Raw genomic sequence first — 97,946 nt, 5'->3', positions numbered from 1 at the left:
ACGCGGAATCAAGGCCACCATTCCCGTGCCCGCGGACCGGGTCCGCAACCGCCTCAAGCGCGGTTCACGCGGCGGGCGGCCGCCGAAGTTCGACAAGGACGACTACAAACAGCGGCACGCAGTCGAGTGCGGCATCAACCGCCTCAAGCGCCACCGGGCCGTCGCCACCCGGTACGACAAACTCGCCGTCCGCTACGAAGCGACCGTGCTGGTCGCAGCCATCAACGAATGGCTATGACCAGCACTTTCACAACAGGCCCTAGTGTCGGCCCATAGGCTTCCGGACAGGCCCGGCTCGACTGATGACACCGCTGCCGCGGCACGGCCGAATCCACTGCGAGTGGTCCGATTGAGAAGACTCCCGCTGACTGCTTCCCAGGTTTTGGGGGTGAGCATCTTGCGGCTGATGCCCTCGACCTCGCCTCGCAGTTCGGTGAAACGCAGGGTGCGGGTCTCCTACCGCTTCGACGACCGGCTTGGTGAACGTGCCGGGGATGAGTGAGCTGGCAGTGCCCCCGGGCGGGGCCGGGCCGGGCGGTGCCGTGGCTGCGACCTCCCCCAAGCTCTCGGCTTCGCTCGAGCAAGGGGGACCCCCATCCCAGCCCGGAGTTTCAGGCTGCCTCTGCGGCGTGCTCGTGGACGTCGCAGGCCTCGTCGTTTCCGTACGTCTCCCAGGCGGGGAACTCGTCACCGGCCGGTACGGCTTCGCCTGGCGCGAGCAGGCAGGCGTCCAGCGCCGCCAGGAGGGCTTCGTGGCGCAGCCCGGTGCCGATGAAGACCAGTTCCTGGCCCTGCGCGGTGCCGGGTCCGCGGGTGCCGGAGGGTTCGAAGCGGGCGACGGCGCCGGCCTGGGACCACAGGCCGGTCACGCGGGGGCGGCTGGCGAGCCAGAAGAAGCCCTTGGAGCGCAGGATCCGCCCGAAGGTGCCGCTGTCCAGGCCCTTGGTGACGAACGTCCACAGCCTGCCCGGGTGGAAGGCCGCGTCGGCCCGGAACACGACCGAGGAGATTCCGTACTCCTCGGTCTCGGGGATGTGGTCGCCGTTGAGTTCCTGGACCCAGCCCGGCGCCTGCTGCGCCTTCTCGACGTCGAACAGGCCGGTGCCCAGGATGTGTTCGAGGGCCACGTGCCCGCGTACGGCGGGCAGGACGCGGGCGGCCGGGTTCAGTCGGGTCAGCGCGGCCCGCAGGCGTGCGGCCTGGTCCGGCTCCACCAGGTCCAGCTTGTTGAGGACGATGACGTCGGCGAACTCGACCTGGTCGACGAGCAGGTCGCTGATGGTGCGCTCGTCGTCCTCGTAGGCGGCCAGTCCGCGCGCGGCCAGTTCGTCCCCGCCTTCGAGCTCCCTCAGGAAGTTCGCGGCGTCGACGACGGTGACCATGGTGTCGAGGCGGGCGAGGTCGCCGAGGGTGGCGCCGTCGTCCCGGGGGAAGGAGAAGGTCGCGGCGACCGGCATGGGCTCGGAGATGCCGCTGGACTCGATGAGCAGGTAGTCGAAGCGGCCCTCGCGGGCGAGACGGTCGACCTCCTCCAGCAGGTCGTCGCGCAGGGTGCAGCAGATGCACCCGTTGGTCATCTCGACCAGCCGTTCCTCGGTCCGTGACAGTGCCGCCTCGCCGCCGCGCACGAGCGCGGCGTCGATGTTGACCTCGCTCATGTCGTTGACGATCACCGCGACGCGGAGGCCCTCGCGGTTGCCGAGGACGTGGTTGAGCAGGGTGGTCTTTCCCGCACCGAGGAAACCGGACAGAACGGTCACCGGCAGGCGGTCGTACGACGCCACGGGATCAGCCCTCGGGATGGATGAGGCCACGCTCGTACGCCTTCACCAGGCGCTGGGGGACCTGGTAGACGGAGCCGTCGACGGTGACCGGCACCAGCTGGGGCGTGGTCGCCTTCCACTGGGCGCGGCGGTGACGGGTGTTGCTGCGGGACATCTTCCGCTTGGGGACGGCCATGTGAAGCTCCTCGCCTCGGTTGATTGCTTGTTCCGCCGTGACGGCACGGCTGACTCGTGAGTCCGCGTGCGGCACCCCGCGGAGCCCCCCTTGCTTGCCCGTAGGGGTGCCGCACGCGGACCGACGCACCCTAACCTCTAACGGTAATCATTTTCAATAGATGACTCCGGTGCGCGTGCGGCTGGTCTCGGCTACCAGGACGACTTGGTCACTCCGGGCAGGAATCCCGCGTGCGCCTGCTGTCGCGCCCGTACGCGGGAGAGCCCGAACTTGCGCAGGTAGCCCCGGGGGCGGCCGTCCACGCTGTCGCGGTTGCGTACGCGGGTGGCACTGGCGTTGCGCGGCTGCCGGCGCAGCTCAGTGAGGGCGGCGTCCCGGTCGGCCGTGCTGGAGGACGGCCGGCGGATGATTTCCTTGAGTTCGGCCCGCCGGGCGGCGTAGCGCTGGACGATCTCCTTGCGCTTCTCGTTCTGCGCGATCTTGCTCTTCTTCGCCATCAGACCTTCCCTCCTCGTGCGCGGATCCGGGCCACGGCGGCCTCGATGCCGATCGCGTCCACGGTCTTGATCGCCTTGGCGCTCAGTGTCAGGCGTACGTGGCGCCCCTCGCTGGGCAGCCAGTAGCGCTTGTGCTGGATGTTCGGGTCGAAGCGGCGTGAGGTGCGCCGGTGGGAGTGGGAAATGTTGTTGCCGAATCCCGGCTTGGCGCCGGTCAGTTGGCAGTGGGCCGACATGGATCTGCCGCCTCTCTCAGTGGGCGTACGTGTTGGTAATGGAAACCATTGTCATATACTTGCGCCATGGCACGCAACGAGATCCGCCCGATCATCAAGCTCCGCTCCACGGCGGGCACCGGATTCACCTATGTCACCCGCAAGAACCGGCGCAACGACCCCGACCGGCTGGTGCTGCGCAAGTACGACCCCGTCGCCCGTCGCCACGTGGACTTCCGCGAAGAGCGCTGACCGCCCCGCAACCCCGCCCCACCGCCGAAAGGTTCCTGCCATGAAGCCCGGAATCCACCCCGCATACGGCCCCGTCGTCTTCCGCGACACCGCCTCCGGTACCGCCTTCCTCACCCGCTCCACGATGACCAGCGACAAGACGGTCGACTGGGAGGACGGCAACACCTACCCGGTCGTCGACGTGGAGATCTCCTCCGCCAGCCACCCCTTCTACACGGGCACTGCGCGCGTCATGGACACCGCCGGCCGCGTCGAGAAGTTCCAGCGCCGCTACGGAGCCCGGTGATGGACGGCGAGCGCCAGCTCCCCGTCGTGATCGTCGCCGGGATGCACTCCGAGGCCCGGAGGGAGGTCGTCGATCAGCTCCTGCGGACCGTTCCCGGGAGTGTGGCGCTGCACCACGACCTGTCCGCTGCGCCCGACGGTACCGTGCTCCGCCTGATCCGCGATGCCTCCGGCCCCCTCTCCCGCGGTGAGACACCGCTGGTCAACGACTGCGCGTGCTGCGCCCTGCGTGAGGACCTCGTCCCGGAACTGGAGCGGTTGGCGGACAGCGGCCTGACCCGGCTCGCCGTGGTCGAGCTGTGGGACTCGGTCGAACCGAAGGCCATGGCAGAGGTCGTCGCCGGGTACGGCGCGGACCGTCTTGTGCTGACGAACGTGATCACCGCCGTGGATCCCGCCCTCGTCCTGCCCTGCCTGGCCAACGGTGACGACCTGGCCGAAGCCGGCCTCGCCGCAGCCCCCACCGACCAGCGGACCGTCGGCGACACCTGGGCCCGCCAGCTGGAGTACGCGCCGGTCCTCGCCCTCGTCGACAGCGAGGAAGCCGACGACGAGGACCGGGCACTGCTCGCTCAACTGCACCCCACCGCACGGCGCGTACCGGTCGCTTCCGTCGAACTCGCCCGGGCCGCGTTCGCCGGCTTCGACGTCGAGGCCGCGGCGGCCGCGCAGCACCCGGCGTGTGCGCTGCTGCCGCAGGAGGCGGACGAGGCCGGCGTGACCACGCTGGTCTGGCACCGCCGACGGCCGTTCCATCCCGAGCGTCTGTACGAGGCGTTGGAGGACCTGTGCTGTGCGGCGGCCCGCAGCCGTGGCAGGTTCTGGCTCGCCGACCGCCCCGACACCCTGCTGGCCTGGGACGCCGCAGGCGGCGCGCTGTGTGTCGAGAGTGCCGGCCCGTGGCTGGCGTCATTGCCCGACGCGGCGTGGGACATGGTCCCCCCGATGCGGCGGGCTGCTGCGGCCCTGGACTGGCACCCCGAGCACGGCGACTGCTGCCAGCACCTGGTTTTCACGTCGCCGGGCCTTGACCGGGACGGGCTGGAACGGCTCCTCGACTCCTGCCTGTTGACGGACGCGGAGTACCTGTCGGGGCGCGAGGCCTGGAAGGACCTGCCCACCGCCTTCGACTCCCTCCTCGACGCCGCCTGACTTCCGTACCCACCACCTGCCCACGGCCCGACGAGGCCGTCATCGAAACGTTCAGTCAAGGAGACGCCACCATGGCCCGACGCCCCGTTCCCCACAAGCCGGTCAAGTCCCGGCCCAACCCGCTCGACGCCGCAGGGATCACCTACATCGACTACAAGGACACCGACCTGCTCCGGAAGTTCATCTCCGACCGGGGGAAGATTCGCAGCCGGCGCGTGACTCGGGTGACGGCCCAGCAGCAGCGGGCCCTCGCCGCCGCCATCAAGAACGCGCGCGAGATGGCCTTGCTGCCGTACGCCGGTCGCTGACGGAAACCGGGCGAGCGGTGATCGCGGTGGCGGTCAGGTCCTCCACTGGAGAGCTCGGCCGCGCGGGGGGATAATCCAAGTGATTGCCATTTCGCTTTCCCTCGCACAGGGAGGCTGGAATGCGTGGCCTGTCGATCCACGCGCCGGGGGTGGTTCTCGGGCTGTCGCTGGCGGTCGTGTGCGCGTGGGGCGGGCCCGGATACGCGGCCCCCTCGCCGATCCCGGTGGTCGCCTCGACGAATGTGTACGGGGACATCGTCCGGCAGGTCGGGGGAGGGCGTGTCGCCGTCGTGTCGATCATCAGCGATCCGGCACAGGATCCGCACTCCTACGAGGCCAGTACCCGCACCCAGCTGGAGCTTTCCCGTGCTGCGGTCGTCGTCGAGAACGGCGGCGGCTACGACGAGTTCGTCGGCCGGATGCTGCGGAGCTCGGACAACTCCTCGGCCGAGGTGATCGATGCCGTCCAGGTCTCGGGCAAGGAGGCCAATGACGCGGGGGAGTTCAACGAGCACGTCTGGTACGACCTGCCGACGGTGGGCCGCCTCGCCGACCGCATCGCCCAGGCCCTGGGCAGGACGGCACCGGGCGACGCGGAGGTCTTCCGCAAGAACGCGCAGGTGTTCAAGGACGAGCTGGCCGGACTTCAGGCGCGTACGGACCGGATCGAGAGCCGTCACCCGGGCGCCCCCGTGGCGGTCACCGAGCCTGTGCCGCTCTATCTGACGGAGGCGTGCGGGCTGGTCAACAAGACTCCCGCGGCCTTCAGCGAGGCCATCGAGGAGGGCGACGACGTTCCGCCCAGGGCCCTGCAGCAGACGCTCGCCCTGTTCACCGATCACCGTGTCGAGGCCCTGGTCTACAACGAGCAGACCACCGGCCCCCAGACGGAGAGAGTCAGGAAGGCCGCTGAGGACAACAGGGTTCCCGTGGTGCCGGTGACTGAGACGCTCCCGCCGGGCAAGGACTACGTCGGCTGGATGACGGACAACATCGCCGCCATCGAACGTGCCCTGGACCGGTGATGGACCGCAGGGAGGCCCTGGCGCCGCTGTCCCGGCCGGACAGCGGAGCACAGCCGGACAGCGGCCCGCCGGCGATCAGCCTGCGCGGGGCCGCCCTCGCCTATGGCGAGCGCGTCCTGTGGCAGGGCATGGACCTCGATGTGCGCCCTGAGGAGTTCCTGGCGGTGTTGGGGCCGAACGGTTCGGGCAAGACGAGCCTGTTGCGCATCCTCCTGGGACGGCAGCCGCTCACGGCGGGTCAGGTGTCGGTTCTCGGCCGCCCACCGGACCGGGCGCGCGGCCTGGTCGGGTACGTCCCGCAGCAGAACTCGCTTCCCGCGCATACGCTGCTGCGGGCCCGTGACATGGTGCGCCTCGGCCTGGACGGGCACCGATGGGGGCTGCCGATCACCCCCGGTGCGGTCCGCCGCAGGGTCGACGAACTCCTCGACTCAGTCGGCGCCCTGCCGTACGCGGACACCCCGATCGGACGGCTCTCGGGTGGCGAGCAGCAGCGCGTGCGGATCGCCCAGGCGCTGGCCACGGATCCGCGGGTCCTGCTGTGCGACGAGCCGTTGTTGTCCCTGGACCTCCAGCACCAGCGCACGGTCATCCGCCTGGTGGACCGGCGGCGACGAGCGGCCGGCACCGCAGTGGTGTTCGTGACGCACGAGATCAACCCCGTCCTGGGGCCGGCGGACCGGGTGCTCTACCTGGCGGCGGGCGGGTTCCGGGTCGGCCCGCCGGAGGAGGTGATGACCACGGAGGTGTTGTCGCAGCTGTACGGGACACACGTGGACGTGGTCCGTGTGCGCGGCCGGGTGGTCGTCGTGGGAGCGCCGGATGCCGCCACGGATGCCCATCACTCCGCGCGGCCGAACGGCGGCAGAACGCCATGGGCGCACTGAGCGCGCCGGCCGAGCCAGCCCTCGTACCGGTCATGGCCCCCGACGACGGCGCGGATCCGGGCATCTGGCAGCAGATCTTCAACTTCGCCGACTACGCGGAGCTGCTCGCGCTGGTCAGCGACTCGCTACTCGCCGGGGCGCTGGTCGGCCTGGTGGGTGGCCTGGCCGGGACGTTTGTGATCATGCGGGACCTGCCGTTCGCCGTGCACGGCATCAGTGAGCTGTCCTTCGCGGGCGCGGCCGCGGCCCTGCTGGCCGGCGTCAACGTCGTAGCCGGGTCCATCGTGGGCTCTCTGCTCGCCGCGGCGGCCATCGGCCTTCTGGGAGTGCGGGCCCGCGACCGGAACTCGGTGATCGGGATCATCATGCCGTTCGGGTTGGGGCTGGGTGTGCTGTGCCTGGCGCTCTACAAGGGACGGGCGGCCAACAAGTTCGGGATCCTGACCGGCCAGATCATCGCTGTCGACACCCCCCAGATGGCCTGGCTGGCCGGCACGTCCGCGGTCGTGCTGGTGGCACTCGCCCTGATCTGGCGGCCGCTGACCTTCGCGAGCGCCGACCCCGATGTGGCCGAGGCCCGTGGGGTGCCGGTCCGGGCGCTGTCGCTGGTGTTCATGCTGGTGCTCGGGCTCGCGGTGGCCCTGTGCGTGCAGATCATCGGTGCCCTCCTGGTGCTCGCCCTGCTCGTGACCCCTGCGGCCGCCGCGGCACGGCTGACGGCTTCCCCGGTGCTGCTGCCCGTCCTCAGCGTGGTCTTCGCCCTGGTGGCCATGGAGGGAGGGATCCTGCTCGCGCTGGGCAGTGCCATCCCCATCAGCCCGTACGTCACCACGCTCGCCTTCCTGATCTATCTGGCCTGCCGGATCGCGGGCTCCCGGCGTGCCGCCCGGGCGTCCAGGACCGCTCTGCCTGCGGAGAGGCGGTCCGCGGCGGTCGTCTGACCGGCCCGCTCGACCGTGGGGGCCGACCGGGGCCAGACTGGAGGAGAGATCCGTTTCGCTCCTCCGGGAGCGGCACGGAAGGAGGCGTTCATGCATCCCCTCGCCATCGTCGGCGCGGCCGCCGGCAAGCTCGTCCACTACGCGGTGTCCGGTGTGGTGGGTGCGCTCCTCATCAAAAAGCTGCCCGACGCCGCGCCCACCGCGCGCAAGGCGCTGGTGGGAGGCATCGCGGGCGGCATCGTGGCGAGCCGGTGGCTGAACTCGGCCGCCGAGGAGGCCCGGCTCAAGGCCGGGGACATGCTCGCGGAGGCCCGTACCTCGCTGGGCGAGGAGGTTCCGCCGCCCTCCGCGGTGAAGGTCGACCACGACGACCACGGCCATGAGCACTGATCATGTCCGGGGTACTTGTCCGCTCGGTGGCGAAGGGACGGGTCCGGCTCAGCGTCCCCTGGCTTCGTGACCGGCCCGGCTGCGCGGGCCTCGTAGACGACCGCCTGGCCGGCCTCAGTGGTTTTCGGGCCCTGCGGATCTTTCCGCGCACCGGCAGCGTCGTGATCTGGGTGGCGCCCGAGGACCTGGACGTGGACGCGCTGGTCGCCTCCCTGGAGGAGGCCCCGCCCCCGTCGGCTCCTGCCAAGGCCACCCGGTCGGTTCCCGACTCCTCCACCGGCGAGATCGCCCGTCTCGTCGTGGGCGGGGCCGTTCTCGCCTTCGTCGCGCTGCGCCGCCTGCTCGCCCGGCCCCGCATCGGCGTCGGCTCCTCCGGCCTCCTCGGCGTGATCACCGTCTTCACCGGCCTGCCGTTCTTCCGCGGTGCCCTGCGCACCTTGCGCGGCAGGAGCAGCCCCGGCACCGACACGCTCGTCACCGCAGCCACCGTCATCTCCCTGGTCCTGCGCGAGAACGTGGTCGCCCTGACCGTGCTGTGGCTGCTGAACATCGGCGAATTCCTGCAGACGCTCACCCTGCGCCGCACCCGCCGCGCCATCGAGGACCTGCTCACCATCGGCGAGGAGCGGGTGTGGCTGGTCCGGGGCGAGGGCGTGGAGGTCGAGGTGCCCCTGGAGGAGCTGGAGCCCGGCGACGTCGTCGCCGTGTACGAGCACCACCGCATCCCCGTCGACGGACACGTGACCGGCGGCGAGGCCCTGGTCGACCAGGCCGCCGTCACCGGCGAAGCCCTCCCCGTCTACGCACGCGAAGGCGCCCACGTCTACGCGGGCACCATCGTCACCTCCGGCTCCCTCACCGTCCGGGCCGACTCCGTCGGCCGGGACACCACCGTCGGCCGGATCATCACCCGGGTCGAGGAGGCCCAGACCGACCGGGCCCCGATCCAGACCGTCGCCACCCGCTTCACCCAGCGCTTCGTCCCGGTCTCCTTCGCCCTGGCCGCCTTGACGTATGCCGTCACGCGCGACGCGCGGCGGGCGATGACGATGCTGCTGATCGCCTGCCCCTGCGCCGCGGGCCTGGCCACACCGACCGCCATCAGCGCCGCCATCGGCAACGGAGCCCGCCGCGGCACCCTCATCAAGGGCGGCACCCACCTGGAAGGCATCGGCCGGGTCACGGCCGTGGTCTTCGACAAGACCGGCACCCTCACCTTCGGCCGCCCCCTCGTCACCAGCGTCGTCACCCTCAGCGAGCGCTTCGGCGCCGACGAGGTGCTCAGCCTGGCCGCCTCCGGCGAGCTCCACGCCCGCCACCCCCTCGCCCAGGCCATCGTCGCCCACACCGAGGAACAGCACCTCCACGTGCCGCTCCACCAGGCCTGCGAGGTAGTCCTCGGCATGGGCATGCGCGCCGAACTCGACGGCACCCGCCTCCTGGTGGGCAGCCCCGCGCTGCTGCGCCGGCACGGCATCGAACTCACCGAGGAGGCCCAGGGCTGGACCGACCACCTGCGCCGCGGCGGTGAGACCGTCATCTGCCTGGCGCAGGACCAGGAGTTCATTGGCCTTCTCGGGGTCTCGGACGCCGTGCGGGCGGGCGCCGACATCGTCGTCCGGCAGTTGCGCGACCTGGGCGTCTCGCGCCTGGTACTGCTCACCGGTGACGCCCCGGAAACCGCCCAGGTCGTGGCGGACGCCCTCGGCATCACCGAAGTGCACGCCCACGCCCTTCCGGAGGCGAAACTCCAGCTGATCCGCGACCTCCAGGCCGAGGGCCACACCGTGGCGATGGTCGGCGACGGAACGAACGACGCCCCCGCACTGGCGCTGGCGGACGTGGGCATCACGATGGGCGAGCACTCCTCCCATGTCGCCCTGGAGACCGCGGACATCGCGCTCGCGGGCAACGACCTGCGCCAGGTCGCGGCCGTGGTCGAGCTGAGCCGTCACACCCTGCGCGTCGTACGGCAGAACTACGGGCTCGCCATCGGCGTCAATCTGCTCGGCTTGGTCGCGGGCGCGGGCGGTTCCATGAATCCGGTGCTGGCGGCGCTGCTGCACAACACCAGCAGCATCGCGGTCGTCGGCAACTCCGCCCGCCTGGTCAACCACACTCCGCACCTGCCCCGGGTGGAGGAGGACGCGCTCAGGCCGGCGCCTCTGGAGGAACGACGGGTCACATGACGCCGGCCGGCTCCAGGCCCGGTCCCGTCACCGGCCCGGGATCCACTCCCGGTGCCGGGAGCGGCATCTCGAAGTGGACGGTTCCGAATCCGCCGTGCTCGCCGGTGGTGCGGGCGTCGAAGATCTCGGTGGCCAGGCTGCGCCAGAAGCCTTCTGCGCCGGGGATGTCGACGTTCGTGTGCAGGTAGATGCGCTCGTAGCCCGGTACGGCCGCGGCGAACGCGCATGCGGTGTGCACCATCGCCCGGGCCAGCCCGTGCCGCCGGTGCTCGGGGCGCACGTAGACACGCAGCAGCTGCGCGGTCGGTCCCGAGGGGTAGCGCTCGACGAGGCTGCGCGGGTGCGGCGGGTGGGCGGGGCCGCGGGAGTTGAGCGCGGTGGTGCCGACCACCTCGCCGTCGTCGCGTACGGCGACGACGAGGGTGTGCCGGGGATGGCGCAGGTAGGTGCCGTCGAGGTCGACGACGTCGGGGTGCCAGTCCGGCACGTACCCGTAGCCGAACTCCCGGTAGAAGGTGTCCAGCATGACGCTCCGGGCACCGGGCAGGTCCTCGCATCTCGCGTGCCGCACCGTGTACGGCCCAACCCTCTGATCAGGTGTCAGCTCTGTCATCCCACTCCGCCTCTCGTGCTCCGGGGGCCGCAGGCTATCGGAAAACTGTCGTATTGGAAATGAAAACGATTTCCTATAACGTCTGCGTCGCACAGAGCCGACGGCAGTCTGGGAGGAAGTCCGGTGGGACATCTGCTGGTGATCGAAAGCTGGGTGGGATCGATGAGCAGGCTGCTGCCCAGGGCGATCCGCGAGGACGGGCACGAGTTCACCTTCGTCACCCGCGACCTGCACCACTACCTGCGCTCCGCCCCCGCGGGTGAGGGGCCCCACCCGCTGCTCACGGCCCGCAACGTCATCACGGCGGACACCAACGACACGGGTGCCCTGCTCGACCGGTTGGAAGGTCTGCACGCCGTCCTCGGCTTCGACGGGGTGGTCTCCTCGTGTGACTACTACCTGCCGGCCGTCGCTCACACCGCCCGGCGGCTCGGCCTGCCCGGGCCTGCCCCGGAGGCGGTCGAGGCGGCCTGCCGCAAGGACCTGACGCGCCGTGCACTCGCCGAAGCCGGTGTGGCGGGGCCTCGGTTCGCGCTCTGCGAGGGTGCCGGGGAGGCGGTGGTGGCCGCTCGCGAGATCGGCTACCCGCTCGTCGTGAAGCCGGTGGACCTGTGTGCGGGCATGCTGGTCCGCGCGGTGGCCGACGAGCGCGAACTGGAGCTCGCCTGCCAGGCCCTCACCGAGTTCCCGGTCAACGCCCGCGGCCAGGACCGTGCCCCCGTCATCCTGCTCGAAGAACTGCTGCACGGGCCCGAAGTCAGCGTCGAGACCGTCTCCTTCGGCGGAGCCACCCATGTCGTGGGCGTCACCGACAAGAGCATCGGAGGGGCGCCCGCCTTCATCGAGACCGGCCACATGTTCCCGGCCGGCATCGCCGAGGCCCTGGCGTCGGAGGCCGCCGAGACCGCGCTGCGGGCCGTCAAGGCGCTGGGCCTGGACCAGGTGGTCTGCCACACCGAGATCAAACTGACGCCCGACGGGCCCCGGCTGGTCGAGGTCAACCCCCGCCCGGCCGGGAACCGCATCACCGAACTCGTCCGCCATGTCACGGGCGTGGACCTGGCGACTGCCTGCGTGGACGTGGCCCTCGGCCGCGTGCCCGATCTCGCGCCGCGGTCGACCGGAGTGCGCAGCGCAGCCATCGCCTTCCTCCTGCCCGACACCGCCGGCACCCTCGCCGGCATCGAGGGGGCGGAGGCCGTCCGCGCCCGGCCCGAGGTGCTGGAGCTCACCCTTGCCGGAGCCGGCCGCAGCGTGCGGGCCGCCACCAGCAACAACGAGTACCTCGGCCATGTCATGACGGCCGACACCGAGGGCGGCGGCGCCCGCGCCGCCGCCGAGCGGCTGCTGGCCGGCCTGCGCCCCTGTTACGAGCCCACCGCGGCGGTGCCCGCGTGACCGCGCCTGCTCTGCACACGCCTGGAACCGAAGTGTCCCCGACGCGCGAGCACGCGCAGGGCGACCCTGTCGTCCGGAGCGTCGATCAGCTTTTCGATCGTGTTCGCGCCGGGGCGTACGGCCTCGACCCCGCCCACGAGCGGATCTCACTCGCGTTCACCACCGCCCAGGCCGTCCGGCACGAAGGGCGCAGCAGCGGCTACCGCAACGAGGTCCTGAGCGTGCGCCTCGGCGCGGCCGTCGGATCGTGTGCCGTGGAGCCCGGGGCACTGCCCGCGGGCGCCCTCGACGACTGTGTCGGCGCCACCATCGCCGACCTCCTCGGCCATCCGCTCCTACCGGTGCGGATCGCGGCCCTCGACGCCTACCTGGCCCACGTACGCCCTCACACGCCGGAGTACGGCGCCCGCCCGCATCCTCTGCCGGCCGGCAGTTCGCTGAGCCGCTCGATGGCCCGCGCCCGTGCCGTCGTGGACCTGCTGCCCATCGACGCCTCCGGGCCCGGCGAACGCCGCCCGGTCCTGGTGGTCGGAGTGGTGAACTCGCTTCTGGAGCAGCTGCGTTCGCGGAGCCGCAACTACCTGCCGTGCGACCTCAAGGGTGGAACCACCGAGTGGGGTGAGCCCGTCCTGACCGACGCGGCCGCCCACCTCGAACGCTGCGGCGCCGTTCTCGCCTCCGGCATGACCCTGGGCAACGGCAGCTTCCAGGGACTGCTCGACCACGCCGCCGCGACCGGCAAACCCCTTGTGATGTTCGCCCAGACCGGCAGCGCCGTCCTGCCCCGCTTCCTCGGAGCCGGAGTGAGCGCGGTGTCCGCCGAGCCGTATCCGTTCTTCTGGCTCGACGGCGGCCCGGGGGTCATCCACCGCTACGGAGGCCGGCCGTGACCCTCGCCCCGCCCATGCCCAGGTCCGACGCGGCTGACGCCAACCCCGGTCTCCTGCCCCTGCTGGGGCGCACCCCCCTCGCCCGTATCCACACCGACCTTCCCCACTCCCATCCCGGCTTCTGGGCCAAGCTCGAATGCCTCAGCGCCGGCGGCATGAAGGCCCGCGCGGCGATGTCCATGCTGACCAGCGCCCGACGGCGTGGCGAGTTGTCCCCAGGCGCCCCCGTCGTGGAGTCCACCTCCGGCACGATGGGCATCGGGCTGGCCTTCGCCGGGCAGGCCCTCGGCCACCCCGTCATCCTCGTCGGCGACACCGAACTCGAACCGTCCATGCGGCAGTTGCTTCGCGCGCACGGCGCCCGCCTGGAGCTCGTCGACCGCCCGGCTGCCCAAGGCGGCTGGCAGGCCGCCCGCATCGCCCGGCTGCGCGAGGTCCTGGCCCGCACCGAGGACGCGTACTGGCCCGACCAGTACAACAACCCGGACAACCCGGCCGGTTACCGGTCGATGGCTGCGGAACTGATCGCCCAGCTCGACCACCTGGACGTCCTGGTGTGCAGCGTGGGCACCGGCGGGCACAGCGCGGGACTGGTCGGCCCGCTGCGCCGCCGCTGGCCCCGGCTGAAGGTGATAGGCGTCGACTCCGTCGGCTCCGCCATCTTCGGACAGCCCGCCCGGCAGCGCCTGATGCGCGGACTCGGCAGCAGCATCCACCCCCGCAACGTCCGGCACGGCGTCTTCGACGAGGTGCACTGGGTGGGCCCCGCCGAGGCTGTCGACGCCTGCCGCCGACTCGCCCGGGGCAGCTTCGTCAGCGGCGGCTGGAGCACCGGCGCCGTCGCCCTGGTCTCCGCGTGGGCCGCCAGGGCCGAGCCCGGCGCCGTCGTCGCCACCGTCTTCCCCGACGGTCCGCACCGCTACCTCGGCACCGTCTACGACGACGACTTCTGCCACGCCCACGGCCTCACCGCCACCGCCCCGGCCACCCGCCCGCTGGAGATCCCGCACCCGCGCGCCGCCGAGGCCCTCGGCTGGACCCGCTGCCGCACCGTCGTCGATCCCGTCACCGCGCCCGGCCCATCCGCCTACGTTCCGGCCCCCGGAGGTGCCGTGTGAAGCTCACCTGGCACACCGCCTCCCTGGAACTGGCGGAGCCGCTGCGCATCGCCCGCTCCGTGATGGCCCGCCGCGACGCCGTCTGGGTCCGCCTGGAACACGGCGGGCTGAGCGGCTGGGGGGAGGCCGTCAGCAGCCGATACCTCGGGCTGCCCACCGCGGACATCCTGCGCCACCTGAACGCCCTGCGCCCGGCCGTCGAGCGCCTGCCGGACCCCGAGACCGCATGGGACGAAATCGCCCCCGCCGGCATCCTCGGCGCCGGCCTGCCCGCCGGAGTCCTCGCCGCGGTCGAGGCCGCCGTACTGGACCTCACCGGCAAACGGGCCGGGCAGCCCGCGCACCAGTTCCTCGGCAGCCCGCTGCCCCCGTCGGCAGCGACGGCCCGCACCATCGGCATCGTCGCGCCCGTCCCCGCCGCATCACAGGCAAGCCGGCTCGCCGCGGCCGGATTCACCGTACTCAAGGTCAAGGCAGGATCCCCCGACCCGGCCGAGGACCTCGCCCGCGTCGAGGCCGTCCGCGAAGGAGCGCCCGCCGCGGATCTGCTGCTCGACCCCAACGGCGCCTGGACCGAGGAGCAGGCACACGCACTGCTGCCCCGCTTCGCCGCCCTCGGCGTCACCGCCGTGGAACAGCCCATCGCCGCCGGCCGGCCCGACGCCCTGGCACGGGTCGCCGTCGCCTCCCCGGTCCCGGTGATCGCCGACGAGGATGCCGTCTCCTACGAGGATGCCGCCGCCCTCGCGGGCCGGGTCCACGGGGTCAACGTCAAACTCGCCAAGTGCGGCGGCGTACGGGCAGCGCTGCGCATCCACGACGCCCTGAGCGGCAGCGGCACCGACCTCATGCTCGGCTGCCTGACGGCCAGTTCGCTCGGCATCGCGCCCGCCGTCCACCTGATCGACCGGGCCCGCTGGGTCGACCTCGACGGGCATCTGCTCCTCGCCGACGATCCGTGGGCCGGGATCGGCGGCGCCGACGGCACCGTACGCCCCGCCGCACGCGGCGGGCTGGGAGTCCTTCGCCGTGCCGGCATACCCGCAGGGGCCGCACAGTGAGAACCCTCGCAGCGGTGCGCGGCTTCCCACCGGCCGTGCGGCTTCTGCTGATCAACCAGCTCGGCGTCAACACCGGCTTCTACCTGCTCATCCCCTACCTGGCCACCCACCTCACCGACGACCTCGGAATGTCCGCGGCGGTGGTCGGCCTGGTTCTGGGACTGCGCAACCTCAGCCAGCAGGGCCTGTTCCTGATCGGCGGCTCAGCGGCAGACCGCCTCGGGGCCCGCGGCGTGATCATCGCGGGCTGCGGCCTGCGTACCCTCGGCTTCTCGCTGTTCGCCCTCGGCGACGCGCTGCCCGTGCTGATCGCCGCATCCGTCCTGAGCGGGCTGGCCGGGGCCCTGTTCAACCCGGCCGTACGGACGTACGTCGCCCAGGAGTCCGGCGACCGCAAGGCCGAGGCGTTCGCCCTGTTCAACGTGTTCGCCACGGCCGGGGCACTGCTCGGTCCGCTGCTGGGCGGCTTGCTGCTGTTCGGCGGCTTCCGGGTGGCGGCGCTCACTGCGGCGGGCGTGTTCGCACTTCTCACCGTCGCCCAGGCCGCCGTGCTGCCCGCCCGCGCGGTGCCGCGTCCGGCCGGCTCCGTCCTCGGCGACTGGCGGGAGGCGGCGGGCAACCGCCGGTTCGTGGCCTTCGCGCTCGCCATGGTCGGCATGTACGGCATGGAGAGCCAGCTCTACCTGCTGCTCCCGAACGCCGCGAGGCAGGCCACCGGCTGGGCGGGCGCGGTCGGGCTGCTCTTCGCCGCCGGGACCCTCGCCAACCTCCTGTTCCAGCTGCGCCTCACCCGCCGATTGGCCGCACGGGGCGGCGGTCGCGGCCGCTGGATCGCCGCCGGGCTGGCCGTCAGCGGGCTCGGTTTCGTACCGCCCATGCTGGTGGCCGGGGCGACGGGGGAGCACCCGGCGCGGCTGTTGCCGGTCCTGGCCGGGGCGCTGCTGCTGCACCTCGGGCTGATGACCGCCCAGCCGTTCGTCATGGAGCTGATCCCCGCGTTCGGCCGCGCGGAGCTCACCGGCACCTTCTACGGCCTGTTCTACGCCGTGTCCGGAGTGGCCGCCGCGGGCGCGGGAGCCGGCGTCGGTTGGGCCATGGACACGGCCGCGCAGACGGGCCCGGCGTGGCTGCCGTACGCCTGCTGTACCGCCCTCGGCCTCACATCGGCGGCTGCCGTCACCCGGCTGCACCGGCGCCGGTCCCTGCCCGCCACCGCGGTGGATACGCCGATCGCCTCTGTTTCCGGGGACCGCGACCCGGACCCGCACCCGGACGTGGAATCCGCCGCCCCGCACACCGACCCCCGTCCCCTGAGCGAGACCAGATGAGCACCGGCAACCTCCTCACCGACCACCCCGAGCTCTATGAAGAGCGCTTCCCCGACCCCGACCGCCTCGCCGCCCGCTGGGCCGAGGACACCCTGCGCCGACACGGTGCGGGACCGCGGGTTCTGGACATCGGCTGCGGTACCGGCCGCGACGCGGCCTGGCTGCACCACCATGCCGGACGCCGTGTCACCGGCATCGACACCGCCGAGGCGATGCTCGCCCACGCCCGCCGCCGCCACTCCGGCCCCGACTACCACCGCGCCGACATGCGGGACTTTGAACTCGGCCGCACCTTCGACGCCGTCCTCTGCCTGGACAGCGCGCTGCTCTACTGCCACACCAACGACGACCTCACCGCCTGCCTCGCCGCCTGCCGCCGCCACCTCGTCCCCGGCGGGCTGCTCATCGCGGAGATGCGCAACGGCGCCTTCTTCCTCGGCAACACCGAACTCCTCGACGGGCCGCGCACCGCCTCCATCGACTGGCGCGGCACCACGCACACCTCCCACACCACCCTGTGGATCGACCACGGTGCCCAACTCCTGCGCCGCAGCCGCACCTGGACCGCCGACGACGGAACACCGCCACAAGAGCAGCACTCCGCCTGGCGGCTGCTGTTCCCCCAGGAACTGCGGTACTTCCTCACGACCGCCGGCTTCGAGGTCCTGGACCTGTACGACCGCTCCGGCCCGCGTACCGAACCGCCCTGGCGTGAAGGCGACTCCCCGCAAGGAACCACAAGTTCCGACCGCCTGCACCTCGTCGCCCGGCTCACTCCCCCGAACCACCCCCAGCACAGCAACGGAGACACCACACCGTGAACAGCCCCCGCTCCGGCCTCCCCCGCCGAGGCTTCCTCCTCGCCACCGCCACCGCCACGGCAGCCGCCCTCGCCCTCACCGCCGGCTGCGCAACCGAAACAGGCAAGACCGCCGACAAGAAGAACGCTGCCGAGGCCGGAACCCCCAAGCGCGGCGGCACGCTGCGCGCCGCCTTCGCCGGCGGCGGGGCGAGTGAGACCCTCGACCCGCACGCCGCCAACCTGTTCGTCGACGCAGCCCGCGCCAAGGCCCTCTACGACAAGCTCGCCGACTTCGGCGCCGACCTCGCCCCCGTACCGCGGCTCGCCGAGCGCTGGGAGCCCAACGAGGCCCTCGACACCTGGAAGATCACTCTCCGCAAGGCCTCCTTCCACGACGGCCGCCCGGTCACCGCCGAGGACGTCCTCTACAGCTACCGCCGGATCGCCGACCCCCAGGGCACCTTCCGGGCCAAGGCATCCCTGGAGCCCATCGACCTCGCGGCCAGCCGAGCCCTGGACGCCTCCACCATCGAGTTCAAGCTGAAGCGCCCGTACGCCGAATTCCCCAACGTACTGGCCGCGTTCGGCGCCTACATCGTCCCGAAGGACACCACTTCCTTCGACAAGCCCGTCGGATCCGGCCCGTTCACCTTCGGCTCCTTCACACCCGGCAGGTCCCTGGTGGTCAAGCGCAACGACGCCTACTGGGAGGGCGCACCCCACCTCGACCAGCTCGAAATCGTCGTCGCCACCGAGGAGTCGGCCCGGGCCGGCGCCCTGCTCGGCGGCCAGGTCCAGTACGCCCACGAGCTCAGCCCCGCCACCGCCCGCACCCACGAGGGCAAGGGGAAGATCGAGGTCATCCGCCTCCCCGGCAGCTCGATGCAGGGCTTCGTGATGAAGACCGACCGGCCCCCGTTCAACGACCCGCGGGTCCGCCAGGCGTTCTTCCTCATCGCCGACCGCAAGGAACTCGTCGACGGAGCCCTCTCCGGCGCCGGAGAGATCGGCAACGACCTCTTCGGCAAGGGCTACCAGTACTACGCGTCCGGCCTTCCGCAGCGCACCCAGGACCTGGAGCGGGCCCGCGCCCTGCTCAAGGAGGCCGGGGCGGAGAACCTCAAGGTCACGCTCGACACGGCCCCCGCCGGTGCCGGCCTGGTCGAGGCCGCCGGCATCTTCAAGGATCAGGCCGCCAAGGCCGGCGTCACCATCGAGGTCAAGGTCGGCAACAAGGACACCTACTGGAAGGACATCCTGAACAACGGGACCTTCGCCTCCTACCGGTCCGGGTCCATGCCCATCGAGTCCCACATCTCGCAGCGCCTGCTCACCGGCTCCACCACCAACGCCACCAAGTGGCAGCACAAGGACTTCGACGACCTGTACCAGCAGGCCCAGTCCACCCGCGACGAGAAGGAGCGGGCCGCCCTCTACGAGCGCATGCAGCGCCGCCTGCACGACGAAGGCGGCTTCCTGATCTGGGGCTTCGCCGACTGGATCGTCGCCACCGCACCCACCGTGCACGGCGTATCCGCCAAGGCCCCCGCCAACACCCTCGACTGGGCCCGCTTCGACAAGATCTGGCTCGCGTGACCCTCCACCTCTCCTGGGTCGGCCGCCGCCTGCTCCTCGGTCTGGGGCAGACGGCGGCCGTCGTCCTGTTCGTCTTCGTGCTCACCGAGGCCCTGCCCGGGGACGCGGCCGTTGCCCTGGCCGGCGACCAGCCCGATCCGGAGCGCATCGCCCGTATCCGCGCGGCCCTGGACCTGGACCGACCCGCCGCCGAACGCTTCCTGGACTGGGCCGCCGGACTCCTCCGGGGCGACCTCGGCACCTCGCTCGTCAGCGGGCGGCCCGTCTCCGGCTACCTGTCCGGCGGGCTCGGGCCCACGGTGGTGCTCGCGTGCGCCACCCTCGTCGTGCTGCTGCCGCTGTCGGCAGGGCTCGGCGTGCTGTGCGCCCGCCGTGAGGGCGGCCCGCTGGACCGCACCCTCAGCGCGCTGACCCTGGCCGTGCACTCCGTACCCGAGTTCGCCCTCGGCGTGCTGCTGGCCGCCGTGTTCGGGCTGTGGCTGGGCTGGCTGCCGCCCACCGCCGTCGGCGCGGACCCGCTCACCGAGCCGGCCGTACTGGTCCTGCCCGTCCTCGTGCTGGTCGCCCGGCCCGTGTGCACCATCAGCCGCCTGGTGCGGGCCGGGATGATCGAGGCGATGGCCTCGCCGTACGTCGCCCAGGCCCTGCGCTACGGCGTGAGCGGCGCGCGCGTCCGCTGGACGCACGCCTTGCCGAACGCCCTCGCTCCCGCCGCCCAGCAACTGGCCCGGACCTGCGACTGGCTGCTCAGCGGAGTGATCGTCGTCGAGGCCCTCTTCGTCATCCCGGGCCTGGGGACCGTGCTCATCGACGCCGTCGCCGCCCGGGACGTGCCCGTCGTCCAGGGCATGGCCGTCGTCTTCGGCACGGTCACCGTCCTGGCCAACCTCGGGGCCGACCTCGTCGCCCGGCGGTTCGCCCCCCGCGCGGAGGTGGCCGCATGAGGCGCCACGCACCCAGGTACGCGCTCGCCGTGGGGCTCATCGCCGTGCCCCTGCTGCTGGCCGCCCTCGGACCGATACTCGCCGGACCGGCCGGACCCCGCTCGGTCTCCTTCGCCTCGGGCACCGGGCACGTGCTGGGCACCGACTTCAGCGGCCGGGACGTCTGGCGGCAGGTCCTGCTCGGCGGCCGCTCCGTGGTCCTCGTGGCGCTCGCGGCCACCGGCCTGGCCTACCTCGTCGCCGTCCCGCTCGGGCTGACCGCCGCACTCACCCGCCGCACCTGGCTGGAGGAGGTCCTCATGCGGCCCCTCGACGTACTGATCGCCGTGCCCTCGCTGCTGCTGGTGCTGCTGGTGGCGGCGACGCTCACCCCGGGGCCGGCCGGACTGGCGGCCCTGGTCGGACTGGCCGCCGTACCCGACGCCGCGCGCGTGGTGCACGCGGCGGCGGCCGAGATAGCCTCCCGGCCCGCCGTCGAAGCCCTGCGGATGCAGGGCGAGTCCTGGTGGCGTACGGCGATCGGCTACGTGGCCCGCTCCATGCGCCGGACCCTCGCCGCCGACGCCGGGATCCGGCTGACCGGCGCCCTGTACCTGGTGGCCACAGCCGCGTTCCTCGGGATCGGCGTCGCGCCCGACGCCGCCGACTGGGCGGTGATGGTGGACCGCAACCGCGCGGGCCTCTTCCTGCAGCCGTGGGCCGTGGTGGTGCCCGCCATCCTCATCGCGGCCCTGTCCATGGGCACCAACCTGCTCTTCGACGCCGCCCTGCACACACCGGCAGCCAAGGCCGCCAGGAAAGGAGGCCGGGGATGAATCCGGTCGCGGAAGTGGAAGGGCTGCGCGTTGAGGTGGCCGGCAGCACACTCGTCGACGGGGTGAGCCTGACGGCCCGCGCCGGCCGGATCACCGCCCTCGTCGGGCCCTCCGGCAGCGGGAAGACGACCACCGGACGCGCCCTGCTCGGCGAGTTCCCGCCCGGTGCCCGGGTCGACGGCCGGATCCGGACCCCGGGACCCGGCTCCGTCGGCTACGTACCCCAGCACCCCGCCGCCGTCCTCAACCCCGCCCGCCGCGCCGGAGCGCTCCTGAGGGACATCGCCGCCCGACAGGGCGGAACCCGCGGCGAAATCCAGGGCCGCGTCGAGCACGCCCTGCGCCTGGCCCAGCTGCCCGACCCCGCGACGGTGCTGCGCCGCTACCCCCACCAGCTCTCCGGGGGCCAGCAGCAGCGGGTCGTCATCGCACAGGCACTGCTCCTGGGGACCAAGGTGATCGTCGCCGACGAACCCACCACGGGCCAGGACCCGGTCACCAAACAGGGCGTCGTCGAGGCATTGGCCGACGTCGCCCGGCAGGGCATCGCCCTGGTCCTCCTGAGCCACGACTGGGACGTCGTACGGCAGTTGGCCGACGAGGCGGTCGTGCTGCGGGGAGGCCGGGTCGTGGACCGTGGCCCGGCGGACGCGGTGCTGCCCACCCCCGCGAAGCCGGCGGCGCACCGGCCACGACCTATCTCACCCGTCGGCGGAGCACGATGGGAAGTACGGGACCTGACTGCCCGGCACCGGACCGCGGGAGGCACCACTCCCGTACTGCACGGCATGACGCTGTCGGCCGTCCCGGGGGAGTGCCTGGCCGTGGTCGGCCGTTCCGGCAGCGGCAAGACCACCCTGGGCCGGTGCCTGGCCGGCCTGCACTCCGCGTACGACGGGACGGTCCTGCTCGACGGGGCCCCTTTGCCGCGCAGCCTCCGTGCCCGCACGCGCGCCGAACTGGCGGCCGTCCAGTACGTGTTCCAGGACCCCAAAGCGGCCTTCGACGAGCACCGGCCGGTCCTCGACCAGGTCGCCCGCACGGCCGTCCGGCTGCGCGGCGCCGCCCGGGACACCGCCCGCCGTGCCGCCGTACGGACCCTGGAGGAGCTGGGGATGGCCGAAGGCCTGACCCTGCGCCGCCCGGGCGCGCTCTCGGGCGGAGAGCTCCAACGTGCCGCCCTGGCGAGGGCACTGCTGGCCGAGCCCGCAGTCCTGGTCTGCGACGAGATCACCTCCGGCCTCGACCCCACCACCCGCGACGCGATTTTCACGCTTCTGTCCCGGCTCCGGCAGCGGAACGCGCTCAGCCTGGTGTTCATCACCCACGACCTGGCAGCTGCCGACACCCTGGCCGACCGAACCGCGGTCCTCGACGCCGGCCGACTGGTCACGTACGGGGCAGGCCCGGATTGACACGCTCGAGGGCCACGGCGGTCACCCGCCCGGTGGTGAGGGCGCAACGCGCGCCGTGGTGGTTTGTCGCGGTCGGCTTCGGCCTCATCGGAGAGGTTTCGGCGCCTGACCGTGCATCCGACAGCGAAGGCCGACACCCGTTGACCGTGACGCTCGTTTGACGCTCGGGCCCCGAAACATGCCACAAGCGGTGCCGCTGAACCGTCTCTGACCAGCAGTTTCTCCGGCTCCGATCCCCCGTGACATGTCAACGATGACGGTGACTGTCTGGGGTGGGTGCTGCTCGGAGAGCAACGCCCACCCCAAGCAATGGACTTCACCGCTCTAGAAGAACCCGAGCTTCTTCGGCGAATAGCTGACCAGCAGGTTCTTGGTCCACTGGTAGTGCTCCAGCATCATCTTGTGGGTCTCGCGGCCTATGCCGGACTGCTTAGTCCCGCCGAAAGCAGCATGTGCGGAGTTTGATGAAGTTCCGTAGACGTGGAAGGCGGCTGACCAGGCATGATGACGGACCCGGAGTGGCTTGATCACTGGCTGCGACGGTCTCCAGCCCTCTCGGGGGAGACCCTGGAGCGACTCATGGAGCACCTGACCGAGGATGAAGAAGAGTGACCACCGGTCTGCGCCGTCACTCTGAGCTGCCGAGGCCCGACGCCGGCTCGGGCAGCAGGCCGCGGAGATGGCCGAAGACCCAGGTGTCGACGGCATCGGGGTACCCGTTGATCCAGTCCGTCGGCGGCGGGTCGTGCGGTTCAGCCAGGCCGTGGCACCACTGCGAGATGATGTTGTCGCCGAGCGCGAGATCCGTCACGGCCGCTCGCAGCTTGACGGCGTGCTGAAGGAGGAGGTCGCGGTCCACGCACCAGATGGCGCCGATTGAGGCGCCTTCGTGGGCGATGCAGTTCCGGGCCTGCCTGGCCTTGTGCAGGGTGTCCATGTCCATGGTCCGGCCCATCGCGTGCGCGGCCAGGCTGTGCAGCGTGCCGCCCAGCAGCTTGTCGGCGGGGACTGAGGCGACGGCCTCTTCGAAGGTCATGGTCGGGTCGGTTTGGTGGGCGGTGATCAGGTTGCCGACACGGAGCACATACTGGCACTTCTCCTCATAAGCGTTCGCGAGGTGCAGCGCCCGGCCCACCGAGAGGAACAGTGCATCAAGCAGCTCGGGTTCCCGGGGCTTCAGGAGGCTGAGTGACCAGGTCATGCCCGTCACGTTAGCGCGCGGTTCCTGGTTGCTGCGGTGGTTTTCCGGCGGACGGCTACTTGCCGCGGGCGATGTCGATCTGGAATTGCACTTCCCGGTCGACGGCCATCACGGCCTGCTCGACGAGCTCCTCGAAGGGCTCGAATGCGTCCTCGATGGCTGCGTACTCGCGTACCAGCTCGTGCTTGCCGGCGATGGACTCCAGCGCGGAGATGTGGCTTCTCCACTGCTCCATGTCTGCCTTGGAGTACTGGTACTTCTTCCCGCGGACCTGTTCGAGGGTCGGGTTCGTGGCAAGGTTCGCCTGCACGAGCCGCATGGCATCGCCGCGCACGAGGTGCGGGACCCCAAGGTTGTCCTCGATGAACGAGAGACCGTCGGCCATTTCGTCCAGCCGGGCAGTGAGGTATTGGGCAAGTACGCTGCGGATGTGGGGCAGGTCGAGGCCAACTTCGCAGCGAAGCTGCGCGGCGATGCGCTGCGGGAGGTCCATCTCCAGGAATCCCGAACCCCCTCCGGTGAACCGTGAGAGCTCCGGCCCCAGAGGATTTCCGGTGAAGGCCATCATGTGAGGCTTGTACGCCTCCAGCGCGGAACAGGCAGAGTCGAAATAGATCAGCGTGGCCGGCTTGAGGACCTCGCGCCGCAGCTTGTCGCGGTGATACATCTCATTGCGATACTTGTGCAGCTTCTCGAGGACGGGGCCGAGCGCCGGATCCAGCATCTCGCGGTCGGCCAAGAACGCCACCTTGGCGTCGAAGTTTCTGTCGATGTCCCTCAGTTTCGACTTGGAGATCACTCGGGCCTCGATCGAGGGGATCTCCGCCGCCGCTTCTTCGTGCCCGTTGGCCGCGAGGTCCTTGCACTTCGCCAGCAGCCCCGTCAGTAGCTCCTGATCCCACAGCGCGGACTGCACCGTCCGGTGAAGGATCAGCTCCGTCACACTGTCGAGGAGTATGTAAGCCAGCCGCAGGTGGGGCACTCGCCCTCTTTCGATCAACCCCTTCGCCTCTTCGAGTTGCACGACAATCAGTTCCAGCCGCTCCATACCGACCTCTCCCTCCCAGTGCCCCACATCATCCCTGCCTCGCAGCGGAGGCGACACGCGATATTGCCCGGGCCTACGAGGGCATCCCCGGATACCGGTGCATCGCAGTGGCTGACTGTTCCGCGTCGGGTCTCGTGCCCAATCTCTGCCCACGGTCGGAGGCTGCGGTCTGGGTACAGGACCGTACGTGCAGCCCGCGCCCCCAGCTGACACAGTGCCCACCGAGGGTGATCCTGCAGACTCCAGCGATGCTTCCTGCGGCGAGTGCTACGTTGTGCTGCAGGGGAGTGGAACAGCGCATCACACCTGACCGATTCAGCCCGAGGACTGGGTTCCTGGTGCGGTTGACGGGTTGCATGGGTGGGATTCGCGCCGCTCGGACAAGCGCGATCAGTAGTGGGGAACGTGGCGCGAGCGAGGTCGCATTCGGCGGCAGGGCAGATGACCGGCTATCTCTACCAGTGCGAGCTTGCCCTGCTCGAGCTCGCCCGCCGCAGCTGGCAGGACCCCACCGTCGAAGTCCGCATGGAGCTCCTCGACGACATCGAGTTCCTCGACCCGGACAAGAAACCACGCGAACTGCTGCAGGCCAAACATCGTGAAGCCGCCGGTCCTCTGAGCGAGACCGGGAAGGACTTCTGGCGCTCCGTCGCGTCATGGATCGACGCCCTCGAGAACCTCTCCGATCCCGCGGACACGACCCTGCCCATCCTGCGCCTGGTCTCGACCCAAAGCGCACCGCCAGGCACCTTCTTCCAGTACCTCAGCGCCGGCCCAGACAGGGATGAGACCAAGGCACTGGAACGGATGGAGCGGACCGCCGCCGACGATGAAGGGCCCGGCACCACTGCGGATGACCGCGAACTGTTCATGAAGCTCACCCCGGCCCGGCGTAAGCAGCTCGTCAGGGCCATCACCGTCAATGACGCAGCCCCGCTGATGTCAGACCTTGACCCTAGTCTGGCCAAGGAACTGGGGATCACGCCGAGCGACCACGCTCAGGCCGCCCTCGACGAGATCAAGGGCTGGTGGTACGGAATGGCGATCAAGCTGCTGGAGCGTAGGAACCCCCAGCGCATGCGCGCCTCCGTCAGTGCCCAGGAACTCATGTGCCGCCGGGACGAGGTCACAGGACGCTACATAGGCAGGAATCTGCCGATCACGGAGACACTGCGCCATCTCACCCAGGCGGAGATCGCTCAGTACAACGACCGCATGGTTGTTACCCAGATGCGGTGGATCGACCTTCCCGACGAGGAAGTGGCGATGCATCTCCGTGACTACCACTATGCGCGGGCTCAGCGCTCCGAATGGCTACGCACCTTCAAGATCACCCCGGAGCGGATCGATGAATACGAAGGTGAACTCCACTACGAGTGGGAGAACGCCTTCCGCCGCCGCACCCGCCGTATTCGAGACGACATGAGCGAAGAGCAACGCCAGACCATCGGCCAGGAAATCCTGGACGCCACCATGGACCGCGTCGCAGACACCCCACTGCGCCCGGGCAGTGTCACGGCGCCCTGGATCGGCACCGGCAGCGTTCATGGCCTGTCCGACCAGGCCGGCAGCGCTGAGGCCGACCGGCAACTCGGCTGGCACCCCGACTACAGAAGCCGCTGCAATGGCCCAGACGAAACGCAGGAACAGTGACGACAGACTCCCACCGCAACGTGTCGGAGGCACAGGCACTGTTCAACCCGGCCTTTGGTGCCTTCCTGCTCGCCACCGCCGTCAACACCGCCACGAAGAAGGCGAAGCTGCCGCTGCCCTGGCCCAGCGCGTTCCTGATCCTGCCTCTCGTGCTGCCCACAGACACTCGTGACTCCCTGCCCGGCAAGTCCACCGTCACACTCTCGGCCTGGGCCCACGAACACCCACATTTGCAGGCGGCATTCGCCGAACGTGCCGCAGCGCTGACCGCCTACACCCGAACCAGCTTGCGTACAGCCATACGCCACCAAGCCGTCGACGTTGCTCCCGGTGGACTCATCTGCCCGGGCACGCCCAAACCTCCCTCCGCTGCCCCCGGCGAGGAAGTCGCCGCCTGCGCCCGCGCAGCGGCACTGGTCGGTCGCTGGCTCGCCGTGACCGACCCGCCTCGAGCCTTCACCGCCCTCGGCGTCCGGCCCTGACACACCCCCCGAAAAGGAGTTCTGGAACCGTCATGCAGCTGATCGCCCTGGCCCTGTACCACCGAGACCGCCGGAGGCCGCCAAGGGTCCTGCGGTTCCGCCCCGGGGCGCTCAACATCCTCACTGGTGAGTCAGAGACCGGTAAGTCTGAAGTCCTCACCATCGTCGACTACTGCCTCGGGCGCCGCGCGCCCAACCTGCCTGACGACCTGATCGACCAGACCGTTGGCTGGTACGCCCTTCTGGTTACCTTCGCCGACAAATCGCGTATGGTCCTGGCCCGTCCCCGCCCGATCGGAGCCTCCACCCAGCACGCGTACACCCGCACCGGCGACGCCACCCTGGGCATCCCAAGCCCTGACGAACTGGTCAAGAACTCCAACGTCGCGGCGTTGCGCAGCGAACTCAGCGCCCGCCTTGGCATCGAGGACTTCCACTTCCAGCCGCCCACTGGTGCAGCGCGTAAAGCTTTTGACGTATCCATTGGCCAGGCGGCGCTCCTTTGCTTCCAGAGCCAGAACGAGATCGCCGACCAGACGGCGCTGTTCCACCGCCAAACCGAATCCGGCATGGATCAAGCCCTCAAAGACACCCTGCCGTACTTCCTCGGTGCCGCCGGCCCCGAACAGGCTCTGCGCCGCCATCGCCTCGGCGAAGCCCAGCGCGCCAAGCGTGGTGCACAGCGGAAGCTCGACGATGCCCTACGTCACCAACAGGCCATGGACGCCAATGGTCTCGCCCTCGTCCGCCTGGCAGAGGCCGAAGGCCTCCTCGCCAACGTGCCCACAGCCCCCGACACCTCCCAGGTCCTGTCCCTTCTCCACCAAGCCCTATCCGCAGTCCCGCAAGCCATCGCCCCACTCGAAGTGCGTGACCGGCGCCAGGAACTTAACGACGAACGCCGGCTCCTGCGTGAAAAACTTCAGGACTTCGACGACGCCTTGGCCGCGATCGACCGCTGGCAGCAGCAGGGCCGCGCCTTCACCGGCGAACTCCACCTCCAGCTCGACCGCCTCAAGACGCTCGACCTCCTCGGCCCGCAACGGCAGAGCGACACCAGCGTGTGCCCCCTGTGCACCCAGTCCTTGGAACATCCCGACCCCAGTGCGCAAGACATCGCCGAACTGACCAGCCATCTCGCACGCGAACTCGCACAGGCACAGACAGTCCAGCCTGTTCGCGAGGAACACCGACGTGCTCTGCAGGCCGATCGCGCCGGCGTCGCCGAGCTCCTCAGGCTCAACGGCGTCCAGTTCAAAGAACTCCTGGCAAGCGATGAGCGCCTGCGCAACCTCCAGGAACACGACCTCCGAGTCGCTCACATCCAAGGTCGGATCTCCGAAGCCCTCACCCGCACTGGAACAGAGAGCGAGATCAGCCAGCTGCGCCACAACCTCGTCCTGGCCCAGGAACATGCCGACACGCTTGAACAGCTCGTTGATGAAGACGACATCGCAGCCGAAACCGAGCGCCGACTCGCGGACATCGCCATCGGCATGACGGCCTGGGCCAAGCGACTCAACCTTGGGGGAGCTGCAGACGCCTTCGAAGTGGGGATCAGCCTGAAGCTACTCAATGTCGTCCTCAGGAGACCAGCCGGACGATTGCCCCTCACTCGCATCGGCAGTGCCAAGAACCACATCGGGTACCACCTGGTCGCCCACCTCGCCCTGCATACCTACCTGCGACGCAACAACCGGCCCGTTCCCGGTTTCCTCATGCTCGACCAGCCCACCCAGGCGTTCTTCCCGGAGAAACCCCGTGACGCCTCGACCATCCAAGACGCCGACTGGGCCACGGTGACCGCCTACTTCGAACTCCTCAGCGACGTGGTACGGCTTAACCGGGGAGCGCTTCAGATCATCGTTTGTGACCATGCGAACCTGCCCGAAGGCTGGTTCCAAGATGCCGTCATCGGCAACTGGCGCCCCGATGCCGAGGGCAACCGCACCGCCCTGATCCCTCTGGACTGGCTTGACTGATGACGCCGCCGCGGTCGGCAGGGAGTACCGACCGGCACGGCCGGGGGGACTATCGCGAGTGGCCGATCAAGGAACCCCTGCCGGCTGCTTCCTGTGCCCCGCGTAACCCGGAAGGAAGGCCGAAGGGCAGCGTCCCCTGGAGTGCCTCGCTTCAGGGGCTCAGAAAGCCCGAGCTTCCTTGGCGAGTAGCTGACCAACAGGTTCTTGATCGACTGGTAGTGGTCCAACATCATCCTGGGGGTCTCGCGGCCGATCCCGGACTGCTTCATCCCAGTAACTGACAACGGAGGTTCTACTTCTCGCACTGCATGTCTCCGCGGCAGCTCTGGGCAGGGTGCTCTGCCAGCCACCAGCCGCCTGGCTGCGTGCCGCTCACGGATGTGCTGGTACTGAAATTCGGCTCGCTTGTAGGGTGTGCTGCCCTATCGTCAGGTCATGGAGTCGCCCATTTCGTTCGAGCATCTGGCTTCTGGGGCGCGGGGCTTCGCGCGTCTGGCGTTGGAGGCGCATGCCCGTGGGGAGACCGAGGTCTTCCTCCTGGAGGCGGGGGTCAGCATCGAGCGCCTAGCCAAGGCGGCGCTGGTGCGTGTGAATCCGGTGCTGCTTGTCGAGCTGTCCAGTCGCCAGGACGACGCTCTACTGCACCTGGCCGGGGCTACGGCTCTGCCGAAGAAGCTCCGCACGGTCGGGGCCCAGACGGCCATCGACCGGCTGCGGAAGATGGACGTGCTGCCGTTGAAGGACGAGGAACTGGACACCCTGATCCAGCTCCGCAACGGTGTCGCGCACCTGGGCACCAGCGTGCCGGAGGACTACCTGGAGCCGTTCGTGGAGTCGGTCTGCATGCTGGTCGACCACATGGGGCTGGGCCGTGAGGAGTTTTGGGGGCCGTGGCACGACCTGGTGCGCGTTGCGCTCGATGACCGCGCGGACCGGCTGCAGAAGGACGTCCAACTGCGTCTGCACCAGGCATCACTGCGGGCTCGGGCCCGGTTCGCGGACATGCCGGAGGGGACTCCGGAGCATCTGGCTGCGATCGTTGCGCAGCGGGGACTCGTCGTCGTGGAGGTCGATAGGGCGGGCGGTCCGCTGTTCCAGGCGTTGACGCGGTGTCCGGCCTGCCAGACCGAGGCTGCAGCCCTGTTCCTGCGGGCCCCCACCACCGCTCTCCTGTTCGACTTGGAGCTGACGGCCGAGGGCATGTGGTGTGACCTGTGCCAGCTGCACCTGGCCACTACGGAGGAGGTGGGCCTTGCGGGGCTAGCTACGACCGCCCGGTACACGGCTGAGGACCTTATCCAGGTAGGCCGACAGGGCAGTGCGCCAGCGACGGACATCTTCTCGTACGCCATGCGGCGCGAGCCTGACGACAGCTGGTGACGGTGATCCGGCCTCTGATGCCCCGGCGCCGCTCGTAGCGACGGGCATGCGCTGGCCAACAGTGCCGCGGCGGGCATCGGCCGAGTGCAACGCCGGTGGGACGGCGCGGGGCTGCGACAGGAACCCCTGCGGCGACGGCCGCGATGGGGCAGTTGCTGACCACGGCCGCTGCCGCGTGACCGCCGACGCCATGGTGGTACCGCTGGCTGCCAGACACACGTCCGAGGTCCTGGCGATGTCCCGGGCCGGGATGGACGAGGGTAACGCCAGGTTCGAGAGCACTGCTCCCACAGGGGAGCAGTGCGACCCGGCGAAGATACCTGAGTACCGCCTCACCGCAGTCGGCGAGACCCGCCAGGTCCTCGGGTGGGTTGCAGGCTCCAAGGTGTCCGACCGGTGCGCGTACGCTGGCGTCATGGAGTAGTCGGTCTACCCCCACGCTCGCGCACCCGGCCGCGGTGTCGCCTTCGCGCTGCTGATGGCGCTAGTCGATTCGAGCGAGGCGGCCAGGATCTGGAACGCCGCAGCCCCAGTATCGGCTGACCGCCCCTTCCACGACGTTCAGGCCCCTGGTGCCGGCGGTCGGGCGGATGATGCCGTTTTGAGTATCGGCACTGCATGGGTACGGGCCGAATTCGCCACCTTACACAAGGTACTCGTCCATCAGTTCCGCCAGGTGCATGAGTGCCGGCCACTGGGTGTCGTTGGCCGTGTGGGTGTAGGAGCGGCGTTGGGCCTGGACGTACATGGCGAACTCGGCTGGGTCGTCGCCGTCTTGGAGGAAGGCGGTGGTGATCTCCAGGGGGCGGGGATTGCTGACGGACCAGGTGGCGTTCTGGGGTTGGGTTGGGTCGAGTTTCGTGATGCCCAGGGGTGTTTGGTTCTGGTCCGAGCGGGGGTTGATCCCGTAGAAGACGGTGTCGCTGACCCGGGCGAGGCCGGAGTACCGGCCGCTGCCGGGTGTGCGCTGTAGGCGTTCTTCGTCCCATGGGACGCCGAAGAGGTGGGGGACGGCGTCCCTGTCATTGGCCTCGCGTACCCGGATGATCCGCAAGCCTGGGTGATCGCCGGGCTTGCGAGGTGCAGGTACCGCATCAGGCTTGTCGAACCCGGCGCCGGGCAAGTGCAGGGCGTTCGGGGTCAGGTACGAGTCCTGGAGCCAAGGCCAGAGTTCGCGGCGGCGGAGGACGGCGGCGCGAGCGAGGAAGAGGCGGTCCGTAGTCGAGTCCAGGGCCAGGGCCTGGATGAGGAAGTCGGCGACGGCGCGGTAGTTCTTGGCGAGACGGATGCGGCCGCGACCGGCGGTGAGGGCTTCGGGCAGCTCGGTGAAGGCGATCTCAGGTTCGACACGCTGCCTTGGGGTCGGCATGAGCTGGGCTGTCGGTTCGTGTCCCGGTCGCATGCGGATGAGCATGGGGACGGCCTGCCCGTCTGGGGCGTTCGACATCCAGACGGTGCAGAGTTCGAAGGGGCCGGTGACCCCGAGTGGAGCGGGGATGTCAGCGACGTGACCGACTTGACGCAGAGCATCCAGGACCGAGGACGCTGCTCGCTCGACATCGCTCACGCGGTGGTCCGTGCCAGCGAGTAGTTTCTGCTTGCTGCCGGGCTCCGGTGCCGGGCGTACGGGGCGCATGCACTGCACGCGCCGGCCGAGGGAAGGGAGCGTCCTCTTCAAGAGAGGTTTGGGGTCGCCTTGCCGCGTACGGAGGAAAAAGCCGTCGTCTTCCAACTCGATGAGCGTGGCGCGAAGGCCGGCGGGCCGGGGAAACTCTTCGGAGAGGCGTCGGCCTCGTTCATTGGCGGCTCGTTCGTCCTCGGTACGCCGTACTGCTGGCTCGTCGTGGTTGGACCGGGGGATGCCGCCGACGAGGTCACCAGGGTCACGGTGGTGGACGGTGAGAGCGAACGGGCCGTTGTAGGTGGTCGGGGAGTCCGACGCTGCGGCGGTATCGAGTTTCGTGAGTCCGAGCTTGTGGGTGAGGGCGAGATGGAGGGTCTCCCGCGTGCGCGGGGAGGCTGTCCAGTGCTCCAGTTGGTAGTGGCGCTCTGGTGCGGTGTTGGTCGGCTGAAGTGCCTTTGTCTTGGTCTTCGCCTTGGTCGTAGGGGTGGCGGGGAGCAGCCCGAGCAGTGCAAGCACGGGGGCGAGGGCGTCGAACACCTCGAGGTGATCGATCGGTTGGTAGCCGGGTTCGGCAGGGTGTCCGGCAGTGCGTCGGCGCGCATTCGGGTCCGCTTCAGGGGCGGCGGTTAGGTAGTACTTCATTCCGCTGCTATGGACTGCGAACGCGGCGACCGCTCTATCGCTGTTCTCGAAGAGTGTTTCGGGAGCGGTGCGGAGGATGTCTGGGTCGGGGTATCGGTGTCGTGTGAGCAGGGCCAGCAGTTTGCTCACGCCTGGCGACCACTTCCAGCGGGCCTCGTCTCCGTTCCGGTGCACGGTGGCTGATGCCTGCACCAGCATGCGTCGCTCTGCCGAGGTCACGAAGCCGGAGTCGGCGTGCAGCAGCACGGTGATGGTCGCCGGGTTGGCGCCACGGCGGGGTACGTACGAGGAAGGGAGCGCGGCGAAGCGGGCCATGTGGAGGTCGGCGTGGACGCGGACCTGGGCTTCGCCGGGGATCGTCTCCAGATGGAAGTCGATGTACGGGGTGTATAGGCCCGTCGCGCCGTCGCGATCCGTGAGGGGGGTGGGCGGCCCGAGGTAGACGGCGCGTCGGCCATCGCTGCGAGTGGGGCCCAGCCATGCCTTGTAGTCGTGGCCGCGTAGATGCAGGCCGGACGCGGCGACGCGCTCGGCGAGCAGGCTGGGCAGCAGGCTGAAGACTGCGTTTCCGGGGTCTGCGGTGCCGTTGGGGTGGAGTTGGTGCTGTGCGAGGTCGATGTCGTGTGGCTCCCATACGAGTGGGTGCTCGCCGAGCATTTCGGCCCAGTCCTTCTCGGGGAGGTGCGGGGCCACGTCCGTGGCTGCCCAAGCGGCGACAGCCAGGTGGAAGGGCATGTCGACAGGGGCGGTGGCCCTGATGTACTGCGGCTCGCGCAGGTTCCAGTGGATGGAGCTGATCCGCGGGTCCAGAAGCTGAGTGATCTGATTCAGCGAACTGGTGGGGAGGTTCCCGGGCTCCTTGCGTCGGCGAGGAAGGGATGCCCAGGCGGGTTCGAGGTGCTTGAGCCACGCGGCGGGGCAGCCGGCCGTGTACCCCTGGGCGGGTAGATGCGCGTGCTCGTCGAAGACGAATACGGCAGCTTGTTGGTGGCGGTAGGCGGGCATCAGCGTCCCCAGTCGAGAGTTTCGTAGAGGTGGCCGGCGAGGCTCCAGCATGCCTGGGCCAGTTCGTAGGACAGGCGCTCCTGGGGCCCCGTCGTGGCGGGTGGCTCGGTCAGGAGTTCACGCAGCATTGTGCGCGCGGAGATGAGGACGCTGGTCCGCTCGGTGTCGGCAGCGGATTCGTCCAGCTGGGCGGTGCGGGGTGCGAACGCGGCATCGCAGAGGTAGATCAGGATCGGTTCGTTGCCGCGGATACCTCGGCCGCTCGTCTGGTAGGTCGAGTTGAGGAGGTTGGAGGTGAACGCGTCGCGGTGGGCCTTGTCCGTGAGCCGGCTGAAAAGGATCGGCTGGCCGAAGTGCTGCCAGGTTCTGCGTGCACCGTGGCGGAGGTTGAGAGCTAGGTCGACAGCGTCGAGGGCTGGGTCGCTGAGGTCAGCTGGTTTGTTGAGGCGGCGCATGGCGTCCGCGCCGAGCAGCGACAGTACGAAGGAGGGGTCGTCGGCCGGCGGGTGGATGCGGACGAGGTAGAAGATCGCACCCAATGCTGCGACGCTGCGGTCGTTGAGGATGTTGTGACCGCGTTGGATGGCTCCTTCGGAGGCGACGAGGATGTCCGCGTCGCTGCGTGCGAAGGTGGAGACCCTGCGGCGGATGAGTCCGTACGGGCCGGGATCGTCGTGATCGCGCACGACGTGAAGGGCCTTGTACGGGGTCTTGTGGTTCACGTAGTCGGCGACGGTCTCGGCGTCGCGGGTGCTGAGCACGACGAACAGGGCTTGCTGTCGGTCGGTGGCCAGGTGCTGACGTACCTGGTCCAGCAGCGATTCTGGGGCGCCTGGGCGGGGCACGCAGATGGAGGCAGTGACCTGCTTCAGGGCTTGCTCTCGGCGGGCTCGGTCGCCTCCGCTTCCCGAGACGAATACCGGTGCTGCTCCGGCGGCGCGTCCTGGGCGTAGGTGCATGCGACTGGCTCGGAGCGCCTCTTGGGAGGCCGGCGGGGTACGCAGGACGAGCGAAACGGGAAGGTCGATGTGGTACTTGGGAGACGTCGGCATCCAGGAGGTTGCCGAGGTGAGGATGACATGAGGGCCATCGACGCCCTCCGGCGCCAGAAGATCGTGCAGGTGGTGGAGCAGCCATCGGCCGACACCTCGAAGCCAGACCAGGTGCAAGGCGCCGCTGTCGCCAGCCGGGTTTGGCTGCCATTGCAGCGCCATGAGATTGCCAGCCGGCTGTTCGGGCACGACGGCAAGGAGATCCTTGGGTGGCTGCTCACCGAGGAAGCTCAGATCGTCCGGAAGTCGCAAGATCTCGGCGACAGCCGGATAGAGCTTGCCCATCTCGAAGAAGGATGCGGTGATGCGAGCTGCCCAGATGCCCGCCTGTAGGAGTCGGACGCGTGAGACCTCCTCCGGGGTGGCCTCGTCCGCGGCGGGAGTGCCCTCGCTGTCCCCAGAGCTGGCCTCCTCTTCGATGTTGGTTGACTCGTCTTGGTCTTCCTCTTCGGACCCTGGGGTGTGCTCACGGATCCAGTCGAGTGCGCAACGGTGCGGGTCGGTACCGGTGTCGTGTGCGGCGGTCATCGCGTGGAGCAAGTCGGCGAACCCTTCGGAAGGCTCGCTGAATGGCTGAGAGACCAGTGGTTCAAGGAATTCCTCGAAGAACTCCTTGGCCGCGTCCTCGCGGTCGGCGTCGCGGCGGAAGTCCTGGCGTTCACCGAGCCCGTACATGTCGCGGGCGAGGCGGACAAGGAGGGAGTGGCCTGTGAACGGGCCCTCGGCAATCAGGGTGCGCAGGGATTCGCCCTCTGGGGCGACCAGCAGTTGGTAGAGGCGGACCCGTGCCTGCCCGTGGCGTCGTTCGAGTTCCTCGAACTTCTGGACCTTCGGGTGCTGCAGCGGCCGGTGCCAATCGCGGTCGAGACCATCGGCGATTCCATGCCGCGTGCGCGTGCTCCAGCCGCTATCCGGGTCGGTCAGGACCTCATGCTGCAAGAACGCCTCGTCGAAGGCGCGCTGCACGTCGTCGGCTTCGTCGACGTACAGGAAGTCCAGGTCGTGCTGGAAGCGCTCCACGACCCTCATGGAGGAGTTCGACCACGTCGCCCGGGAGAAGACAAGGCCCGCTGGCGTGGTGATCTGCACCTGTGCGGTACCCAGTTCGTTGTCGGCACGCTGTCGAGGACAGACTGGCAGAAGCGGGCAGTCACACTTTCCGCGCTGCCCGACGACGCGGAGAGCGTTTCTGCAGGGTCGTTCCCCTTCCTCCAACGGATCGCCGCCGATCAGCGGATCGAGGAGGCACACATCGACCGCGAAGCGCGCTGCGGCATCCGGATGCTCAGGAAATGTGGACTCGCCATCCTGGAGCTGACTTCGCCAATAGGCGGCGACGTGCCGGGTCCGCTCTCCCTGCCCGATCTTCGGTACGGCGTCGATGCCCAGGGCCCGGAGGAACGACGTCTTCGCGAAGCTGTCACCGACCGAGGGCAAGACGTAGCCACCTCGCAGACCCCGCTTCGCGCTGAGCACGGTCAAGCCGTCCAGAAGCGTCGACTTGCCGGAGTTCATCAACCCAATCGCGTGCATGACACCGTTGACGGTGAAGTCCGTGCAGTCGTCGCGCAACCGCCCAGTCGCCGGGTCCGGGACCGCCACGTCCAGGTCGCCGAGGCGATCGGCGAAGTCCCGGCTGCTGATGTGAGGGTGATGCTCAAGGCGCCGATCCATCTCCTCCCCGGTGTCAACGAGCTCACTCCGCGTGAAGGAGAACGGTTGCCGGATGCGCGCGGTGGCGGGTGGAGCCAGCACCGGAGTCTCGCCTGGATTGATCCATTCCGGGATGTGCACCGACTCCGTGGAGCCGTTGGCGCGCTGGAAGGTGCACACGGAGCCGGGCGGCGCCGGGCGGCGCTGGGTTTGTGCGCTGTACGGCACCAGCTCCTTCAAGGCCTGGCGGTAGGTATCGTGACGGCCCACGAGGTAGGGCGAGGACTTCGGGGTGAATACTGTGGAAGGACGGACCTGGCGGCCCGGAGTCTCGTCACGCTCGAAGCCGCGGATCTGCGCAGGCATCTGGGCATAGGTGTCCAGCGTCCGCAGGAACTGACCGGAGCGAGCCATGTCGCCCATCAACAGCCGGAGCGCGCGTACTTCGCGTTCGAGTCCGGGTCGGGGAGAGGCGTATGTGGAGAGCACCGGCCAGAGGGCACCGACTCCCTGGCCAGGCATGTGATCAGCCAGGAACGTGAGACCGAGTTCCAGTTGGCACAACTCACGGGGCAGCAACGGGCTGAGGAGCGCATGGATGGAGTCGTCGCAGAGCTCCGAGACCAGGCTGTCCATCCAGCTTCGGATGTCTCTCACCTGTGCTGCCCTACTTCCTTGGATCGCGTGGTGACCTGGCGGATGAAGGTGTCCTCGTCGACGACCTCAATACCACTGACCCGACCGTCTAGTTCGCGGGTGAGATCAGCGAAGTACGCTGGCGTCGCTCGCTGCTTGGCCACGACAAGAAATAGGCGATTGGCGCGCAGGCGACGGTCGCAGGTGAAGCGACGTCCCAGCAGCGTCGCGCTGACGCAGTCCTTCGCGTCGAAGAGCCAGGACTCGTGTTGGCCGGAGCCGGGCTGGCGAAACCGCACTGCGCCGTCCCAGGCATCCAGCCAGGGATACTCCTGCAGGCACACGATGTCTTTGGGAAGCCCGTTGATCGCGTCGAAGATTCGGGCTTCGACCAGACCCGGGTCGTGGTGGAAGCGACGAGTAGCCCGATGCTGAACCCAGTAGCCCTCCAGGGTCTGAAACCTCTTCTGCACCGCCTGCCCTTGGCACCCCGGGACCTGACAGGAGCGATCCACGCCAGGCATCGGGTTGCCGCACGAGCCGCAGACTCGTAGCGCGGCACCTCCAGGCGCTTGCTGAAACCGGTATGCGACGTGGATCAGCTGCTTGAAGTGCGGCTCGCCGCTCGTACTGGCGGCCGGCATTCGTTGCGCCCGCCGCAGTACGTCAAGATCGCTCAGGACTGGATGGCGGATGTGCATCAGGCGGAGCTCTACGTAGGCCTGCTGCACCTCCTCCTCGGTCCGTCCGTTGGCCTGCGCGGTAGCGAGCAACTGAGCGAAGATCTGGTTCTCGACAAGTTCGGCCTCCACATCCGCCTTGGTTGCCAGCGCGGATGCTTGCTCAGAGAACTCCGACAGCTCGTCGCCCTCAAGCAACGGCTGATCAAGATCAGCGTCGGACAGGTCCAGCCGCACTGGCCACTCGCCGATGGGGAGTCGGCACGCGGAGAGCACGTCGAGGTCGTCCTGCGGCCAATTCACCGACTGGTGGTGACCCACCCACCACAACCTGGTGAACGCCGTCCGCCACGCACGTGGCAATAGCCCCGCGCTCGGGTCACCAACCACAGGCGCGTGGCCCTCCAGCGCGTGCTGCCGATCGAGCCGGATCTTGGCCAGCCCAGCACAAAGGAGTTCGACAGTCAGGTAGTCGTCGGCAGCTACATTCCGCTTGTCGCTGGAGGACATCTCGATAGCGGTGGGCGAGAGCATCACGACTGACAGGATGGTTGCGTCTCGAGCGCAGTGCCGACGAGGATTCGCAGCCCCGGAGGCCAAGGTCGCCTTATTGCGGGCGTCGAGCGTTAGTGCGCCCTGGGCGGATTCGCTCGTCCGAGGGAATCCCGCAGGTTGACGTAGCCGGTGATTTCAAAGGGCGAGGCATACTGCGCGACGAGATCATCGTGTCCTCGCCGGTCGGTCGATGGCAGAACGAGCAGCCGCCTGGGCAAGCTGCAGATCGCGGAGGCCGCGTCCGCGCACGTCGAGTTGGTCTCGTCCGCCCGACCTATACGACGGGCGGCCGCCGAGTACTCCCGCCGCGGATCCGGTCGCGGCCGGGGGCGAGGGGGCTACCCACATATTGAGTTGCACCGCGCCTGGGTCTGACCGGCAGTCTCGACCCCCTCGTATAGCCCCGTCGAAGCCGCTCAGAAGAGGCCAAGCCTCTTCGGCGAGTAGCTGACCAGCAGGTTCTTGGTCCACTGGTAGTGCTCCAGCATCATCTTGTGGGTCTCTCGGCCGATGCCCGACTGCTTCGTTCCTCCGAATGCAGCATGTGCGGAGTTTGATGGAACTCCGTAAAAGCGGAAGGTAGCTGACCAGGCATGATGACGGAGACGGAGTGGCTTCGATACTGGTTGCAACGGTCTCCAGCCCTCTCGGTGGAGACGCTGGAGCGGCTCATGGAGCACCTGACTGAGGGGGAGGACGACTGACTGCCGGGTCTGCGCCGAGATGGTCGATCATGGCTTCGACGATGCACCCTTCCTGCTCGACTGGGTAGCCGCGGGTGAGGCAGCCGTTGGCGAGCGCCATGGCCGGACTCGCCAGCATAGTGCGGAGATCCGCCCAAACCGGGCTGTCGGGGGGCCAGGGTTCTTGCGGGGTGTGTGTCGGTGTCATGCCTATGTCGCAGATCACGGAACGGCTCCGAGCGGCCTTGGACAGCGAGTTCCAGATGGCGGTGGCGATCCGGGTTCCGCCGAGGTCTGCGTCTGGGGCTATGGCTATGCGCGCAGCCTGGTCTGCAAGGGTGGCGATGTGCCTGAGGATGTCGTGGCTGGGCATTCCGGCGTGATAGAGGATCGCGGGAGGTTTGGCGCTCGGAGCGAATACCTCGTTGACGGCCTCGGCGGCTTGGAGATTCTCGACGAAGATCAGATTTCTGCTGCGCAAGTCGAGCCGAAGGTTGGCGGTGGCTGCTGGCAGGAGAACGACTCCGAGGTCGTCGAGCGGACTGCAGCGATCACCAACGCGGACCGTGATCGGACCTGCAAGTCCGAGGCGGCTTTGTCCGCGTAGTCCGACCACCTCAGCCAAAGCGGACGGAACGCCTGATTCGCGCAGGATTCGGATTGCGCCGTCCCATGTCTTGCTGTTGCGGGTGTGTGCCAAGGAGAAGGCTCTCGGACTGGCGTGGCGTTTCCCAACTCCGATGTCATGCGCCAAAGCTGCCAGGATGGCGGCGCGTTTCGGTGCGGGCGCTGTGCGCCTCAGTTCCCGAACAAGGGCGTCGTCCAGGCGCTGGAGGTCGTCGGGTTCAATCCCGGCTGGGAGTTCGTCGAGCAGCTTGATTCTGTAGCGGGCCCGTTCCAGCGTGTTGGCGCTGTGCTCGCGGCTGGCTTCGAGTCCCTCGCGGTACAGACGCGCCTGTCCGCGTCCGGCGGTGGTGAGGTGCCAGCGTATGGGGGAACCAAGGGTGAGGTCCTCGGCAACTTCACAGCGAACAGTGACGGCTCCAACGCGCGCGAGGCTTACAGCTCGGGGCCAAGCGTTGTCGGAGAAGCGTGCCCTGATGGTGTTCCATGTGCGCGTGGAGGCGCCGAGAATAAAGCCGCGGTCGCCTTTGCGGCCCTCGCTCAGGACGGCTTCGATGGCGGCGGGGTCGGCCGGCGTGCTGGCCAGGAGGTCCACATACTTGTCTCTTAGGAGCTTGCCTCGTTGGAGGACAACGCGCCGGGTTCCGTCGCTATCGAGTCGGGTGCGCTGGACAGTACGGGCAAGCAGGCCTGTCGGGGTTCCTGCGAGATGCATCACCGGACCGTGGTGAGGCTGCAGGGCGGTGCTCATCTCCAGGGTGTCCGTCCTGCGAGCAGGGCATCGAGAGTGAGTTCGACACGTTCATTGTTTGCGTCGTAGCCGAACATCCGGGTGGCGGTGTTCAGTGCCTCGGTGTGGCTTGGATAGTGAAAGTACAGGAGGCCGCCGTAGAAGTCGGCGGCGTCGTCGACGAGGGCATCCTGGCACGTTCCCAGCACGCTGATCCCGTATTCCTCCGCAGTACTTGCGATGGCGGCGAGCACCTCACGGCGGTGGTGGTAACCGAGAGCGTCGCCGAGTTCATCGAGGATGAGGACTCTTCCTCGAGCATGTGGTGAGGCGAGCAGCGCCGCAAGGACGAGGTGGATGGAGAACAGCTTCTCCTGGGCGGCGTTGGTGATGTTGTTGTACGGGAGCATTTGCCCGGTGGGCGTGCGACGCCAGCAGGGTGTGATCTCACAGCGCCACAAGTCCGAGACGGACGCTGGCGGGGTGAGGGTGCGCCGTAGTTCGGCGCCGTACAGACCGGCCCCGCGGTTGAGGCGGTCGAGGGCGTCCTCGATGTCCTGGAGCGCCTGGTCGAGACGGAGGACGATGCTGTCCTGCGTGGCGCGCACACTCTGCTCCAGGTCGGCGACGGTCTGCTGGGCGGCGGCGAGCCCGACCTCGCGTTCCTCCCGGTTGGCTGCGACACGGGAACGGGTGCCTCGGTCGCTGTCCGCGCATGTGTCGAGCCAGTCCTGGATGGCGTCGGCCGGCCGTTCGAAGGCTGCGGCGCTGACGAACTGGCGGCTGCCTTCTTCGTCGGCTTGGTTCGCCCTAAGCTGCAGAGCTTGCGTGATGGCCGCGTTAGGAGCGCCCATGCCGCTGATCAAGTCGATCCCGAGATCGGCTATGGCCTGCTGCAGATGTCGGCCGGCCACCTCCCTGAGAGAGATCTCGCTTCGGCGTTCGGGCTGCGGCGCGTCGGGTTCCTGCTGTTGCCCGTCCGAGGGGAGATGAAGTGCGGCTCGAGCCTGCTCGGGGCCTCCCGCCCGCTCCATCCAGTAGCCGATGTTCAGCGCGGCACACTGACGGGCCAGGTCCTCGTCCTGCGCGAGGAGGCGTTGCTGTGCAGCTTCGGCTTCCTTGAGCTGTCGTGCGGCTTCCATGCGCTGTAGGACGAGAACCTTCTGCTTCACCAGCGCTTCCTCCTTCACCTGCGCCGCCTCGTCGGCTGCTGTCTGCAGGCGCAGCAGCTGGGGTGTGACGTCGGTGAGTTCGATCTCGAGTGCTTGGCGTCGTGTACGCAGTTCGACGGCTCTTTGTGCGTGCTCGAGGCGCCTTACATTCAGGTCGGCTTCGTCCTGGGTTTCTTGTGCGCGTCGCGCGGCCTCGGCCGTGGTGCGCAGCGTCTCCTGAGCCTGGTTGGCAAGGTGTTGGAGTTGTTCGAGGAGGGCGTGGCGGCCGGTGATCGGTTGGGGGAAGCCACCGAGAATCCGCAATCCCAGTTCCTGGTCGAGTGCTGTGATCGGACTGGTGGTGGTTTGGAGGCGCTCGGCCAGGGCGTGAAGGAAGGCCCGCAGCGGTGGTGGCGCGAAGACGGGAGAGCGGGGGGACGGGGTCTTCTGCCGCAGGACGAGTACGGCGCCAGGGAGCGAGGTGAGTTCGAGCGCGGCGCGGTCGGCCTCCTCAGCATCGATGCATACAGCGTCGCGATACAGAGCGAGGCGGGCTTCCCAGCGGGGGCGTTGGTTGGGTGGTACGTCGAGGCCGTCGAGCAGCCCGACGGCGTCGATGCCAGCGGCGGTGAGTATCTCGACGGTGCGTCCTGCTTGGCCGTAGTGTCCCTTCTCTGCCCGTTCAACGTCGTGCAGTGCACTGTTGTGGGCGTCTTCGGCCGCGGCGCGTCGCCCCTCCGATCGGATGCTGGCCGTGCGTGCTTCTTCTGCGGCCTGCCGGGCATCGCCCAAGCTGCCATGAGCTCCTGATGCTTCCCGCTCTACTTCCTGGATCTGATCCTGAGTCTTCTCGATGTCCACCTTCAGGCGCCGTTCCCGGTCACGGGCCATGTCTAGGTCATGCGTCGCGCGTTGGGACTTCTCCTCTGCATCGCGCCGGGCCTGTTCGACCTTCTTGGTGTCTTGCATCGAGGCCAAGTCCTCGCTGGCACGGCTGACAGCGCGTTCTGCATCAGCGAGTAGTGGCTGGATTCTCTCGCTGGCGGTGGACAGTTCCTGCTGCTTGTCGAGGACATCGAGCAGCCCCCTGGCGTAGTGCAGTCGCCAGAATCCCCATGACAGAGAGAGATTCCGGCGGGCCTTGTCGCGTTGCTCGATGGCGTGTAGAGCCTGTTGCTCCTGGGCGATGGCGTTCGCGTTCTCATGCTCCAGCTCTGCGAGCTGCGCTGTCTCCCGAGCCAGATCGCGGCGTACGACTTGATCTGTCTCCAGCAGGTGCGCTCGGCCCGTTAGATCGATCAGGGCTGATCCGATGCCGGCCGGTGTGAACTGGCCGGTCTCCAGTTTCAGGAGCGAGGGGCCACCACGGCGCTTGCCGCGGGACGTCAGGTACGCCAGGCAGCGAGGGACGGGGCCGTAGAGTCGCTCCGCATACTGGACAGCTCCCAGCGCTGGGCCCGGGAGCGACTTGAATATTGCAGGTGCCGCGCGGTGGCGTTCCTCGTCATCATGAGCGGTGGCCAGGTGTATGCCGGGCCCGTGGCGTACCTGCACGTAGGGGGCGGTGGCGGAGATCCTCATCCAGACCGTGTGGGCGGAGGCCAGAACATCGTCAGGGTCCGCGAACACGCCCGCGATGAAGCCGAAGGTTGCCGCGGGGTATCGCTGAGCGGCGACACCGGCAGTGTTCGGTTCGAACAGGAGCTGTGCGACGGCTGCCGGCCCCGGCCCGTACATGCGCCATTCGGGATCGCCGAGCAGGAGGGACATGCTGGCCAGCCAGCTCGTCTTGCCGGACTCGTTGGAGTCTTCGGGACCCTTGCCGGTGATGGCGACGAAGCAGCCTGGTACGAACACGACCGCAGTCGAGGGATGGCGCGCAATGTCGAACAGCTGCACGCACAGCAATTGGCGGTCGCCGATCACACCCAAGTCGATCTTCCGGCCGCTGGTCGGCTCGATGAGCGGAGCGTTGGTGATGCTCATGGTTCAGGCTCCTGTGGTGGCTGGAGCCCCGGTGTCGGCGGGGCGGTCTGCTCACGCCTCCGGCGGATGATGTCGGCCCACAACGAGTCGGGCAGGGTGATCAGCACCAGATCCTCCCAAAGCCTGGTGGACTGGGCCTCGGTCAGACGGAGCAGGGCAGGACCGGGAAGAAGCTGGCCGTGGTATCCCGAGCGAAGCAGGCGCCTGGCCTTGAGTCGTCTCACGGCGAATCTGACGTGGTCCCGCGTAAAGAAGTTGTCGGTGTTCGATCGGATCTCCGCTGCCGAGGTGCCTGGGCCGTCGCTGAGCCAGGACGTGGAGCGGTGCTGGCCTCCGGCCCTAGGAATGGCAATCGTGCGAAGAAGCGCGATGGCAAGTACGGCACGATCGACGTCCGGGAGGACTCCGATGCCGTTGGCGGCCATGCGGCGAGCAGTGGCATCGTCGTATCCGCTGGTGTAGCCCGAGATGCCACCGTGTACTCGTGGGAGCAGGACTCGGCCGGTCTCCTTGAGGCGGTGGGCGACGATGGCCCGCAACGCGTCGTCGGCCAGGGCGGGAAATGCCTGACTCGGCACGATGCCTTCCGAGATCTCCAGAGCTCCGATCGCTGCCTGGACAAGGGTTTCCTCGCGGTCGGACAGGACGCTAGTCATGGCTCTTCACCCTCTGGCTGTCTGGTGTTCGACTCGCGTGGCCGGGGGAGCTGGTCGTACACGCGACGCAGGGACTCTGCGAACGACTCGGGCAGGGCCGCAACCGCGGGGCCCAGTCGTAGGTAGCGGCCATCGCGGCAGATCAGCAAGAGCAGCTGAAGGTCTGTGTCGATAGCGGCGTTGACGGCTCGGGGATCTGCGCCGAACTCCCGCAGGGTGTCGACGACGTCCGCGCGCCCGAAGTGCTCTCCGGGGTAGGGGCTCTGGTGGACGTCACGCCAGGCGGCAGCGAGGCAGACGGCGAAGGTGACCGACTGCGTCACGCTGAGTCTTCGAACGGGATACAAGGCGGCGTCCTCGGGTACAGGCGTCACCGACCACCCCAGAGTCAGCCCACGCCGAAGAGCACCAGGCCGGCCTGCTGCCGCGGCTGGCGTAGGCAGTGGCCCCTCGCACATGACCAGCCGCCTGCCGCAGGCCAGCGCGAGACCCCGAGCGGCTTCGACCGTCTGTTCCGTTACATCCGTCAGGTCACAGAATCCCTGGGCCCGGGCCGAGGCCAGGAGGTAGGCAGGATCAGAGAGCGTCATGGTGTCCGTGCTCCCGTCTAAGAATTGGCCGCACATGCTGCTCGCCGGCCCGTCGGGAGAGGTAGACAGGGTGGAGGTAGGTCACCCACCCGATGCGGTCGACGATCAGCTCGATGCCGATACGCAGCTGATACGGCGCATACGGGTCCGCGTCGAGGCCCATCAGATCGGCCAGCAGACGGGCCGAAGAGCGCCAGCGAGATCGCCGCAGCTCCTCCGTAAGGTCAGCCAGGTCACCTTCCAGCAGCGCACGCTCAGCAAGATGTTCCTGTCGGCTCCGCTCGCGTGCACGTGCCTCGACCATGCGCTGGGCGGGGTCCGGCTCGCGCGGAACCTGCGGCATCGGGGGCCGGCTGCGAACCCGGAAGTGGGGCGCGAAGTCCTCCACCGTTTCCATCAGCGTCCCCGCGTCGAGCCAGGCGGACGGAGGGTCCACGACGAGGTCGGCACCGAACTGGCTGAGGAGTGCCAGCGGCGCGTGGCGTGCCGCTTCGAGATACTCCTCAGCGCTGAGCACCTCGAAGTCCAAACTCCGGCCACCTTGATCGATCACCCGCTGACCGGCAGCCGTCAGTGCCTGCTGGTATCGCTGTTCGGCGGAGACAAGCGCCACGGCTCGATGGTCGAGCGTGTGATCACCCGGGAAGAAGGCAGACACCTCCTCATTGAGCTGCTTCACCCGCATGCTCAGTCCCGGGTGGTTGTGCTCCCGCTGCTCCGCGGCCAGCTCCCGGATACTCGCTACCGCGACCAGACGTTCCAGGTGGATGGCGTACAGGGTCAGCATCTGCCGGCAGTACAGCAGGTTGAACTCGATCGCCCCCCTGTCACGGGTCGGCTGGCCGATGAGCGATCTGGTCTCGTCGAGCAGACCCACAAGCTCCTCGATCCCGCGGTGTCTGCGCAACCGCTCGTGGATCAGCGTCGCCGGGCCGACCGCTGGGTGCAGGGCGTAGCGCTGCTGGTGCCTCTTCGCGAGATAAGGCTGGATCGCGTCGTAATGCTCGAAGATCGTCCACCGAGAGTCGAAGAAGGCCTGCCCGTACTGCGGTGTGCGCTTCTCAGTGATCAGGGCCCAGACCTCGCTCTTGGTGGGGCCGCCGGACATTTCGCTGTCGGCGAATGCACCGACGAGGTCACGTGCGAATGCGAGGGCCTTGGGGCTCTCGAGGAGAGCTTCTCGGAACCTTGCCACGACCGCGCTGAAAGCGCGCACATTGCGGGCCTGCTGGCTCGGGCTGAGGCGTCTGGGCAGGCCTTCGGCCTTCCCAGGCGAATCAGACTCTTGCGGTAGCCCGTCCGAAACGCTCATTTCCAGCACTTCCAACATTTGCGAGCGTATTCATAGATATTCTGCGCCGGGGGTAGGGCACAGACAAGAGGGGTCCACCTATCTCATCGCTCCGGGGTTCGCTTTTCGTCGTCGGGCCCACGAGCTCGGGCGCCACGCTCGAGATCATCGCTCCCACCTGAGAGGAGTGCGACGCGGCGAAGATGGCTGAGCCCCTTCGCCCGCCGCCGACGAGCCGGGCCGGATCCTCGGGGGCGGGATGATTAGCGCCGTCGCCTCGGCCGTGCCGTACGTCTGCCTGGTGGGCGCAGAATATAGGGGATCAGCGCTCGCTCCAGAGCTTTCTTCTCGGATGGGCGGGATGAAGCCGACGGCGTGGCCGGAGTAGACCTGTCATCCGAAGAACGCGGCGAGGGCTGAGATTGCCCGGTCCGTCACATCGTTGACATCCCCAATCCCCGCGACGGTGATCAGCCTTCCTCGGGATCCGTACAGCGCACTTACTGGCTCGGTCATGTCTTGCCAGAGATCCCACCTGTCCGCAGTGGTCCGTCTGGAGTCATCTGGGCGGGCCGTGAGGGAGCCGCCGCAGTGGCACGTATCGTCCTGCTGGGGTGCCGCGTAGAGCAGGTGGTAGACGTGCGAGGAGTCGTTCCGGCAAATCCTCCTACCCGCTACCCTCCTAATCGCTTCAGACTTGGGGATCTCGAGTTTGAGGGCCACGTCGATCTCGAGTCCGTCCTCTGCCAGGATCTCCTCAAGCGCCTCCAGCTGCTCCAGTGACTTCGGAAAGCCGTCAAGCAGGAACCCGTGCTCCGCGTCAGCTTCGAGGAGACGCAGGTTGACCATGTCGAGCAGCACGTCGTCAGGGATCAACTCGCCGCGATCCATGCACTGCTTGGCGATCAAACCTGACTCTTCGCCATCAAGGATGTTCTGACGCAGGATGTCTCCGAGGTGCACTTTCGGGACATCGAGCACCTTCTTCAGGAACGCTGCTTGAGTTCCCTTTCCGGCGCCTGGTGGTCCGAGTAGGAGGATGCGAGTTGACTCTCGGGTCATGAGTCGGGCCACAGACGGTGTGATCCTCCGTCCATTCCCAGCGGATTTGTTGCCGCTCGCGGCAGAGCGGAGTAGCTCGTCGGCTTGGTCGCGAGCCGCCTGCACGATGGCGGCGGCCTCCTCCTTCGCCTTCCGGAGGATCTCCTGCGCCTCTGCCTGGTGGATGGAGAACGCACCTGGGCGGGCTGAAGGCTCCTCTGCTGCAAGGCCGGCCGTACCCGCTTGGGATGCCTTCGCGCTGCGCTGGAGCAGACGAACCCTTTTCCACCGCTCCCGCCAGGACTCCGTAACTCGTGGGTCGGCGCCAGCGAGCTGGCGGACCAGCTCCAACGTGAAGTCGATTGAGGGTAGCCGCTTCCCTTGGAGTGCCTCGGAGATTGCGGAGGCGGAGAGGGGTACGCGGCCTTGCTGCCGGGCGGCCTTCTCGATCGCCTTGTAGGCGGGAGCCCCCGCGTCGATCCTCAGCTCGTAGAGCGCCGCGGCGAAGTCGGCCAACGCGGCCTCGTAGGACCCGCGGGGGTCACGAACCTCTGCAGCTGTGGTCTCGTCCATGCTCTCCCTGCCCTGGTCGAACCACCAGCGTAGGCAGCACCGCCGAACGCCACCGGCGTTCAGCGAATTTCACCGAACGGCGTGCCTGTTCGGCGGCGAACGGCGGAAGCCCTTCGTTGTTCGGCGCTGGCCGAGGGCGGTCGGCGCTCTAGCTCATGGGCCTGGAACGCCGGTGTCATGAAGGGGCACACCTTGCTCCGACCGTCGGAGACGAACTGCGCGAGGATGAGGTTTCCCCATGCCGAAGATGCCCAAGGCCCCCTGTCCCGTCTGCGAGCGCCTGGTCGCGCTGCTGCCCACTCGCCGGGCCGGGTACGGCTCGGTCCACGACCACAAAAGGCACCCGCGCGAACTCGTGCTCTGCGGGGGCTCGATGACGCACGTCCCTCTCGCGAACGCGACCGCGTGGCAGGAGGAACTCGAGCTGGACGTGCAGGGATCCAGCCGGGATGCCGACGACACGTTGGCGCTGTTCTGATTCGGCCCCGTTCTCGGGGTACTTCGGTTGTGGCCGTGTTCAAGCCGACCCGGAGGCTGGCCACGACCGCGTGGTGCCGGCGGGTGGTCGCCGAGTCCGTGCCCCCGCCGCGGATCCGGTCGCGGCCGGGGTCGAGAGGCTCCACCCGCAGGACGAGCCGCCCCGCGCTCGGGGCTGACCGGCGGTCTCGACCAGTAGGAGCATTCCTCTCGGCTGTCTCGTCGAAGCCGCCGCTTCGCAGGCCTCTAGTGCTCTATGCGTCGGCTTCAATCAGCTTCTTCTTGCGATCGCGCGCAAACCTAACGAAACTGATGAAGAGGAATTTGACCCCAATTGAGGGAACGATGATTCCAGCGATGATCCACGTCGTTCCCCACCACCCGCGATCACCGTCGGGGTCCATGATGGGGATCCAGAGGAAGTTGCTCACAATTATGGCCAGCCACCTGCCGGTCTCTTTCGGTACCCGCCCAGCCCGAAACTCGAAGAATATAGTCAAGGCCATTAGGGTGATGAAGGAGTAGAGGCTGACCACCCATGGGATCGGGTACACATCGGAGGACCCCTCGACAAAGCGGATCTGTCGGGGCCACTCCCAAATCATGATCAGGGCCAATAGCTGCAAAGGGATAGAGCGCAGCCAGTCTCTGGCTACGACACGAAGTCGATCTTCGTGGCGAAGGGCGAAGTCGGCAAGACCCTCATATAGCGGGTTCGGTGCCGTCTCAGGGTCGAGCCCTTGCCTGGCACGCACGGCTTCAGCGAACGCGTCTTCTTCGCTCTCGGACCGAATGCGCATCCTTGCGTCGCCTGCGTAGGTTGAGATCCGCAGGCAAAAATCGTGCATGGAGTCGGCGTCCAGCCGTGCGGAACTTGATACCTGAACCCAGCTGGGCCTCTCCTCGGCAAGCCGTAACTGCTCGGTAAGATTGACCCAGAATAGCTCCTTCTTCTTCATGTCATATACGACAGCCACGATGGGGATGCGACTCTGCCGCCAATCGTCGAAATGGTCTTCGACTGGGATTGCATATCCGTTGGCTCGCTTGTACTTCTTGCCGCTCTTGACCTGGATTGCGATCCAGTAGCCTGTTCGTTTGCCGCCGCGCGTGAAGTTGATGATCAGGTCTTCGCCGTGATCATTCCCTCCATCGATCTCCTGAACGATGTGATCGTGGTCCTCAAGGAGTGTGCGCAGGGCGTTAACGCCAGCTCTCTCAATCCTGCGGCTCGAACGAACAGTTGACACCATCCCCCCTAGAACTAGGCAACCGTCAGGATACGGGCAGACGCTGACAGTGAGGGCTGGATCCAGTGACCCGCCGACGGCTGGCAAGGGAGCGGAAGCTGTGTGGATGTCAGCCGACGGTGATGGCGCGTCGCGGTTTCGGCCGAGGCGCCCGCGTCCCGGCCGACCCTTCATCCCTGCAAACCCCTGCCAGTGGCGCCATGGCGGCGCATGATCCCATCTGATCGCGCCGCGTGGTGTCGCCCGCGGCCCGTGGACCTCCCGCTGTGTGAGTCCCGCTCCGGGACCTGGACCTCGACGGCAAGCGGTGACGGCTGTAGACGAGCCGCCACGAGCTGAGCCGTGGGAGCGCTTACCGAGTGCGGGGTTGGCCAGCAGGCAGGGCTCGTGGTCAGTGGCAGGTGCGAGCATGAGCGAGAGGCAGGCATAGGACAGGGGGGCATGGATGGATCCGGAGGACTTCTTCGAGACCCGCCCAGGCGGTTGGTTCGGCGGACATGGCTCCCTGACGCTCGACGTGCACCTGGTGGAGGACCTGCGGCGGGGGCCCCTGGCCGATCGGTCGGACCTGGAGGTGGGGCTGGCCCTGACCAGGCTTCTCCATGAGGACTTCACTGCCTGCGGGACAGGCGGCGGTCAGCGCCTGGACGATGAGTCCGTAATGCTCGCGATCAAGGCCCATAGGGTTGTTCTGGAGCGCCTGGGAATGGAGCCTCCGCGGCTGCCGTTCCGCAACTTCTCTTCGTTCCGTGACTATTGGCGCCGAAACGGTATGTCCGGCGATGGAGGGTGGGCCGCTCGCCGCGAGTGCGTGGAGAGCCTGCTGGGGCCAGCCCGGGACGCCCTGGAACAGCTGGAGGAGGCCGAGTACGAAGCTCAGTTCAAGAAGGGGCCGACCGGCCGGTTCAAGAACCTTATCTTCGCGGCGGACGGCCCCAAACCCAAGATCGTCTTGCGGGATGCGGTCAACAACGATGTGGAGATCGTCTCGAACGCCGATAACTGCCTGGTGTTCACAGATCCGTTGTCGCCATATGGCCTGACATGGGGTGAGATGATTGCATGGTGGGCCGATCTGCAGCAGGCGGACCCGCACGACCGCCGCACCGCGCACGCGCTGTACGCGAGGCTCGCCGCATCGCTGGACTCCGAACCCGAGCGGCTTCTGTTCCGTACCTACTGTGCACGCTACGGCGCAGCGGAAGGCAATGAACTGCCGGCCCTCATACCGCAGGTCTACCTCCACTACGACCCCTACACCCGCAGGACGCCAGGCCACACATCGGCCCTCGCACGGCAGCGCATGGACTTTCTCCTCCTCACCCCGGACCGGTCGCGCATCGTCATCGAGGTCGATGGCGTCCAGCACTACGCCGACGCAACCGGTAAGGCGTCGCCCAGGCTCTATTCGGAGATGGCCGCCGAGGACCGGCGGCTTCGCCTCATGGGCTACGACATCTACCGCTTCGGCGGCCACGAGCTTGCTCGTCCAGATGCTTCCACCATGCTGCACTCGTTCTTCGGCGCGCTGCTCTCACGGCACAAGCGGCCTGGCGCTTGAAGCAGTTCGCGCTGCGCGGGCAGTGCCTTCGTCTGGGGGAGTTGCTCGACGTGTGCGCCGCTGGCGGCCAGCGGCGCGCACGGCCATCCGGCTGTCTTCGAAGCGACCTCGGCGGTGATGCGGAGGCCGCGTGGAGAGCGGCGGCTGCTGCGTAGCCCCGGCGACCCTCACCATCGGCGCAGCGCCCGCCTGCGCTGGCGGCTGCGGAACCGAGCCCGGCACCAAGGCCGGCTTGGCAGGGACCGAAACAGGGGACCGGTCCCTGCCACGCTCCGTCCTATCCGCCTACTACCTCACGCCGATCACCAGCTGGAGCATCTTCTGCTACACCTCGCAGTTGTGTGAGGGGAGTTCGGCGTACGGGCTGCTCGAGGGACGGGCTGCTCCGAAGCGACCGTAGCGGCGACCTCAGAACAGACCGAGCTTCTTCGGGGAGTAGCTGACGAGCACGTTCTTCACCGACTGGTAGTGCTCCAGCACCATCTTGTGGGTCTCCCGGCCGATGCCGGACTGCTTCATCCCGCCGAAAGCAGAATGTGCCGGGTAGGCGTGGTAGCAGTTCGTCCAGACGCGGCCCGCCTGGATCGCGCGGCCCGCCCGGTACGCCGTGTTGATGTCGCGGGTCCAGACGCCGGCGCCCAGGCCGTACGGGGTGTCGTTCGCGATGCGGATGGCGTCGTCGAAGTCCTGGAACGAGGTCACCGACACCACCGGGCCGAAGATCTCCTCCTGGAAGATCCGCATCCGGTTGTCGCCCTCGAAGATCGTCGGCTGGACGTAGTAGCCGCCGGCCAGGTCGCCGCCTTGGTCGATGCGCCCGCCGCCCGTCAGGAGCTTCGCGCCCTCCCGCTGGCCGATCTCCACGTACGACAGGATCTTCCGCAGCTGCTCTTCCGAGGCCTGCGCGCCGATCATCGTGTCCGTGTCCAGGGGGTGACCCGGGACGATCAGCTCGGTGCGGGCGACGGCCGCGTCGAGGAAGTCCCCGTACCGGCCGCGCTCGATCAGCGCCCGCGACGGGCTCGTGCACACCTCGCCCTGGTTGAGGGCGAACATGGCGAAGCCCTCCAGGGCCTTGTCGCGCAGGTCGTCGTCGACCGTCCAGATGTCGTCGAAGAAGATGTTCGGGCTCTTGCCGCCGAGTTCGAGGGTGACCGGCTTGAGGTGCTCCGCCGCGTACTGCATGATCAGCCGGCCGGTGGAGGTCTCCCCGGTGAACGCGATCTTCGCGACCCGCGGGCTGGACGCCAGCGGCTTGCCCGCCTCCTCGCCGAAGCCGTTGACGACGTTCACGACGCCCGGCGGCAGCAGGTCGGCCACCAGGCCCAGCCAGTAGTGCACCGAGGCCGGCGTCTGCTCGGCCGGCTTCAGCACCACCGTGTTGCCTGCAGCCAGGGCCGGGGCCAGCTTCCACACCGCCATCAGGAGGGGGAAGTTCCACGGGATGATCTGCCCGACCACGCCGAGGGGCTCGTGGAAGTGGTAGGCGACGGTGTCGTCGTCAATCTGGCTGAGTGAGCCCTCCTGGGCGCGCAGGGCGCCCGCGAAGTAGCGGAACTGGTCGATGGCCAGGGGCAGGTCGGCGGCCAGGGTCTCGCGCACCGGCTTGCCGTTCTCCCAGGTCTCCGCGACCGCGAGGGCCTCCAGGTGTTCCTCCGTCCGGTCCGCCATCCGCAGCAGGACGGCCGCCCGTTCGGCCGGGGAGGTCCGTCCCCAGGCGGGTGCCGCCGCGTGCGCCGCGTCGAGGGCGCGCTCCACGTCCTCCGCCGTGCCGCGGGCCACCTCGGTGAAGGTCTCGCCGGTGACGGGGGAGGGGTTGGCGAAGTACTGCCCGCGGACGGGTTCGACGTACTCGCCGCCGATGAAGTGGCCGTACCGGGATGCGTACGACATCAACGCGCCCTCGGTGCCGGGTGCAGCGTAGCGGGCCATGGTGTCCTCCCCTTCGTCGGGCGCGGCCGCCGTCGGCCGGCGCTCGGCAGGAGGCTAGGAGCGCGCAGGTTGCGGAGACGTTGCACGGCGGGGCGGCCGCGCCCGTCCCGCGGGCGGCTGCGGCACGGTGCCGAGTTCGCCGTCCAGGGACCGTACGCGGGCCAGCGCCGCCGGGCGGCCCTCGGGCGGCAGGGCTGCGGCCAGGGCCCGCCACACCTCCGGGTCGTCCGCGCCCCACGGCGTGCACACCCAGTCGGTCAGCAGGCCGGCGTCCGCCCGGGCGATCACGGCGGCCCGCGCCTGGTCCTCGATGCGGCGCCGCAGGCGTACGATGCCCGGCGCGGTGGAGGCGGGGAGGAGGGGGCCGGCGTAGTGCTGGAGGGCCGCCGAGACGGCGCCGGCGGCGAGGTGACGGGTGACGGTGGTGAAGTCCGCCCGGAGGGGAGCGGCCGGGCGGTAGGGGCGGGAGAGCGGGGCGCGGGCGCCCAGCAGACCGCGCAGCCGCGACATCTCTGCGCGTAACGTCACGGGTGATACGGATTCGTCCTCGTAGAGCTCGATCGCGAGCTCCTCACCGGTCAGCCCGTCGGGACGGTGGGCGAGCAGGGCCATGATTTCGCTGTGGCGCCTCCCCAGCCGGGTTCGCGCGCCGTCGGCGCCGACCAGCAGGGCCTCGTCCTGGCCGAGGGCCCCGAGGGTGTCCCCGGAGGCCCCGGTCACCGGGTCCGCCAGGGCGAGCTGGGACTCTGCCGCCCGGGCCACCGCCTGCACGAAGGCGAGCGAGTGGGGGTGGGCCAGGCCGTCGCCGCCGGTGATGTCCACAGCGCCCAGGACCCGGCCGGTACGGGGGTCGCGCACCGGGGCCGCGGCGCACGTCCAGGCGTGGACCCGCCGGCTGTAGTGCTCGGCCCCGAGGACCTGGACCGGCTTGCCCACCGCGACGGCCGTGCCGGGCGCGTTGGTGCCCATCGCGGTCTCGGCCCAGTGGGCGCCCGGGACGAAGCCGAGGCGCTCGGCGCGGCGCAGGGTGGCCGGTTCTCCCTCCACCCACAGCAGGCTGCCCCGGGCGTCGCACACCGCCAGCAGGTGCGACCCGTGTGCCGCGAATGCCCCGACCAGCTCCCGGAACAGCGGCATCACCCGGGCCAGCGGGTGCTGCGCCCGGTACGGCCGCAGATCCGCCTCGGCCAGTTCCACCGCCGGCGCGCAGTCCGGGCTGACGCGCGCGCGGGCACACCGCAGCCAGGACCTCGCGATCACCGCCCGGACCGGGGCCTCGACCCGCCCGTGCCGGGTGAATGCGGTGTGGGCCCTGCGCAGGACCCGCCCGTGCTCGACGGGGTCGGCTCCGGCCGGCAGTGCCAGCGGCGGCTCGTCCATGTCACCCTCCCGCGGGTTCCGGAGCTCCCGCGGCCCCGGAAGCGCCCCATCGTCGCCGCGGGGGGCGGCCGCGACAAGGCCTGGCCCGGCCACTCCGCGCCGGAACGCCGCCACTCGGCTTCTCCCGGGTCGGTCCCGTCGGGAACGCGCCGACGTCGTGGCGCGTTGAGCCGGGTGACGGGGTAGTGACCCATGACGGGTGGAGGTGTCCGCAGATGTCCAAGCGCGCGGGTGTCGCAGTTGCCGGGGTAGTGGCAGCCATCGTGGTGTTCGGTCTGGTCGGGTTCTGGGCCGGGCTGCTGGTCCTGATCGGTGTCCCGGCGGCGGCCTATCTGCTGCTGGACCCCTCCCAGCGCCGCCGCCTGCGGGGCATATCGCGGAAGCAGCTCGGCCGCTGAGCCCGTCGGGGACGAAGGCGGCCGGGCGGCCCGCCTTCGTCCCCCGATCGGGCCCTGCCAGGTCAGTAGTAGTCCCGCATCAGCTGAGTGGCCCACTCCGGCTGGCTCACGTCACCCCGGGGCCCGAACTCGGCCATGTACGGCTTCAGGTCCAGGACGGGCGTTCCGTCCACCGCGTCCAGGCCCTCCACGTGCACGTCCAGGCCGTCTACCCGGAGCACGCGGCACCGGGAGACGCCCAGCCGGTTCGGCCGGTTCTTGCCGCGCTGCGCGAAGATGCCGACCAGCGGCCAGTCCGGGTTGCCCCGGGGGCGCCGGGCGCCGGTCTCGATCTTCTCCTCCGGCACCCGGTCGAAGTGGTACACGACCTCCAGGTGCGAGAAGGACTCCAGCCCGTAAAGGGCCTCCGGGTCGAACCGGCCGGAGTCCAAGCGGATCACCGCCCTCTCCCGTCCCCAGTCGTCGTCGGCCACCTCCACGCGGCCGCCCACCACCACGCCCACCGGCTCGGACTGCACCACCACGTCGTTCCCCCTCGTGCTCGGTCGGTCATCGAATCGGCCCGTCGGCCCGTCGGCCCGTCGGCCCGTCGGTCAGTGGCCCTGCCGGTCGGCCGACCTTCGGGTCGGAGCGGCCGGACGCTCAGGCCGGGCGTACGGCGATGCCGTCCAGCGCGGCCAGTAGCCCCGGCAACTCCGGCAGTCCCCGCTCTCCGCCCCGGGGCACCGGCAGGACCTCGCTCGGCTCGTCGTCCAGCAGGACGAAGGCCGCCCCGTCGGTGCGGGCCACCAGCGACCAGCCGGGGCCCTCCACCCGGAGCGTCCGCGCGCCCCCGCCGGCGAAGGAGGACCGCACCCGCCCGGGCGGCGGCGCCGTCCGTGTGTATTCCAGTGCCTCCCGGAGCGCCCGCGCGAGCCCCGGGTGCGCGGCGGCCGCCGCGCCGCCGTCCGCCGCGGCCAGGTCCTCCCAGTCGGCCCACTCCCGGGCGACCTGGTCCGCGCCCATTCGCCGCTGCACCGGGCCCCAGACCTCGGCCGACGGCGGGGTCAGCGGCACCCGCCCGGTGCCGTCGGCTCCCTGCTCCGGGTCGTGCGGCTCCGGGATGCCGGGGGCCGCCACCGACAGGTCCAGCGGCCAGCCGGCCAGCGAGACCACGATCGTCCGCTCGTCGGGCGACAGGTCGTACTCCATCCCGCAGTCCCAGGAGGCGATCGCGGCGGCCACGAGCGAGACGTCGTCCACGACGACGGTCCAGCGCGCGCCCTCCTCGTCCTGCCCGAGCACCAGCCCGTAGCCCTCCGGGGCCGGGGGCACGCCCAGCAGCGCACACGCCTCGGGGAAATCGTCGCCCAGGACGCTCGGGAACTGGGCGGGGGTCAACAGCACGGCGGTCAGCACGTAGAGCGAACCGCCTCCCTCCTCTTCGGACACCTGGCCTCCCGGTCGCTCGCTCGTCGGCGCACCCTAACCAGCGGGTAACCCCCGCGTCGAGAGCCCGCGGGCGGCGATTTCCAAGGCCGCTACCTGCACGTAGAGTTGGCCACCCGCCACAGAAAGGGACACCCCGGTGCAGCGTTACGACCGGCTGAGGGAGATCCTCGGTCTGGACCCGGACAAGGACTTCCTCACCATCTACCGGCTCACCGCCACTTACGAGTTCCCGTGGGACTTCACCCGCGCCCTGGAGCTCGCGCTCTTCCGGACCTACGCCGTCCCCAGCATCGGCCGCCTCCTGGCCGAGACCGCCGAGTTCACCGACCGCCCCCAGAAGCGCTACGACGACACCGCGCTGCTCCTCGACGCCGTCGTGGAGCACGGCTTCGAGAGCGAGACCGCGCGCACGGCGATCCGCCGCATCAACCAGATGCACCGCAGCTACGACATCTCGAACGAGGACATGCGTTACGTCCTGTGCACGTTCGTGGTGATTCCGGCGCGCTGGATGGACGACTACGGGTGGCGCCCGATGACCCACCACGAGCGCCGCGCCTCCGCGAACTACTACGCCACCCTCGGCCGGCACATGGGCATCAAGGACGTCCCGGGCTCCTACGAGGAGTTCGAGGAGACACTAGACGCGTACGAGAAGGCGCATTTCGGATGGGACGAGGGCGGCCGGAAGGTCGCCGACTCCACCCTGGACCTGATGGCCTCCTGGTACCCGGCCCCGCTCGCCCCCGCCCTGCGTGCGGCGAGCCTCGCCCTCCTGGACCAGCCGCTGCTCGACGCCTTCCGGTACGAGCGCCCCCGCCCGCAGGTGCAGCGGCTGGTCCGCGGCGTCCTGAAGTTGCGCGGCCGCGCCGTCCGGCTGCTGCCGCCGCGCAGCGCCCCGCACTACGCCCGCCAGAACCCGGAGATCAAGGGCTACCGGGACGGCTACGACGTGGGCGAGCTGGGTACCTTCCCGGTTCCCGGCCTGGGCGGATGCCCCGTCCCGCACCCCCGCCGGCCGGCCGGCGCCGAAGCCCAGCCCCCGGCCTGATCAGCCGCGGCGCAGCGCGAGGGCCAGGAAGCGCGCGTCCTCGTCGGCGTACGAGACCAGCTCCCAGCCGGCACCGGCCAGCAACGGGCCGAGGTTGTGCTCGGCCCGCAGGTCGTCCCGGGTCAACGCTCGGCCGTGGCGGGCCGCCAGGGCCGCTCGCCCGATCGGGTGAAACAGCGCGAGCCCGCCCCCGGGACGGACGACGCGCGCCAGCTCGCGCAGGTTCGCCGCCGGGTCCGGGAGGTGCGCGACGAGCCCGGAGGCGAACACCGCGTCGAGCGCCGCGTCGCGCAATGGCAGCCGGGCCACGTCCGCGAGCAGCAGGGCGCCCTCGGCGTCCCGCCCGGCCCGCTGCGCGGTAGTCAGCATCTGCGGGGTGACGTCCGCGCCGAGCACGGTGCCGGACGGCCCGACAGCGGCCCGTAGCGCGGCCAGTGCCCGCCCGGTCCCGCAGCCCGCGTCGAGGACGCGGTCCCCGGGCCGCAGGCCGCACTCGGCCACCGCCCGGGCGAAGGCGGGCCCGTCGTCGGGGAACTTGGCGTCCCAGCCGGCCGCGCGCGTCCCGAAGAACTCCTGCACGTGTGCGACGTCCGTGTGCGTCGAGCGGTCATCCGTCATGGGCACATGGTCCCCCATGGCCCCGCGCGTGCGGACCGCGGGCAAGGTGGCGCGAGCCGTGATCGGAGATGAACGTAGCTCTGTCATATTCCAGCAGTTCCAATGGCTTTCGAAATGCGTCCCTTGTTCGCCCCCTCACCCGGACTAGCGTCCCGGGGCCATGGGACACCTCGACCATGCGGCGTACGGCTGGCTGACGCCCGTACTGTCATACGTGATGGCATCCATCGGTGCCGCCCTGGGGCTGCGGTGCACCGTCCGTGCGCTCGCCACGACCGGCTCCTCGCGCCGCAACTGGCTCCTCACCGCGGCCACGGCCCTCGGCACCGGTATCTGGACCATGCACTTCGTCGCGATGCTCGGTTTCCACGTCACGGGGACCGAGATCCACTACCACGTGCCGGTGACCGTCCTCAGCCTGCTCGTCGCCGTCGTGGTCGTCGGCGCCGGGATCTTCGCCGTCGGCTACGGCGAGCGGCGCAGGCGCTCCGTGCTCCTCGGCGGCCTCACCACCGGTCTGGGAGTCGCCAGCATGCACTACCTGGGCATGGCCGCCCTGAGGCTGCACGGCAGGATCTCCTACGACCCGCTCACCGTCGGACTGTCGGTCGCGGTCGCCGTCGTCGCTGCCACGGTCGCCCTGTGGGCCGTGCTCCACATCACTTCGCCCGCGGCCGTCGCCGTCGCCTCACTCGTCATGGGCGCCGCCGTCAGCAGCATGCACTACACAGGGATGCTGGCCGTCGCCGTCCGCGTCACCCCCTCGGAGCAGTCCCTGCCGGGTGCCACGGCCATGCAGTTCGTGTTCCCGCTCGCCGTCGGGCTCGGCTCGTACCTCTTCCTCACCTCGGCGTTCGTCGCGCTCTCGCCGACCCTCGGCGAGAGCGCCGGCCCCCGGTCCGCCTCCCCTGCTGCCTCCGCCCCCGGCCCCGCCCGGGCATCGACCCCCCGGGAGCCGGGCGAGCCGGGCGTGACCACCGCGACCGCCCACTGAACCCGCCTCCTCACCCCCCCCGCACGCCCGCACGCCCGAACGCCGCACCCCCCGACGAGGAGCCCATGCGTACACCCCGCAGACGACCGGAACCAGCGGCGCAGCGGCTGCCCGCACCCCCGGCCCGCGGCCGCCGGGCCCATGCCGGACCACCTGCCGACGAACCGGATCTGGAACCAGGGCGCGGGCTGCCGGAATCCGCCCACCCCCCTGGTGCCGGTGCCGCCGGCCCGGGCCCCGGCCAGCGGCCGGGGCCGCGACCGCGGTGGCAGCTGCGGCCCGCGACCGTACGCGCGAAGATCGTCTCGCTGCTCATGGTTCCGGTGGTCTCGCTGCTCGCCCTCTGGGGCTTCGCGACCGTCGACACGGCCCAGGACATCGCCCGGATGGCCCGCGCCCAGCGGATCGACGACCGGATACGCACGCCCGTCGCGGCCGCGGTCACCGAGCTCCAGGCCGAGCGCCGCGCCGCCGTCCGCTATCTGGCCGACCCCGTCCCCGACCGCGCCGCCGAGCTGGACCGGCAGAAGCGGCGCACCGACGACGCGGTCCGCCGGCTCCGGCTCGGCGACCGGCACACCGTCGCGGAGTCCGGTGACCACCGCACCGACCTCGTCGTCCGCCTCGGGGCCTTCGTCGCCGCCGCCGAGGGCCTCGGTTCCGCCCGCAAGGACATCGACGACCGCCGCACCACCCCCGAGGCCGCGTACGAGACGTACACGCGCGTGGTGGACGGGGCCTTCGCCGTTGCCGGTTCGCTCTCCGGCGGCGAGCAGACCGAACTCGGCCCCGAGGCCCGCGTCCTGCTCGAATTCGCCCGTGCTGGGGAACTCCTGGCCCGCGAAGACGCGTTGATCTCCCTGCCCGGCCAGCGCAGCGCCGAATCGCTGCGGCGCCTCACCGGCGCGATCGAGACGCGCCGCGCGCTCACCGCGAGCTCCGCCGACGACTTGCCCGCCGCCCAGCGGGACGCCTGGCAGGCGGTCGCCAAGAGCGCGGCCTACGCCGACCTCACCGGGGCCGAGGACCGGGTGTTGTCCGCCGGAACGGCCAAGGACCCCCGCCCGGCCGCCGCCGGCTGGGAGGCCGCGTACACGAGCATCAGCACCTCGATGAAGGAGATCGAAACCGCCGCCCACGCCGCGGCGGACCGCGGCGACCCCCTCGCCCTGGGCGCCACCGGCCCTGCGGGCGCCGCCGTCCTGCTGGGCCTCGCCGCCGTCGCCGCCACACTCTTCATCTCCGTCCGGATCGGCCGGGGCCTCGTCGTGGAACTCGTCTCACTGCGCGACACCGCCCTCGAGATCGCCCACCGCAAGCTCCCGCACGCCATGCACCGGCTCCGGGCAGGGGAGGACATCGACGTCGAGGTCGAGGCCCCGCCGGGACCCACCGCCGAGGACGAGATCACCCAGGTCGGCGAGGCGCTGGCCACCGTCCACCGGGCCGCGCTGGCCGCTGCCGTCGAACGCGCCGAACTGGCCGGCGGTATCAGCGGGGTCTTCGTCAACCTTGCCCGCCGCAGCCAGGTCCTGGTGCACAAGCAGCTCACCCTGCTCGACTCCATGGAGCGGCGCGCGGACGACCCCGGCGAGCTCGGCGACCTCTTCCGCCTCGACCACCTCACGACCCGGATGCGCCGGCACGCGGAAAGTCTGATCATCCTGTCGGGTGCCGCCCCGGGACGGGCCTGGAGGATGCCGGTCCCACTGACGAACGTGGTCCGGGCAGCCGTCTCCGAAATCGAGGACTACCCGCGCGTGGAGGTGGGCCGGATCGCGGAGGCCGCCGTGATCGGCGCCGCGGTCGCCGACCTCACGCACCTGCTCGCCGAACTCATCGAGAACGCCACCCAGTTCTCCCCTCCCCACACCAAGGTGCGGGTCAGCGGTGAATCCGTCGGTGCCGGGTACGTCCTCGAAGTCGAGGACCGCGGACTCGGCATGGGCCGCGAAAGCCTGGCGGAGGCCAACCGGCGCATCGAGGAGTCCGAGGCCCTGGACCTCTTCGACAGCGACCGTCTCGGGCTCTTCGTCGTCAGCCGCCTCTCGGCCCGGCACGGCGTGAAGGTGCACCTGCGGACGTCACCGTACGGGGGCACCAGCGCCGTGGTGCTCCTGCCGAAGGCCCTGCTCCAGGGGGCGGCCGAGCCGGACTCCGACCCTGCCCCCACCCCTGCCCCCGCTTCTGCTGCCCCTGCCCCGGCGCTCCGGACCGGAGCCGGGACGGGAGGCCGGGCGGGTGCCGGGACGGGAGGCCGGACCGGTACCGGAAGCGGGGATACCGGCGTGGGCAGGGCCGGGGCGGTCGCACTGGCCGGGGAGGCGGACCGGAAGCCGCCCGCCGCCACCCCCGTACGGGAGGACGAGCGCGACGTCCCGACCGCGGACCCGGGCCCCGTGCGCGAGGAGCCGCACCCGGCGCCGGTGTCCCCGCTGCGGCCGCGCGGCGGCGCGGACACCCGTACGCAGGTCCCGGTGCCTGCGGCACCCTCGCCGGAGCCGGCACCGTCGCCGGAGCCGGCACCCCGGCCGACGCCACCGGCCTCGCCAGAACCCGAATCCGAGGCCCTGCCCGAGCCGGCGTCCGAGCCCGAGTCCGTCCCCGTACCCGCCCCTGCGGCCGCCGCACCCCCCGCGACCCCCGTCCCGGCCCCGCTCCCCCTGCCCCGGCCGGCCGCCGATGGCGACGACCCGGGAGCCGGACTGCCACGCCGTGTACGCCAGGCCAGCCTGGTTCCGCAGCTGCGCGAGGCGCCCGCTCCCCAAGTCCCGGCGACAGGTGCGGGCGCACGCCCTCCGGCGGAGGAGCCGGAGCGCAGCCCGGAGCAGGCCCGGGACCGGATGGCGGCGTACCGGGCCGGCTGGGCCCGCGGCGCCCAGGAGAACTCCCCCCACCCCGACGGCAAAGGAGAAGCGTGATGATCGAGCACCATAGGTTCGGCGCAGGCAGGACCCGCAGAGCGGGCGAACTGGACTGGCTGCTGGACGAGCTGGTGGTCCGGGTCCGTGAGGTCCGGCATGCCGTGGTCCTGTCCAACGACGGGCTGGCGGTGGGCGCTTCCACCGCGCTCAGCCGGGAGGACGCGGAACACCTGGCGGCCGTGGCCTCCGGGTTCCACAGTCTTGCCAAGGGCGCCGGTCGGCACTTCAGCGTCGGGGGCGTACGCCAGACGATGGTGGAACTGGACGAGGGGTTCCTCTTCGTCGCGGCGGCCGGGGACGGATCCTGCCTGGCCGTGCTCAGCGCGGCCAGTGCCGACATCGGGCTGATCGCGTACGAGATGGCCCGGCTCGTCAAACGCGTCGGGGAGCACCTGTACACCCCGCCCCGGTACGCGGCACAGCCGCCGGCCGCGGGCTGAAGGCGGCGGTCCGGCACATGGACGGCCAGTGGTACGACGCCGACGCGGGCCCGCTCGTCCGCCCGTACGCCATGACGGGCGGGCGGACGAAGCCGGGTCCGCACGGCGTCCGCTTCGACCTGATCGCGCTGGTCGTGGTGGACGCCGGCGGGACGGACCCGGCCGGCGAGTCCCTGCTCGGCCCCGAACACCGGGCCCTGCTCGGACTCTGCCGGTCCGAAACCCAGTCGGTGGCGGAGCTCGCGGCGGACGCGGACCTTCCCGTCGGCGTGGTCCGCGTGCTGCTCGGGGACCTGCTGGAGGCGGGGCACGTCCGCGTCAGCCGGCCGGTGCCGCCCGCCAGGCTGCCGGACGAGCGGATTCTGCGGGAAGTCATCGAGGGATTGCGAGCGCTGTGATGGGACGACACGACGATCTGCCGGGCGGGCCCGGCAGCGGACACGAAACGGTCCATGGGCCGGAGGACGGCGGCGAACTGGCGGCGCTCGCGCTGAAGATACTGGTGTCCGGCGGCTTCGGCGTCGGCAAGACCACGCTCGTCGGAGCGGTCAGCGAGATCCGTCCGCTGCGGACGGAGGAGTTGCTCAGCGAGGCGGGCGAGCTGGTCGACGACACGGGCGGGGTGGCACACAAGACGACCACGACCGTCGCCATGGACTTCGGACGGATCACCATCCGATCGGGGCTCTCCCTGTACTTGTTCGGCACCCCGGGGCAGGACCGGTTCTGGTTCGCCTGGGACGAACTGTCGCAGGGTGCGCTGGGTGCGGTGGTGCTCGCCGACACGCGGCGGCTGGAGGACTGCTTCCCGGCGGTGGACTACTTCGAGCACCGGCGCATTCCGTTCGTCGTGGCCGTCAACTGCTTCGCGGACGCGCGGCGGTACGGGACGCACGAGGTGGCGCGGGCGCTGGACCTGGAACCGGGGACGCCGGTGGTGCTGTGCGACGCCCGTGACCGGGACTCGGGGAAGGAAGTACTGATCAGGTTGGTCGAGTACGCCGGGAGGGTGCACACCGCGCGGCTGCTGGAGTCGGTGGGGGCGCAGGCGGGGCCCGCGTGAACGGCAGTGCGGGGCTCTTGAGTCATCTTCCACGCCAGGGGCGCTTCCTCCTTGCCGGAAAGCCCCTGGTGGGCAAGGCTTGCGGGACTTATCAAGCGGGGTGCGGCGCGGCCACGGCGGCGGCGCAACGGGGAGGGACTCGAAATGGCACTGGACAAGCAGCTCGACTGGCTGCTGGACGACCTGTCGCGCAGGGTCCAGCAGGTCAGGCACGCGGTGGTGCTGTCCAACGACGGCCTGGTCACGGGCGCGAGCGCGGGGTTGGCCCGGGAGGACGCGGAGCATCTGGCGGCGGTGGCCGCGGGGTTGCAGAGCCTGGCGAAGGGGTCGGGCCGACACTTCCGTGCCGGTGAGGTGCGGCAGACGATGGTCGAGTACGACGACGGCGCGCTGTTCGTGATGGCGGCCGGCTCGGGCAGCTCGCTGTGCGTGTTGAGCGGGGCCGAGGCGGACATCGGCCAGGTGGCTTACGAGATGACGTTGCTGGTCAACAGGGTGGGAGAGCACCTGGGCGTGGCGGAGCGGCGGATCACCGGGGGGTGATGGCGGCGCGGACGCGAGGTGACGGCAAGGGTTTTCCCTCCGGGAGTTATCCACAGGGCTGACGGGATGTCGTTGCGCTGAGTTACGGTCTTCACACAGAGTGATCGTGTGGATGTGAGGGGGATCGTCATGAAGCTGGTGACATGTGCCAGGGCGGAAGGCGCGGCGGGGGCGCCGACCATGACCGGAACGCCGACCGGTGTGGAGCCGGACGGCTCGGTCGGCGGCACCCGGGCCGCCGGCGAACTGGGTCTGACGAGGAGTGAGTTCGCCCGCGCGGTCCAGCTGGGCATCGTCCGGGCCGGGAGGCCGGCACCCGACGGGGCCGCCCGGTACGCGCGGGCCGAGCTGGACCGCGTCAGGTCGACCGAGGGGTTCCCGGACACCCTGCGCGCCCGGGTCGAAACCGTTGCCGGGTCGGGCGCGTCAGGGCGGCTGATCGGCATCGGGCCGAGCCGGTTCATCCGGCTCGCCCGCTGCGGGCACATCGCCCCCGTGGGCTACCGGATCAACCGGTACCGGGCAGTGGTGTGGTTGTACCTGACCGCGGAACTAAGGGAATTCGCCGCCCGGGACCCCGGGCTGTTGGGCGGCGGCCCACCCGAGCTAGACCGGGAGATGATCGCGGCCGGGACGGATCTGCGCCCGCGCACCTGGCGCGAGCGGCATGTGGGGCTGCTGCTGGGGCGGACCGCCGACCCCTGGGAGCGGGCGGCCGTACTGGCCTCCGTCCTCCCGGAGGAGGAGGTGCGGCAGGCCGTACCCGATCCCGCGGAGCGGATCGTGCTCGCCGCCCTCGCCCCGCCCCCACCCTACGGGCACCCGCAGGTCCCGGCTGCGGCGGAGGTCGCACAGCGGCTGCTGCGGGCGGAGCCGCCCGACGAGGTCCACTGGTACCGCACCAGCCTGGACTTCACCCTGGCCGGGGCGAGGGGTCAGCTGAAGTCGACGGGGGAAAGGGGGCCGACGTAGACCCAGGCCCCACCCTCCCGGGTGAAAGCGCTGTTCTCGTGCAGGGAACCGGCGTGCCGCCCCTCGCGGTAGTGCGCCCGGAACTCCACCGAGCCCTCCGTCTCGAACATCCCGCCCCGCTCGACGCCGAGGATCTCAAGCCGCACCCAGCGCTGCTCGGGATCCAGGTCGAGCCGGCCGGGGCGAGTGCTCGGATGCCAGGAGCGCATCAGGTACGCGGTGTCGCCTACGGCGAAGGCGCTGAACCGGGAGCGCATCAGCAGCTCGGCGGTGGGTGCCTGCCCCTCACCGGAGTGGAAGCGGCCGCAGCACTCCTGGTAGGAGGCGGGCAGCCCGCAGGGGCAGGGGAGGACCGGGTCGGACATGGGGGTGCTCAGCTCTTCGGGGTCGGGTCGGCCGGCGCGGAAGGCCGGGCCTGAGGGGACGGGTACGGACGGAAGAGGCCTTCTTGGACCACGGAGACCAGCAGCCTGCCCTCCAGGTCGTAGATCCGGCCGCGGGCCAGGCCGCGGCCACCGTGCGCGATGGGCGACTCCTGGTCGTACAGGAACCACTCGTCGGCGCGGAACGGCCGGTGGAACCACATGGCGTGGTCCAGCGAGGCCATGTCGAAACCGCGCATGCCCCACAGGGGCTCCACGGGGATGCGTACGGCGTCGAGGAGGGTCATGTCACTGGCGTAGGTGAGGGCGCAGGTGTGCACCAGCGAGTCGTCGCCCAGGGGGCCGACCGCCCGCATCCACACCGCGCTGCGCGGATCGGCGTCCCGCAGTTCCTGCGGGGTCCAGCGGAGCCGGTCCACGTACCGGATGTCGAACGGCTGGCGGCGGGCCATCCGCTCCAGCGCCTCGGGCAGGGCGCCCAGGTGTTCGCGGATCTCGTCCGCGACCTTCGGGAGCGTGTCCGGGTGGGGGAATTCGAGGCGTGGAGGCAGCTGGTGCTCGATGCTGCCCTCCTCCGGATGATGGAAGGAGGCGGTCAGATTGAAGATCGTCTTGCCTTGTTGGACCGCGGTGACGCGGCGCGTGGTGAAGGACCGCCCGTCGCGTACCCGCTCCACCTGGTACACGATGGGCACCCCGGGAATGCCGGGGCGCAAGAAGTACGCGTGCAGGGAGTGGACGGGCCGGTCGCTCTCGACCGTCCGGCCCGCGGCCACCAGGGCCTGGCCGGCCACCTGCCCGCCGAAGACCCGCTGGAGGGACTCCTGGGGGCTGGCACCGCGGAAGATGTTGACCTCGATCTGCTCCAGGTCCAGCAGATCGACCAGTCTCTCGGCGGGGTTCGTCATCAGAGGTTCTCCACTGTCGTCTCCGGCGGGGCCGGCCGTGCACGGGCCGGTGTCCCCCCGGCACGGGTTCGGGGGAGGCGTTCCCCCCGGCCCGGGTCCGGGGGAGTCAGAGGGCGCCGAGCTCGCCGACCGAGGTCAGCCGGATGACGGCCCGGCCCTCCTCGTCGGAGGCGGCCAGGTCGACCTCGGCGCTGATGCCCCAGCCATGGTCCCCGTTCGGGTCCGCGAAGGTCTGGCGGACGCGCCACAGACCGTGGGCCGGGTCCTCCTCGATCTGCAGCAGCTTCGGGCCGCGGGCGTCGGGGCCGGTTCCCAGGTCCTCGTACTCGTCCCAGTACGCGTCCATGGCCTCGCCCCAGGCGTCGGCGTCCCAGCCCGACCCCCCGTCCAGCTCGCCCAGCTCGTCGATGCGGTCCAGCGCCGCCAGCTCCACCCGGCGGAACATGGCGTTGCGGACCAGGACGCGGAAGGCGCGCGCGTTCGAGGTGACCGGCTTGACCTGGTCGGCCTTGTCCTGGGCCTCCTCCGCCGTCTCCACCTCCGGGTTCGCCAGCTGCTCCCACTCGTCGAGCAGGCTGGAGTCGACCTGGCGGACCAGCTCGCCCAGCCAGGCGATGAGGTCTTCGAGGTCCTCGGACTTCAGGTCGTCGGGGATGGTGTGGTCCAGCGCCTTGTACGCGCTCGCCAGATAGCGCAGCACGATGCCCTCGGTGCGGGCCAACTCGTAGAAGGCCGTGAACTCGGTGAAGGTCATCGCGCGTTCGTACATGTCGCGGATGATCGACTTCGGGGAGACCGGGTGGTCGCCGACCCACGGGTGGCTCTTGCGGTACACGTTGTAGGCGTGGTGCAGCAGCTCTTCGAGGGGCTTGGGATACGTGACGTCCTGGAGCCGCTCCATCCGTTCCTCGTACTCGACCCCGTCGGCCTTCATCGCGGCGACGGCGGTGCCCCGCTCCTTGTTCTGCTGGGCGGCCAGGATCTGGCGCGGGTCGTCCAGCGTGGACTCGACGACGGAGACCATGTCCAACGCGTAGGAAGGGGAGTCCGGGTCCAGCAGGTCGAACGCGGCCAGCGCGAAGGTCGACAGCGGCTGGTTCAGCGCGAAGTCCTGCTGGAGGTCGACGGTCAGCCGGATGCTGCGGCCCTCCGCGTCCGGGGTGTCGAGCTGCTCGACCACCCCGCCGTCCAGTAGCGAACGGTAGATGGCGATGGCCCGCCGGATGTGCTTGAGCTGGGCCTTGCGCGGCTCGTGGTTGTCCTCCAGCAGGCTGCGCATCGCCCGGAAGGCATCGCCCGGTCGGGCGATGACCGACAGCAGCATGATGTTGGTGACCTTGAACCGGGAGGTGAGCGGCTCCGGCTCGGCGGCGATGAGCTTCTCGAAGGTGCTGTCCGACCAGGCGACGAAGCCCTCCGGGGCCTTCTTGCGGACCACCTTGCGGCGCTTCTTCGGGTCGTCGCCCGCCTTGGCGAGGGCCCGTTCGTTCTCGATGACGTGCTCGGGCGCCTGGGCGACGACGAAGCCCGCCGTGTCGAAGCCGGCCCGCCCGGCCCGGCCGGCGATCTGGTGGAACTCCCGGGCGCGCAGCGTGCGGACCCGGTTGCCGTCGTACTTCGTCAGCGCGGTGAACAGAACGGTGCGGATGGGGACGTTGACGCCCACCCCCAGGGTGTCGGTACCGCAGATCACCTTCAGCAGACCGGCCTGCGCCAGCTTCTCCACCAGGCGCCGGTACTTGGGCAGCATGCCGGCGTGGTGCACGCCGATGCCGTGGCGCACGTAGCGGGAGAGGTTCTGACCGAACTTCGTGGTGAAGCGGAAGTTGCCGATCAGCTCGGCGATCTTGTCCTTCTCCTCGCGGGAGCACATGTTGATGCTCATCAGCGACTGCGCCCGCTCGACCGCCTGGGCCTGCGTGAAGTGCACGATGTACACGGGCGCCTGCCGGGTTTCCAGGAGCTCGGTGATCGTGTCGGTGATCGGCGTCGTCACGTACTCGTACGACAGGGGGACGGGCCGGGTCGCGGACCGCACCACCGACGTCGGGCGGCCGGTGCGCCGGGTGAGGTCCTCCTCGAACTTCTTCACGTCGCCGAGGGTCGCCGACATGAGGATGAACTGGGCCTGCGGGAGCTCCAGCAGCGGGATCTGCCAGGCCCAGCCGCGGTCCGGCTCGGCATAGAAGTGGAACTCGTCCATCACGACCTGGCCGATGTCCGCGTACTTGCCGTCGCGCAGGGCGATGGAGGCCAGCACCTCGGCGGTGCAGCAGATCACGGGAGCATCGGCGTTCACGGAGGCGTCGCCGGTCAGCATGCCGACGTTCTCCGTGCCGAACAGCTTGCACAGGTCGAAGAACTTCTCCGACACCAGCGCCTTGATGGGGGCGGTGTAGAAGGTGACCTTGTCCTGGGCCAGGGCGGTGAAGTGCGCGCCGGCCGCGACGAGGCTCTTGCCGGAGCCCGTCGGCGTGGACAGGATCACGTTCGCCCCGGAGACGACCTCGATCAGCGCCTCCTCCTGGGCCGGGTACAGGGTGATGCCCTGGTCCTCCGCCCACGAGGAGAAGGCCTCGAAGAGCGCGTCGGGGTCGGCGTTCGGCGGGAGCTGATCAATGAGGGTCACACCCCCCATCTTGCCTGGCTTCCGCCCGGATGAGGGAACCGGCCGACCGAATGAAGATCACCACGGGTACGCTGTGCCGTTGACCGGGGCCGGACGACACCGTCGGCGGGGCCCGACCAGCACACACCGGGGCGGGGAAGACGAGCATGATGGGTCCGGCGCACTCACTGTCCGGGGCGGCGGCCTGGCTGGGGGTGGGTGCGGCGGCGGCAGCCGCCGGGCACCCGATGCCCTGGCCGGTCCTCGTCGTCGGAGCCCTGATCTGCGCGGGCGCCGCCCTCGCCCCCGACCTCGACCACAAGTCGGCGACGATCTCTCGCGCCTTCGGCCCGCTGTCCCGGGGCCTGTGCGAGGTGGTCGACAAGCTCTCCTACGCCGTCTACAAGGCCACCCGCGCCCCGAAGGACGCCCGCCGTTCCGGCGGCCACCGCACCCTGACCCACACCTGGCTGTGGGCGGTACTGATCGGCGTGGGCTCCTCCGTGATGGCGGTCAGCACCGACCGCTGGGGCGTGCTCGCGCTGCTCTTCGTCCACCTCGTGCTCGCCGTGGAGGGCCTGTTGTGGCGGGCGGCCCGGATGTCCAGCGACGTCCTCGTCTGGCTGCTCGGCGCCACCAGTGCCTGGATCCTGGCCGGCGTCCTCGACCAGCCCGGCAACGGCGCCGACTGGCTCTTCGGCCCCGGCCAGGAGTACCTCTGGCTGGGCCTGCCCATCCTGCTCGGCGCCCTGGTCCACGACATCGGCGACGCCCTCACTGTCTCCGGCTGCCCGATCCTGTGGCCGCTCCCCATCGCGGGGAAGCGCTGGTACCCCGTCGGCCCGCCGAAGGGAATGCGCTTCCGGGCGGGCAGCTGGGTGGAGCTCAAGGTCCTCATGCCCGCGTTCATGCTGCTCGGAGGCGTCGGCGGAGCCTCGGCCCTCGGATTCCTCTAGGCCGGGCCCGGCCGGGGCCGGCCCCTGGCCTACCGTCCGCCTCCGCGCCGGGCCGCCGGTTCCGCCCGCACCGCCGGGCCGCACCACCGGGCCACCGCCGGTCAGCCGACCCGGGCGGCGATGGCCCGCGCACACTCCAGGGACTCGGTGTGCGTGGTGTCCACCTCCAGGTCGTAGACCACGCCCCGGTGGACCAGGTCCGCCTGGGAGGCGGCCATCCCCGGGACCCGGTCCCCGCGGGCGATCTCGCGGGCCGCGGCGGCCCCGCCCGCGCACCTGACGCCGACCCAGAGCACGTCGAGGCCGTCGAGAGCCCGCTGCCACCGCTGCTGGGACTCCGCCCCGCCGAGGAAAACGTCATCGACGACGACCCGGGCACCCGCCCGCGCCATCGCGGCGACCCCTTCCCTCCAGGCCGCCTCCAGCGTCCGGAACTCCGCCCCGATGCTCACCGAGCCGTCCGCACCCACGTCGATCCCCGACGCCGACTCCTGCAGGGACGCGGGCATCGCCTCGATGAGCGAGTCGATCGCGGCGGCGAGCCACGGATCCGGCAGCACCGCCTGGAGACACCGCACGATCCCGGATTTGCCCGAGCTGGATCCGCCGTTCAACACGATTACCCGAGTGGTCATCCAGCCACCGTAAGGGCGGCTCCACCGCGGCCGAAGCGATTTTCGTCCGGAGTCCGGACACGAGGTAGGGACCCCGGGCTCCGGACCCGGGACCCGGTGACCGGCTCAGCCGTGCCAGGACCGCCACAGGGCCGCGTACGCCCCGCCGGCGGCGACCAGCTCGTCGTGCGAACCCAGCTCGCTGATCCGGCCGTCCTCGACCACAGCGATCACATCGGCGTCGTGCGCCGTGTGCAGCCGGTGCGCGATCGCGATGACCGTCCGCCCGTCCAGCACCCGGGCCAGCGAACGCTCCAAATGCCGTGCCGCGCGCGGGTCCAGCAGCGAGGTGGCCTCGTCCAGCACCAGCGTGTGCGGATCCGCCAGCACCAGCCGGGCCAGCGCGATCTGCTGCGCCTGGGCCGGAGTCAGCGCCGTGCCGCCGGATCCCACCTCGGTGTCCAGGCCGGACTCCAGGGCCCGGGCCCAGCCGTCGGCGTCCACCGCGCCCAGCGCCGCCCACAGCTCGGCGTCCCGCGCCCCCGTCCGTGCGAGCCGCAGGTTGTCCCGCAGCGAGCCCACGAACACGTGGTGTTCCTGGTTGACGAGGGCCACCTGCTCGCGCACCCGCTCCGCAGGCATCCGCGACAGCTGGGCCCCGCCGAGGGTCACCTCACCCGCACGCGGCGCGTAGATCCCCGCCAACAGCCGGCCCAGCGTGGACTTGCCGGCGCCCGACGGGCCGACGAGCGCCATCCGGGTTCCCGGCGGCACGGACATCGACACCCGGTGCAGGACGTCCACGCCCTCCCGGTAGCCGAAGCGGACCTCCTCCGCGCGCACGTCGCGCCCCTCCGGGGCGACGCCCGCGTCCCCCGCGTCCGGCTCGATCTCCCGCACACCGACCAGCCGGGCCAGCGACACCTGCGCGATCTGGAGTTCGTCGTACCACCGCAGGATCAGCCCGATCGGGTTGGCCATCATCTGTGCCAGCAGCGCGCCCGTGGTCAGCTGCCCCACCGACAGCCAGCCCCGGAGCACGCAGAAGCCGCCGATCAGCAGCACCGAGACGAGGATCGTCAGGAAGGTGACGTTGATGACGGGGAAGAGGACCGTCCGCAGGTACAGGGTGTACCGCTCCCACGCCGTCCACTCCTTGATCCGCTGCTCCGACAGCTTGATCCGGGCCGGGCCGAGGCGGTGCGCCTCGACCGTCCGGCCCGCGTCCACCGTCTCGGTGAGCGCGGCCGCGACCGCCGCGTAGCCGGCCGCTTCCGAGCGGTACGCCGAAGGGGCCCGCCGGAAGTACCAGCGGCAGCCGATCACCAGCACCGGCAGCGCCACCAGCGCGGCGAGCGCCAGCGGCGGCGCGGTGACGCCGAGTGCGCCGAGGAGCAGCCCCACCCACACGATGCCGATGGCCAGCTGTGGCACGGCCTCCCGCATCGCATTGGCCAGCCGGTCGATGTCGGTGGTGATGCGGGACAGCAGGTCTCCGGTACCGGCCCGTTCCAGCACGCCCGGCGGCAGGCCCACCGACCGCACCAGGAAGTCCTCGCGCAGGTCGGCCAGCATCTGCTCGCCGAGCATCGCCCCCCGCAGTCTGACCAGCCGGACGAACACCGTCTGGACGGCGAGCGCCAGCGCGAACACCACGGCCACGCGCTCCAAGTGGAGTTCGCGCGCCCCGGCCGCGAGCTGGTCCACGACCCGGCCCAGCAGGTAAGGGCCGACCATGGAGGCGGTCACCGCGACCGCGTTCACCGCGACCAGGACGGCGAAGGCCCGCCGGTGCCGCCGCAGCAGGCCGTGCACGTAACCCCGTACGGTCGCCGGAGTGCCCACGGGCAGGGTGGCGGCCGTTTCGGGGGCCGCCGGGTCGTACTCCGGCGGCGCCACGCCGATCATGCGGTTTCCTCGATCCCTGTGAATTCCTCTGCCAGCTGTGCCAGTTCCAGTCGGGCGAGTCGCTGCTCCTCGTCGGTCTCCCGCGTGACGACCGCCCGGTAGCGCGGCTCGCCGTGGAGCAGTTCGCGGTGCGTGCCGGAGGCGGCGACCGCCCCCTCGTGGACCAGCACCACGTGGTCGGCGCGGTCCAGCAGCAGGGGCGACGAGGCCAGGACCACGGTGGTCCGGCCGGCCCGCAGCGCGGTGATGCCGTCCGCGATCCGCGCCTCGGTGTGCGAGTCGACCGCCGAGGTCGGCTCGTCCAGCACCAGCACCTCCGGGTCGGCGGCCAGGGACCGCGCCAGCGCCAGGCGCTGGCGCTGGCCGCCTGAGAGCGACCGGCCGCGCTCGGTGATCCGGGCGTCCATCGGGTCCACGACCCCCTCCGGCGCCGACTGCAGGAGCGCGGTCAGGACATCTGCGCACTGGGCGGCGGCCAGCGCTGCCGTCGGCTCGACCGCTCCGGACGACGGCACGGCGAACAGTTCGCGCAGCGTCCCGGACAGCAACACCGGATCCTTGTCCTGCACGAGGACCAGGGTGCGCGCTGTGTCCAGCGGCAGCCCGTCCAGCGGGACCCCGCCCAGCAGCACGGAGTCCCGGCCGGCGGACCCGGACCCGGAGCCGGAGCCGGACCTGGACCCGGAGCCGTCGTCCTCACCGTCCGCCGGGTGGCCGCCCAGACGTTCGGCCAGCCGGCCCGCCAGGTCCGGGTCCCCGCACACCACCGCCGTGAACCGGCCCGCCGGGGCCCGCAGGCCGGTCACCGGGTCGTACAGGTCCCCTCCCGGCTCCGGCGCCCGGAGCGGGGCCTGCGAACCCGCCCGCGCGGGCGCGTCCATACGCGCCAGCGACAGCACCCGGGCGGCCCGCTGGGCGGAGGGGCGCGAGAAGGAGTAGGCCATCGCGATCTCCTCGAAGTGCCGCAGGGGATAGAGCATCGTGGCCACCGCGCTGAAGGCGGCGACGAGTTCGCCGACCGCCAGGCGGTCGTCCAGGACGAGCGACGAGCCGTACCAGACGACCGTGATCAGCAGCACGCCCGGCAGCAGCACCTGGATCGCCGAGATCAGTGCCCACATCCGGGCGCTGCGCACGGCTGCCTCCCGGACCTGCTGCGAGGCCTCCCGGTAGCGGCCGAGGAACAGCTCCTCGCCGCCGATGCCGCGCAGCACCCGCAGGCCCGCCACGGTGTCGGAGGCCAGCTCGGTGGCCTTGCCGGCCTTCTCCCGCTGGACGTCGGCCCTCCGGGTGGCGCGCGGCAGCAGCGGCAGCACGGACAGCGCGAGCACGGGGACGCCGACGGCGACGACGATCCCGATCGACGGCGCGTAGACGAGCAGGCCGACGCAGATGGCGACGACGGAGAAGGCGGCGGCGAGGAAACGGGAGACCGCCTCCACGAACCAACCGATCTTCTCCACGTCGCCCGTGGAGACCGCCACGACCTCGCCCGCCGCGACCCGTCGGGTCAGGGCGGAGCCGAGTTCGGCGGTCTTGCGGGCCAGGAGCTGCTGCACGCGCGCCGCAGCGGTGATCCAGTTGGTGACGGCCGTGCGGTGCAGCATCGTGTCGCCGAGGGAGATGGCGATGCCCGTGAGCGCCAGCAGCGCGCCGACCAGCAGGAGCCGGGTGCCGTCGTGCGCGACGACCGCTTCGATGCCCGCGCCGACCGCGTACGGAAGCCCGGCGATCCCGCAGAAGTGCACCAGGCCCCAGCCCAGGCTCTTGGCCTGACCGCCGAGTTGCGTACGCCCGAGCCACAGGAGGAAACGAGGGCCGGAGCGGGCGTCGGGTACCCCGGGGTCCGGATGCGGAAGGTCGCTGATCTGCATGACGCCCCATGACTGGTCGTGATGTCCGAACCGTGCAAGGTTCGCCCCCCGGACCCGTCGCGGGCAATCGATTTTGCGTGGGCCACGGCGTCACGCTGCGAGACTTTCCGCCAGGCCGCTGCCGCGCACCAGGTCACGGACGCGTGGCGCGCTCCAGCTCGACCAGGGCCGAGTGATAGGGGCGGCCCGTGGCCCGTTCCATCCCCACCTCGCACATCCGGTTCGCCGACAGGTACGCGTCGAACTGGCGCGCCGTCACCTCCGTCGCCTCGCGCGCCGTGGCGGAGGCCGCCAGCTCCGGGTGCAGCATTCCCCGGTCGCCCGCGAAGCCGCAGCAGCCCGCGTCGTCCGGTACGACCACCTCCCGGGCGCAGGCCCCGGCCACCGCCCGCAGCGCGCCCTCCGTGCCCAAGTGCCGCATCGAGCAGGTGGGGTGGAGGACCGCCGATTCGGCCGTACGCCGGACCGCCAGGCGCGGCAGCAGCTCCCGCGCCGCCCAGACGACGGAGTCGACGACCGTCAGTTCCGCGTGCAGGGCACGGTTCTCGTCGGTCAGGTACGGTACGACCTCGCGCGCGATGCCCAGCGCACAGGAGGAGGCGTCGACCACGAGCGGCAGCCGCCCGCCGGCCGTCCAGCCCCAGGCGGCCTCCACGATCCGGTTGGCCATCACGCGGTTCCCGGCGTCGTACCCCTTGGAACGCCAGATCGTCGCGCAGCAGGTGCCGGTGGTGTCCGGCGGGATCCACACCGGCTTGCCGGCCCGCTCGGACACGGCCACCACGGCCTCCGGCAGGCTCGGCCCGGGCTCGCCCCGGGGCCCGCCGAAGATCCGGTTGATGCAGGCGGGGTAGTAGACGGCCGCCGCTCCGACCCGTCGGGTCGCGGGGAGGGCGCGCGGGGCGGCGCCGCGGATCTGCGGCAGCCATTGCGGTACCAGGTCGGGGCGTACGGCCTTGCGCGCGGCCCGCGCGACCGCCGCCGGCAGCCGGTCCCCGGCGAGGCCGGCCACCGTGCCGGCGGCGGCCACGGCCAGCCGTGCGGCGCCCTCGACGGCCGCGAACCGACGGGCGGCGAGTTCGGCCGCCCGTTCCTCGCGCGGACCGTGCCGGCGCTGGCGGAAATCCTTCACCAGCGCGCCGGTGTCGATGCCGACCGGGCAGGCGAGCATGCAGGTGGAGTCGCCCGCGCAGGTGTCCACGGCGTCGTACCCGTAGGAAGCGAGCAGCTCGTCCAGCACCCGGGAGCCCGGCTGTTGCCGCATCATCTCCCGGCGCAGCACGATGCGCTGACGGGGCGTGGTCGTCAGGTCCTTGCTGGGGCAGGTCGGTTCGCAGAAGCCGCACTCGATGCACGGGTCGGCCACCGCCTCGATCCGGGGGATCGTCTTCAGCCCGCGCAGATGGGCCTGCGGGTCGCGGTCGAGGAGGATCCTCGGGGCGAGCAGCCCTTCCGGGTCGACGAGCCGCTTGGTGCGCCACATCAGTTCGGTGGCCGCGGGCCCCCACTCCAGCTCCAGGAAGGGGGCCATGTTGCGGCCCGTGGAGTGCTCGGCCTTCAACGAGCCGTCGAACCGTTCCACCGTGAGCCGGCAGAACGCGTCCATGAAGGCCGCGTAGCGCGCCACGTCGGACGGCCGGGCGGCGTCGAAGGCGAGCAGGAAGTGCAGGTTGCCGTGCGCGGCATGGCCGGCGACGGCCGCGTCGAAGCCGTGCTCGGCCTGGAGCGCCAGCAGCGCCCCGCAGGCCTCGGCGAGCCGCGCCGGCGGCACGGCGAAGTCCTCGGTGATCAGGGTGGTGCCGGGGGCGCGGGCCCCGCCGACGGCGGTGACGAAGGCCTTGCGCGCCGTCCAGTAGCCGTGGAGGGCACCCGGGTCCCGGGTGAGGGCGTTGGTGACGGAGGGCACCGGCGCGACCAGGTCCAGCCGGGCCAGCACCCCGGCGGCGCGGCGCTCGTACTCCGCCAGGCCCGCCTCGTCGGGGGCACGGAACTCGACCAGTAGGGCGGTGGTGTCCTTCGGCAGGCGGGCCCAGTCGCGGGGGACGCCCGCGACGCTGACGGAGGCGCGCAGGGTGTTGCCGTCCATCACCTCGACGGCGAGGGCGCCGGCTTCGTTGAACAGCGGTACGGCGGCGGCCGCGGCGGGCAGCGACGGGAAGAAGAGCAGCGCACCGGCGGCCTTGCGGTCCAGGGGGAGGGTGTCGAAGACCAGCTCGGCGAGGAAGCCGAGGGTGCCCTCGGAGCCGACCATGAGCCCGCGCAGGACCTCGACCGGGGTGGTGCCGTCCAGATAGGCGTCGAGGCGGTAGCCGGTGGTGTTCTTGATCTCGTACTTGGCCCGGATCCGGGCGACGAGCTCCGGGTCGGCCTCGATCTCCCGCTTGATCTCCATCAGGCCGCGGCAGAGGGCGGGCTCGGCGCGGGCGAGGTCCTCGTCGGCGAGCGGGTCGGCGGTGTCCACCACGGTCCCGCCGGGCAGCACGAAGGTCAGGGAGGACAGGGTCCGGTACGCGTTCCTCGTGGTCCCCGCCGTCATGCCGGAGGAGTTGTTGGCGACGACCCCGCCGAGGGTGCAGGCGATCGCGCTGGCCGGGTCGGGGCCGAGGACGCGGCCGTGCCGGGCGAGGGCGGCATTGGCCCGCGCCACGGTGGTCCCCGGCCGGATCCGGACCCGGCGGCCGCCCTCCAGGACCTCGACGCCGGCCCAGTGGCGGCGTACGTCGACGAGGATGTCCTCGCCCTGGGCCTGGCCGTTCAGCGAGGTCCCGGCGGCCCGGAAGACGACTTCGCGGCCGTGCCCGTGGGCGTACGACAGGACCGCGGAGACGTCGTCGATGTCCTCCGCGACCACCACCACCTGCGGTACGAACCGGTACGGGGAGGCGTCGGAGGAGTAGCGGACCAGGTCGGAGGCCTTCCACAGCACCTTCTCGGCGCCCAGCAGCTCCGTCAGCTCGCCGCGCAGCGGCTCGGGAGTGCCGCCGGCACGCCACTCGGGCATGCGGTCGGGGGAGGGGCCTGCGACGCGGTGCGGGCGCAGGGCCCCGGGCTTCGGTTCCAGCAGCGGCATGCGCGACCCCTCGCTCCTCGGCCCGTCAGCAGCGGCGCCCCTCCGGGGCGTCGGTGAGGGCGGCCAGCAGGCCGCCGAGCAGGTCCCGCTGCTCGGCGGTCAACGGTGCCAGGATCTCCTCTGCGGCGTCGGTTCGCGCGCTGCGCAGTCGGCGCAGCGTGGCGCGTCCCGTGTCGGTGAGCTCGATCCGTATGACGCGCCGGTTCGCCGGGTCGGGGGCGCGGCGTACGCAGCCGGCCGCCTCCAGGCCGTCCACCAGGGTCGTCACGGCGCGGGGCACCACCTCCAGGCGGGCGGCGAGGTCCGCCATCCGGGGCGGCTGTTCACCATCGGAGTACGAGGCCAGGCGCAGCAGCCTGCTCTGGGCTGGAGTGATGCCCAGCGGCTCCAGATGGCGCTTCTGGATCCGGTGGAGGCGGCGGGTCAGCCTCAGCAACTGCTCGGCGAGCACGCCGTCGGTGCTGTCGGTCTCGGAAGCGGTGCTCATACTGGGAACAGTAGCAGGACCCGATTCATTGTGAGCATAGGTAACAATGAGCTATGCTCGCCTGAGTCGTCGGGAGTCCGAATCCCGTCAGAAGGAGGCCCATGCGCTCCGAAGAACCGAATTGGACGCCATCGACGGAATCCCTCGACCCCCGCCGGCCCGGCCCCGGAGAGCGGCCGCGCGAACTGCGCCGGATCATGGGCCTCTTCCGCCCTTACCGCAGCCGCCTGGTCGTCGTGGGGCTCCTCGTCTGCGCGTCCTCGCTGGTCGGTGTCGCCTCGCCGTTCCTGCTCAAGGAGATCCTGGACGTCGCCATCCCCGAGGGCCGCACCGGGCTGCTCAGTCTGCTCGCGCTCGGCATGATCCTCACCGCGGTCGTCACCAGTGTCTTCGGCGTCCTGCAGACCCTGATATCCACGACCGTCGGTCAGCGCGTCATGCATGACCTGCGCACCGCCGTCTACACCCAGCTCCAGCGGATGCCCCTGGCCTTCTTCACCCGCACCCGCACCGGCGAGGTGCAGTCCCGGATCGCCAACGACATCGGCGGCATGCAGGCCACCGTGACCTCCACCGCGACCTCGCTCGTCTCCAACCTCACGGCCGTCGTCGCCTCCGTCGTCGCCATGCTCGCGCTGGACTGGCGGCTCACCCTGGTCTCGCTGCTCCTGCTGCCCCTCTTCGTATGGATCAGCCAGAGGGTCGGCCGCGAACGCAAGAAGATCACCTTCCAGCGGCAGAAGCAGATGGCCGCCATGGCCGCCACGGTCACCGAGTCGCTGTCGGTGAGCGGCATCCTGCTGGGCCGCACCATGGGCCGCGCCGACTCGCTCACCCGCTCCTTCTCCGCGGAGTCCGAGAAGCTCGTCGCCCTCGAAGTGCGCTCCAGCATGGCCGGCCGCTGGCGGATGTCCACCATAGGCATCGTCATGGCCGCCATGCCGGCGCTCATCTACTGGGCCGCCGGCATGGCCCTGCAGTCGGGCGCCCCCTCCCTCTCCGTGGGTACGCTCGTCGCCTTCGTCACGCTCCAGCAGGGCCTGTTCCGGCCCGCCGTGAGCCTGCTGTCGACCGGCGTACAGATCCAGACCTCGCTCGCCCTGTTCGCCCGCATCTTCGAGTACCTCGACCTGCCGGTGGACATCACCGAGCGCGCGGACCCCGTGCGCCTGGAGCGGGCCAGGGGTGACGTCCGCCTCGAGGACGTCCACTTCGCGTACGACGCCGAGAGCGGGCCCACCCTGTCGGGGATCGACATCACCGTCCCGGCCGGCGGCTCCCTCGCCGTGGTCGGCCCGACGGGCTCCGGCAAGAGCACCCTCAGCTACCTGGTGCCCCGGCTGTACGACGTCACCGGCGGCCGGGTCGCCCTCGACGGGGTGGACGTGCGCGACCTCGACTTCGACTCGTTGGCCCGGTCCATAGGCGTGGTCTCCCAGGAGACCTACCTCTTCCATGCGTCGGTCGCGGACAACCTGCGCTTCGCCAAACCGGACGCCACCGACGAGGAGATCGCCGCGGCGGCCCGAGCCGCCCAGATCCACGACCACATCGCCTCCCTGCCCGACGGGTACGACACGCTCGTCGGCGAGCGCGGTTACCGCTTCTCCGGTGGCGAGAAACAGCGCCTCGCCATCGCCCGCACCATCCTGCGCGACCCACCCGTGCTGATCCTCGACGAGGCCACCAGTGCCCTCGACACCCGGACGGAGCACGCCGTCCAGCAGGCCATCGACACACTTTCCGCGGGCCGCACCACGATCACCATCGCGCACCGACTCTCGACCATCCGTGACGCCGACCAGATCGTCGTCCTCGACGAGGGCCGTATCGCCGAGCGCGGCACGCACGAGGAGCTGCTGGCGGCCGGCGGCCGGTACGCCGCCCTGGTCCAGCGGGACCGGGAGGCGGCCCGCGCCCACCCGCCCACGGCGGAACGTGTGATCGTATGACGGGTGCGGGGGTGTGATGCCGGGAATGCGGCGGTTCGCGGGTTAGCGTGCCCGCATGCGTCATGAGTACTGGCCGCCACGGCGTCGTTACCGGCTCACCCGCCGGGGCCGTCTGGCGCTCTTCCTCGGCATGCTGCTCGTCATCGGGACGGTCGTCACCCTCGGACCGCTGCTGCGGGAGGAGGAGGCGGAGGCCCCCACCAAGCCGCGCGTACTGGTCATCCCCGAAGGCTGGCGCGCCCCCCAGGTCTACGCGGCCATCGACCGCGAGCTGGAACTCCCGGCCGGCTCCGCGAAAGCCGCTGCGGCCACGGCCGGACTGGCCCTGCCGGCGGAGGCGAAGGGCAACCCGGAGGGCTTCCTCTTCCCTGCCTCGTACCCGGTGACCTCCCGGACCACCGCCGCCGAGCTGCTCGCCCACATGGTGCGGACGGCCAACCAGAAGCTCGCGACGCGAGCCGTCGCCGAGGGCGCCAAGGCGCACGGGATGACCCCGTACCAGACGGCCACCCTCGCCAGCATCGTCGAGGCCGAGGCCGATTCCCGCGCCGACATGGGCAAGGTCGCCCGCGTCGTACACAACCGGCTGGCGCGGTCGATGCCGCTCCAGATGGACTCCACCATCAATTACGCGCTGAACCGCCGGACCGTGGACACCAAGATCAGCGACACGCGTATCGACCACCCCTTCAACACCTACCGCCGTCAGGGACTCCCGCCGACGCCGATCGACAGCCCGGGGCTCCAGGCCATGGCTGCGGCCGTGGCGCCGACGCCCGGCGACTGGCTCTACTTCGTCACCGTCAAGCAGGGGGACACCCGCTTCTCGGCGACGTACAAGGAGCACAAGAGGCACGTGGCGGACTTCAACCGCGTTCGCGCCGCAGCCGCTGACGCGGTACCCGCCGGCGCGGGGACGGGCGCCGGACGGGCGCAGGCGGGATCTCCGCCCGGGTAGGCCCCGCCCAGGGAGGGCCGGCAGGGTAGGTCCGGCCCCTCGGTGTCCGCCCCTCAGGCGCCGGCCGGTTCGAGGACCCCCCGCGCGCCGCCGGCCCCGCGGAAGACGGCCTCGGCCTCCCGGAAGTCCGCGCTCCCGAAGTGCGCACCCCGGGAGTCCGCCCCGGCATCCTGCGCGGCGTGGGCCAGCAGGCGGCGGATCTCGCGGACCGCCGCGCCGCCCGCCCGGTTGGCGCCGATCGTCGACGCCGACGGGCCGTACCCGACGAGGTGGACGCGCTCGTCACGGACGGCGCGGGTGCCGTCGAGACGGATCCCGCCGCCCGGTTCCCGCAGGCGCAGCGGAGACAGGTGGTCCACGGCCGCCCGGAACCCCGTCGCCCACAGGATCACGTCGACCTGCAGCTCCTGCCCGTCCCCCCAGGCCACACCCGTCGGCGTGATCCGCTCGAACATCGGCCGACGGTCCAGCACGCCCGAGGCGATCCCTTCCCGCACGGCCTCGTTCAGGGGCAGCCCCGTCACGCTGACCACGCTCTGCGGCGGCAACCCCTGCCGTACCCGCGCGTCGACCAGGGCCACGGCCGCCCGGCCCTCCGCCTCACCGAAGGTCCCGTCCCGGAACACCGGGGGCCGGCGCGTCACCCACGTCGTCGCGGCCGCCACCTGCGCGATCTCCAGCAGGTGCTGCACCGCCGAGGTGCCGCCGCCGACCACGACCACCCGGGCCCCGGCGAACGCCTGCGGCCCCGGGTAGCCGGCCGTGTGCAGCTGACGCCCCTGGAAGGACGCCTGGCCCGGATAGCGGGGCCAGAAGGGCCGGTCCCAGGTGCCGGTGGCATTGATCAGCGCCCTCGCGGACCAGGCGCCCGCCGAGGACTCCACCCGCAGCCGCCCGCCGGCACCCTCCCGTACCGCCGTCACGTGCACGGGGCGGCGTACGTCCAGGTCGAACCGCTGCTCGTACGCGGTGAAGTACTCGCCGATCACCGCTGACGACGGCCGCAGCGGGTCGGCGTCCACGAGCTCCATGCCGGGCAGTGCATGCATGCCGTGCACCTTGCCGTACGTCAGCGAGGGCCAGCGGAACTGCCACGCGCCGCCCGGGCGGGGTGCGTGGTCCAGGACCACGTGGCCGATGCCCGCCCGCGCCAGGTGATAGGCGCTGGACAGGCCCGCCTGCCCGGCACCCACGACCACCACGTCGACCTCCCCGCCTGCGTTCCCGCCGGCGGAGGCGACCTCCCCCGTCTCCCGCGTCATTTCGTTCACGGTTCTACTAACTCGGACGGGGGTCGGGATCTTCCCCGCCGGCCGGAGGTTCGTCGAGCCCGGGACCCGACCGGCCCGGGACCCGACCGGCCCGGGACCCGACCGGCCCGGGACCCGACCGGCCCGGGGCCGCCCGGGCCGGAGCTCCGCCCGGGTCCCTCCGTACCGGGTCAGGGCCGCCGCAGCGTCGCCGGCACCGGCCCGGCCGGCTGGAGCGTCAGCCCGGGGAAGACCGCGGCCGGCTCGGGACCGGTGTCCAGGTGGAAGCGCCGGGCCAGCACCGCCAGTACGAGCACCGCTTCCACCAGGGCGAACCGGGCGCCCAGGCAGGCCCGTGGCCCGCCGCCGAAGGGGATCCAGGCCTGCTCCGCCGCGGGCCGGACCGCATCCGCGTCCCAGCGTTCCGGGCGGAAGGCCCCCGGGTCGGGGAACCAGCGCCCGTCCCGGTGCATGGACCACGGGCTGGTCCACACCGCCGTCCCCTCGGGCACGCTCCGCCCGCCGATCGTCGCCCCCTCCCCGGCGACCGCCGAGATCAGCCAGACCGGCGGGTACATGCGCAGCGCCTCCTTGACCACCTGTCGGGTCCAGGTCAGCCGCTCGTAGTCCTCGTACGCGGGCAACCGCCCGCCGAGCACCCGGTCCAGCTCCTCCGTCAGCCGGGCCCGCGCCCCGGGAGCGGCCGACAGCAGCTGCCAGGCCCAGGTCAGGGTGGTCGAGGTGGTCTCGTGCCCGCCGATGTAGAGCGTGATCGACTCGTCCCGCAGCTCCTTGCGCGACAGCGGCCCGCCGTGCTCGTCGCGGGCGGCCAACAACCGGCTCAGCAGGTCGTCCCGCTCCGCCCCGCCGGCCGAGGCCGCCTCGTGCTCCCGGATGACGTGTGCGATCTCCCGGTCCAGGACGGCCACGGCCCGGCGCATCCGGCGCCGCCCCGGAGTCTGGACCCACGGCGGCAGGAACAGCGTCAGACCGCGGAACTCGGCGCCCAGTTCCCGCTGGGCCGTGGCCATGGCCGCGCTGATCGGGGCCTCCCGGCCGGCCGCGTCGCTGCCGAACAGGGTGCGCACCGCTATCCGCTGGGTGAGCCCGGCCATCTCCCGGTGCACGTCGATGCGCCCGCCCTCGGCCCAGCCGCGGGTCAGCGCGTCGGCGCACTCCACCATCGTGGCGGCGTACGAGCGGACCTGCCGCGGGCGGACGGCCGGCTGGACCAGAGCCCGCTTGCGCCGCCAGTCCGCGCCGGTGGACACGACCACACCGTCCCCGAGCAGCTGGTGGAAGGCCCAGCCCAGCTCCGTGGGCCGGAACGTCTTCTCCACGGCGGCCAACAGTTCACCGGCGTGCTCGGGCCGGGAGACCAGGACGTTGCGCTTCGGGCCGAGGGCCCACGGCACCCAGTCGCCGTACTCGTCGCGCAGGGACTCGAAGAAGGCCAGGGGATCGCGGGCGAAGGCCGGCAGGTTCCCGACGACGGGCCACCGGCGCGGTCCGCGCTCGGTGCCCGGGGGCAGCAGGGTGGCGGTCACGTCACGCATGGTCGCAGCGCCCGGCGCGCCCCGCCAGGCCCCGGGCCGAACGGGCAGGGCGCGACGGGTGGTTCGGGGCCGTACGGAACGGACGGTTCGGGGCCGTCGGGGGCTGTCAGGGCCCGTCGGGGGCCGTCAGGGTTTGCGGGCCGCCCGTCCCACGGCCTCGACCAACGGCAGCAGCCGGTGCGCCACCCGCTCCCGCAGTGCCACCTCGGTCCGGGTCCGGACCACGCCCGGCAACCGGATCAGCCGCTGGATCACGTCCTCCAGGTGCTCGTTGTCCCGTGCTGCGACCCGGGTCAGCAGGTCCCCGCCGCCCGTTATCGAGAACGCCTCGATGATCTCGGGGACCTCCGCCAGCGCCTCGCCGACCTCGTCCAGGTGGCCCTGGGTGACCTCGATGTGCACGAACGCCAGCACCGGATGGCCGAGCGCCGCCGGGGAGAGCACGGGGCCCGTCCCGGTGATCACACCGGTGCGCTCCAGCCGGTCGAGCCGGGCCTGGAGGGTGCCGCGGGCGACCCCGAGGATCCGGGCGTACTCGCGGAGACTGGTCCGCGGCTCTTCGATCAGCAGGCGCAGAATCCGGGTGTCGAGTTCGTCCACCACCATGCCGCGACTGTACCAATGGCCCAGTGCCCTCCCGTCCGCTACCGCCTCGGCCTCGGCATCGCCCTCGGCGTCGGGGCTGCGGCTGTGGCTGCGGCCGGGGTGCATCCGGGCACGCCGGCCCACCCGAATCCCCTGCGGGCCAGGAGACGGGGTCCCCGTACGGGGCAGGAGCCGAGGAGCGAGCGAAAGGGAAGTCATGAGCGGTCTGCAGTGTCTCGTCACCGGGGCCACCGGCTACATCGGCGGCCGGCTGGTGCCCGAGCTCCTCGACGCCGGCCACCGGGTCCGCTGCCTGGCCCGGTCCCCCGAGAAACTGCGCGATCACCCGTGGGCGGGGCGGGTCGAGATCGTCCGCGGTGATGTCGGCGACGAAGGTTCCGTCGCGGCGGCCCTGCGCGGCATCGACGTCGCCTACTACCTCGTCCACGCCCTCGGCGCCGGATCCGGGTTCGAGGACCGCGACCGGGCGGCCGCCCGGATCTTCGCCGAACAGGCCCGTGCCGCGGGCGTCCGCCGCATCGTCTACTTGGGCGGCCTCACCCCGGCCGGCATCCCCGTGCACGCGCTCTCCCCGCACTTGCGCTCCCGCGCCGAGGTCGGCCGGATCCTGCTCGCCTCCGGGGTGCCGACCACCGTCCTGCGCGCCGCGGTGATCATCGGCTCCGGCTCGGCGTCCTTCGAGATGCTGCGCTACCTCACCGAACGGCTGCCCGTCATGGTCACCCCCAGCTGGGTCGGCACCCGCGTCCAGCCCATCGCCGTCCGCGACGTCCTGCGCTACCTCGTCGGAAGCGCCGCCATGCCGCCCCACGTCAGCCGGGCCTTCGACATCGGAGGTCCCGACGTCGTCACGTACGAGGCGATGATGCACCGCTACGCCGCCGTCGCCCAGCTCCCCCCACGATTCATCATGCGCGTGCCGATGCTGACCCCCCGCCTGTCCAGCCACTGGATCGGCCTGGTCACACCGGTGCCGCGGGCCCTGGCCCGGCCCCTCGCCGAATCCCTGCGCCACGAGGTGGTCTGCGCCGAGCACGACATCGCCCGCTGGGTCCCCGACCCGCCCGGCACCCCGATCGGGCTGGACCGGGCGCTGGAACTCGCCCTGCAGCGGGTCCGGGAGGCCCGGGTGACCACCCGCTGGTCCTCCGCCGCCGTGCCCGGCGCACCGAGCGACCCGCTGCCCACCGACCCCGACTGGGCGGGCGGCAGCCTCTACACGGACCGGCGGGAGCTCGCCGTCGACGCCTCGCCCGGCGCCCTGTGGCGGGTCGTCGAGGGCATCGGCGGCGAGAACGGCTGGTACTCCTTCCCGCTGGCCTGGGCGGTACGGGGCTGGCTGGACCGGCTCGTCGGAGGCGTCGGCATCCGCCGCGGCCGGCGCGACGCGGCCCGGCTGCGGGTGGGGGACTCCCTGGACTTCTGGCGGGTGGAGGAGATCGAGCCGGGCCGGCTGCTGCGGCTGCGCGCCGAGATGCGGCTGCCGGGACTGGCCTGGCTGGAGATGTACGCCGAGCCCGACCCGGAGCGCGATCCCGATCCCGACACCGGGGCCGAAGGCGGCTCGCGCTACCGGCAGCGGGCCCTGTTCCACCCGCACGGACTGCTCGGACACCTCTACTGGTGGAGCGTGTCCCCGTTCCACGCCGTGGTCTTCGGCGGCATGGCCCGCAACATCGCCCGCGCCGCACAGCGCCTGGACGACGAGGCGAACACGGCTCCCGCCGCTCCCGGCGCATCCGCCGCACCCGTACCGGCCGAAGTACCCGATGACAGCCGTCCCCCGGAGCACGGGCGGCCCTGAAGCGGAGCGAGCACACATGAACGTCGCGGTGGTCCTGTACACCTCCGACCTGCGCCTGCACGACCATCCGCCGCTGCGCGCGGCCCTCTCCTCCTGCGACCGGATCGTGCCCCTCTTCGTCCGGGACCCCGCCGTCGACGCCGCCGGCTTCGCCGCCCCCAACCGGCTCGCCTTCCTCGCCGACTGCCTCGCCGACCTCGACGCCGCCCTGCGCGAGCGCGGCGGCCGCCTCGTGCTGCGCTCCGGGGACACCATCGACGAGGTCTGCGCCCTCGTCCGGGACCAGGACGCCGACGAGGTCCACATGGCGGCCGGGGTCAGCGGCTACGCCCGAGCCCGAGAGGAGCGGCTCCGCGCCGCCCTGGAGGCGGACGGCCGCCGGCTCTACGCCCACGAGGGGGTGGTCACGGCCGCCGCCCCCGGGTCCGTGGTCCCCGCCGGCTCCGACCACTTCGCCGTGTTCACCCCGTACTTCCGCCGCTGGGCCGACGTCCCGCTGCGCCGGGTCCTGGCCGCCCCGCGGTCGGTGCCCGTGCCCGACGGGATCGGCTCCGATCCGCTGCCCCGGCGGCGGGCCGTCGCCGGGGTCTCCCCGGGGCTCGCGCGCGGCGGAGAGCGGGAGGCCCGCACGCTACTGACCCGATGGCTGCACGGCGGCCTGACCCGGTACCAGGACCTCCACGACGACCTGGCCGGGGACGCCACCTCCCGCCTCTCCCCGCACCTGCACTTCGGCACGCTCTCGGCCACCGAGGCCGTCCAACGCGCCCGGGCCGCGGGCGGCCCCGGCGGCGAGGCCTTCGTCCGACAGTTGTGCTGGCGCGACTTCCACCACCAGGTGCTCGCCGCCCGCCCCGACAGCGCCGCCCGCGACTACCGCGGCCGCGGGGACCGCTGGCGCACCGGGGCGGCCGCCGAGGAGGAGACCGAGGCGTGGAAGGAGGGCCGCACCGGCTACCCGGTGGTCGACGCCGCCATGCGCCAGCTGCGCCACGAGGGCTGGATGCACAACCGCGGCCGGCTGCTCACCGCGAGCTTCCTCACCAAGACCCTGTACGTCGACTGGCGCGTCGGCGCCCGGCACTTCCTCGACCTCCTCGTGGACGGGGACCTCGCCAACAACCAGCTCAACTGGCAGTGGGTGGCCGGCACCGGCACCGACACCCGGCCCAACCGGGTCCTGAACCCGGTCCGCCAGGGCCTCCGCTTCGACCCGGAGGGCAGCTACGTGCACCGTTGGGTGCCGGAGCTCGACGGGCTCGAAGTCCCGGTGCTGCACGAGCCGTGGCGGCTCCCCGGCCCGGAGCGGGCCCGGTACGACTACCCCGGCCCGGTGGTGGAACTCGCCGACGGCCTGGACCGGTTCCGCCGGGGACGGGGGATCGAATGACCCGCGCCCCGCACCGCTGCGGCCGACGCTCCGCTCCGGGCCCGTGCCGCGGGCCGGCCGCCGTATCGTGAGCGGCGTGGACAGCGCGCCCCCGACCCCGAACGCGGCCACACCGCCACCGTCGGCCGCACCGCCACCGTCGGCCCCGCCGCCGGCGCCGCCCGCGGCCGTGCCGCCGCAGGACCCGCCCACCGCCGGGCTGAGCACCGGCGCCGTGGCCCGCCGCCTCGGCGTCTCCCCGACCACGGTCCGCTCCTGGGAGCGCCGGTACGCCATCGGCCCGGCCCACCGCGAAGACGGCCGGCACCGCCGCTGGACCCCGCAGGACATCGCCCGTTTGGAGCTGATGTGCCGGCTCACGGCGCAAGGTGTGCCCCCGGCGGAGGCAGCCCGCACCGCCCGAGCCGGCGCGCCCGGCGCCCCCGGCGCGTCCGGTCGACCCGCGCAGGCCGCGGCGGCCGGCCCACCCGCAACCCAGCCGCCGGGCGCCCCGCTCCCGGCCCCGGGCGGCGGACCCGGCGGGTTGCTCCCCCTGGGCCCGGTCCGCCCCGAGTGCCGGGGGCTCTCCCGGGCCGCCGTACGCCTGGACGCGCCGGCCGTGGCCGACCGACTGGAGGCGGCCCTGGCCGAGCACGGCCTGGTCACCGCCTGGGAGGAGGTCATCGCACCGGCCCTGCACGCCGTCGGCCGCAAGTGGGCCACGGCCGGCGAGCGCTACGTGGAGGTCGAGCACCTGCTGTCCTGGCACGTCTCCGGGGTCCTGCACCGGATCCGCCCGCAGCCCGCCCCGCCCCGCACCCCGCCCGTCCTGCTGGCCTGCGTCCCGGGGGAGCAGCACACCCTCCCCATCGAGGCCCTGACCGCTGCCCTCGGCGAACGGGGCGTGCCGACCCGGATGTTCGGCGCTGCGCTCCCCGCCGACGCCCTGCACGACGCCGTGCGGCGTACCGGCCCGCGGGCCGTCGTGCTGTGGGCCCAGTCCCGCACGACCGCCGACCGCGCACTCGCCCGGTCGGTGGCCGGCATCGAGTGGGGGCTGCGCGGCGCCCGCTCCCACTCGACGCTGCTGCTCGCCGGGCCCGGCTGGGGCTCCGGGCCTGCCCTACCGCACACCGGGCGGCTGCTCGGGCTGCGCTCCGCGCTGGAGCTCATCGCCCCGCCGGGACCGCCTCCGGGACCGCTGCCCGCGGCACCGCGTCCGTGACCGCCTCCGTGACCGCGTCCGGGACCGCTTCCGGGAGGGTCCGCCGCAGCCGTTCGAGAGCTCGGCGCATGTGGCTCTTGACGGTGCCGAGCGGCAGCCCCGTGCGGTCCGCGATCTGCGTCTGGGTGAGGTCCCCGTAGAAGGCCAGCCGCAGGACCTGCTGCTGTGCCGACGGAAGCCTGGCCAGCTCGCCGAGGACGAGGAGCCGGTCCACCGCCCGCTCCGCCTCCCCGAGCGGCGCGCTCCCCTGACCGCCGGCTGCCCCGGGGACCGCCCGGGCCGCGGCGGTCGCCGCCCGGGCCCGCCGGGTCCGGGCCTCCAGTGCGTCGGCGACCTTGTGCCGGGTGATGCCGGTCAGCCAGGCCCCGAAGCCGCCGGGTCCGGGCCGGTAGCGGTTCCGGCCGCGCCAGGCCGCGAGGAACACCTGCTGGGTGACGTCCTCGGCCTCGCGCTCGTCGCCCAGGCCCCGTTGCGCGAGCGCGTGAACGAGGGGCCGCCAGCGCCGGTACACGACCTCCACGCAGCGCTCGTCTCCCGCGGCGAACCCGACGGCGAACCACTCCTCGCGTTCCACTGAGTCCATGGACCGAGCCTCGCGAGCACGCACGTGACCGGCCAGTCGCAGCGTTTCCGCACCGTTTCGCTGCGGGGGACCGGGCGCGCCGGACCGGCCGGGCGGCGGCCGAGCGGCTATCGTCCGGAGGGTGAGTGACCTGCTGCTGGTGAGGCACGGCGAGACCGAGTGGAGCGCCAGCGGCCGGCACACCGGGCGCACCGACGTCCCGCTGACCGCCGACGGCGCCGACCAGGCCGTTTCCCTGGCCCCCTACTTCCTGGACCGGCGGCCGGCCCTGGTGCTGACCAGCCCGCTGCGCCGGGCCGTCGCCACCACCCGCCTCGCCGGGCTCACCGCCGACGACACGGACCCCGACCTGTGCGAATGGGACTACGGCGGCTACGAGGGCTTGACCACCGAGGAGATCCGGAGGACCCGGTCGGACTGGTCCCTGTGGCGGGACGGGGTCCCGCCGGGCGACCCCGAGCACCCGGGGGAGAACGCGGGTCAGGTCGCCGCCCGGGCGGACCGGGTCCTGGCCCGCGTGGCCCCGGTCCTCGCCGAGGGCCGCGGCAACGCCGTCCTCGTCGCGCACGGCCACTTCCTGCGCGTGCTGACCGCCCGCTACCTGGGGCTGCCGGCGGAGGAGGGCCGGCTCTTCCTGCTGCGCACGGGCACGGTCAGCATGCTGTCCACCGAGCACGGACTCCCGGTGATCTCCGGCTGGAACACCCGCCCCTGAGCACTGGGTCCGCCGCCGTCGGCGGGCGTTCCCGCAGGTCGCCCCGGCCCATCGGCTGGTGCAATGGCCCTCGTGTGGCCGAGGAAACCCAGCTGTCACTGGGCCAATGGCCCAGTGATCCGGTGCCCGTTTGAGCCGCCGGGCCGGGAGATGGTTATCTGTGTCGTATCCATGTACTTTCGGCGCCGCGCAGCGCCGGGCGGCAACGAGGCCGGTCCGGGGCGCGGTGCCTTCGCCGTGTCCGCACGCCGCCCACCACCCCCGGGCGGACGCCGGGCCGGCGCGCACCACCTTGAGGGGGGCGGCACACCGCCGTGAAGAGGATGTTCGTGGCTCCGGACCCGGGGCTCGTGAGACTGCGGAACTCGCTGCGGGCCGTGATCGGCGTCGGCCTCGCCGTGGCACTGGCCGAACTGTGCGGCCTCTCCCTCACGGCGTCCATCACCGGAGGCCTGGCGGCCCTGCTCGCGCTCTTCACCGTGCTCGACGCCAGCGTGCGCGCCCAGCGCGTGACGACCGCGCTGCTGCCCGTCGCCGGGTTCCCCGTCCTGGCCGTGGCCACCACCCTGCACGGCATGCCGTTCGTCCGGGACGCCGCCTTCCTCGCCGTCGTGTTCGCCGGGGTCTACGCCCGCCGTTTCGGGCCGCGCGGGCACGCCCTCGGGATCTTCGGCTTCATGATGTTCTTCGTCACGCAGTTCCTGCACGCGCTGCCGGCCCAGCTGCCCGAGTTGTACGCCGCCGTCGGTCTGGCCCTGCTCGCCTCCGCCGCGGTGCGGTTCGTGCTGTGGCCCATCGAGCGGCGCACCCCGCCCCCGCCCGCGCCGCCGGCCCTGCCCGGCACCGGCCTGGCCCGGACGACCACCCGGCAGGCCTTCCAGACCACCGCCGCCTGTGCCTTCGCCCTCGCCGTCGGCCAGGCGCTCTCCGAGGACCGTTGGTACTGGGCCGTCGGCACCGCTTGGTGGATCTTCGTCAACACCGCGTCGCGCGGCGAGACCCTCGTCCGCGGCTTCCGCCGGGTGCTGGGCACCCTCCTCGGCATCGCCGCGGGACTGCTGATCGCCGTACCGCTGCACGGCGCGCCCGCGCCCACGGCCGCGCTCGTCGCGGTGTGCGTCTTCGGCATCTTCTACACGGCCGCCCCCTCCTACTCCTGGATGATGTTCTTCGTCACCGTCATGGCGGGCCTGCTGTACGGGCTCCTCGGAGTCCTGCACCCCGGACTGCTGGTCCTGCGCTTCCAGGAAACCGCGGTCGGCGCGTTGGGCGCCGCCCTCGCCGTGGCCCTGGTCCTTCCGGTGACCACGCACGCCGCCAACGAGGCTTGGATCCAGCGGGTCCTGTACTGCGTCCGGGCCGCCACCTCGGCCTCCTTGGACCGGCTCGCCGGCGATCCCGAGGCCGACCCCGCCCCGCACGCCGCCGAACTCGATCTGCTCCTCGGCCGTGCCCGCGCGGCCCTCGCCCCGCTCGTCCACCCGCTCAGCCCGCTGCGCGCCCGTAAGGCCCGGGCCCGGCAGGTCCTCGGGCTGCTCGACGACTGCGCCCGCGAGGTGCGCGGCCTGGTGGCCGTTGCCGCGGACCCGCAGGCCTCGCACGACGCCCGGCTGGCCGCCGCCTGTTGGCGGGTCGAGGCGGCCGTGGAGGCCCTGACCGCCCCGCGCGGGACGGCCGAGCCCAACCCGCCCGCCGTCCCCCGGCCCGCCGCTGCGGAGCCGGTCCTCGTGCACCTGCACGGCCTGGAGCACGCCCTGGTGGCCCTGCACGGCCCGCTGCACACCGACCCGCGGGCCCCGCTCGTCATCTCGGCCTGACCGCCACGGATCCTACGCCGCGTCAGTTCTGCCGCGCAGGCGGTTCGCCCGAGGATCACCCGGTGGAGTGTTCCGGTCACCCACGCCGTCACCCGGTTGACCTGCGGCATGTACAACGGGTGATTGTTCACCGCACATTCATGCGGCACGTACAGGGTGGATCTGTCCGGACAGGGGGTAACGGCCCGGGATGGAAATACTTCGGGAACGCTCGACCACCGAGCAGGTGTGGCAAGCGGCAGAGGAGTTCGTCCTGCTCTTCCATCGGGAGAATCCGCAGGCGGGGGACCCGCGCCGACGGCTCGCCGACGTGCGGGCCGAGCTCGCGGACACCGGAACCTACCGGCACACCGCGCAGGAGCTGGCCCACGGGGCCCGCGTCGCCTGGCGCAACAGCAACCGCTGCATAGGCCGCCTGTACTGGAACTCGCTGCGGGTCCGTGACCGCCGCGCCGTGACCGACGCCGACGCGGTCGCCGCCGAATGCTTCCAGCACCTGCGCGAGGCCACCAACGGCGGCAGGGTCAGACCCACCATCACCGTCTTCGCCCCGGACACCCCGGACCGTCCCGGTCCGGTGATCTGGAGCGAGCAGTTGATCCGGTACGCCGGCTACGGCGACCACCCGTCGATCACCGTCGGCGACGCCCGCAACGCCCCGCTCACCAGTGCCCTCCTCGCCCTCGGCTGGAGCGGTGGCGCCGGCACTCCCTTCGACCTGCTGCCGCTGGTCGTCCAGGGGGCCGATGACAAGCCCCGCTGGTTCGACACCCCCGCCGACGCCGTGATGGAGGTGCCGATCGAGCACCCGGACGACCGCGGCTGGGCGGACTGGGGGCTTCGCTGGCACGCCGTTCCGGCCATTTCCAACATGTGCCTGGAGGTCGGAGGGATCCACTACCCGGCCGCCCCGTTCAACGGCTGGTACATGGGCACCGAGATCGGTGCGCGCAACCTCGCGGACACCGACCGCTACAACCTCCTCCCCGCCGTCGGCCGCCGCCTGGGCCTCGACACCTCCAGCGACCGCTCCCTGTGGAAGGACCGCGCCCTCGTCGAGCTCAACCGCGCCGTGCTGCACTCCTTCGACCGGGCGGGGGTCACCATCGCCGACCACCACAGCGAGTCCCGGCGGTTCCTCACCCACATGGCGCGGGAGGAGCGCAAGGGCCGGGAGGTGGGGGCGGACTGGTCCTGGATCGTGCCGCCGATCTCGGGGGCCGCGACCCCGGTCTTCCACCGCACGTACGAGGACCGGACCAGTTCGACGACGTACGTGCACCACGTCGGAGCCGTGGAACGCGCACGGGGCCGAGATCTGGTCTAGACCTTCTGTTACCGTCGCTCCAACGGATCCGGTACGGCGGAGAGGGCACCCGTGAGCGGCACGCACGGCACGCACGGCACGCACGGCACGCACGGTACGGAAGCTGCGCGGGGCGCGGACGGTGCGGAACGGGGCCGCGGCCACGGGCTCCGCGTCCGCATCGGCTCGTTCACCTCGGGGGGCGGTCGCGGCATCACCACCGCGGCCGTCGACCCGCACACCGGGGCGCTGACCCTGCTGTCCGCCACCGACGCGCTCGCCGACCCCTCCTATCTGGCCTTCGACCGCGGCACCGGCGTGCTGTACGCCGTGAGCGAGGCCGAGCGGGGAGCGGTCGGCGCCTTCCGGCCCACCCCCGAGGGCCTCACCGCCCTCGGCCCCGCCGTCCCGGTGGACGGCTCCGGGCCGACCCACCTCAGCGTGGCCGGGCGCCGGCTGCTGACCGCCAATTACACCTCCGGCAGCGTCAGCAGCCTGGTGATCGCCGCCGACGGCAGCCCCTCCGGACCCGCCCGGGTCCTCGTCCACCGGGGCAGCGGCCCGGATGCGAGCCGCCAGGAACGGCCGCACGCCCACCAGGTCCTGCCCGACCCCGAAGGCCGCTGGGTGCTGAGCGTCGACCTCGGCACCGACTCGGTGCGGGTCTGCGCACCGGACGGGGCCACGGGGGCGCTCCGGCTGCACGCCGAGACCGTCCTGCGCTCCGGGTCGGGGCCGCGCCACCTCGCCTTCCACCCCGACGGCCGGACGGTCTACGTGCTCCACGAGCTGGAGCCGCAGCTGACCGTGTGCCGCTGGGATCCGGGGGCCGGGCGGCTGGAACCGGTGGCCGAGGTCCCGCTCGCCCCCGAGGGCCTGCCGGAGGGCGTACGGGCCCATCCGTCGGCCGTGGTGGTCTCCCCCGACGGGTCCGCCGTCTGGGTAGCCGTCCGGGGCGCCGACACCATCGCCACCCTCTCGCTCGCCGACGGGCCCGAGGAGCCCCGGTCCGCCGGCAGTGTGCCCTGCGGCGGCAGTTGGCCGCGCGACCTGACCGCCGACCCCTCGGGACGCCGGTTGTACGCGGCCAACGAGCACTCCGGGGACGTCACCTGGTTCGACGTGGACCGGCGGACCGGCCTGCCCCGCCCGGCCGGCTCGGTGGCCGTCCCGGCGGCCGCCTGCGTGGTCTTCGGCTGACCGGGCCGCCCCCCGGGCCGCCGGGTGCCGGGCTGACCGGGCGGCGGCCGGGAACGCGCGAGGGCCCGCGCCCCGGAGTGCGGGGAGCGGGCCCTGGTACGGAACGGAAGGAGCCGCCGGTCAGTGGGCGGCGGACGCGCCCTGGTTGATCCCGAGGGCCGCGGAGTACTGGGTCACGACGAGCTTGCCCAGTGCGCCGTACGCGCCCAGCACCTCGGCGGCCGCGCAGTCGGCCTCCTTGGCGGCCGTGTCCAGCAGCCCCTCGGCGGCCTCCGGTCCGATCAGGTACGGCGCCAGCGCGAGCTGGGTCGAGCCCTCGCTGCGCAGCTGCTCGGCGACCGCGGCCACCGAACCCTCCTGGTCCAGCGCGGCGGCCTTCACCGGCACCGCGAGGCGGGCGGCCAGCAGCATGCCGGTCACCCCGGCGACCTGGACGGCCTCCTCGCCACCGGTGGTGGCCACGATGATGCCGTCGGCGGCGGTGGTCACGGTGAAGAGGCGCGCCCGGTCGGCACGGGCCAGGCCGGCCTCCGACAGGCGCACGTGCAGGCCCTCGGCGAGCAGCGGGTGCGGGCCGAGCACCTCGGCCAGCTCCACGGCGGCCGAGGAGTCCATCACGGCCTGGCGGATGCGGCGCAGCAGGTCGGCGTCCGGGCCGGCCAGCAGCGGCACGACCACGGCGTCCGGGCCGGTCGGCTCGGGCACCTCGTGCCCCGCGGAGCGGGCGAACTCGGCGCGCGCGACGCGCTCGGCCGCGACCGCGGTGAGCACCGTCGACAGCGACGGGAACTCGGCGGCCTCGTCGCCCTCACCCTCCAGGAAGCCGATACGGGCCTCCAGGCCGGGCAGCTCGGAGCGGCCGATGCTGATGATCTCTTCCGCGAGACCGCGCGACGCCGCCGAAGGGGCACCGGGCACGGCGAGCACCAGCGCGGGCGCTCCCTCGGGGGCCACCGCGGGCTCGGGCCGGCGGTGGCGTCCGGTCTGGCGGGGTCGCGGCATTCGTACGGGCAGGCCATTTGCGGGCCCAGTGGGGGAGCTCATGGCGCCGCATGCTACTGGCTTATCGGAACCAGGTGTTCGGTCAGGGTCCACCCGGGCGGCATCTGTCCGTATTTATCCGATGAATGTCGTATACGGTTCAACCGAACGTCACCCGGCGGAGGGCAGCTGCCAGTCCACCGGTTGCGCCCCCTGGCGGACCAGGAGGTCGTTGGCCCTGCTGAACGGCCTGGACCCGAAGAACCCGTTGTCGGCGGACATGGGGGAGGGGTGGACCGACTCCACGGCGGGCAAGTCGCCCAGCAGCGGCCGCACATTGCGCGCGGGTCGGCCCCACAGGATCGACACCAGCGGCTTGCCGCGCGCCGCGAGCGCCCGGATCGCCTGCTCGGTGACCGCCTCCCAGCCCTTGCCCTGGTGGCCGTTGGTCTTGCGCGGGGCCGTGGTGAGCGAGCGGTTGAGCAGCAGCACGCCCTGGCGGGCCCACGGGGTCAGGTCGCCGTTGGCCGGGCGCGGCACGCCCAGGTCGGAGTGCAGCTCGCGGAAGATGTTCTCCAGGCTCGGCGGCAGCGGGCGCACGTCGGGCGCCACCGAGAAGGACAGGCCCATCGCGTGCCCCGGCGTGGGGTACGGGTCCTGGCCGACGATGAGCACCTTCACCTCGTCGAAGGGCTGCTGGAACGCCCGCAGGACGTTCGCCCCGGACGGGAGGTAGGTCCTGCCCGCCGCGATCTCGGCGCGCAGGAAGTCGCCCATCGCGGCGACCTGCGCCGCCACCGGCTCCAGAGCACGGGCCCAGCCCGGCTCGACGATTTCGTTCAACGGTCGTGCTGCCACAGCGAGTCACTCTACTGGCCCAACCGGTGACCCGGCACCGCCGGCCCGGCAGCACCGCCGTCTCAACCGCCCGCGCTGCCCCGGCCGTCCAGCACCGCCGCGCGTACGCACAGGACGTCCGGCAGGTGTTCGGCGAGGAGTTGCCAGCTGTCCCCGTCGTCGTCGCTGGCGTACAGCTCGCCGTTGCGGTTGCCGAAGTAGACGCCGGCCGGGTCGGCGTCGTCCGTGCACAGGGCGTCGCGCAGCACCGTGCCGTAGTGGTCCCCGTCCGGGAGCCCGCGCGTGAGCGGCTCCCAGCTGGCGCCCGCGTCCCGGGTGCGGTAGACCCGGCAGCGGTGCTCGGCCGGGACCCGGTCGGAGTCGGCGTTGAGCGGGAACACGTACGCGGTGCCGGGACGGTGCGGATGCGCGGCCACGGCGAAGCCGAAGTCGGACGGCAGGCCGCCGCCGATGTCGGTCCACTGCCCGCCCGCGTCGTCGCTGCGGTACACGCCCCAGTGGTTCTGCAGGTACAGCCGGCTCCGGTCGCCGGCGTCCTGGACGACCTTGTGCACGCACTGGCCGTATTCCGGATGCGGGTCCGGCAGGAACACCGCCGAGACACCGCGGTTGGAGGGGGCCCAGCTGGCGCCGCCGTCCAGGGTGCGGAACACCCCCGCGGTGGACACCGCCACCGTCACCGCGTCCGGGTCGGTCGGGTCGGTCAGGACCGTGTGCAGTCCCTCGCCCCCGCCACCAGGCACCCAGCCCTGGCGGGTCGGGTGTTCCCACAGCGGGCGGACCAGTTCGAAGGACCTGCCGCGGTCCGCCGAGCGGAACAGGGCGGCGGGCTCGGTGCCCGCGTACACCACGTCCGGGGCTTCGGGCCCGGCCGGGTGCAGCTGCCATACCCGCTCCAGCGAGGCCCCCGTGCCCTTGGGGAACCGCACGGCGGGCTCGGCCGGCTCCTGCCAGCTCGCCCCCAGGTCGTCGGAGGTGAACACCGACGGCCCCCAGTGGGTGCTGTCCCCGGCGACGAGCAGCCGGGGCACCGGCCCGCGCCGGTCGATCGCGGCAGCGTACACCGCTTGGGCGTTGAAGTGCGGCCCGTCGAACCGCCATGGACCGCCGGCTTCCCTGCGGCCGATGAAGAGCCCCTTGCGCGTCCCCGCGAGGAGCAGCACCTCCGTCATCGCCGACACCTCCGACTTTCCCGACCGCCGTCCCGGTCGCCGTGCCGATCGCCGTGCCGATCGTCTTCCGGCCAGTCTGCACCCGGCCGCCGGCAACGGCCCGGCGGCCGCACCGCAGCCCTGTCCGGCTGATCGGCATCGACCGGCGGGTGAGTGAAAGTGTGGCTACTTGATCGTAGGAGGGCGAAAGGGGTTGACTTCCAGCCTCAGCCACTGCTCGCGAGAGGCACTACGTGGTCCCAGAGCACCTTTCCCCGCTCGATCTCGCCTTCTGGCGGATCGAGTCCGCCGACCACCCCATGCATCTCGGCGCCCTCGCGGTCTTCGAGGCCGCCGCGCAGGACTCCGGGCCCCGTGCCCGCCCCGGATCCGGTCGACCCGCGGGCCCCGGCTCCGGGAAGGACCCCGAACCCGACGCGGCGGCCCGCGCCGCCGCACTCCTCACCACCCGCTGCACGCGCGTGCCCGGCCTGCGCCGCCGGATCCACGACGTCCTACTGCCGGTCGGGGCGGCCGCCTGGGCGCCCGACGCCGACTTCGATCCGGCCCGGCACGTGTTCCTCGTCCGCACCCCGGACCCGTGGGCCGCGGCCGGCCCGCTGATGGCCCGGCCGCTCGACCGCGACCGGCCGCCCTGGGAGGCGCACGTACTCGCCGGGCCCGACCCGAGCTCCTTCGCCGTCCTGTTCAAGTTCCACCACGCCCTCGCCGACGGGTTGGCGGCCCTCGCCCTCGCGGCCGCCCTCTTCGACGAGGGACCGCCCGTACGCGGGCCCGTGCGCCCACACACAGGACCCCCGGCCCCCGTCCCCGCCCTGCGCGACCTCCCCGGCCTCCTGGCCACCCGCATCCAGGGCGTCGGGCAGGCCCTGGAGATCGGCGCGGCCATGGCCCGCTCCGGCCTGCCCCTCCCCGTTCCCGCCGCCCTGACCGCAGGCGCCGGCGGGACGGGCACCCGTGCCGTCGCCGGCCTCGCCCTCGCCCTGGACGACGTCAACCGCATCCGCAAGGTCGTCGGCGGCACCGTCAACGACGTGCTGATCACCCTGGTCGCGGGGGGCCTGCGGCGCTGGCTGGCGGACCGCGGCGACGCCGTGCCCGAGGGACCCGGCCCGCGCGCCCTGATACCGGTATCCCGCCGCAGGCCCGGCGCCGACGCCCGGTACGGCAACCGGCTCTCCGGCTACCTGCTGCGGCTCCCGATCGAGGAGGCGGACCCGCTGCGCAGACTGGAGCGGGTACGGACCGGGATGGACCGCAACAAGGAGGCGGGGCCCGCGCGGGGCGCCGGGGCCGTCGCCCTGCTCGCGGACCACGTCCACCCGCTCGGCCACCGCCTGGGCGGACCGCTGGTCGCCCAGGCGGCCCGGCTGCTGTTCGACATCCTGGTCACCAGCGTCCCGCTGCCCGGCTTCACCTTCACCCTCGGCGGCAGCCGGGTCCGGGAGGTCTACCCGCTGGCCCCGCTGGCCTGCGGACACGCCCTCGCCGTCGCCGTGTCCACGTACAAGGACACGGTCCACTACGGGCTGGTCGCCGACGCGGCCGCCGTACCGGACCTGGCCGCCCTCGCGGGGGCACTGGAGGAGGAGCTCGACGCGCTGGTCCGGGAGGTCGCCTAGCCCCCGGAGGCCCGGCCGGCCCGGCGCCCGGGGCGCGGGGGGGTTTTGTGGCGCGGGGGGGCCGGGGGGGCGGGGGGCCCGGCCCCCCGGGGGGGGGGGGGCCCGGGCCCCCCGGCCGGGATAAAAAAAACA

The 97,946-nt window shown here is 71.2% G+C and carries 84 protein-coding genes and 1 pseudogene; 47 read left to right on the top strand and 38 right to left on the bottom strand.

Translation table 11 applies throughout. The features are described from left to right. Positions 1-238: pseudogene (locus tag ACFV7Q_RS08310) on the top strand (IS5/IS1182 family transposase); the annotation flags it as partial. A gap of 373 nt (positions 239-611) precedes the next feature. On the opposite strand, the gene ACFV7Q_RS08305 reads toward ACFV7Q_RS08310, so the two are convergent. The 4 genes from ACFV7Q_RS08305 to rpmB form a co-directional block, all read right to left on the bottom strand. Continuing rightward, positions 612-1,784 (bottom strand): GTP-binding protein, encoded by a 1,173-nt coding sequence (locus ACFV7Q_RS08305; protein WP_385425183.1) that lies wholly within the window; start codon positions 1,782-1,784, stop codon positions 612-614. A gap of 4 nt (positions 1,785-1,788) precedes the next feature. Beyond that, positions 1,789-1,959, bottom strand: a complete 171-nt coding sequence (gene rpmF / locus ACFV7Q_RS08300) for a 50S ribosomal protein L32 (protein ID WP_037929589.1) — start codon at positions 1,957-1,959, stop codon at positions 1,789-1,791. Between the two features lie 191 nt (positions 1,960-2,150). Beyond that, on the bottom strand, positions 2,151-2,456 hold the full coding sequence (rpsN, locus tag ACFV7Q_RS08295) for a 30S ribosomal protein S14 (RefSeq protein ID WP_385425180.1): 306 nt from the start codon (positions 2,454-2,456) through the stop codon (positions 2,151-2,153). Beyond that, entirely contained in the window at positions 2,456-2,692 is a 237-nt protein-coding gene (gene rpmB, locus ACFV7Q_RS08290) for a 50S ribosomal protein L28 (protein ID WP_219664489.1), read from the bottom strand. Before rpmB ends, rpsN begins: the two co-directional genes overlap by 1 nt. A gap of 66 nt (positions 2,693-2,758) precedes the next feature. Between rpmB and rpmG the strand changes: the two genes are divergently transcribed. The 9 genes from rpmG (at position 2,759) to ACFV7Q_RS08245 (ending at position 10,100) form a co-directional block, all read left to right on the top strand. After that, on the top strand, positions 2,759-2,923 hold the full coding sequence (rpmG, locus tag ACFV7Q_RS08285) for a 50S ribosomal protein L33 (RefSeq protein WP_037929581.1): 165 nt from the start codon (positions 2,759-2,761) through the stop codon (positions 2,921-2,923). A 40-nt stretch (positions 2,924-2,963) separates the two neighbouring features. Beyond that, positions 2,964-3,209, top strand: a complete 246-nt coding sequence (locus tag ACFV7Q_RS08280) for a type B 50S ribosomal protein L31 (protein WP_366857970.1) — start codon at positions 2,964-2,966, stop codon at positions 3,207-3,209. Then, positions 3,209-4,360: a CobW family GTP-binding protein gene (locus tag ACFV7Q_RS08275; RefSeq protein ID WP_385425175.1), complete on the top strand. Its 1,152-nt coding sequence runs from the start codon at positions 3,209-3,211 to the stop codon at positions 4,358-4,360. Before ACFV7Q_RS08280 ends, ACFV7Q_RS08275 begins: the two co-directional genes overlap by 1 nt. 71 nt (positions 4,361-4,431) lie before the next feature. Then, complete coding sequence (gene rpsR, locus ACFV7Q_RS08270) at positions 4,432-4,668, top strand: 30S ribosomal protein S18 (RefSeq protein WP_219664496.1); 237 nt, start codon at positions 4,432-4,434, stop codon at positions 4,666-4,668. A gap of 119 nt (positions 4,669-4,787) precedes the next feature. Next, on the top strand, positions 4,788-5,693 hold the full coding sequence (locus ACFV7Q_RS08265; protein ID WP_385425171.1) for a metal ABC transporter solute-binding protein, Zn/Mn family: 906 nt from the start codon (positions 4,788-4,790) through the stop codon (positions 5,691-5,693). Beyond that, a complete protein-coding gene (locus ACFV7Q_RS08260; RefSeq protein ID WP_385425168.1) occupies positions 5,693-6,580 on the top strand; it encodes a metal ABC transporter ATP-binding protein in 888 nt (295 codons plus the stop codon). Before ACFV7Q_RS08265 ends, ACFV7Q_RS08260 begins: the two co-directional genes overlap by 1 nt. Before the next feature lie 32 nt (positions 6,581-6,612). Then, positions 6,613-7,521 (top strand): metal ABC transporter permease, encoded by a 909-nt coding sequence (locus ACFV7Q_RS08255; RefSeq protein WP_385425195.1) that lies wholly within the window; start codon positions 6,613-6,615, stop codon positions 7,519-7,521. 90 nt (positions 7,522-7,611) lie between these two features. Continuing rightward, positions 7,612-7,911 carry a DUF1490 family protein gene (locus tag ACFV7Q_RS08250; RefSeq protein WP_385425165.1) on the top strand — a complete coding sequence of 100 codons (300 nt, stop codon included), beginning with the start codon at positions 7,612-7,614 and terminating at the stop codon, positions 7,909-7,911. Positions 7,912-7,913: 2 nt separating this feature from the next. After that, positions 7,914-10,100 carry a heavy metal translocating P-type ATPase gene (locus ACFV7Q_RS08245; RefSeq protein WP_385425162.1) on the top strand — a complete coding sequence of 729 codons (2,187 nt, stop codon included), beginning with the start codon at positions 7,914-7,916 and terminating at the stop codon, positions 10,098-10,100. Here the strand turns inward: ACFV7Q_RS08245 and ACFV7Q_RS08240 are convergent. Then, positions 10,093-10,713 carry a GNAT family N-acetyltransferase gene (locus ACFV7Q_RS08240; protein ID WP_385425159.1) on the bottom strand — a complete coding sequence of 207 codons (621 nt, stop codon included), beginning with the start codon at positions 10,711-10,713 and terminating at the stop codon, positions 10,093-10,095. The genes ACFV7Q_RS08245 and ACFV7Q_RS08240 overlap by 8 nt on opposite strands. 123 nt (positions 10,714-10,836) lie before the next feature. On the opposite strand from ACFV7Q_RS08240, the gene ACFV7Q_RS08235 reads away from it, so the two are divergent. From ACFV7Q_RS08235 to ACFV7Q_RS08190, 10 genes are read left to right on the top strand one after another with little or no spacing between them, the layout of a single operon-like run. Beyond that, positions 10,837-12,111, top strand: a complete 1,275-nt coding sequence (locus ACFV7Q_RS08235) for an ATP-grasp domain-containing protein (RefSeq protein ID WP_385425157.1) — start codon at positions 10,837-10,839, stop codon at positions 12,109-12,111. A gap of 32 nt (positions 12,112-12,143) precedes the next feature. Further along, complete coding sequence (locus ACFV7Q_RS08230; protein WP_385425154.1) at positions 12,144-13,001, top strand: Rossmann-like domain-containing protein; 858 nt, start codon at positions 12,144-12,146, stop codon at positions 12,999-13,001. A gap of 14 nt (positions 13,002-13,015) precedes the next feature. Next, positions 13,016-14,119: a PLP-dependent cysteine synthase family protein gene (locus ACFV7Q_RS08225; protein ID WP_385425151.1), complete on the top strand. Its 1,104-nt coding sequence runs from the start codon at positions 13,016-13,018 to the stop codon at positions 14,117-14,119. Beyond that, the gene (locus ACFV7Q_RS08220; protein ID WP_385425149.1) at positions 14,116-15,180 is read left to right on the top strand and encodes a dipeptide epimerase; all 1,065 of its coding nucleotides are present in this window, start codon (positions 14,116-14,118) and stop codon (positions 15,178-15,180) included. The genes ACFV7Q_RS08225 and ACFV7Q_RS08220 overlap by 4 nt, the downstream gene beginning before the upstream one ends. Further along, positions 15,177-16,508 carry an MFS transporter gene (locus tag ACFV7Q_RS08215; protein ID WP_385425147.1) on the top strand — a complete coding sequence of 444 codons (1,332 nt, stop codon included), beginning with the start codon at positions 15,177-15,179 and terminating at the stop codon, positions 16,506-16,508. Before ACFV7Q_RS08220 ends, ACFV7Q_RS08215 begins: the two co-directional genes overlap by 4 nt. Further along, positions 16,505-17,329, top strand: a complete 825-nt coding sequence (locus tag ACFV7Q_RS08210; protein ID WP_385425144.1) for a class I SAM-dependent DNA methyltransferase — start codon at positions 16,505-16,507, stop codon at positions 17,327-17,329. The genes ACFV7Q_RS08215 and ACFV7Q_RS08210 overlap by 4 nt, the downstream gene beginning before the upstream one ends. Then, positions 17,326-18,906: an ABC transporter substrate-binding protein gene (locus ACFV7Q_RS08205; protein ID WP_385425141.1), complete on the top strand. Its 1,581-nt coding sequence runs from the start codon at positions 17,326-17,328 to the stop codon at positions 18,904-18,906. Before ACFV7Q_RS08210 ends, ACFV7Q_RS08205 begins: the two co-directional genes overlap by 4 nt. Next, positions 18,903-19,850 (top strand): ABC transporter permease, encoded by a 948-nt coding sequence (locus ACFV7Q_RS08200; RefSeq protein ID WP_385425138.1) that lies wholly within the window; start codon positions 18,903-18,905, stop codon positions 19,848-19,850. Before ACFV7Q_RS08205 ends, ACFV7Q_RS08200 begins: the two co-directional genes overlap by 4 nt. After that, complete coding sequence (locus ACFV7Q_RS08195; RefSeq protein ID WP_385425135.1) at positions 19,847-20,665, top strand: ABC transporter permease; 819 nt, start codon at positions 19,847-19,849, stop codon at positions 20,663-20,665. The genes ACFV7Q_RS08200 and ACFV7Q_RS08195 overlap by 4 nt, the downstream gene beginning before the upstream one ends. Beyond that, positions 20,662-22,080: an ABC transporter ATP-binding protein gene (locus tag ACFV7Q_RS08190; protein ID WP_385425132.1), complete on the top strand. Its 1,419-nt coding sequence runs from the start codon at positions 20,662-20,664 to the stop codon at positions 22,078-22,080. Before ACFV7Q_RS08195 ends, ACFV7Q_RS08190 begins: the two co-directional genes overlap by 4 nt. A 324-nt stretch (positions 22,081-22,404) precedes the next feature. Here the strand turns inward: ACFV7Q_RS08190 and ACFV7Q_RS08185 are convergent, their stop codons facing one another. The 3 genes from ACFV7Q_RS08185 to ACFV7Q_RS08175 all read right to left on the bottom strand — a co-directional run bounded on the left by ACFV7Q_RS08185 (position 22,405) and on the right by ACFV7Q_RS08175 (position 24,329). Further along, on the bottom strand, positions 22,405-22,611 hold the full coding sequence (locus ACFV7Q_RS08185) for a hypothetical protein (RefSeq protein ID WP_385425198.1): 207 nt from the start codon (positions 22,609-22,611) through the stop codon (positions 22,405-22,407). Positions 22,612-22,708: 97 nt separating this feature from the next. Then, on the bottom strand, positions 22,709-23,281 hold the full coding sequence (locus ACFV7Q_RS08180) for a hypothetical protein (RefSeq protein WP_385425129.1): 573 nt from the start codon (positions 23,279-23,281) through the stop codon (positions 22,709-22,711). 55 nt (positions 23,282-23,336) lie between these two features. Beyond that, entirely contained in the window at positions 23,337-24,329 is a 993-nt protein-coding gene (locus ACFV7Q_RS08175) for a hypothetical protein (protein WP_385425126.1), read from the bottom strand. Between the two features lie 441 nt (positions 24,330-24,770). Between ACFV7Q_RS08175 and ACFV7Q_RS08170 the strand changes: the two genes are divergently transcribed. The 5 genes from ACFV7Q_RS08170 (at position 24,771) to ACFV7Q_RS08150 (ending at position 30,250) form a co-directional block, all read left to right on the top strand. After that, a complete protein-coding gene (locus tag ACFV7Q_RS08170) occupies positions 24,771-25,982 on the top strand; it encodes an ABC-three component system protein (protein WP_385425123.1) in 1,212 nt (403 codons plus the stop codon). After that, positions 25,979-26,464, top strand: coding sequence for a three component ABC system middle component (locus tag ACFV7Q_RS08165; protein ID WP_385425120.1), 486 nt, complete (start codon positions 25,979-25,981; stop codon positions 26,462-26,464). Before ACFV7Q_RS08170 ends, ACFV7Q_RS08165 begins: the two co-directional genes overlap by 4 nt. 32 nt (positions 26,465-26,496) lie before the next feature. Then, on the top strand, positions 26,497-28,446 hold the full coding sequence (locus tag ACFV7Q_RS08160; RefSeq protein WP_385425118.1) for a DUF3732 domain-containing protein: 1,950 nt from the start codon (positions 26,497-26,499) through the stop codon (positions 28,444-28,446). Positions 28,447-28,881: 435 nt separating this feature from the next. Further along, positions 28,882-29,826 (top strand): hypothetical protein, encoded by a 945-nt coding sequence (locus ACFV7Q_RS08155; RefSeq protein WP_385425115.1) that lies wholly within the window; start codon positions 28,882-28,884, stop codon positions 29,824-29,826. A 175-nt stretch (positions 29,827-30,001) separates the two neighbouring features. Further along, positions 30,002-30,250 carry a hypothetical protein gene (locus ACFV7Q_RS08150; RefSeq protein ID WP_385425113.1) on the top strand — a complete coding sequence of 83 codons (249 nt, stop codon included), beginning with the start codon at positions 30,002-30,004 and terminating at the stop codon, positions 30,248-30,250. Positions 30,251-30,469: 219 nt separating this feature from the next. Here the strand turns inward: ACFV7Q_RS08150 and ACFV7Q_RS08145 are convergent, their stop codons facing one another. The 9 genes from ACFV7Q_RS08145 to ACFV7Q_RS08105 all read right to left on the bottom strand — a co-directional run bounded on the left by ACFV7Q_RS08145 (position 30,470) and on the right by ACFV7Q_RS08105 (position 46,998). Beyond that, positions 30,470-33,097, bottom strand: a complete 2,628-nt coding sequence (locus ACFV7Q_RS08145; RefSeq protein ID WP_385425110.1) for a pPIWI_RE module domain-containing protein — start codon at positions 33,095-33,097, stop codon at positions 30,470-30,472. Beyond that, on the bottom strand, positions 33,097-36,438 hold the full coding sequence (locus tag ACFV7Q_RS08140; RefSeq protein WP_385425107.1) for a hypothetical protein: 3,342 nt from the start codon (positions 36,436-36,438) through the stop codon (positions 33,097-33,099). The genes ACFV7Q_RS08145 and ACFV7Q_RS08140 overlap by 1 nt, the downstream gene beginning before the upstream one ends. Before the next feature lie 17 nt (positions 36,439-36,455). After that, positions 36,456-37,652 carry a hypothetical protein gene (locus ACFV7Q_RS08135; protein ID WP_385425192.1) on the bottom strand — a complete coding sequence of 399 codons (1,197 nt, stop codon included), beginning with the start codon at positions 37,650-37,652 and terminating at the stop codon, positions 36,456-36,458. A 690-nt stretch (positions 37,653-38,342) separates the two neighbouring features. Further along, a complete protein-coding gene (locus ACFV7Q_RS08130; RefSeq protein WP_385425104.1) occupies positions 38,343-39,731 on the bottom strand; it encodes a hypothetical protein in 1,389 nt (462 codons plus the stop codon). Next, the gene (locus ACFV7Q_RS08125) at positions 39,728-42,847 is read right to left on the bottom strand and encodes a hypothetical protein (RefSeq protein WP_385425102.1); all 3,120 of its coding nucleotides are present in this window, start codon (positions 42,845-42,847) and stop codon (positions 39,728-39,730) included. Before ACFV7Q_RS08125 ends, ACFV7Q_RS08130 begins: the two co-directional genes overlap by 4 nt. Further along, positions 42,844-43,503 carry a hypothetical protein gene (locus tag ACFV7Q_RS08120; RefSeq protein WP_385425099.1) on the bottom strand — a complete coding sequence of 220 codons (660 nt, stop codon included), beginning with the start codon at positions 43,501-43,503 and terminating at the stop codon, positions 42,844-42,846. Before ACFV7Q_RS08120 ends, ACFV7Q_RS08125 begins: the two co-directional genes overlap by 4 nt. Further along, positions 43,500-43,877: a hypothetical protein gene (locus ACFV7Q_RS08115; RefSeq protein WP_385425097.1), complete on the bottom strand. Its 378-nt coding sequence runs from the start codon at positions 43,875-43,877 to the stop codon at positions 43,500-43,502. Before ACFV7Q_RS08115 ends, ACFV7Q_RS08120 begins: the two co-directional genes overlap by 4 nt. A gap of 202 nt (positions 43,878-44,079) precedes the next feature. Continuing rightward, complete coding sequence (locus ACFV7Q_RS08110; protein WP_385425094.1) at positions 44,080-45,423, bottom strand: hypothetical protein; 1,344 nt, start codon at positions 45,421-45,423, stop codon at positions 44,080-44,082. A gap of 354 nt (positions 45,424-45,777) precedes the next feature. Beyond that, the gene (locus ACFV7Q_RS08105) at positions 45,778-46,998 is read right to left on the bottom strand and encodes a nucleoside monophosphate kinase (RefSeq protein WP_385425091.1); all 1,221 of its coding nucleotides are present in this window, start codon (positions 46,996-46,998) and stop codon (positions 45,778-45,780) included. 238 nt (positions 46,999-47,236) lie between these two features. Here ACFV7Q_RS08105 and ACFV7Q_RS08100 point away from each other — a divergent pair, with 238 nt between their 5' ends. Further along, positions 47,237-47,476 carry a hypothetical protein gene (locus tag ACFV7Q_RS08100; RefSeq protein ID WP_376565534.1) on the top strand — a complete coding sequence of 80 codons (240 nt, stop codon included), beginning with the start codon at positions 47,237-47,239 and terminating at the stop codon, positions 47,474-47,476. A 253-nt stretch (positions 47,477-47,729) separates the two neighbouring features. Here the strand turns inward: ACFV7Q_RS08100 and ACFV7Q_RS08095 are convergent, their stop codons facing one another. Continuing rightward, entirely contained in the window at positions 47,730-48,728 is a 999-nt protein-coding gene (locus ACFV7Q_RS08095; RefSeq protein ID WP_385425089.1) for a DUF4365 domain-containing protein, read from the bottom strand. A 442-nt stretch (positions 48,729-49,170) separates the two neighbouring features. Between ACFV7Q_RS08095 and ACFV7Q_RS08090 the strand changes: the two genes are divergently transcribed. After that, positions 49,171-50,286, top strand: a complete 1,116-nt coding sequence (locus tag ACFV7Q_RS08090; protein ID WP_385425087.1) for a hypothetical protein — start codon at positions 49,171-49,173, stop codon at positions 50,284-50,286. Positions 50,287-50,694: 408 nt separating this feature from the next. On the opposite strand, the gene ACFV7Q_RS08085 is transcribed toward ACFV7Q_RS08090, so the two are convergent. Then, entirely contained in the window at positions 50,695-52,218 is a 1,524-nt protein-coding gene (locus ACFV7Q_RS08085; protein WP_385425084.1) for an aldehyde dehydrogenase family protein, read from the bottom strand. A gap of 54 nt (positions 52,219-52,272) precedes the next feature. Continuing rightward, entirely contained in the window at positions 52,273-53,598 is a 1,326-nt protein-coding gene (locus tag ACFV7Q_RS08080; RefSeq protein ID WP_385425081.1) for a GAF domain-containing protein, read from the bottom strand. 215 nt (positions 53,599-53,813) lie between these two features. Between ACFV7Q_RS08080 and ACFV7Q_RS08075 the strand changes: the two genes are divergently transcribed. After that, positions 53,814-53,996 carry a hypothetical protein gene (locus ACFV7Q_RS08075; RefSeq protein WP_385425079.1) on the top strand — a complete coding sequence of 61 codons (183 nt, stop codon included), beginning with the start codon at positions 53,814-53,816 and terminating at the stop codon, positions 53,994-53,996. A gap of 62 nt (positions 53,997-54,058) precedes the next feature. On the opposite strand, the gene ACFV7Q_RS08070 is transcribed toward ACFV7Q_RS08075, so the two are convergent. Together ACFV7Q_RS08070 and ACFV7Q_RS08065 are read right to left on the bottom strand one after the other, a co-directional pair. Then, complete coding sequence (locus ACFV7Q_RS08070; protein ID WP_385425190.1) at positions 54,059-54,514, bottom strand: SAM-dependent methyltransferase; 456 nt, start codon at positions 54,512-54,514, stop codon at positions 54,059-54,061. Positions 54,515-54,638: 124 nt separating this feature from the next. Beyond that, positions 54,639-55,427 carry a hypothetical protein gene (locus ACFV7Q_RS08065; RefSeq protein ID WP_385425077.1) on the bottom strand — a complete coding sequence of 263 codons (789 nt, stop codon included), beginning with the start codon at positions 55,425-55,427 and terminating at the stop codon, positions 54,639-54,641. Between the two features lie 136 nt (positions 55,428-55,563). Here ACFV7Q_RS08065 and ACFV7Q_RS08060 point away from each other — a divergent pair, with 136 nt between their 5' ends. Next, complete coding sequence (locus tag ACFV7Q_RS08060; RefSeq protein ID WP_385425075.1) at positions 55,564-56,478, top strand: oxygenase MpaB family protein; 915 nt, start codon at positions 55,564-55,566, stop codon at positions 56,476-56,478. On the opposite strand, the gene ACFV7Q_RS08055 is transcribed toward ACFV7Q_RS08060, so the two are convergent. Further along, positions 56,479-57,096: a methyltransferase domain-containing protein gene (locus ACFV7Q_RS08055; protein ID WP_385425072.1), complete on the bottom strand. Its 618-nt coding sequence runs from the start codon at positions 57,094-57,096 to the stop codon at positions 56,479-56,481. 160 nt (positions 57,097-57,256) lie between these two features. On the opposite strand from ACFV7Q_RS08055, the gene ACFV7Q_RS08050 reads away from it, so the two are divergent. The 7 genes from ACFV7Q_RS08050 to ACFV7Q_RS08020 all read left to right on the top strand — a co-directional run bounded on the left by ACFV7Q_RS08050 (position 57,257) and on the right by ACFV7Q_RS08020 (position 64,032). After that, positions 57,257-58,090 (top strand): MHYT domain-containing protein, encoded by an 834-nt coding sequence (locus ACFV7Q_RS08050; RefSeq protein WP_385425069.1) that lies wholly within the window; start codon positions 57,257-57,259, stop codon positions 58,088-58,090. Between the two features lie 65 nt (positions 58,091-58,155). Further along, positions 58,156-61,011: a nitrate- and nitrite sensing domain-containing protein gene (locus ACFV7Q_RS08045; RefSeq protein ID WP_385425066.1), complete on the top strand. Its 2,856-nt coding sequence runs from the start codon at positions 58,156-58,158 to the stop codon at positions 61,009-61,011. Then, positions 61,011-61,454 (top strand): roadblock/LC7 domain-containing protein, encoded by a 444-nt coding sequence (locus tag ACFV7Q_RS08040; protein ID WP_385425063.1) that lies wholly within the window; start codon positions 61,011-61,013, stop codon positions 61,452-61,454. Before ACFV7Q_RS08045 ends, ACFV7Q_RS08040 begins: the two co-directional genes overlap by 1 nt. 17 nt (positions 61,455-61,471) lie before the next feature. Continuing rightward, positions 61,472-61,852 (top strand): DUF742 domain-containing protein, encoded by a 381-nt coding sequence (locus ACFV7Q_RS08035; RefSeq protein ID WP_385425062.1) that lies wholly within the window; start codon positions 61,472-61,474, stop codon positions 61,850-61,852. Beyond that, positions 61,852-62,517 carry an ATP/GTP-binding protein gene (locus ACFV7Q_RS08030; protein WP_385425060.1) on the top strand — a complete coding sequence of 222 codons (666 nt, stop codon included), beginning with the start codon at positions 61,852-61,854 and terminating at the stop codon, positions 62,515-62,517. The genes ACFV7Q_RS08035 and ACFV7Q_RS08030 overlap by 1 nt, the downstream gene beginning before the upstream one ends. A gap of 144 nt (positions 62,518-62,661) precedes the next feature. After that, entirely contained in the window at positions 62,662-63,060 is a 399-nt protein-coding gene (locus ACFV7Q_RS08025; RefSeq protein ID WP_179177397.1) for a roadblock/LC7 domain-containing protein, read from the top strand. A gap of 129 nt (positions 63,061-63,189) precedes the next feature. After that, positions 63,190-64,032 carry a DUF6397 family protein gene (locus ACFV7Q_RS08020; RefSeq protein ID WP_385425057.1) on the top strand — a complete coding sequence of 281 codons (843 nt, stop codon included), beginning with the start codon at positions 63,190-63,192 and terminating at the stop codon, positions 64,030-64,032. On the opposite strand, the gene ACFV7Q_RS08015 is transcribed toward ACFV7Q_RS08020, so the two are convergent. The 3 genes from ACFV7Q_RS08015 to ACFV7Q_RS08005 form a co-directional block, all read right to left on the bottom strand. Beyond that, positions 63,996-64,397, bottom strand: a complete 402-nt coding sequence (locus tag ACFV7Q_RS08015; RefSeq protein ID WP_385425054.1) for a YchJ family protein — start codon at positions 64,395-64,397, stop codon at positions 63,996-63,998. The genes ACFV7Q_RS08020 and ACFV7Q_RS08015 overlap by 37 nt on opposite strands. 8 nt (positions 64,398-64,405) lie before the next feature. Next, positions 64,406-65,323: an acyl-CoA thioesterase gene (locus ACFV7Q_RS08010; protein WP_385425051.1), complete on the bottom strand. Its 918-nt coding sequence runs from the start codon at positions 65,321-65,323 to the stop codon at positions 64,406-64,408. 106 nt (positions 65,324-65,429) lie between these two features. Next, on the bottom strand, positions 65,430-67,952 hold the full coding sequence (locus ACFV7Q_RS08005) for a DEAD/DEAH box helicase (protein WP_385425049.1): 2,523 nt from the start codon (positions 67,950-67,952) through the stop codon (positions 65,430-65,432). A 146-nt stretch (positions 67,953-68,098) separates the two neighbouring features. Here ACFV7Q_RS08005 and ACFV7Q_RS08000 point away from each other — a divergent pair, with 146 nt between their 5' ends. Then, a complete protein-coding gene (locus ACFV7Q_RS08000) occupies positions 68,099-68,887 on the top strand; it encodes a metal-dependent hydrolase (protein ID WP_385425046.1) in 789 nt (262 codons plus the stop codon). A 101-nt stretch (positions 68,888-68,988) separates the two neighbouring features. Here the strand turns inward: ACFV7Q_RS08000 and cpt are convergent, their stop codons facing one another. From cpt to ACFV7Q_RS07975, 5 genes are all read right to left on the bottom strand, one after another. Continuing rightward, a complete protein-coding gene (gene cpt, locus ACFV7Q_RS07995; RefSeq protein WP_385425043.1) occupies positions 68,989-69,522 on the bottom strand; it encodes a chloramphenicol phosphotransferase CPT in 534 nt (177 codons plus the stop codon). A gap of 105 nt (positions 69,523-69,627) precedes the next feature. Continuing rightward, the gene (locus ACFV7Q_RS07990; protein ID WP_385425040.1) at positions 69,628-71,409 is read right to left on the bottom strand and encodes an ABC transporter ATP-binding protein; all 1,782 of its coding nucleotides are present in this window, start codon (positions 71,407-71,409) and stop codon (positions 69,628-69,630) included. After that, entirely contained in the window at positions 71,406-73,283 is a 1,878-nt protein-coding gene (locus ACFV7Q_RS07985; protein ID WP_385425037.1) for an ABC transporter transmembrane domain-containing protein, read from the bottom strand. The genes ACFV7Q_RS07990 and ACFV7Q_RS07985 overlap by 4 nt, the downstream gene beginning before the upstream one ends. 133 nt (positions 73,284-73,416) lie before the next feature. Next, on the bottom strand, positions 73,417-76,353 hold the full coding sequence (locus ACFV7Q_RS07980) for an FAD-binding and (Fe-S)-binding domain-containing protein (protein ID WP_385425035.1): 2,937 nt from the start codon (positions 76,351-76,353) through the stop codon (positions 73,417-73,419). Between the two features lie 25 nt (positions 76,354-76,378). Next, positions 76,379-76,840, bottom strand: coding sequence for a MarR family winged helix-turn-helix transcriptional regulator (locus ACFV7Q_RS07975; RefSeq protein ID WP_385425033.1), 462 nt, complete (start codon positions 76,838-76,840; stop codon positions 76,379-76,381). A 101-nt stretch (positions 76,841-76,941) separates the two neighbouring features. On the opposite strand from ACFV7Q_RS07975, the gene ACFV7Q_RS07970 reads away from it, so the two are divergent. Together ACFV7Q_RS07970 and mltG are read left to right on the top strand one after the other, a co-directional pair. After that, positions 76,942-78,792 carry an ABC transporter ATP-binding protein gene (locus tag ACFV7Q_RS07970; RefSeq protein WP_385425031.1) on the top strand — a complete coding sequence of 617 codons (1,851 nt, stop codon included), beginning with the start codon at positions 76,942-76,944 and terminating at the stop codon, positions 78,790-78,792. Between the two features lie 55 nt (positions 78,793-78,847). Beyond that, positions 78,848-79,750, top strand: coding sequence for an endolytic transglycosylase MltG (gene mltG, locus ACFV7Q_RS07965; RefSeq protein ID WP_385425029.1), 903 nt, complete (start codon positions 78,848-78,850; stop codon positions 79,748-79,750). A gap of 53 nt (positions 79,751-79,803) precedes the next feature. On the opposite strand, the gene ACFV7Q_RS07960 is transcribed toward mltG, so the two are convergent. The 3 genes from ACFV7Q_RS07960 to ACFV7Q_RS07950 form a co-directional block, all read right to left on the bottom strand. Further along, positions 79,804-81,012 (bottom strand): FAD-dependent oxidoreductase, encoded by a 1,209-nt coding sequence (locus ACFV7Q_RS07960; RefSeq protein WP_385425026.1) that lies wholly within the window; start codon positions 81,010-81,012, stop codon positions 79,804-79,806. A 179-nt stretch (positions 81,013-81,191) separates the two neighbouring features. Then, positions 81,192-82,556, bottom strand: a complete 1,365-nt coding sequence (locus ACFV7Q_RS07955) for a cytochrome P450 (RefSeq protein WP_385425023.1) — start codon at positions 82,554-82,556, stop codon at positions 81,192-81,194. A gap of 126 nt (positions 82,557-82,682) precedes the next feature. Continuing rightward, complete coding sequence (locus tag ACFV7Q_RS07950) at positions 82,683-83,162, bottom strand: Lrp/AsnC family transcriptional regulator (protein WP_385425020.1); 480 nt, start codon at positions 83,160-83,162, stop codon at positions 82,683-82,685. Positions 83,163-83,358: 196 nt separating this feature from the next. Between ACFV7Q_RS07950 and ACFV7Q_RS07945 the strand changes: the two genes are divergently transcribed. From ACFV7Q_RS07945 to ACFV7Q_RS07935, 3 genes are all read left to right on the top strand, one after another. Next, complete coding sequence (locus ACFV7Q_RS07945; RefSeq protein ID WP_385425018.1) at positions 83,359-84,966, top strand: SDR family oxidoreductase; 1,608 nt, start codon at positions 83,359-83,361, stop codon at positions 84,964-84,966. 16 nt (positions 84,967-84,982) lie between these two features. After that, positions 84,983-86,356: a cryptochrome/photolyase family protein gene (locus ACFV7Q_RS07940; RefSeq protein ID WP_385425016.1), complete on the top strand. Its 1,374-nt coding sequence runs from the start codon at positions 84,983-84,985 to the stop codon at positions 86,354-86,356. A 169-nt stretch (positions 86,357-86,525) separates the two neighbouring features. Next, positions 86,526-87,560: a MerR family transcriptional regulator gene (locus ACFV7Q_RS07935; RefSeq protein WP_385425188.1), complete on the top strand. Its 1,035-nt coding sequence runs from the start codon at positions 86,526-86,528 to the stop codon at positions 87,558-87,560. Here ACFV7Q_RS07935 and ACFV7Q_RS07930 read toward each other — a convergent pair. After that, the gene (locus tag ACFV7Q_RS07930) at positions 87,505-88,143 is read right to left on the bottom strand and encodes an RNA polymerase sigma factor (protein ID WP_385425013.1); all 639 of its coding nucleotides are present in this window, start codon (positions 88,141-88,143) and stop codon (positions 87,505-87,507) included. The two genes, ACFV7Q_RS07935 and ACFV7Q_RS07930, sit on opposite strands and share 56 nt — an antisense overlap. 121 nt (positions 88,144-88,264) lie before the next feature. Here ACFV7Q_RS07930 and ACFV7Q_RS07925 point away from each other — a divergent pair, with 121 nt between their 5' ends. The 4 genes from ACFV7Q_RS07925 (at position 88,265) to ACFV7Q_RS07910 (ending at position 93,181) form a co-directional block, all read left to right on the top strand. Continuing rightward, positions 88,265-88,858, top strand: a complete 594-nt coding sequence (locus tag ACFV7Q_RS07925; protein WP_385425010.1) for a histidine phosphatase family protein — start codon at positions 88,265-88,267, stop codon at positions 88,856-88,858. Between the two features lie 323 nt (positions 88,859-89,181). Beyond that, a complete protein-coding gene (locus ACFV7Q_RS07920) occupies positions 89,182-90,675 on the top strand; it encodes an FUSC family protein (protein ID WP_385425008.1) in 1,494 nt (497 codons plus the stop codon). A gap of 190 nt (positions 90,676-90,865) precedes the next feature. Then, the gene (locus tag ACFV7Q_RS07915; RefSeq protein ID WP_385425005.1) at positions 90,866-92,002 is read left to right on the top strand and encodes a nitric oxide synthase oxygenase; all 1,137 of its coding nucleotides are present in this window, start codon (positions 90,866-90,868) and stop codon (positions 92,000-92,002) included. A gap of 159 nt (positions 92,003-92,161) precedes the next feature. Next, positions 92,162-93,181: a lactonase family protein gene (locus tag ACFV7Q_RS07910; RefSeq protein WP_385425186.1), complete on the top strand. Its 1,020-nt coding sequence runs from the start codon at positions 92,162-92,164 to the stop codon at positions 93,179-93,181. Between the two features lie 120 nt (positions 93,182-93,301). Here the strand turns inward: ACFV7Q_RS07910 and ACFV7Q_RS07905 are convergent, their stop codons facing one another. The 3 genes from ACFV7Q_RS07905 to ACFV7Q_RS07895 form a co-directional block, all read right to left on the bottom strand. After that, a complete protein-coding gene (locus ACFV7Q_RS07905; RefSeq protein ID WP_385425002.1) occupies positions 93,302-94,225 on the bottom strand; it encodes a sirohydrochlorin chelatase in 924 nt (307 codons plus the stop codon). A 108-nt stretch (positions 94,226-94,333) separates the two neighbouring features. Next, positions 94,334-95,020: a uracil-DNA glycosylase gene (locus ACFV7Q_RS07900; RefSeq protein WP_385425000.1), complete on the bottom strand. Its 687-nt coding sequence runs from the start codon at positions 95,018-95,020 to the stop codon at positions 94,334-94,336. Between the two features lie 62 nt (positions 95,021-95,082). Continuing rightward, positions 95,083-96,192 (bottom strand): WD40/YVTN/BNR-like repeat-containing protein, encoded by a 1,110-nt coding sequence (locus ACFV7Q_RS07895; protein WP_385424997.1) that lies wholly within the window; start codon positions 96,190-96,192, stop codon positions 95,083-95,085. A gap of 233 nt (positions 96,193-96,425) precedes the next feature. On the opposite strand from ACFV7Q_RS07895, the gene ACFV7Q_RS07890 reads away from it, so the two are divergent. Continuing rightward, positions 96,426-97,814 (top strand): wax ester/triacylglycerol synthase family O-acyltransferase, encoded by a 1,389-nt coding sequence (locus ACFV7Q_RS07890; RefSeq protein WP_385424994.1) that lies wholly within the window; start codon positions 96,426-96,428, stop codon positions 97,812-97,814. The last annotated feature ends 132 nt before the right edge of the window (positions 97,815-97,946 follow it).

Origin of the sequence: Streptomyces sp. NPDC059851 (genome assembly GCF_042732005.1) — a bacterium.
Classification (GTDB): Bacteria; Actinomycetota; Actinomycetes; order Streptomycetales; family Streptomycetaceae; genus Streptomyces.
This window is presented reverse-complemented; position numbering and strand designations above follow the sequence as displayed.

Bases quoted from the DNA above. Each gene is read 5' to 3' on its own strand.
- ACFV7Q_RS08195 (WP_385425135.1), top strand. From the start codon at position 19,847: ATGAGGCGCCACGCACCCAGGTACGCGCTCGCCGTGGGGCTCATCGCC.
- mltG (WP_385425029.1), top strand. From the start codon at position 78,848: ATGCGTCATGAGTACTGGCCGCCACGGCGTCGTTACCGGCTCACCCGC.
- ACFV7Q_RS08000 (WP_385425046.1), top strand. From the start codon at position 68,099: ATGATGGGTCCGGCGCACTCACTGTCCGGGGCGGCGGCCTGGCTGGGG.
- ACFV7Q_RS08110 (WP_385425094.1), bottom strand. From the start codon at position 45,423: ATGTTGGAAGTGCTGGAAATGAGCGTTTCGGACGGGCTACCGCAAGAG.
- ACFV7Q_RS08190 (WP_385425132.1), top strand. From the start codon at position 20,662: ATGAATCCGGTCGCGGAAGTGGAAGGGCTGCGCGTTGAGGTGGCCGGC.
- ACFV7Q_RS08095 (WP_385425089.1), bottom strand. From the start codon at position 48,728: ATGGTGTCAACTGTTCGTTCGAGCCGCAGGATTGAGAGAGCTGGCGTT.
- rpsR (WP_219664496.1), top strand. From the start codon at position 4,432: ATGGCCCGACGCCCCGTTCCCCACAAGCCGGTCAAGTCCCGGCCCAAC.
- ACFV7Q_RS08280 (WP_366857970.1), top strand. From the start codon at position 2,964: ATGAAGCCCGGAATCCACCCCGCATACGGCCCCGTCGTCTTCCGCGAC.
- ACFV7Q_RS08135 (WP_385425192.1), bottom strand. From the start codon at position 37,652: ATGCTCTCGCCCACCGCTATCGAGATGTCCTCCAGCGACAAGCGGAAT.
- ACFV7Q_RS08045 (WP_385425066.1), top strand. From the start codon at position 58,156: ATGCGTACACCCCGCAGACGACCGGAACCAGCGGCGCAGCGGCTGCCC.
- ACFV7Q_RS08180 (WP_385425129.1), bottom strand. From the start codon at position 23,281: ATGACCTGGTCACTCAGCCTCCTGAAGCCCCGGGAACCCGAGCTGCTT.
- rpmB (WP_219664489.1), bottom strand. From the start codon at position 2,692: ATGTCGGCCCACTGCCAACTGACCGGCGCCAAGCCGGGATTCGGCAAC.
- ACFV7Q_RS07930 (WP_385425013.1), bottom strand. From the start codon at position 88,143: ATGGACTCAGTGGAACGCGAGGAGTGGTTCGCCGTCGGGTTCGCCGCG.
- ACFV7Q_RS07980 (WP_385425035.1), bottom strand. From the start codon at position 76,353: ATGCCGCTGCTGGAACCGAAGCCCGGGGCCCTGCGCCCGCACCGCGTC.
- ACFV7Q_RS08240 (WP_385425159.1), bottom strand. From the start codon at position 10,713: ATGACAGAGCTGACACCTGATCAGAGGGTTGGGCCGTACACGGTGCGG.
- ACFV7Q_RS08085 (WP_385425084.1), bottom strand. From the start codon at position 52,218: ATGGCCCGCTACGCTGCACCCGGCACCGAGGGCGCGTTGATGTCGTAC.
- ACFV7Q_RS08265 (WP_385425171.1), top strand. From the start codon at position 4,788: ATGCGTGGCCTGTCGATCCACGCGCCGGGGGTGGTTCTCGGGCTGTCG.
- ACFV7Q_RS08120 (WP_385425099.1), bottom strand. From the start codon at position 43,503: ATGACTAGCGTCCTGTCCGACCGCGAGGAAACCCTTGTCCAGGCAGCG.
- ACFV7Q_RS07970 (WP_385425031.1), top strand. From the start codon at position 76,942: ATGCGCTCCGAAGAACCGAATTGGACGCCATCGACGGAATCCCTCGAC.
- ACFV7Q_RS08130 (WP_385425104.1), bottom strand. From the start codon at position 39,731: ATGAGCACCGCCCTGCAGCCTCACCACGGTCCGGTGATGCATCTCGCA.
- cpt (WP_385425043.1), bottom strand. From the start codon at position 69,522: ATGACCACTCGGGTAATCGTGTTGAACGGCGGATCCAGCTCGGGCAAA.
- ACFV7Q_RS07955 (WP_385425023.1), bottom strand. From the start codon at position 82,556: ATGCGTGACGTGACCGCCACCCTGCTGCCCCCGGGCACCGAGCGCGGA.
- ACFV7Q_RS08245 (WP_385425162.1), top strand. From the start codon at position 7,914: ATGTCCGGGGTACTTGTCCGCTCGGTGGCGAAGGGACGGGTCCGGCTC.
- ACFV7Q_RS08125 (WP_385425102.1), bottom strand. From the start codon at position 42,847: ATGAGCATCACCAACGCTCCGCTCATCGAGCCGACCAGCGGCCGGAAG.
- ACFV7Q_RS08030 (WP_385425060.1), top strand. From the start codon at position 61,852: ATGGGACGACACGACGATCTGCCGGGCGGGCCCGGCAGCGGACACGAA.
- ACFV7Q_RS07960 (WP_385425026.1), bottom strand. From the start codon at position 81,012: ATGACGCGGGAGACGGGGGAGGTCGCCTCCGCCGGCGGGAACGCAGGC.
- ACFV7Q_RS08055 (WP_385425072.1), bottom strand. From the start codon at position 57,096: ATGACGGATGACCGCTCGACGCACACGGACGTCGCACACGTGCAGGAG.
- ACFV7Q_RS07945 (WP_385425018.1), top strand. From the start codon at position 83,359: ATGAGCGGTCTGCAGTGTCTCGTCACCGGGGCCACCGGCTACATCGGC.
- ACFV7Q_RS08090 (WP_385425087.1), top strand. From the start codon at position 49,171: ATGGATCCGGAGGACTTCTTCGAGACCCGCCCAGGCGGTTGGTTCGGC.
- ACFV7Q_RS08040 (WP_385425063.1), top strand. From the start codon at position 61,011: ATGATCGAGCACCATAGGTTCGGCGCAGGCAGGACCCGCAGAGCGGGC.
- ACFV7Q_RS07915 (WP_385425005.1), top strand. From the start codon at position 90,866: ATGGAAATACTTCGGGAACGCTCGACCACCGAGCAGGTGTGGCAAGCG.
- ACFV7Q_RS08210 (WP_385425144.1), top strand. From the start codon at position 16,505: ATGAGCACCGGCAACCTCCTCACCGACCACCCCGAGCTCTATGAAGAG.
- ACFV7Q_RS08225 (WP_385425151.1), top strand. From the start codon at position 13,016: ATGCCCAGGTCCGACGCGGCTGACGCCAACCCCGGTCTCCTGCCCCTG.
- ACFV7Q_RS08075 (WP_385425079.1), top strand. From the start codon at position 53,814: ATGTCCAAGCGCGCGGGTGTCGCAGTTGCCGGGGTAGTGGCAGCCATC.
- ACFV7Q_RS08250 (WP_385425165.1), top strand. From the start codon at position 7,612: ATGCATCCCCTCGCCATCGTCGGCGCGGCCGCCGGCAAGCTCGTCCAC.
- ACFV7Q_RS08155 (WP_385425115.1), top strand. From the start codon at position 28,882: ATGGAGTCGCCCATTTCGTTCGAGCATCTGGCTTCTGGGGCGCGGGGC.
- ACFV7Q_RS07975 (WP_385425033.1), bottom strand. From the start codon at position 76,840: ATGAGCACCGCTTCCGAGACCGACAGCACCGACGGCGTGCTCGCCGAG.
- ACFV7Q_RS07990 (WP_385425040.1), bottom strand. From the start codon at position 71,409: ATGATCGGCGTGGCGCCGCCGGAGTACGACCCGGCGGCCCCCGAAACG.
- ACFV7Q_RS08175 (WP_385425126.1), bottom strand. From the start codon at position 24,329: ATGGAGCGGCTGGAACTGATTGTCGTGCAACTCGAAGAGGCGAAGGGG.
- ACFV7Q_RS07950 (WP_385425020.1), bottom strand. From the start codon at position 83,162: ATGGTGGTGGACGAACTCGACACCCGGATTCTGCGCCTGCTGATCGAA.
- ACFV7Q_RS08015 (WP_385425054.1), bottom strand. From the start codon at position 64,397: ATGTCCGACCCGGTCCTCCCCTGCCCCTGCGGGCTGCCCGCCTCCTAC.
- ACFV7Q_RS08140 (WP_385425107.1), bottom strand. From the start codon at position 36,438: ATGGACAGCCTGGTCTCGGAGCTCTGCGACGACTCCATCCATGCGCTC.
- ACFV7Q_RS08080 (WP_385425081.1), bottom strand. From the start codon at position 53,598: ATGGACGAGCCGCCGCTGGCACTGCCGGCCGGAGCCGACCCCGTCGAG.
- ACFV7Q_RS08170 (WP_385425123.1), top strand. From the start codon at position 24,771: ATGACCGGCTATCTCTACCAGTGCGAGCTTGCCCTGCTCGAGCTCGCC.
- ACFV7Q_RS07985 (WP_385425037.1), bottom strand. From the start codon at position 73,283: ATGCAGATCAGCGACCTTCCGCATCCGGACCCCGGGGTACCCGACGCC.
- ACFV7Q_RS07895 (WP_385424997.1), bottom strand. From the start codon at position 96,192: ATGACGGAGGTGCTGCTCCTCGCGGGGACGCGCAAGGGGCTCTTCATC.
- ACFV7Q_RS07920 (WP_385425008.1), top strand. From the start codon at position 89,182: ATGTTCGTGGCTCCGGACCCGGGGCTCGTGAGACTGCGGAACTCGCTG.
- ACFV7Q_RS08160 (WP_385425118.1), top strand. From the start codon at position 26,497: ATGCAGCTGATCGCCCTGGCCCTGTACCACCGAGACCGCCGGAGGCCG.
- rpmG (WP_037929581.1), top strand. From the start codon at position 2,759: ATGGCACGCAACGAGATCCGCCCGATCATCAAGCTCCGCTCCACGGCG.
- ACFV7Q_RS08025 (WP_179177397.1), top strand. From the start codon at position 62,662: ATGGCACTGGACAAGCAGCTCGACTGGCTGCTGGACGACCTGTCGCGC.
- rpsN (WP_385425180.1), bottom strand. From the start codon at position 2,456: ATGGCGAAGAAGAGCAAGATCGCGCAGAACGAGAAGCGCAAGGAGATC.
- ACFV7Q_RS08105 (WP_385425091.1), bottom strand. From the start codon at position 46,998: ATGGACGAGACCACAGCTGCAGAGGTTCGTGACCCCCGCGGGTCCTAC.
- rpmF (WP_037929589.1), bottom strand. From the start codon at position 1,959: ATGGCCGTCCCCAAGCGGAAGATGTCCCGCAGCAACACCCGTCACCGC.
- ACFV7Q_RS08275 (WP_385425175.1), top strand. From the start codon at position 3,209: ATGGACGGCGAGCGCCAGCTCCCCGTCGTGATCGTCGCCGGGATGCAC.
- ACFV7Q_RS08050 (WP_385425069.1), top strand. From the start codon at position 57,257: ATGGGACACCTCGACCATGCGGCGTACGGCTGGCTGACGCCCGTACTG.
- ACFV7Q_RS08010 (WP_385425051.1), bottom strand. From the start codon at position 65,323: ATGACGAACCCCGCCGAGAGACTGGTCGATCTGCTGGACCTGGAGCAG.
- ACFV7Q_RS07905 (WP_385425002.1), bottom strand. From the start codon at position 94,225: ATGAGCTCCCCCACTGGGCCCGCAAATGGCCTGCCCGTACGAATGCCG.
- ACFV7Q_RS08100 (WP_376565534.1), top strand. From the start codon at position 47,237: ATGCCGAAGATGCCCAAGGCCCCCTGTCCCGTCTGCGAGCGCCTGGTC.
- ACFV7Q_RS08145 (WP_385425110.1), bottom strand. From the start codon at position 33,097: ATGCCCGCCTACCGCCACCAACAAGCTGCCGTATTCGTCTTCGACGAG.
- ACFV7Q_RS08035 (WP_385425062.1), top strand. From the start codon at position 61,472: ATGGACGGCCAGTGGTACGACGCCGACGCGGGCCCGCTCGTCCGCCCG.
- ACFV7Q_RS07940 (WP_385425016.1), top strand. From the start codon at position 84,983: ATGAACGTCGCGGTGGTCCTGTACACCTCCGACCTGCGCCTGCACGAC.
- ACFV7Q_RS08020 (WP_385425057.1), top strand. From the start codon at position 63,190: ATGAAGCTGGTGACATGTGCCAGGGCGGAAGGCGCGGCGGGGGCGCCG.
- ACFV7Q_RS08260 (WP_385425168.1), top strand. From the start codon at position 5,693: ATGGACCGCAGGGAGGCCCTGGCGCCGCTGTCCCGGCCGGACAGCGGA.
- ACFV7Q_RS08255 (WP_385425195.1), top strand. From the start codon at position 6,613: ATGGCCCCCGACGACGGCGCGGATCCGGGCATCTGGCAGCAGATCTTC.